The organism is Oricola indica (assembly GCF_019966595.1).
Classification (GTDB): Bacteria; Pseudomonadota; Alphaproteobacteria; order Rhizobiales; family Rhizobiaceae; genus Oricola; species Oricola indica.
The window spans coordinates 396,814-512,156 of the sequence record NZ_JAINFJ010000003.1; the positions used below are offsets into that span (position 1 = coordinate 396,814).

Consider the following 115,343-nt stretch of genomic DNA (forward strand, 5'->3'; position numbering starts at 1 on the left):
CCGCGATGATGATGTCGCCGGAGCGGATACCCGCCTTGGCGGCCGGGGCGTCTTCCTGCGGGTCGGCGACGAGTGCGCCGGACGTCCGATCGATACCCAGCGATTCCGCAATATCTGCGGTCACCGGCTGGATGGCGACACCGAGCCAGCCGCGTTCAACCGAACCATCGTCCATAAGCTCGGCCACAACGCCCTTGGCGACGGAGGCCGGGACGGCGAACGCGATACCGACATTGCCGCCGGACGGCGAGAAGATCGCGGTGTTCACGCCGACGACTTCGCCATTGAGATTGAAGGTCGGGCCGCCGGAGTTGCCGCGGTTGACCGCCGCATCGATCTGGATGAAGTCGTCATAAGGGCCGGCGCCGATATCGCGACCGCGTGCCGAGACGATACCGGCCGTGACCGTACCGCCGAGGCCGAAGGGATTGCCGACGGCAACCACCCAGTCGCCGACGCGGACTTTGGTGTCGTCTGCGAAGTCCACATAGGTGAACTCGCGGTCTTCCTCGACCTTCAGCACGGCAAGGTCGGTGCGCTGGTCGGAACCGATCAGTTCAGCGTCCAATTCGGTTCCGTCATCCATCACGACGGTGAATTCCGTGCCGCCGTCAATGACGTGGTTGTTAGTGACGAGAAAGCCGTCTCCGGAAATGAAGAAGCCGGAGCCCTGGGAAACCGGACGTGCGCGGCGCGGGCGCTGCGAACGACGATCGTCGCGGCTGTCAGGACCGCCGAACTGGGGGCCGAACTCACGGAAGAACTTCTTCAGCGGATGATCGTCCGGAAGGTCGTCGAAGCCGCGGCCGCCGAAGCTGAAATCGCTGGAAGCGGGCTGGATGTCCGACTTGACGCGAACCGACACAACGGCCGGCGAGACTTTTTCGATGATGTCCGCAAAGCCAGGCGCCACGGCTGGCGTCTCGATGCGCACGGCCTCGGCATTGGCCACGCCGCTGGTCGCAGCGGAGAAGCCGGAAATGCCAACGCCGAGCACGGTCGTCGCGATCAGCGCGGCGGCGAGCTTGCGGGTAACGGAGTTGCGAGAAGAATTGTTAGGGGTCGTCATCAATTCACGTCCTCGGTTTGAATTGTGCAGGCCGGCGTTTCCGGCCCTAGAGGACAGATATAGGGATGCGAAAATTACATGCCGCTTTCCACAACATGAAATATTGGTAATGTTCGGGCTGAACGATGCCCGCCGGAAAATGACTTCGGCCTATCGCCGCACGACTTCAACGCGGCGGTTCAGTGCCTTGCCGTCCGCGGTGTTGTTGCTTGCGACTGGTTCACTCTCTCCCCTGCCAGCCGGCTGCATCCGCGTCGCTTCGATGCCGGCATCCGTGAGCCAGGAAACCACCGACGCCGCGCGCCGCTGAGACAGATCGAGGTTGTAGGCGTCATCTCCGTCGGAGTCCGTGTGCCCCTCGATGGTCACATCCAGCGACGTATCGGATGCAAGCGCTTCGCGGAGCTGTTCCAGCGCGGCGCGCGAAGAGGCCTTCGGTACATCGCTGTCGTGATTGAAAAGGATACCGTAGATCTGGACTTCGCCGGCTTCCTGCAGCGCCGCGACAATCGGGTTGACGGGCTGGATGTCGCTGCAAGGCGTCGTGGTCCCCTCTGGCGCGGGCGGACCGCCCCACGCGTTTCGGCTTCGCTGGCGATAGCGGACACCGGCAAGGGCACCCGTTGAATCGATGGTCATGAAGGCATTGCCCTGAATCCCCTGCTCGGAGGTCCAGTTGAGGAGCGCCACACCTTCATTGACCGAACCGGAGAGAGTGCCGGTACTACGCCCGCTGTTCTCGATGTAACAGCCCGTCAGTGCTGCACCATCCTGTTTGAGTTCGATGAAATCGACCCGGCCGCTCTGGAAAACCCCGGTGAAACGATCCGGATCGGACGGAGGCGCCGTCGTTCCATGTGCGACCGCCTCGTTGAAATAGAGCCAACTCGCATCGGCGGACTGTGCGCCGTTTATGGTGTAACGCAACCAGCGAACCGGTGTTGAGATGGCGCTTGGCGCAAGCGTCTCGCCGTTCGGCGCGGCGTCGAGCGTGGCTAGCGTTGCGAAACCGGCGTCCGGCCCTTCAGCGGAACCTTCGATCAAGACATTACCCGCCGATCCGCCGGCGACGCCACCGGGGCGGTCGCCTGCACCGATAATGCCCGCCTCCGTGATCGTCGCCGGTGCGATCAACTCAAAGACGAAGACATGCGGCAACGGAACCTTCTTCGTCGAGGCGTTCCAGTTGCTTTCCGGATCGCCGTCCGTCAGGGCCAGCGCCCTGAGGGGATCGGCAGCGGCCGAAACGAGGACAGCTCCCTTCGCCAGGGTGAGAAGATCATCAGGCGCCGGCGCGTCCTCGGCGGTTGCGCCTGCACATGGCATTAAAATACCGAACACGATGACAACCATCACTGCGATTCGTTGAATCATGCGCATTACTCCTATCGCAGTGGTTGCGTCTCCTCGCAGGCTAACGCGCTATCGTTGCGGGAACAACAGCAATACCGACTACCGCAACGCGAGGCACGCGGAGGTTTGCCGGAAGCTCGGCACGCCAGCGAAACAAAGACAAAGAAAGGTTCATCCGTGACAAAGAAACGAACTGTCGCCTACTCCGTGCTGATCGGACTTGTCGCGCTTCTCGTCGGCGCTGCGCTGGTCATCGGCCAGGTCCGGAAGGTGGATGCGATCTTCGCGGCGAACGACGCGCGAAAGGCGGAAGGCTACTATCTATCCGAGTTCGAGTTCGAATTGCTGAGCGTCTCCTATTACCTCGACAAGGGCCGCTACCTGGACGGTCTGCGGCGTCTGAACGAGATTCACGCCAAGTTCGTCGACAGTCAGGGGCTGGTCAAAGTCCCGGCATTCTCCAGCGTCGAGGAGCAGCTCGATTTCTATCTGGACCGTCAAAACCCGGAAACCGGGGCGTTCTATCCCAACGCGACCGATCCCGTCTTCGCTTATGCCGGCGTCACGGCGAACATGATCAACCTGATCGACGACCTGTCGCGCCGCGCCGGCAGGCCTTTCGAGCTGAAATATCCTCTGCGCTTCCTCGAGCGCATCGACACGCCCTCAGAAATGACGGCCGCGCTCGACGATTCGGGACGGGTGGGGTTCATCGGGACGAAATTGAAGCCGCTCTTCGTCAGTTCGATCGAACTCAACGACCTGCTCGAACAATGCGAGCGCCTGGATATCTACCCCTTCCCGGCCGAAGCGAAGACCGCCTTCCTGCAGTGGTTCTACGACAATCAGGATCCGCAAACCGGTCTTTGGGGACCGCGTGACCGCGCGAGCGGCGCGATCATCGACGGCGGCGATATCGGCGACAGCGGCAAGATCATCAAGCTTTTCGTCGATGACGACGCCAAGGAAATCCATCCGGAGTTCCCGTTGCGCTACAGCGACCGGATATTCGCCTCGACCATTGAGCGGCTGTCCACGCCGCTGCCCGCGCGTCTCGACGAGACGCATCGCTGGATTATCGACCGCGACCGGGGCTTTCGGCTCCTGACCAAGTACATCTGGGCCAAAGGATCGGAGGAAGACCGGGATACGATTCGCGGCATGCTCTCGGATTTCGTGCGGCTACGCTTCGAGCGGTTCTTCGTCCCCGCCGACGGGGCGTTCAGTCTTTACCCGGACAGCGACGCCGCCAATCTCGACGGAACCAGCGAAGCCGGCGGCATGCTCGATTATATCGGCGCGCTTACGCCCGACCGGCAGAAGCGCTTGTGGGGCGATGCGTCAGACCTGGGTACCGCGCAAGTCGGCGAAGTTACCGGCGCGGATCTCGATCCGGTTGCAGGAAAGGCAGAGGTCAACGCCATCCGCTTCTATGCGGACGACCCGCAGGGCGATTATCTGCGCGCCGTCGCGGCTGTCTATTACCCGCGCGCGACACCCGTTCTCGACATGGTCGATTTGGTGCCGCGTATCGAGACGTGGCTCGACACGACCACCCAAACCATGGGCAATTGGGGCTCGAAGGACGGTGTCCGGGAAAGGCTATCCGTCGTGACCGTCGATCCGGCCCCGGTCATCGAAACTGGCGATGTCGCCGGCATTGAAAGGTTGCTGCAGGAAAACGGCAGCCTCGTCGCCATTGGCTTCGACGTGCTGCAGGCTCCGCGCTACCGGATGCGGCTCGCCTCCGGATAGGGCGGCACCGACCGACAGGCGAACGCGGCGGCCGACCTTATCGCTTCACCACTGTCACGACCTTGGCGCTCGCCTCCAATGTCCTGTGGACCGGGCACTTGTTGGCGATCTCTTCGATCTTTGTCGCGAGTTCCGGCGCGATCTCGCCGTCGATGGAGATATGGCGTTCGAAACGGTCGATCTTGCCGCCATGCGCGCGTTCCTCCTCGGTGCATTCAACGCAGTCCTTCGCGTGCACCTTGGCGTGGCTGACGTCGACAGTGACCGCGCCCAGCGACAGTTTCTTGAAATCCGCATACATGCGAAGCGTCATCGACGTGCAGGCGCCCAGGGCCGCGCCGAGGAGGTCATAGGGCGACGGGCCTGTATCGGTTCCGCCGGCTGAGACCGGTTCGTCCGCGAAAAACCGGTGCAGCCCGGCCTGAACGGTATTCTGAAACTTTGATTCACGTGTCTCGGATACGCGTATGTTTTCGATCGGTTTTTCGCCTTGCGGCTCATCGGCAGGCAGGAAGCGGGTCGCCCATCCGGCGATCACATGGGCGGCGAATTCGGCATCTTCCGGTTTGGTCAGAAGATGGTCGGCATGATCAAGCGAGATATAGCTCTTGGGATGGCGCGCGGCCGTGAATATCCGCTCGGCATTGTCGATCCCGACGGTTTCGTCGAGCGGCGAGTGCATGATGAGGAGCGATGCTTTCAGCTTTGGAAGGCGATCGAGCAGATTGGATGACCGCGCGGCGTCCAGGAACACCTTTCCGATACGGAACTGGCGGCCGCCAAGGGAAACCTCGGCCTCGCCGTCACGCTCGATCGTCTCCACATCCTCGTGGAACATGCGCAATATGTGCTCGGTGTCAGCGGGCGCGCCGATGGTCACGACACCCTTGACCTCCGGAATGTCATGCGCCGCCGCGAGCACCGCCGCCCCGCCCAGCGAATGACCGATCAACAGAACCGGCGCTTCGACATGCTCACGCATATGATCGGCCGCGGCAACGAGATCGGCGACATTGGAACGGAACGACGTGTTGGCGAACTCGCCTTCCGACGAGCCGAGACCGGTAAAATCGAAACGCAATACCGCGATGCCAAGCCGGGACAGGTTCGATGCGATCCGCCGCGCCGCGAGGATGTCCTTGGTGCAGGTGAAACAATGGGCAAACAACGCGCAGCCACGAAGGGCGCCGTCGGGCATGTCCAGCCGCGCGGCAAGCATTTCGCCGGTGGCCGAGGGGAATTCCAGTTTCTGAGTCGCCATCGCCGCCTCCGATCAGGGTTGGGCCGAAAGCCGGATGTTACCGGGACCCGTCTTCGGTATCAGATAGTATCCGGGACAGTTTCTCCTGCTCCTCGGCCGTCAGACCGCTGGCCGGCGCTGCGCCGCGACGCATTCGGAAAAGGAAAAAGATCGCGGTCAATCCGAGCGCGAGACCGATCAGAGGGGTTCCCCAGAGGAGCATGTTGCGCGCGGAAAGTCGCGGCTTCAGCAGCACGAACTCGCCATAGCGCGCGACGACGAAATCCATGACCTCTTCGTCCGTGTCGCCCTCCACGAGACGTTCGCGCACGATGACCCTCAGGTCGCGGGCAAGCTCGGCATCGGAGTCGTCGATCGACTGGTTCTGGCAGACAAGGCAGCGCAACTCCGCCGAGATGTCACGCGCGCGCCTTTCGAGAGCCGGATCGTCGAGCACCTCGTCCGGATTGACCGCATGAGCCGCGCCCATGGCGAACATCAGGATAGCAAGGGCGGCAAGAAAACGTTTCACGGCGTGTCCCCTGCCCTATTCCGCAGCGGCGAGCGTCTGGCGGCGTTTGGCCGACGGCACGGGCGCTCCGATCCGCAACCTGCGATCGGATAGCGAGAACAGGCCGCCGATGACCATCAGGACCGGCCCAAACCAGATCAAAGTGACCTGTGGTTTCCACCAGAGCCGAACCACAATCTGGTCGGTGCCCTCTACAGGATCGCCGAGCGCGATATAGATCTGGCTGAAGCCGGTCGTGTGGATTCCGGCCTCCGTAGTCGGCATGCCGCGCGCGGTATAAAGCCGCTTGGCCGGCGTGATCGTCGCGACGGGATCGCTGTCCTGCGAGACTTGGAAGGTCGCCACGTCCTCTGTGTAATTCGGTCCGCGCCGCGATTGCGCCCCCTCATAAGTCACGGCATAGCCGGCAAGTTCGGTCGTATCGCCGGGCGCCATGCGCAGAACCATTTCCTCCTGGAACGCCGTCACCGATACAATGCCGAGCGTAATGACGCCCAGACCGGCATGGGCGAAGGCCGTTCCCCAGACAGAACGCGGCAAGCCCCGCAGGCGATAAATAGCCTTCGTCATTCCCGCCTTGGGCAGACCGGATTTCTGCCAGACTTCGGCGAAGGCCCCGAACAGAAGCCAGAAGCCGATCGCGATGCCGACGGCAGCCAGCACGGGAGCGCCGGTCGCGAAATAGACCGTGGCAAGGCCAGCCAGAAGCGCGATGCCCGCAAAGACATAAAGCCGTTGCGCCGCGCCAAAAAGATCGCCGCGTTTCCAGGCAAGCAAGGGACCGAAAGGTACTGCCAACAGGAGCGGGATCATCAGCGGCACGAATGTCGCGTCGAAATACGGAGCCCCAACCGAGATTTTTTCGCCGGTGACCGCCTCGACGAGCAGCGGATACAGCGTTCCGACGAACACGGTCGCGGTCGCGGTAGTCAATACGAGATTGTTGAGCAGCAGTCCGCCCTCGCGCGAGATCGGGTGGAACATGCCGCCGTTTCCAAGCGACGACGAGCGAAGAGCGAACAGGAACAGCGCGCCGCCGATAAAGAAAACGAGGATCGCCAGAATGACGACGCCGCGTGTCGGGTCGGATGCGAATGCATGCACCGAGGTAAGGACGCCTGAACGCACTAGAAATGTGCCGAGCAGCGACAGCGAGAAAGCCAGGATCGCGAGCAGGATGGTCCAGACCTTCAACGCCTCGCGCTTTTCCATGACGAGTGCCGAGTGCAGCAACGCAGTTCCGGCCAGCCACGGCATAAAGGACGCGTTTTCGACCGGGTCCCAGAACCACCAGCCGCCCCAGCCAAGCTCGTAATAGGCCCAGTAGGATCCCATCGCGATGCCGGCGGTCAGGAAGATCCAGGCGGCCAGGGTCCAAGGCCGAACCCAGCGCGCCCACGCCGCATCGATACGCCCCTCGATCAGCGCCGCGATGGCGAAGGAGAAACTGATCGAGAACCCGACATAGCCGAGATAAAGCAGCGGCGGATGGATCGCGAGGCCGACATCCTGAAGGATCGGGTTGAGATCGTTGCCTTCAAGCGGGGCTGGCGACAAACGGGCAAAGGGGTTCGAGGTGAACAGGATGAAGCCCGTGAAGGCCATTGCGATCAGCCCCTGCACCGAGATCACCATGGCGCGAAGGCTTGGCGGCAGGTTGGAGCCGAACAGCGCAACCATCGCGCCGAACAAGGCGAGGATCAGCACCCAGAGAAGCATCGATCCCTCGTGATTGCCCCACACACCGGTGATCTTGAAAAGCAGAGGCTTTTGCGAATGCGAGTTCTCGACGACGTTGAGCAGCGAGAAGTCTGACGACACATAGGCCCAGGTCAGTACCGTAAAGGCGAAGGCCAGTGCGGCGAACACAGCGAAGGCAATGTTGGGCGCCATGGCGATCTGGCGGGCGTTTCCGGTTTTCACGCCGACAAACGGTATGACGGTCTGGAGGACCGCCAGCATCAGGGCCAGAACGAGTGCGTAATGTCCGAGTTCGACTATCATTGTGTCGCGCTTACCTCATCTCCCTGCCAGTAGCCCTGTTCCTTCAGGCGGTCGGCGACTTCCTTGGGCATGTAGGTTTCGTCATGCTTGGCCAGCACCGTATCCGCAAGGAAGGTCCCGTCCTGCTGCAACTGCCCCTCGGCAACCACGCCCTGCCCCTCACGGAACAGATCCGGCAGGATGCCGGAATAACGCACGAGAATACGATCGTTGGCGTCTTCGACGGCAAACTGGACACCGGAACTCTCGGCATTCGTCACAGAACCCATTTCGACGAGGCCGCCTAGACGGATGCGGCCACTGTTTTCCTCGGGCGCAGCGAGAAGTTCGGTCGGCGTGCGGAAGAACGTCACCTGATCGCTGAGAGCAGTCAACACAAGCGCGACCGCGACACCCAGAAGGGCCAAGGCACCGAAAATCACCGTGAAGCGTTTCTGTTTACGGGTCATTGGGTCGTGTCTCCCGGTAGTGAGATGCCAAGCGCCGCCGCGAATTCCACGATTTGTCCGCGCTTTGCATCTTCCTCCGAAAACGCGCTGGCCGCACGGGCAAGCGCATCCTCGGCATCTGCTTTTCGTCCCAGAACGACATAGGAGCGGATCAGCCGCTGCCAACCGCTGAAGTCGTCGGGTTGTTCGCGCAACCGCGCATCCAGTTGCGCAATCATTCCCGCGATCATCTCATTGCGGTCTTCCGCATCCATGGCCTGGACGTCTCGCACCGTTTCCTCGTCGAGCTGCGGAGCAGCCGATCCCGGAGCAGAGGCGAGCATTTCGCCGCCATAGCGCCGCAAGCCCTCCTGGGCAGCGGCTTGCCATTCAGGCGCTGTGGCGCCCGTTTCGAGCATCGACTGCCAGCTCTTGACCGCTTCAGCCACATTTCCGGCTTCGGCAGAAGCAAGCGCGAGGAAGAACCGTGCACGGCTGTCGCCTGAATCGAGAGCCACGGCACGTTCGAATTCGGCACGCGCATCAATATCGACCGAACCAGCAAGCATGTAATACGCCTGCCCCAATCCCGATCGGCGCGCGGCGGTTTCGCCCTGCAATGCGATGGCCCGCTCGAAAGCGTTGCGCGCATCGGCCGCTCGACCCAGCCGCAGATACATCGGCGCAAGCACGTCCCAGCCGCGCCCGTCCTCGGGGTTCGTTTCAAGATGGGCTTCGGCGCGCGCTACAAGTTCGCCAATATCCATGCCTTGCAGGGATTGCGACGCTGCCTGCTGGCGGATTTCATCGACGCGTGCTGCGAGAGGCTGCGCCTCCATGCCCGGAGAGCCCGTCATCGAATAGACCAGCGCCGCCGCCAAAGGGGCAAAAAGCGCCGAAGCAACGACGAACGCCCTGCCTCCGGATGGTTGCGCCCTCTTTCCGGAAGCCTCCACGTTCACCGCCTCCTGGGCAGCAATCAGGCGACGTCCGATTTCCGCCCGGGCGTATTCAGCCTGTGCAGGCGCGATCGCGCCACGCTCGATATCGGCATCGAGCTCGCGCAGCTGGTCCTTGTAGATTGTCAGATCGAAAGCGTGTTCGTCCGGGTCGGACTCCGTCTTCTCCGCCCGCAGAACGGGCAGGAAAACGATACCGAGCAGCAGAAGCGTCAGCGAAACGGCGAGAATGACGAACAACATGATGGTCAATTAAATATGCAAGTCAGACTTGCCAATGGAATTCGCCGAAACGCGACATTTTCACGCTTGCGGGATGCCCACCTTGATCTTGATCAGGCAAGCGGCGTCCAGCTGCCGTCGCTATTGCGGCAAGCCGTTCCACGCCCGACGAGGGGCGCGCTTCCGCCATAGACGGTGTGGGTATATTGACGGCAATTCTGGGACCCGACCCGGTATGGCTGCGAAGCTACGACATCACCGGTGTACTGATCGCCGGTCTCGCCCCATGCGACGCGTTCGCCGGCAGGCGTGTATTCCAGCGCCTGATACTCGGCCTGGAGGGCCCGGTTACGGATATCGGGTGCCATGTCCGCACGCGCTTCATCGGCGAGGATGCCGCCATTGAGCGCAGTCACGAGTGCGTCACCGGCGAGGCGATTGTCGGAATCGCGAACACCGGAAACGGAGCCAAAAGCGAGGCTTGGCACCGCGGTTCCCGTCGATGAACAACCGGCTACCACGCCGGTCAGCGCCAGAGCGAATGTCATGGAAATGATTCGCATTGCCTTCCTGCCCAAGTCGCACTCAACCCTATTTTGAGGGTCAAAGATGAACAAAACTATGTCGTTATTTTGTTTGCAATTGAAGGATTTCACAGTTTCAACAACCTCATTGCGCCGCGGCAGGAAGAGTAATGATAACGCTCAAGCCGCCGCTCTTGCTTTCGCCCAGTTCGATCTCGCCGCCATAGGCCGCAACCGTTTCCGCGACGATCGCAAGGCCAAGCCCTGTCCCCGGAACCGTTTCGTCGAGCCGCTTGCCGCGTTTTAGCGCCTCTTCGCGTAACTCGGCGGCGATGCCGGGCCCATCGTCTTCGACGCGGAGCCTGATCCCGGAGCGTCCGCCAGTGATGCGAGTTCGTTCGATATCGAGTTCGATGGCTTCACGCGCCCACTTGCTCGCATTTTCCATGAGATTGCCGAGCACTTCCTCCAGATCCTCCTTTTCGCCCATGAAAACAAGTGGTTCGGAGGAAATTCTGAGCGCGATCTTCTTATCCGGATTGAGCTTGCGCATCACCGAAACCAGCTTCTCGGTCACGGGACGTATATCTGTTCGGAAAATGATGCTCTCGCGTTGGGCGGCGATGCGGGCGCGCTTGAGATAATGCTGGATCTGGTAGTCCATCGCCCGCGTTTGCTCCTGAACCACGGCCGCCGACGGCCCGGTCTTCGCGCCGGCCTCGTTGACCAGAACAGACAAGGGCGTCTTGAGCGAGTGGGCCAGATTGCCGACCTGCGTGCGCGCGCGCTCGACAATGCGCTTGTTGTTGTCGATCAGCGCGTTCATCTCGTCGACAAGCGGCTGAATTTCGCTGGGAAACCGTCCCTTGAGGCTCGTCGCCTCGCCGCTGCGAATCGCGGCAAGTGCGCTGCGGGCGTGATCGAGAGGACGCAATCCCGCCAACAGGATCGCCACATTGATCAGCACGACGCCGAGACCGAAGGCCGACAAAAGCAACCCGACCCGCCTCGCGAAGTCGCGAACGGAGTATTCGAACTCGGTCTGGTTTACTGCGACCTGAAATCGCGCGATACGCCCCCCGCCGAGATCGATTTCCGATTCGAGAACGCGAACTTCCTCGCCTCCCGGACCATCTCCGATCCAGTGTCTTCGGAACTGTCGATCATAGGGTCGCTCGGACAGCGGCGGACGTTCGAACTGCTCGGTTCCCAACGACGGGGAAACAACGGGGGCGCCGGCGATGCCTTCGACCGGCTGAACGCGCCAATACCATCCCGAGAGCGGCTCGAGAAAGCGCGTATTGCCGAGATTGGGAGTACCGTGAAGCTCCCCCGCATCATCGACCGAAACCGCCCCGACGAGATTGAACAGCTGCGCTTCCTGCAGATTGGCGAAGCCGCGCGCGGAGTCGTTTCTGTAGAGCCCGATCAGCAGCCAACCGAGCAGTGCGATAGCGGCGACCGACCAAAGACTGGATATAAGGATGACCCGGAGCGCGAGGGAATCCGTGCGCAGCTTCACCGGATCAACCGGCCTTTTCGCTGGTCTCGTCCGGCGCGGTCATGCGATAGCCGAGCCCGCGAACCGTCTCGATCAGGTCGTGCCCCAGCTTCTTGCGCAGCCGGCCGACAAAGACCTCGATCGTGTTGGAATCGCGATCGAAATCCTGGTCGTACAGATGCTCGACGAGTTCGGTGCGAGAAATCACCTCGCCCAGATGATGACCAAGATAGGAAAGAAGCCGGAATTCGTGCGACGTCAGTTTCAGCGTCGTCCCATCGACCATGGCCTTGGATGATTTCGTGTCGATTGTAAGAGGACCGCACCGGATTTCGGAAGATGCGTGTCCGGCCGCCCGGCGAATGAGCGCGCGCACCCTCGCCAGCACCTCCTCCACATGAAACGGCTTCGTGACATAGTCATCCGCACCCGCATCGATGCCGGAGACCTTATCGCTCCAGCGGTCGCGCGCGGTCAGGATCAAAACGGGCATCACACGCCCGTCGTCACGCCAGCGCTGCAGGACGCTGATTCCGTCCATGACCGGCAGGCCAATATCCAGAACCACGCAGTCATACGGTTCGGTATCGCCGAGGAAATGGCCATCCTCGCCGTCGGTGGCAGCATCAACGACATAGCCGGCTTCTTCCAGCGCGGATTTCAATTGTGCATTCAGCGAAGCGTCATCTTCAACGACGAGAATTCGCATGGTTACGTCCCTCCCGAGAATTCGCACCAATGCCACCGCATATCGACCTTACGGCCAATGCGGCGGCATCGGCTTATCCATTGACGATGATTTCCTCGCGCTTCGGACGCTCGCCGTTCGCGCCGGGCACCAGAAGCACGATCTTGCACTTGCCACCGCCGACAGATTCCGCGCTTGCCAGCTCCGCACCGCGCTGAGCGGCAACCTGCTGGCCAACGGCGAAACAATTATCGGCGGCATAGACCGGCGCAGTGCCCAGCACCGGAAGTGCTATCAGCGCGGCCATGATGAAACGTAACATTTTTCTTGTTCTCCAACTTGGCTGCCAACCTACACAAGGGTGCCTGAACGGAACATGAATGGATCGTTCGTTCCATTCATGCCCCGAAAATACTCGACGGTTCAAGCGATGCGGCTTGATGCGGCGACGCGTCCCAGGATTGCGACGATTCCGGCGAGGGCCGAAACCGTCTGGAGGATCGCTTCGGTCAAAGCGGTCTGGCCGGCCGCGTCCACTGGCAGTCCGAACATCGCACCCAGCGTGGCCGCGACGCTTACCAATGCGCCCCAGATCGTCTTGGAAAGATACCATGGCTTGGCTTCGTTCATGACAGTTCCTTTCACTTGTCAGGGAAGATTGACCGTTTTGCGGGCGGGAATTCCCTCGCCCACCGCGAGACTGATCTGCGCGACCTCGACATCGAACACGCAATTCGGCGCATCGAGACCGAGCGACGAAACGGTTGAAGAACCGAGCATCAAGGTTGGATGGGTCGTTTCGGCCGAGAAGACGACCTCGCCGCCGTCAAGCAACCGAACCGCGTAACGTTCCTCCTCTTCGCCGAGAGGCACATCTGAACCCATCCAGGAATCGCCGTCGGTTCGTGTTCTGCGGATCCATTCGATCGAGATTGCATCGCCGTCGGCGCGAGCCGCCCGCAGGTGAACTGGAGAGAGCGGCATAAGCGAGCGCAATCCACCGGTCGCCTCGACTGTTTCGAAATAGCGGTCTGTAAAGGGCCGTCCGGCAACGCCAATTCGCATTTGCAGGGTCAACCCGATCTCTGCGGCAGTTATGCCGGCCGGAACCACCGCCTCGTTGAGAAGGACTGCGCGAGCACCCGCTATCGCGCCTGCGTTCATAGCATCCTCAGTCCCGCCCTGACCGCGCAAAAGATCGGTCAGTCGCCACTGGCCCGCCGACACCTCTTCGGCATTACTGAACTGCAAAACCTCCCAGGACCCGTTCGAGGATTCGACCGCGAGGCGGTTTCGTCCGGCAAGCAAAGCAGCCTCGCCGACGCTCTCGAAAGCCCCCGAAGGTATTGAGAGTTCCACCGGGTTGGCCCGGTCGATGCGACCGGAAAACCCACCGGACAGCGGTGCTGTCAGTTCGCCCACCACGGCGTTGGACAGTGTCCCGGTTCGATACTCGAAGCCTGACACGTCGGGCGAAACATAGATCGCCTGCATCCTTGGCGGTGAAGACCACGCGGCAATCATGAAGCGCTGCTCCGGCGCGCTTCCTTCCGATAGCGGCAGATCGAGCAAGAGGAAATCCGGAACACCCGCCATGTCGCCGGCAACCTGCCCGCGTTGCGCTGGCAAAGCCGGTACGCGGGCATTGGCCGGCAGCCGCAGCACAGGCGCGGCTTCGAGACGCAACACACCGCCGAGGTCGCTGCGCGTGACCAACCATCGTTCCGAGGGGAGCGATGCGAAGGCGAACACGTCGCCCGGTGCCAGATCGGCGTGCCGCCAAGGGAGCGAAAACCGCAACGTCCGGCCGTGCGCCCAGGCAAGAGCCAGGATCCGGTCGGCAACCGCATCGACCACGCTGGCGTCCGCGATGACCGGCAGTTCGATACGTTCCTGCCGGTCAGACCCGGTTTCCAGTCGGCGGGAATAGCTCGTCGCGGACCGGTAATCACTCAATCCGTCGCGATAGGACGCGACGATCTCGGTCGGCAACTCACTCTTTTGCGCCTCGGTAATGTCGCGCAATGCCTCGCCGTCGAGATCGGCGATGTCGCCCTCGTCGATTACGCGCGTCGCCGCCGCACCCTCGGCGCGCAAGGCAAACCCGGCCTCGCCATTCATATCGGAAGCTGTCCAGCCAAACGCCGCCGCCAGCGGCTCCAGTGCATCACGAACCGAGGCGGGGCCGGAAATGACCATTCCCTGAACGGTATCGGCGATATCCACCGTCGCCGACCCGGCCAGCATATCGGATGCGACTTCGCGCAGAGGTGCGGTACCGAGCCGTCCATTCAACCAGTGCCCGCGCAGCCAATTGCCGCCATCGCCCCAGACATCTGTCGCCATCGGAAAGGCGGGAAAAGGTCTCGCGTCCCAGGCCCAAAGAAAGATGCGCGACAGGTCGATCATCGGCTCGCCGGTGATCCCCGAAAGAGGGTTGGCGATGCTCCCGCTTGCCCAATGCTCAAGATGCGCCTGCAGGAATGCCCGCTGCTCCGCATCGTCACGCCCGCCATTGGAAAACCAGGGGGTGGCGCTTTCGGCCGACTTCGCGTCCGTGAAGACATTGGGCTGGGTCGCTCCCTTGTCGATCGCCGGACAACCCAGTTCCATCAGCCAGATCGCTTTCGCCTCCGGAATCCAGGCCGTTGCGGAGCCGCTTTCGGTCCCGCCGGTCCGCTCGTAATGGGTGTTCGACCACCATGCGACAAGGTCCTTGTAGCGATAGACCCAGTCCTTGCCCGCGAGTCCGTCCGCAATCGGCGTGCGGATTCGGTTTTTCCGATTGTCATCGGAGGCGTAGTACCAGTCGAACCCCTCGCCACCTGTGATCGCGGAACGAAACGCCGTACGGCCCGATGCCTGCAATTGACCGTCCGGGTTCGCACCGGGATTGGCCGCGTCTTCGTCGCGCCAGTCCGACAGAGGCATGTAATTATCGACACCGACGGCATCGATATTGGCGTCGGCCCAGAGCGGGTCGAGATGGAAGAGAACATCGCCGCTCCCATCCTGGGGGTGATAGCCGAAATACTCCGACCAGTCCGCGGCGTATGTAATGCCGCAAGCCGCGCCGACCGCCGTCCTCACCTCCGCCGCCAACGCCTTCAGTTCGGCAACGAAGGGGAACGCTCCCGTTTCGTCGCGGACCTGCGTCAGGCCCCGCATCTCCGTGCCAATAACGATTGCATCGACGCCTCCGGCAGTCGCCGCAAGGCTCGCATAGTGATTCACCATGCGGGCGTAACCTTCTGCTTTGTCGACGAAATCGGCGATCTGCGTTGCGGCCGCAGCCGTCTGATCCACGGTCGCCGGTTGTCCAGGCGCCGGATGGCAGGTGATACGCCCGCGCCACGGATATGCGGGTTGCATCCCTTCCGTCCAGGGATCGGGCAGCGTATTGCCCGCCGGTACGTCCATGAGAATGAAGGGGCAAAGCGTAACCTTCAATCCGCGCGATTTCAGGTCGGAGATCGCGGCAATTACACTGGCGTCAGATGGTGTTCCGCCATAAGCGGGTTCTCCGTTCGAGAGACTGACGACATGCACGTCCGGGTCGGCGCGCGCCAGTCCCGCAACGGTCCAGGCCTCGCTCTCCCCGCCGCCTGAGCCCGACACCACGCCCGGCCGCAAACGGCACTCACTTGCCCTCAGGTCGTCGCCAAACCAGGCGACGATCAGCGAGACGTGCTCGAGATTGGGACATATCGCCTGCAACTCGTCGATAGAGGCTTCCCAATCCGATCCGGCATGGAGAACGTGCCGGTTGATCTCTTTTGTCTCGCCCTTTCGCGGCGTCGCCGTCACGAGCCCGGGTGCGTATCCATGCTCCGTCGATCCGGGAATGACGCAGACAGCCCTGACCTGTTGTTCCAGATCGCCAACGGCACGAATGATTTCGATCTGGAACTGCGGCACGCGATTGCCGAACCGGTCCAGCGGCAAACGCTCGAACACGACGTAAGCCGTTCCGCGAAACGCCGGCGCGAGGCCCTCGCCCTGCTTGGCCTCGATCAACGGATCGGGCTGCTGCGCTTCATCACCCGGATAGAAGCGCATCGTAATTCCGGTAAGGTCCAACTCCTTCCCGTCGGCCCAGACGCGCTTGATCGCCGAGACAGATCCCTCGCATAGCCCAATCGCAACGTTTGCGAAGTAGGAATAGGTCGTAACCTTCGGTCCACCCTTCCCGCCCTGCCGCTCGGTTCGCGCGGTTTCCTCGAAACGGGTCGCCCAAATCACCGTACCGGCGATGCGTGCATGTCCGAAGACACGCGCCATTGGCGAACCTTCTTCCGCTGTCAGCGGCCGCGCGCCGGAAAGCCGCGCGCCTTCGATATGCCGTGTCGAGTTGATCAGCGCCGTGTCAATTGCATAGCCGGCCAATGCGCCCGCAGCGGTGCCGACCGCCGCACCGGCCGCGCCGAAAGCACCGCCGAGCCATCCGCCCGCGGCCTGAAGCAACAGGGTTGCCATCAATACACTCCGTCAATGATGGGGAAATGCAAAAACACCGGCCACGCGGCGGCGCCAATGCGGGACGAAGGGCGACGCCATGACCGCATGACCTTCATATGCATGTATGATCCGTTTTTCCGGCGCGAGCAGCGCCAGATGTTTTGCCGAAGCGGCCGCCTGCCATCGAAAAGCCAGGATATCGCCTGGGCGCATGTCGTTGACGTCGACAGTTGCGCAACGCTCCCGCAGAGCATCCAGAAGAGGCTCTCCGGGCGAGGTTTCAGCCCAATCTGCGGAATAGGCGCGTGGGATCTCCAAGCCACTCCCGTAAAGCTCGCGCCAGATGCCGAGTATCAGGCCCAGACAGTCGCAGCCGACGCCTTTTCGGCTCGCCTGATGGCGATAAGGCGTACCGATCCAGCCCTTTGCCATTTCGAGCGCCCGCGCTCGAGTTGCCTCATGGGATGAGCGGGCTGCCATCGAAATCACCTTCGCTGTCGGCATAATTGAGTGCTGCGTCATTCCCGGGAATGTGGGGGAAACCCCGAAAGTTGAGTCCGTTGGAAAACTTCGCCCGACAGGTCCCGAAGCGTTTGTCGCAACCCGCTTCGACTGTGAAGGTATCGCCGGCCTCGATGCCGGACATGCGTGGCTCGAACAGCGTCATCGCATGTTCCCCGGGGGCCGTGCCGGCACGTAGTGTCGCCACCGTTGCCGCCGTACCCGCCAGAAGGCCGGACGTCCAGGACAGCCGCCCGTGCACGAACCAGCCTTCGTCATACCCGGCGAGCCCCACAACACGGAGTTCGCCCAACCCGCTTTCGACGACCGTTCCTGTCGCCGAAAAACCCGGCGTGTTCGTGTCGAAGCCACAACGCGCATCGCCAAGATTCGCGTCGCAGCTGCGTAGAAAGTGCCGGCCGCGCCGCTCGTCGAGCTTCGCGGACAGGCTGCGAAGCTCCACTTTGAACGCGCCGTCGATGCGCCGGATCTCGCCGACCGAATGCCGCTTCAGCAGGCCCGCCTGTTCCGGCTCGTCCCAATTGACCAACCACTGCTCGACCGAAGCCTCGTCATATTTTCCCGCCTCGATATCCGCGTCGGAGATTCTTTCGGACGACAGCGCGCCACCCACCTCCGAGGTATCGCCGGCAAATCCGAGGCCGGACTCGATCGCGCCGGCAACGAAGCCCGTATCCGGTTCGCAGGTGATGCCGTCCACGATCAACGCGCGATCATGATCGGTGAAGCCGAGCACGACACCGTCCTTGCGGCGAACGATCCAGCAGAAACAGACGTTTGTGACGTCGCCATCGAGATGCTCCTTCAAAGACTGCGGCAACGCTGTCATTCGAACACCTCCACCAGCTGGATCTCCGGAATCTCGCCTGCCGCGAACGCAGTCTGCGTCAGGGCAAGGTGCGCGTTGTCGAAACGCACCGGCACATGAAATTCGAAACCGGCGGTCACCACCGCCTCCGCGACCGGCGCGGTTTGCAGGGTGACCACGCCCGTCAGCGGATCGACTGTGTATTCGGCGCCCGGCAATTCCACGCCATCCACTGCCACACGAACCGTGCCCTCTATCGGCTTGGTTACGAGACGACCTCCTCCGAGCGAAAGTCGATACTCGACAGTCTCGCTGTCGCCCGCACCGATCGCCCGGTCGGTTGGCGCGATTGCCTCCCCCGGCGGCACGGAACCGTGATCGACCGGGTCTAGGAACCGGAAAGCGTTCAACGGCCCGCCGCGTTCCTCGAAGAATTCCAGCAGGTTATGCAGGTCGGCGAACGATTTGATTCCGGTGGAGATCGTGTAGCGCCGACGCGAGCGAGACCAGCGCGCATTGCGTTGTTCCAACCCCGAAGCCAGCCGCACGATCTCCACGCGCCTTTCCGGCCCGCCAGTCGCGCCGAATGCGAGGCGCGAAGGGAAAACCACGTCATGAAAGCTCATCGATCTACCTCAGTTTGCGCGCCGGCCACGCGCGACGGCACGCGCCAACGCCGCGGAAACCTGTGCTTCCGATTTGCGAAAGGAATTGGCATCCGGCGTAGAAATCGTGACGTTCACGGTCACTGAAGATGCACTCTCTCCAGCCGAAACCCCGAGCCGGCCGTCCGCCCCGCGGCTAAGCGGCAGGATCGCTTCCGGCCCCGCCTCGCCGGCCAGGCCGGTGCGTCCTCCGGACAGCGGGAAATACGCAGGAGCGGCCAGCACACCGCCGCCAGCGAACATCGTGTTGGCGCCGACAACACCGCCCTGCGCAAAAGGCAGAACGCCCGAAAAACCTGCAAACGCCCGCGAGGCGAAACCGTTCAGCAGGTTCTGCAAAGGTGACAGCCCGGCATTCAAGGCGTCGATCGCCAAACCACGGCCGATGGAGCGAAGGGTGTCCTCCAGCGACCGGCCCGAGACGACGGCACCTTTCAGCGCGCCCGTCAGCGTCGAACCGAAGGACGAAGCCTGGCGCTCAAGTGTCTTCAATGCCGCTTCGAAGCCCGTGGTATCGGCTTCAATGGCAATCGTCAGTTGTTCATCCACGGTTTGGCTCCTTACGGTCCGGATAGGCATTCATCAGGCTCTGGAGAGCCTGTCGTCCCGGCGCCTCCTGTGTTCCATGTCCGAAGGCCTGCATAGCGGCGCCCAATTCGCGCGGTGTCATCGCCCAGAATTCTGTGGGCGACAGCCGCATAACGGCGAAACCGAAGGCCATCGCCGCATCCCAGGGGAACTTCTCAGCCATCGCCACCAAACGTCGCCTGCAATAGGTCCGAGACGATCAGGGCGTAGCCCGCCGCGCCGCCCTCAGCCTGCATCTCGGCCACTTCTTCGCGATTGAAGGTGTGGCCCGCACCCTTCAGCCCGGCGTGAATGATAGTCAGCAGGTCGTCGGCCGACAGCTTTCCCGACGAGAAGCGCTGCGTGAGCGCGGTCAGATCGTCCGCGCCGAAATGCGCTTCGAGTTCGGCGAGAGCACCAAGCGTCAGGCACAAGGCCCGCTCCTTGCCTCCAAGATCGGCGGAAATTTCCCCGCGCTTCCTGTTGATCAGCATCAGGCGGCTCCGAATGTCAGTTCCGAGCCGGATTCCAGCGCGATATCGAAGGTGACCTCTCCGTCGTGATTGCCGGAATAGTCCAGCGACGTGATCTGGAAACCGCCCTCGATAGTGCCAAAATCGGGGATGACCAGCTGACACGTCGTCACCGCCCCGGCGAAGAAGGCCGCGCGCACGAGTTCATCGGAAGACGCATCCTTGAAGATGCCTGCGGCCGATATCGATGCCCGCTGGATACCTGCACCGTCGAGCAATTCGCGCCAGCGCCCCGCCGACTGCGAATCCGTGATGTCGACCGACTGTGCGTTGAAGCTGATGCGCTTCGACCGAAGCCCGGCGACGGTCGCAAACGCAGCGCCGTCCCAAAATTTCAAAAGCAGATCCTTGCCGCGTTGCGATGCCATCGCCGCGTCTCCTGTGTTCGGTTTTGAGTGAGATCAGACGGGTTCAGTCAAGGCGCGAAACCGAAGCACCGCGCGCCAGGCGCGATCCAACGGCTCATAGCCGTGCTCGTTCGAAATGATCCTGAACGAGACAACCCGGGTGTCGCCGAATGAGCCTTCGAGAGACGAAAGAGCCGTCGTCACGCGTTCCGCAAGCGCGAGCACTTCGGAGCGACTTTTTTCCCGCGACCAGCAGCGCATTGTGACGAGATGCTCCTCACCCGCCCGGTCGTCAGTGCTCCAGTCCTGCGCGCTGGTCCGGCCGATTGCGACGAAAGGAAATTCCAGCTCGGGCGGCACCCGATCGAGGATGCGCTCCGCGCCGCCCAGCAGCGCGACGAGTTCAGCGTCGGCCTTCAGGGCCGCGACCATGGCCGCCTGAAGATCATGCGCGGCGCTCATCGCTGTCCTCCGTTTCCGGCTTCGGCTTTTCCGGGCGCCGTTCATCGGTTCTTTCATCGACGGCAATCTGCGCGCGCGTCCGAAGCGCTCGCACCAACCCGTCGAGGGTCATCTGCATGGTCAGTTTCATGCTGTTTCCTCGCGCGTCAGGCAAAGCAGGTAGCGGCCGCTCTCATCGAGATCGCGCACCGCGCGGATCGCGAAGAAACGCTCCCCCATCCTCAGGCGGCGTCCTCGCCAGACGCGCACATCGTAGCGCAGCACCACCCGATGCGTGATCTCGGTCTCCTCGCCGCCGGCGCGGCTCACGATTTCCGCCGCGGGTTCCAGATGCGCCCACATGATCGCGATCGCCTGCCAGCTTTCCGCGTGGCCAGCCAGAGCGTCGGCGATCCGCGTCGCTTCTTCCAGAACCATCTCGTGACGCAGTTTGCCCGGATCGAAAAAGGTCCCACGCATGGTCACACCGAGAGGAAACGGAAGTGCCGGGTCAGGCGCGCATAGAGCGCGGGGACCGAAACCGGCTGATCGGCCGCATCGAAGACACCGCGAAACTCGAACCAGTGTGCCACCAGGACGAGGACCGCGCGCTTCAGCATGTCCGGTACATCCGTGCCCGCCTCGCCGTATCCCGTGTCGAAATCGATCTCGATACCATTGGCCCGCATGGGCGCGGTGACGCCATCGACGAGACGAACCCGCGCAGGTCGGGAGACGAGATTGACGTAGTACTCCGATCCGTCGAGTTCGGTCGGATTACCAGCGCTGTCGTAGATGGTGACGGCAACGATACCGCGCACCGGCGAACGCATGAGTTCCAGCACGCCATCGCGCGGGACGGCATCGAAATAGGCCCGCCATTGCTGGTCGAGCAAAGACTGTCCGGTATCGCGCTCGAGGTATTGTGTCGCCGCTGCAATCAGCGACGTGATCGTGTCGTCTTCGGTATCCGAGGTGACCCGCAGATGGGCCTTGGCCTCGGCAAGCGTCACAGGCATCGCCGCCGGTGCGGCAATTTGCGAATAGGTCATCATTTTGTCCATGAAAGAGGAAACGAGGCGGCCCCGGCGGGAGGAGAGCTCCGGGACCGCCTGTTATCGGTCGGGCTTACGCCGTTCCGAACTTGAGCAGCTTGATTGCGTCGAAGTCCTGCATCCCGCCGCCAACGCGCTTGATCGTGTAGAACAGCACATAGGGCTTGGCGGAATAGGGATCGCGCAGCACCGACACCCCGGTCCGATCGACGACGAGGTAGCCGCGGCGGAAATCACCGAAGGCGATCGCCGTCACGTCGGTTCCGATATCCGGCATGTCCTCGGCTTCGACGAGCGGGAAGCCCATCAGCATGGCGCGCTGACCGGCGGCCGCGGGCGGCTGCCAGATGTAGTTGCCGTCATCGTCCTTGAACTTGCGAATGGCCGCCTGGGTCGTGCGGTTCATCACCCAGTTGGCATTCTGCCGGTAACCGGCTTTCAGCGCGTAGATCGTGTCGATCAGCTTGTCTGACGGATCGGCGGCCGGCCACGCGCCATCCGCTCCGGTCGCCACGTAACCGATCTTCTCCCAGGCCCAGCTCGCCTCGGCGACCTGGTCGTAATCGAGAAAGCCGCGCGGCTTCGCATCCCCGTCACCAACGACAAAGGCGGTGCCTTCCTGCTCGGCAAACGCGGCTTCCACTTCCGACGCGATCCACTGGTCGATATCGACGACCGCATCTTCCAGCAATGCTGCGGTTGCGGCCGGCATCGCATAGAGTTCCATCGTCGGAAACTGAAGTTCCTTCAGCGTCGATGCCGCCGTTTCGGGTCGTGCGTCCGTCTCCCCGACCCAGCCGACGGCAGGTCCGCCGATCGAAAACGGCTTCTTGAGCACGGAGCCGGAGACTTGCCTCACGCTCGCGATCGACCGGATCGGCGAAATATCGCGCAGTCTCGCGCCAATCGCGGCCTCCGTTTCGGGCGGCACCAGGTATCCGCCATCTGGTCCGGATCCGATGCTCATCGATTTGGCATCGAGCGCCTGCAGGCGCCGCTCGTCACCGCGCCGCACATAGTTTTCGAAGGCCGACTTGTGCTCGCTTGGCGTGATCGGCTCGCCGCCGCCAAGCGGTGGCCGCGCCTGCTTGTGCTGCAAGGCGTCCAGCACGCGCTTCTGTTCGTCCAGCGCCAGCGAAATACGTTCGACCTTGTCGTTCGTCACGCCATCGACACCGAAGCGGCTTTCGATCTGCGCCAGACGCTCGTCATTCGCCTGCTTGAACTCGTCGAAAGCATGCATGAAATCGTCGAAAGCTTCGGCCACATCGCCTTCGCCCGCCGATTTCAGTTCGGGAGCGGTCATCATGTCCTGTCTCATTTCGTTCCTCGTGTCTGTTGGATTTGGCGGGCCGCGTGCCGTATCGCCGCCGCGAGGCCCGATTCTCCAGCCGCGCCATCCCGGCTGCTCCGGAGCGAGGCGAAGCCCCCGGCGATCACCGCCTTGGCCTCGCTTCTGGTCAGCCCGGCGTCCCGCACGAGCCAGCGTTCGAATTCGCGTGCTGTCGGCAGTCGCCCGGCCTTGACGGCCGTGACCCGCGCTTCGGGCAACATCGGAAAGGTGACCACTGAAATCTCCCAGAGGTCGGCTTCCTGGATGCGGCGTATGCCGTTTCGCGCATCCTTCCGCGCCTTGACGGTTCGAAATCCGATGGAAAGCCCGTCGAGACCGCCATTCCTCAGAAGCGCCAGGACCTCCCGTCCTTTCGCGACCTCGGTGGAAATACGCCCTTCTACATAGAGACCGCGCGCATCCTCCCGGATGTCGGTCCAGCGCCCGATCGGTTGCGCCGGATCATGCTGAAAAAGCATCCGGATGCCGCCTGTTCCCCGCGTCTTGAGCGATTTCGCGAAAGCGCCGCGCTCGACAGCATCCTTGCCGAGATCAACCACACCGAAAACAGAGGCGTAGCCGGCAATCCGCCCGTCCTGCCCTTCCAGATCGACCCGGTTGAATTTGTGCTCGAGCTTGTTGCGATCAGCGGGCATGGCGATCTCCACCGGATCGGACACCGATCAGCCGTTCGCCGTAACGCACGACGAAACCGACTGCCCACCAGATCGAAAGACTTGCGAGCGCCGAGCCAGCCAACGCCATCTCCTGGGTGGAAAGCAGATCGGCAATGCCGAGCTTTTCCGCGACGGCCAGCCCCGCCGTTCCGCCGAAAACCAGGCCGGCCGTTACCGAGCCGAGAAAGCGCAACCCCGCATCGCGCCGGCTCTTCGGCAGCAGCCAGGCAAGCGAAATCGCCGCCCCGGCAAGCGCTCCGGCGGTTTTCGCCAGCCACAGCGATGCGGCCGGCGACAAGTCCGTCATGGTCATGAATGTCTCCTGATTGATCGTCGTCGGGTTCGCGGCCGAAGCCAGCGCGGTTAAGCCCTCGCGCCGTAACCGACGGCCTCACGCTTTTCGTCTTCCGTGAGAAAGGAGGCCCGCTCCAGCCGCGCCCAGAGCGCATCCCGCTCGGTTGACAACGCTTCGATCGCGTCGGCGTCGGGCGTGAGCCTCAGGCTCCCCTCACCCAGCCAGCGGGCGAAGGCATCGGCCGTGCGCGCCACCATGGGCAGGACCGTCAATCGATAGAAGGCGCGGTTCGCCTCGCGGTAATTCGCATAGGTGTTGTCTCCCGGTATGCCGAGCAGCATGGGCGGCACGCCGAAGGCCAGTGCGATGTCGCGGCTGGCGGCACGCTTCGCTTCGATGAAGTCCATGTCCTTCGGCGTGAGACCCATTGCCTTCCAGTCCAGGCCACCTTCGAGCAGCAAGGGGCGGCCGGCATTGGATGCTCCGGAATACTCCGCCTCCAGGTCGCGCTTCAGCCGTTCGAACTGTTCCGGCGCGAGGTTGCCGCCTTCGGATGGTGCATAGACCAACGCCCCGGAAGGTCTTGCGGCGTTGTCGAGCAGCGCTTTGTTCCAGGCGCCCGCTGCGTTGTGTATGTCGAGCGCCATAAGCGCCGCCTCCAGCGGCGCGAAACCGCGCAGATCGTCCAGCGGATGAAACAGCGTCAGGTGCAGCACGCGGGGCGTGCCGTCTTCGGCATCGAGCGGAATGCGCCTCTTTTCGGCGCCCGACCGATGGTCGATTGCGACCGGCCAGCCGTCGGGACCTGTCACGATGGACACCCGGTCCGGGCGCAGAAGATAAAGTGCCTCGCTATCGCCTTCCCCTGTCCGTTCCACGAAAGCGTCGCCGGAGAGCAGCATGTGGCCGTAGAGCGTCTCAAGGAACGTTGCCCGGCTGTCTCGCATGTTGGGTCGCCCGATCAGCCGAAGGACCGGATCGTCAGGCGTCTCCTCCTCGCCCTTGTGGGCGAGCCACGGCACGGCGGCGCCGGCTTCGGCGATCATTCGGACGCAACGATGCACGACCGGATTGCGCATGAAGCCCTCGCGCGACAAGGCGCCATAGGAGGCCGATGTCCACGCCGCCGCGCCCGCGCCATGCATGACGAGGAATCCATAGGGCATGGCTTTCGCTTCGGCGAGATGCCGCGCAGCGTTTTTCTGACGGCCAAGCCCGAAAGTCCGTGCAAGCCAGTTCGCGGTTTGATTCATGAAAGCGGTCCATGTTGCTGTTTCGGAATCAAAAAAGGGCCGCAAGCGGCCCTCTCTCTGATCTCATTTTTCCAGGCGTAAGGCCGAGCGGCTACGCGGCTTCCGCCTCTTCGTCGAACGCATGACGCGCGGTGCGAATATCGTCGTGACGCGCTTCGGCCCAGCCTATGAGAGCCGTAAGAGGTTCGAGCACGGAGTGCCCGAGTTCCGTCAGGCGGTAGTCTACCGTTGGCGGTGTCGTCGGATACACAGTCCGTTCCACCAGTCCGTCGCGCTGCAAAGAACGGAGCGTTTGGGTCAACATCCGCTTGGAGATATCGCCGACATCCCTGTTGAGGGCGCTGAACCTTTTCGGCTCCCGGGCAAGCGCGGTCAGGATCAGGACTGACCATTTGTCGCCAATGCGATCCAGCACATCGCGAACCGGGCAGTTTTCGGCAAAGCCCGCTTCATGCCAGGCGTCAAAATGTTCGCCCACCGTCTCGGAAGCAGCCGCATGGTTACCTTCGTGTTCCCTGGTCACTGAAAACTGCCTCCTTCCAAGGCCTGTCGAGATGCGGTAACGAAATGAGACCATATCTCATATTGAGACCAAAGAATATCGTCAGGAGTTAAAAATGACAAACCAGACCGCAAAATACCTCGTAACCGGCGCCTCCGGCCAGCTTGGCCGCCTCGCCGTTACCGAACTCGCAAACAAAGTGCCGGCCGGAAACATCGTCGCGCTCGTTCGACGCCCGGAGGCCGCTGCCTCACTCGAAGCGCTGGGCATCGAGGTCCGCATCGGTGACTACGGGGACCCCGTATCGCTCGAGAAGGCATTTCACGGCATCGACCGCCTGCTCCTGATTTCATCATCGGAAGTTGGCCAGCGCGCCGCGCAGCATGCCAACGTCGTGAGCGCGGCCCATAAGACCGGCATTGGTTTCATCGCCTACACCTCGATCCTCCATGCCGACACGTCGCCGCTTGGTCTTGCGTCCGAGCACCGGGAAACAGAAGCCGCAATCAAGGCATCCGGCATTCCTTATGCATTCCTGCGAAACGGCTGGTACACGGAGAACCGGACCGGCTCGATCGCACCCGCGATCGAACACGGCGCTTATCCCGGTGCAGCCGGCGACGGGCGTACATCCAGCGCCACGCGGCAGGATTTCGCCGAAGGCGCCGTTGCGGTTCTCTCCGCCGAAACGACGGAACCGAATGCGGTTTACGAGCTCGCCGGCGACGAGAGTTATTCGATGACCGAGTTCGCCTCCGCGATTTCCGCCGCTGCGGGCAAACCGGTGAGTTATTCCGACATGAGCGAATCTGAATTCGCCTCCCTTCTCGAAGCGGCGGGCCTGCCGGGCCCGATTGCCGCAATGCTCGCCGACAGCGACGCGGGAACGGCGAAAGGCGCGCTCGAGGACAACAGCCGCACTCTCTCGCGCCTGATCGGCCGTCCGACCACATCCTGGCGGGACAGCGTCGGCGAGGCGGTCACCGCGTCGGGAGCAATCTGATTGGTTGGAGCGGGTACGGGGCATTTTCACAATCCCCTTACCCGCGGTTCTCCCCGCGCTTTCAGCATCAGATCGCTCATGGCCCAGACAAGTGCGTCAAGGCGGTCGGGTGATCGGCCGGAGGCGAGCCCGTCGGTGCCAAATGCACACATCTCGTCCTCGAGGGCATCCAGCCCTCGGGCATGGGTCACGCGCCCCTGCTCGTAAAGTGCGGCAACCGGCTCTGCGCGAAGCCACTTGCTCCGCCCCGCATGCACCTTCTTAAGCGCCACGCTCTCATCCACCTGACGGATCACCGCCTCCACCATATCGCCTCCCTGGTTGACCTCGGCCAGAATCAGGTCCGCTTCCAGCGATTGATAAAGCGCCACCGCCCTTGCCGCCCAGGCGGATGGCTTTGCCGCCCGGAGCGAACAATCCGCAATGACATGGGCCGTTCGATCTGCGGCCAGGCCGACCGCGACGATCCCGCAAGCGTCCGATGTCGTCTTCGATCCTGCCGGCGGATCGACCGCGACCACGATGCGGGTCAACGCCGGTGATCTCTCTCGGCGTATTCCATCCAGGGCCGCTCTCGACCAGAGCGCGCCTTCGGCTTCGTCGAGGATTTCGGCATACAGTTCCTGACGACCGAGATTGGTTGCCTCGTATTTCGCGCGAACCGTATCCAGAAACCCGGCCGCGAGATTGGCGGCATTGTCGAATGTCGCCCCTCGCGTGACTGCGGTCGCCGGGTCCTTGAGGATATCCCGCAGCAAACCGAGAGGCTTCGGCGTCGTCGTGATGCAGACTTGCGGGGACGTTCCCAGCCGAAGTCCGAACATGGCCATGTCCCATGTCGCTTGTGGATATTTCCAGGCGCATAACTCGTCCGCCCAAATCTTCTCGTTTTGCGGACCGCGCAGGCGATCGGGTTCCTCTGCCGAAAATACCATTGCCGTCGCACCGTTTCGCCATGACAGCCTGCGTTTCGTCGGCTCGAAGACCGGCCTGCCGAGCAATTCTCCGCCATGCGTCCGATCCCCTTTCCAGCAAACGGAAAGCACGCCGCTCTCGCCACCGATCATGACATCGCGTGCATCGGCCATGGTCGGCGCGATCAGCGCGAGCCGCATTGCTCCGGCCTTGACCTGCTCTCGCAACCATTCCGCGCCGGTACGGGTCTTGCCGAAACCGCGCCCGGCGAGAATCAGCCAGTTGCGCCAATCGCTATCGGGCGGCAGTTGGGCCGGTCTTCCGACAAACGGCCAGAAATGGAGAAGATCCGCGCACTGTATGTCACTTATCTTCCCCGGAAGCGCCTTCAGCATCGCGGGTGGCAATGTGTCGATCGACAAGCTCTTCGAACGCCTTGCGCGCATCCGCCAGTTCCGACGTCGTGAATGTTACGGTCTCTTCCGGGCGGCCGACGATACCGCCGCATGTCGGACATGTGTCGCCGGGCTTCAGCGCGTTCGGCTTGCTTGCAGGAGCCCTGCCCGCACCTCTCGGCTTCGTGTTTTCGTTGGAGCTTTCCAAGAAGCGTCTCCCGGCAAGGCGACAACAAAAAGAGCCGCGATGCGGTTGGCATCCGGCTCTCGACCCATTTCTCTGATTATGCCGTAACCTTACACGAGGACCGTCACGGCGTCAAGGATTATTTTCCTAATTATATACGTGACAAAGCAGAATGAATTCCTATAATGAGTCGGGACAGGCCGGCACCGAAAAAGAGCAGGAAATTCAGGTCACGCCCGAGATGATTGAGGCGGGGAAGGACGAGTTGGCGCGCTGGATACCGGAGGATGATTTTTCGATCTATCCGTCCGATTTGGTTTCCTCGATATATCTCGCGATGGAAGCCGCAAAGGCGGATTCACCGTCCGCCAACGCCGATAGCGCTTCCTCACTTGGCTCCCCCTCATCGATCCCCTCGTCAAGACACCGAATGATTGGGGATAGGTAGGATTCGGCTACCTCTATCAATCCTGTAATCCGGTTTACCGAGCCCGGCCAAATTTTTGTGTAATGTGTAATTTCCAAGCGCGCGGGCTTAGGCTGTTTCCTTAGTTTTGAAGTGTACGTCACACGCTCAAGGAAGCCGCCTCCAAACCCGTAAATCGGGTCGTGGACAATCCTGTTTCGTTCAGGTCTGATTGTGTTGTTGACGTAATCTGACAGCCGCACGATATGCGGCGATGTGACGTCTGCCTGATAGTGGAGTGCTATGTTCTTGGAGATTTCGAGCGCGTCCCGAAGATCCAGTTCGTTCCGAAGAATCTCGAAGGCTGAAACATCAACGTGGCCCATGAGGTAATTCAGCAAGCTGAAGAAGTCGTCTTCCAGGTGCGCCCATGCGATGCAGAGGCGTCCAATAGCGCGCTCAAGGTCTTCAATAGGGAATTTCGATTTGTCTGACACCGATAAAAAATCCGACGACCAAAAGTTCAACGACACGCTCAGGCGGATGCTCGAAACCCCGCCTAATCCGAAGAAGGGCGAGAATAGACGCTACCCCGAGCATCCGCGCGAGGAAAAGCGCGAAGAATAATAGCGGGATTCCGCTCATTGGCGGTCTTGGTCTTTTCATAATAGCGCAACAATGCTTCTGTTGCCCTCGCTGGTGTGGGAGGGCGATTCTTGGCGAAGCTTGATGTTCCGATCCGAATTTCTTCGGAGGCTGACGCATGGTTGACTCTGCGGCGCTTAATTGACGATGAGATCGATGCCGATGATGTCGACCTGAATTCATCATCTTTTGCTTGGGCGAGCATTGATCTTCATGCCAAGGGTGAGAAGTACCATTCTTCGCTGCCAACGGCGTTTATGCGAGGACTCGTCGAGTTTCAGGATAATTTTCTACGATCTAGCGCCTTAATCCTGAAAGATAGTTCCCATATCACGAAACTCCCGAATGATGCTCGTGCTGACCTCGATCTTGTTTTTGTGGTAAGTGAAGGCACGACCGGCATTAAGAGCATCCTTGAAGGGCCTATCGGGGAAATCGTGAAAAGGCTGGGTGATAAGTTGACCGGCAAACAGATTGTAATCCTAGTCCTTGCCCTAGCCGCAATGTACGGGGGGTTTCAGACATACAAGCTACATCTTCAGCACGCGCTCGAAATTGAAAAGCTAGAGGATGATGCCGAAGAGGATCAGCAATATCGCAGCATAATTGAGCAACTGATAGAATCTGATCAGGATGCCGCCATCGAGGATACGTTAAATAAGGCCGCAAAGAACGACAAGCGTGTACACCAGATCAGCGAGCTTGCTTCTGCTGGTAGAGATGCATTGCTTAGTCACGCCGCCGACGTTGACGTTGTGACGGTGCAGGGAATATCTCTTTCGAAAGCGGTCCTCGTTGATTTGAATAGGCGGTCTCGTCGCAGGTCCGAAGAAGTAACCTTCACGGAGCTGGCAAAAATTGAGGCCATTGATGCGGCGGAAGCCCATCATTTTAGGGTCAAGATTCGGCGAAAGTCTGGCCCGCCCATAAACGCGTATATCAGAGATATCGAAGAAAACCGCCGCACCTTGAACGCACTCTGGAAAGCCGAATCTTCTCGCAAGCAGATCATGGTTGAACTGACTGGGCGGCAGATCGGCCGTGACTTGCGGGACGCTAAGGTACGCCGAGCGTGGACGCCACGAAAAAAATCATGACTTTCGCTTGCGCCTAAGCGCTAGTTTTCTCGCCTTCTGCTTAGGCGTAACTGGCTTCGTTAATCCGCCGATAGGTAAGACGCTTGCCGCCGATGCGAGACAGCAAATCGTCATGGCGCTCGCTATCGGTGATCTTGAGCGCAGAGCGGCGATTGTAGCGGAAACCGTATTCGGCAAGGTAGCGATGCAAATGCGCTTCGCCGCAATGCTGATAGACGCCGATCATGCCGCGCTTGAACACAGAGAACACGTTCTCAATCGTATTGGAGTGAACCACAACATCACCTTCGCGGCGGGCGTATTCCTTCGCAGAGTGCTTCACGGTGCGATGCGCGGCGAATTCCTTGCCGGTCTCTTTGTAGAGGCGGCTTTCGTCGGTGTAGAGCGTCGTATCGCGGGAGACGTTGCGCACGAGAATATCGCGAACGGAGTCCTTCGTGGCGTTGTTCAGGTGAAACATGCGGGTGTTGCCGCCGCGCTCAACGAGACCGACGATAACGCGCTTCTGCGCACCGCCCGCCTTGCCTGACTTGGTAGGCTTCCAGTTCTTGCGGGCACGGGGACGGGCATACTCACGGGGCGTCTCGCGCTTGCCGTGATACATCTCGTCAGCCTCGACGGTCTTGCCTTCCCCGCCCATGGGGCCAGCGTCAGGACCATCTTCGGTCATGGCCTCGCGAATACGGTGCGCCATGAACCAAGCGGTCTTGTAGGTAACGCCAAGCATACGGTGAAGCTGGTGCGCGGACATGCCCTTTTTCGAGGACGCCATAAGGAAGGTCGCCAGAAGCCACTTGTTGAGCGGGATCTTCGAACGTTCGAACACGGTTCCGACAGTGACAGAGAACTGTTTGCGGCATTCCATGCAGTTGTAGAGGCCAGGACGGTGCGCCTTGCCTTCCATCTTGCGGATACGGGCCGGATCGCAGTTGCCGCAATGAGGGCAAAGCGGACCATGCGGCCAGCGCTGTGCTTCAAGATGCTCGCGGGCTGCGTCTACGTCTGTGAAGATGGGGCTATCAAGTTTCATGGCCGTAACTCCTTGATTCCAATATGGAGTCAGGACCATACTTTGTCAAGTATATAATTAGGATTATTTTCCTATTTTTTCCGCCGAACGATTAACGCGAATGATCCACACCATACAACCAGATGTTGCTAAACATTATGGATGTAATAACGCGAAATATTATGATGTTTTAAAACGTGACTAGATTATGTGAAACATTTCTGTAAGTCGGCCGCAATTCACGAATTCGACAGAAATCCGCCTTGCTTTCAACAAGAGCCGCGGCTTTTCAGCGTCTAACGAAATCGCGGTTTAGACTTACCGCCTCCAAGTCAAAAGAAAAAGACAACCATGATCCGGCTCCTTTCCGCCGAGCGCAAATTCGCGCGCACGGTCCGCCTGTCCGTTCTTGCGGTCATCCTCGCGGCCACATCCGTCGCCAGCATGCCTTTGTATAAACCCCCGCTTCCCGATCCACGTGTAGCGTTCCTGCTTCGCCACGAACTGTTTCTGTCGCCTCATGCGCTCGAGTCGAAGGATCCGGTGATGCCGCTCGCGGTTCCACCTGTCGCCTATCTCAACCCGCCAATTATCGATACGACGCCGGCGGTACCGAAAAGCGAACTCGCCTGTCTCGCCACGGCGATCTACTTCGAGGCGCGCGGCGAGCCCGAGCGCGGTCAGAAAGCGGTCGCGCAGGTCATCCTCAACCGTGTCGCGAGCAAAGCCTATCCGAAAACCATATGCGGCGTGGTCTATCAGAACGCGAAGCGCCGCAATGCGTGCCAATTCTCCTTCGCTTGCGACGGTCGGCCCGATATCGCCAAGGAGAAGAAAGCGTGGAGCCGCGCCAAATCCATCGCGTCGGACATCGTGAAGGGACGCGGCACACCCGGCGCGACCCTCTCGGCGACCCATTATCACGCGGATTACGTCAGCCCCCGCTGGGCGCGAAAAATGAAGCGCCTCTCCAAGATCGGAAACCACATCTTCTATCGAGGCTGACGACGGCGGAATCTTGGCCGAAAGCGCCGCGCACGGGATGACCGGCGCGGCGCTTTCGCATATAGGCTTCGCTGCGGTGGGAAGACCGGACAGCATTCTTCAAGGAGACCGATACGGATGGATGGCGGCAGCACTTCGCCCGCTCGCGGCTTGGGCTTTGCGTTCCTGGCCTTTGCCCTGTTCGCCACGCACGATGCGATCATCAAGGCGCTGGGACAGGACTACTCGATCTTTCAGATCATCTTCTTCGCCATGCTCTTCGCCTTCGTTCCCTTGGCGGTGATGGTTCTCGCCGACCAATCCACCGGCAATTTCCGCCCGCGCCATCCGTGGCTCGTCCTTGCCCGCGCCGTCCTCTCGCTCACCGCCATGAGCTGCGCGTTCTACGCATTCGTCGAACTGCCGCTCGCCGAGGTCTACGCCCTTCTGTTCGCGACGCCGCTGCTGATCACGGCACTGTCGGTTCCACTGCTCGGCGAGACCGTCAGGGCGCGCCGCTGGGCAGCAGTCGTGGTCGGCCTGATCGGAGTGCTGATCGTGCTGCGACCCGGCATGACGGAATTTTCACCGGGACACCTCGCCGCGCTCTGCTCGGCATGCGCGGCGGCAACCGCGACGATCATCGTCCGCAAGATCGGCGGAGAGGAGCGCTCCGCCGTTCTGATCCTTTACCCGATGCTCGCATCGATGATCGTGATGGGCGCGGCCCTCCCCTGGACATATGTCCCGATCGAATTGCCGTCGCTGGGATTGATGGCCACGGTCGGTCTTCTGTCTGTGATCGCACAGCTCTGCTCCATCACGGCATACCGGTTCGCGCCGGCGGCCGTCGTCGCGCCGATGCAGTATAGCCAGATCCTCTGGGCAACCCTTTACGGTGTCGTCTTCTTCGCGGAGAAGCCGGACACGATGGTCGCCATCGGCGCATCGATCATTATCGGGTCGGGCATTTTCATTGTCTGGCGCGAAAGCCGCCCGGACGTTTCCGAGCGCAATCCCGTCCTGCGCACCCCCAACCTGCGTTACGACACGGGCCCATCGCCAAGGCCGAAAGGATGGTGGCGCAAGGACCGAAGCTGATCTTCCGCCGCCTCGAACCGACTGGAGAAAGACCGCGTTTTCATAGCAACGCGGCCAGACTGGCCACGAAGTATTTTAGCGGGTGGTCGCTTGCTATTACCCATGGGCACGTGAGGTGCGGGCGCCCTACTCGTTCCACGGCGGGCCGCGCGACCATCCGCCACTCCACTTTCGAGCCTGCATCGACTATGTGAGCAGGAAATGGAGTACCCCCAATGAGAGACGACCAGTATCCGCCGCTGCCGCCCCTGTCTGTCGGCCCCGCCGGAAAATGCCCACGCTGCGGTCAGGGCTCGATATTCAAGAGTTTCATCACGCTGAAGGAAAGGTGTGACGTCTGCGATCTCGATCTGACTTTCGCAGATGCGGCCGACGGCCCCGCGTTCTTTGTGATGCTTATTGCATCCGTGCCGGTACTCGGCTTCGTCCTCTGGATGATCCTCGGCGTTGGAGCGTCCTATTGGCTGACCGCGCTCATCACGCTTCCGCTCCTGATCGTCCTGTGTATCCTGCCGCTTCGGCCGATAAAAGGCTGGCTTGTTGCAAGTCAGTACTACCACAAGGCAGAACAGGGCAAACTTGATACCCAGGAATAGCGAGTTCGCTTGAGGTCGCGATGTAAATGCGGCATGTGTATCGTAGGGGTATGCAGCGCATAGCAAGGCCGGGTCGGTTCGCAACTGAACAGGCCAGGCGGATTTGAGCGCAGGGATGCGGGCGACCAGATGGAAGAATCAGAGAAAACCGAATCCTCCGAGGGCGAGAAAGGCCGGATCAGGAAGCGCTCGTTCCTGCTCGAGGTCGATGCGTGGATTGATTCGACACTCTATGAATCCCGCTTCGCGGCAGCCGAATTCTGGGAAGAAATAATCATTTTCTTCAGGCGCTTCCGTGCCCGCGGGTTCAAGCGCTTTCTTGTCGAAATCCTCGGAGAAAGCGCGACGCTCGGTGCGGGCGGTCTGGTCGTCATGTTGATGCTCGCCTTGCCGGCTTCCGAGGAGATAGCGGGAAACTGGCGCGAACAGGACGAGTTCGCGGTCACCTTCCTCGACCGTTACGGCAATGAAATCGGCAAACGCGGCATCCTGCACTCCGACGCCGTTCCGATCGACGAGTTGCCGGATCACCTGATCAAGGCTGTTCTGGCGACGGAAGACCGGCGGTTTTTCGATCACTATGGCATCGATATCTTCGGCCTCGTTCGCGCAATGAGCGAGAACGTGCGCGCGAACACGGTTGTGCAGGGCGGCTCCACCATTACGCAGCAGCTCGCCAAAAACCTGTTCCTGACTCCGGAACAGTCGCTGGAGCGCAAGATCAAGGAAGCTTTCCTGGCTATGTGGCTGGAAGCCAACCTGTCGAAAGAGGAGATTCTGAAGCTCTATCTCGATCGCGCCTATATGGGCGGCGGCACTTTCGGCGTGGCTGCGGCCTCCGAGTTCTACTTCGGCAAAGACGTTCGCAACGTCAACCTTGCCGAAAGCGCCATGCTGGCAGGCCTGTTCAAGGCACCTGCGAACTACGCGCCGCACATCAACCTGCCGGCGGCCCGCGCCCGCGCCAACGAGGTCCTGACCAATATGGTTCAGGCCAGTTTCATGACCGAAGGCCAGGTGACCGGTGCCCGTCGCCACCCCGCTGACGCCGTCCTGCGCGATACGGCCGACAGTCCCGACTATTTCCTCGACTGGGCTTTCGAGGAAACCAAGAATTACATGATATCGAACCGGCTGCCGAACCGCTCTATCGTCGTGCGCACGACGCTCGACCGCGACCTGCAGCGCGCCTCCGAGGAAGCCGTCCAGTTCTTCCTTCGCCAAAACGGCAAACAGTACAACGTCTCGGAATCGGCGGTGGTGCTGATCGAGAACAACGGCGCGGTTCGCGCCATCGTCGGCGGGCGCGATTATGGCGAAAGCCAGTTCAACAGGGCCACGGCCGCGGAAAGACAAGCCGGATCGTCCTTCAAGCCCTATGTCTACGCGGCAGCGCTGGAAAACTCCGATCTTACGCCCGATAGCGTCGTGCGCGACGGGCCTGTCACCTGGCGTGGCTGGTCGCCGAAGAACTACGGCCGTTCTTTCCGCGGTAACGTGACGCTGGCCACCGCTCTCGCCAAGTCGATCAACACCGTGCCGGTACGTCTGGCGCGCGACTATCTGAAAGGCACCGATCAGATCGTCGAACTCACCCACCGGATGGGCATCACCTCGCCGATCATCAAGCACCACACCATGGTGCTCGGCACGTCCGGCATCACGGTGCTTGATCAGGCCACGGGTTACCTCGCATTTGCCTCGGGCGGATACGCTCATCGGCGCCACGCCTTCACCCAGATCATCAGCGTGGCCGGCGACGCGCTTTACAAGAAAGACGATACCGAATTCGTTGGCGACCGGATCTTGTCCGAAGAAACGACGCTTTACATGAACCAGATGCTGGCCAACGTGCCGAAATGGGGAACCGGGCGCCGTGCAGACCTCAAGATGACAACAGCCGCCGGCAAGACCGGCACGACGCAGTCCTATCGTGATGCGTGGTTCGTGGGCTACACGGGCAATTTCACGGCTGCGGTCTGGTACGGAAACGACAACTACATGCCGACAAACCGGCTCACTGGCGGCAGCCTGCCCGCGATGACATGGCAACGGATCATGGAATTTGCCCATACGGGTATCGAACTCAAAGCGATACCGGGCATTCCGCAGCCAGATAACGGGCAGCAGAAGGACACGTCGCAGGACGCGATTGCGGAAGCCGCGGAACAGGGAGCCCGGCCGCGCGTTCTGTCCGCGGCGATGTCAGGCTTCCTTAACCGGCTGGGCGAACGTCTCGAAAGCGCCAAACCGCTCAACGCCGACGACCTGACCGTAGCAAGCACCCGCCCGAAATAGTCCGGGTCATGCCGCGTTTACGATTGATTTCCTGACGCTTTCCGGCACAACACCGATATGATCCGAGAACTGTCCACTCTCCTGTTCAGCGTCGCGCTCGCGCTTGTGCTCGGCATTGGATCGGCCGTGTGGGCATCCGGGCAGATGGCGTTGCTCGGCGAATTGGAGATCAACGACTGGCGGGCCAGCTCAGGGATCGGCGCGAACAGCCCGGACCCGTATGTTCAGGCGTACTATTCACGCTCTGGCGGGTTGCCGCTTGCGAAAGCCGAAGGACTGGCGTTCGTACGCCAGACCGACGAGTCCGGCGATGGGCTGAACGCCCGCTGCACCTACATTATCGAAGGCGACACCCCCGGCGCACGCCTGTGGACGCTCTATGTTCTTCGCAACGATGCGCCAATGGATGCGCCGGAAGAGGCCATCCCGACCGCCCTTCATTCCGGTTCCATCCTGCGTTTCAGCGATGGCGATTTCGACATCCGGATCGCCCCTCTCCCACAACCGCGCAACTGGCTCTATGCCGGCGCCAGTGGACCGTTCGCATTGGTGCTCTCGCTCTACGACACGGCGATCGCGAGCGATACCGGCCTTTCGGAACTGCGCATGCCCGTGGTCAAAAAGCTTGGATGCACCAATGGGTAGGATCATCTATGCGACGCTGGTCGGACTGGTGGGGGCTGCGCTGGTGCACCTCGCCGTCATCCTCATGCTTCCGCAACTGTCGGAAAACGACGTGTGGCGGCAGGTCGAGACCCGTGTCGCGTTGAACGATCCAGTCCGCCTGGACCGTTATGGAGTGGAACTCGCGGCGGCTCGAACGCTCGATCCGATGTTCGCCGTCATTGCGTGCCGTTATGATCTCTCGGCAGGTATTTTCTCGATCACCGCTCCGGCGACGGGAGATTTCTGGTCCGTCGCGGTCTTCGATGATCTCGGCCGCATTCGCTTTTCCGCCAACGATCGGATTGTCGCGACGGAAAATCTCGACCTTGTGGTCGCGCAACCATTGCAGATGCGCATCCTTCGCCAGTCCCCTCGCCCGGAACTGGCCGACGCCGTCATGGCCGAGACGAACCGCAGCAGCGGCTTCGTTGTGCTGCGAATCTTCCGTCCGGACGAGACCTACGAACCTGTCGTGCGTGAGTTCATAGACCGCATCAACTGCAACACCACGCCGATCTAGACGTCGCTATTTTTTCGGCTTGCGTCTCTTTTTCGGGGCCTCGGGTAAATCCTCGCCATCGACGCGCTCATGCCACACGCCGGTGAAAACGATCACTTTGCCGAATACGCTGTCTCCATCCACCCGTCTGACCGTTTTCGGACGGCGGGCGGTACGCGGAGCGAATGATGGGAACGCGACAACCTGTGCCATGTTCTATTCCTCGCTCGCTGAATGCGATACATAAGCCCTGACATTTCATGGTTAACAACTTGCTAACGCTTTGGCCGTTACGCTGCTCTCGAAATGACACGGGAGCATTTGCCGGCCATGACGCAGACGATCGAAACCTCTGACTATTTCGACAATAACAAGATCGCCGTGGCGGCGGTTCGAGAATTCTGCGATGCGCCGAGACCGTCGAAATCCGACATGACGCGGCTGGTCGATCTGGTTCTGCCGCTCTTGCCCACGATCAGTGACGACAGCCGTCGCGAGATCGCCTCAATGCTCGCGATCAGCGAGCTTGCCCCGAAACCGTTGCTCCTCGCCCTTTGTGACTTTCCCGTTGCAATATGCTCGCCAATCCTCACGCGCAGCCACCTGCTCTCCGCTGCGGAATTGCTCGCTATTCTTTCGCAACGCGACATCGAACATGCGCGCGCCATCGCACGCCGAACCCGGCTTGAAACTCCGGTGGTCAATGCTTTACGCCACATGGAGAATGAGGGCATCGACCGGGCACTGGACCTGCGCCAGAGGCTCGACAACGCCATGCCGCGGGAGCAGGCGGAATCATTCGAGAAGTTTCGCAACGACCTGCGGGGCGATATCGCCTCACAGGCGCAACCTGTTATCGACGTTTCGATGGAGCAAATCATCGAGGCGGCGCATGACCCCAATCCGCGCGTTCTGCACACCGCTGTTGCCGACGCACTTGCGATCACGATGGTCAGCGCGGAGGGCCTGTGCAGCAACCCGACGTCGCGCAACCTTATCTACATGCTGCGCTTCGTAGGCGCTTCGCCGGAGGACGGTTTGAAGGTTTTTGCCGCGCTGTCTCCGGACCTGGCGGCGGATCCCGCGGTCGCGGACCGCTTCTCGACGGTCTTTAACGAAATCACGACCGAACAGGCTGTTCACAAGGTCTGGTCATGGCGAAGCGATGATCTCCTGGCCCTCGCCCGCGAAGCGCTGTCTGCCAATGATCCCGGCGAATCGCATCGAGACCATGCCGACATGTCGGGCACCAGCTTCATGAAGGTCGCCTGACGGGTTTCAGGCGATATCGAAGTAATCCGAGGCCTGCTTGCCGAAAAGGTCAAGCTCGACGACCCAGAAATCCGGGTCCATCCGAGCCTCGCGTGCGAACTTTTCCGCCAGTTCGTCGTCCGCAAGGCCCTCTCCGACGCGTTCGAAGAGCCGTCCGCCAACGAAAGGCCGATCATTGTCGGTAAACATGCTTTGCGGCGCCTGGGCATAAAGCGTTGTGCCGGCTCCGGGTCCTGCCGGAACGCAGATGAAGATCGCGCCTGCCTCGTCCGAACCATGACGGAGCACGGTGGCGAAGCCTCCGGCGCTGTTCACACTGCGTATCACCGCCGCCACGAAAATCGCGGAGGTCAAGCGGTTGGACATCAAATCTCCAGGCTATCCCGTGTCGACTACTTTATCAGACCGATCGCGCGCATCTTGTCGAGCAATGTACCGTCGATTTCCCCGGTGACGGGCAAATGAAACAGGGCCTGAAACTCACGAATGGCGACTTCCGTTTGTGTTCCCGATATTCCATCGACGGCAATATCGGTATTGCCGAAGGCACGCAGCGCGGCCTGGACTTTCACCACTTCCATCGACGGTATCTGCGCCGGAAGGGCGGCCTGACCACCGGCGCCACTGGTGTTCGCGATCAATTCGGCGACAATCGCTGATGCGTTAGGCGCGCGCGGCTCCGGCCGCGAATCCGGAATAGCCGCGGTGACGCCCAGATTGTTGCGCAGCGAAGTGATCAACTCGGCTTCGCTGAGTTCGATGCCGCGCAAACCCGCCTTGTCCTTGTAGGTCTCGATTGCGGCGCCGGTCATCGGCCCCATCAGTCCATCAACCGCACCATCATAGTATCCCATTTTGGCCAGCAATTCCTGGATGCCGGCCACCTGTGGGCTCTTGTCTTCCTGAGAAATGGACGGCCCATCGGACGACGGCCTGATCGCCGGCACCGGAGCGACCTCCGGAATGGCTTCACTGACCCTTTTCGGCATCGGCTCCGGCTCGGCGAAGCGTTTCGTGTCGGGTGCCTGCGGCAGGTTGACGGCCGTTTCCGCTTTCGGGGCTTCGGATTGCGGCAATTGCGTCTCGGCAACGGGCGCGGGCCTCGTCGCGAACAACGCAGCGGGATGACGTTGTTCCTGGAAGTAGACTGCATTGGCGGTGAAGAAGGTCATCGCGACGCACATAGCGGTCGCACCGCCCGCAAAGCCCGGATTTGCCGCGATCGTTTCGCCGAGAAAACCTGCCGTTCCACGAATGGCTGATAGAACCGTCATATCCTTACCCTGCAAGTCGTACTGCACTGCTGTTGACCTTGCGCCGCGCCTTGCCTGGCGCATCCAAGAAAACCTGCTCATCGCCGGCGTCGATCGAGGCGCATTCCTTGCCCACCGGGATGAACACCGTCACTTCGGTTCCCTCGCCGGCTTTGCTTTTTACGTCGAGCGACCCGCCGTGCAATTGCACAAGTCCGGTGACGACCGTAAGGCCGAGACCTGTCCCTTCGCAACTGCGCGTGTAGGCATTGTCGACTTGCGAAAATGGCGCGCCGATGACCGCAAGATCCGCGTCAGACATCCCGATACCGTCATCGGAAACGCGGAGCGCAAATCCGCCTTCGTCGCACTCGATCGTCATTCGCACAGTTCCGCCGGCTTCGGTGAACTTGATGGCGTTCGACAGGAGATTGATCGCAATCTGCTTCATGGCGCGTCTGTCCGCGTCTGCCTGAGCAACATCGCCAGAACTATCGAACTCGAGCGTAACGCCCTTCACGGCCGCCTGCGGTTGCAGCATGGCGGCGCATTCCTGCGCAACCATACCGAGATCGAACGTTTCACGGTGAATGGCATATGTCCCGGCGCTGATCTTGGAGACGTCGAGGATCGTGTTTACGACACCCAGAAGGTGCGAACCGGAACTGTGAATCAGGTTCACATATTCGCGCTGTCGGTCGTTGGCCAACGGACCGAACATGTCACGGCGCAGAATATCGGAGAATCCGATAATGGAGTTGAGCGGTGTCCGCAGTTCATGGCTGACCGTCGCGAGGAAACGCTTCTGCGCATCATTATCCGCAACGTCCGCTTCGGCGGCCTCTTCTTTCAGAACAAGCGCCACGAATTCACCCGTTGCAGCGAGATCCAGTCGCATGGACGAGAAGGATTGCGGTTCACCGGGCGACGCGAGGTCGACCCTCACGGTGATCGATCTGGGCATCCGGCTCTTTTCGGACACATCGGCGATCGCTTCCAGAAAGGCGATCCTGTCAGCAACGTGTACCTGATCGATAAACTGGCCGCGAACCGGAAACAGACCGGCTCGTTTCCCCGTCGCCGACCTTATCTTTCCACGACGGGTCAGTTCGATGCGCGTGTTTTGCGGCAACGTCTCTTCGGCTTCGGTGGGCGGCGACGCCATGAGCAAGCGCACGCGGCTCGCCGTGACGTATCGGCCGACAACCAGAAACAGGACAAATCCGTTGGCAAGTGCCAGTATCGGTGAAACCGCGACAAGCGTCCCGGCCAGAGCGCTCCAGCATGCGATTGCGAAGACACCAGCGCTCCAGGGCGTTCGTGAAATGCTCAACCACCCGAGAGCGAGAAACGGGATTGCGACATGTGCCAACGCGATCGCCGCGGCGGCGCCATATGTTCCCGGCAGACCAAAGCCGCTGAGCGCGATGCAAACCGGAGCGATGATGAATGCTGCGCCGGCAGCGAGTCCGACCAGTCGCTCGGCGACGAACGACAGGATTTCCGGTTCGCCATCCTCTGTCTGCCGACCGGCCGAAATCGACCGGCGCGCCATATCATGAAGCGCCTTGCCGTAAATTTCAGGAATGGTTCGCTGTAACGCCAACAATCGTACTCGCAACGCGGATGAGCGGCGATAATCGCCTCGGCCTCAAGATCGCAGCTAGCGTTTAATGAATGGATAAACGGCCGGGCCGCTCATCCCCTTTCCGGCACACAAATCGGTTTTGTCCGGCCTGAACGGCGAGGTTTTGACGGTATGGTTAACGCGCTGTGTAGAAGCCAATCGCTTGAATGAGCGGGATAATTTCAGGCTCTGTAAACTTTTAGCAAAACACGCCTAAAAACGATCATTCCGTGCATGCAATGCGCCAACGGCTGCCGGGCTAGATGTCGGTTAGGGACGAATGTGAAGGAACCAGGTTTGGCGGATTGAAAATGCGTTTTCTATTGAAAATGTTTGTCTTAGGCTTCATCGGACTGGCAATTTTGCCGGCCTTTGCGCCATCGGAATACCGCGACGCCTCGGCCAGCATCCAGAGCGATACTGCACCAACGCCTTCACCATACGACATCGCATCGCTGGTCGGTCAGGCAGCGGCGGATATACGTGGATTGTGCGACCGCCAGCCGGAGGTTTGCAGAATCGGTGGGGATCTCGTTTCCTATGCGAGTTCGAGGGCGCGTGAAGGACTGGATATCGCCTATGCGATGTTCCGCCATGGTCACCCGTCGATGAAGGAACCCGCTTCCGGGAAAGCGCCCGAAGCCGAATAAACCGGCGCCTCCCACCCTTGCCGGGTGTCCCTGTACCGACTAAGTAGCCTGCAGATCCGGGGATTTTCACCATCGCCGGTTGAACAGGAACTCTGCGCGGCCGATGCTACCTTCGCTCGAAACGATCACGGATGATTTCGCTTTCCTCGACGACTGGGAAGACAAGTACCGTTATGTCATCGAGATCGGAAAGAGCCTCCCCGACATGCCCGAGTCCGAGAAAACGGCTGCCAACAAGGTCAATGGATGTGTCAGCCAGGTGTGGCTTGCGACCTCGACCGGTGACGGAAACGATCCCGTGGTGACGTTCCGCGGTGATTCCGACGCTCATATCGTTCGCGGGCTTGTGGCGATCATGATTGCGGCGTTGTCGGGCAGAAAGGCATCGGAGATCGGTTCTTTCGATGCCGCGGAACTTCTGAAATCCCTGGGGCTTGAAGACAACCTCACACCGCAACGCTCCAACGGCTTGCGTGCCATGGTGGCGCGAATGAAGGAAGAAGCGCACGCTGCAACAAACGCGGCTTGACGCTTTCCGGAGCATTTCAGAGCCCGGTTGTCCTGCCCTAGCAGTTCAACGACGGGCGAAATCCATCGGATCCCCAGTGGAGAATTTTGCGCGAGCGCCGTTTCCGCGCCGATCCTGGATCGTAGTGAGCGTCCAAAAGCCCAAGCGCGGTTTTGAGCATCAGCTTCGCGGAGCGACGCGGCCAGTTTCTTTCGCGTTCGACCTGCTCCAGACCCTTCAAAAAACAGCAGACGTCCACGAGGGCGCCGCCAAGGTCAGGCCCGACGGCGGTCAACGCGGCGTTGACCCGATCGCGGGCGGCCATGACATGATCGGCCATCTCCACCGCTCTGGACTGCCCGCCCGTCCTTGCGACATGCGAAATATCCCAGGAAGCGGTGACTCTTGGTTGAAGCAATGCATGCTCGAAGTCACTCCGCAGCCTGTCGCCGGCCGCGAGTTCCGCCCCTTCGAACCATGCCCCGCCATCCGGGCGTTTGAGGCGCGCCAGCATCGCAAGGGGCGACTCCGCATCGTTGAGTGTGACTCGATGCGGATGTCCGTGAAATTGCACATGCGCCTCGCGGATTTGGCGGTGTTGACCAGCGACATCGCCCGACCGTTGCCGGCGCAGTGAAGCCTGCCCCGCATCTGTCAGCCTTACCTCTGCCAAGTCATCCCGGCGCGAGACGACGATACTCCCCGATCGCAGCATCGCTTCGATATCCGAACTCTCACATCGGACCGATCGACTGCCGGTAAATTCCAGCAACTTCATATCGGAACTGCCGGTATCTCTCAGAACCGCAGGAGACTTCTCGAGCATCTGCATGAAACGCAGGATCCGCCTCTCGGATTTTGCGTCAGGCATTCCGCTGCTCCGATCGGCAATTCAGCGAAAACGCAATCGTGACAAGATGTTCCACCCGGGAAACGATCACGTTGAAATCCTCGTCGTCACGCATGTCCTCGATCGTGTGACACGCATGGACAACCGTGCTCTTGTCGCGCCCGAACCCGGCGCCGACGGCCGACATCTTCAGTCCGAGCGTGACATGGGCGACATACATGCCGATCTGGCGGATTCGGGAAACCGGTTTCGACGTTCGTTTCGATGAGCGCAACTGGCGGCCGCTGACATTGAAGAACACTGCCAGCAGATCGATAATCCCGTCGCATATTTCCACCGCCTCGGCGGTTCCGACAGAATGGCCGAAGCCGAAATCGGCATCGTCATTACTTTCCCTGTCGATTTCCCCTGCTCCGCTTCGAGCGGGGCTGCTGCCGTCGTGAATTGAAACGCCTGCGAGAGTGTTCAGCATTCGCAAAATTCTCCGTAATAGGTTTTTATTCCTATATCGGATTGGCAAGCGTTGAATAAGTGGTTTTCCGGACTTTGTTCATACGCCCGGTTTTCCGGCCTCTATCGCCGGGTCCCGAAGGTTTTCACCAGGCACTTATCCAACAGATCACCGATGCGCCTACGGTCAGCACCGGTATCGATTGCAGGAGCGCGGCATTGAATTTAGAGCGAGACCGAAGCGGGAGCGCCCGAACCGCACGCATATATGCACTTGCGAGCAGGCCCACGCATTTGCTTCAACTTGCGCGTGCAAGCCAGTGTCGTCTTGCCGCCGCCTCGCCCGATGAGTTGCGCGACTGGATGGAAAGCATCACGATTGCGCTGCGACGCGAGCGGACCAAAAGCGCTTCCCGGCACTGGTCATACGATCTCAACCGCCACATCGCGCTAAAAGCAGCCCGGGACCGGGTGAGGTCAGAAATCGAAGCCAGGAAAACCTTACCCGGCAAAAAGAAAGCCGCGGACGAAGCCGCGGCCTTGAAAGATCGATTTCGGGTCAGGCTGTATCTAGCGCTTCGATCCGCGCTTGCGGCCAAGGCCCATCTCACGTGCAAGACGCGAACGCTGTGCGGCATATGCAGGAGCGACCATCGGATAGTCTGCCGGCAGGCTCCATTTCTCGCGATACTCTTCCGGCGTCATACCATAGTGGCTCATGAGATGGCGCTTCAGCGATTTGAACTTCTGGCCATCTTCAAGGCAAATGATGTAATCGTCGGTGACCGAACGCTTCGGATTGACGGCGGGACGCGGCTTTTCCTGAACTTCCTCAACAACGCCGCCAAGTGTCTTGCCGAGTGCTGTATGAATCTCCGAAATCAGTCCGGGCAGATCCGAGGCGGGAACAGGGTTATTGCTGACATAGGCAGATACGACGTCTGCGGTCAGTTCGGCCAAAAGGTCGTTTTGTCCCGAATTGTCTGTCATAGTTGTATTATCCTTTATTAACTTTCTACGCGCGCCGAGTTGTTGACCGCGTGCTGTATGGTTTCCATCCCAAACCGTACATGACACCTATCACAATAAATTGGAATGCAATAATTAAATTCGCCATTCTTTCAGCAACTAAAGGTTGTAAATGCTTTACTTTTTCGAATATTCTAACGCTATGGCTGTATAAAAGGGATTTAACTGTCTCTTTTCGATTCGCCCATTTCATCCAGCACCGAAGATTTTGCAAGTTCATAACCTACGACATAGGCTGCTTTAGCAAGCAAATGAGCCGAAATCGGTGCCGTCAGAAGAAAAAACGTAATACCCGCAAGTGCTCGCGTTACAGTTGCGGTATCACCCGCATGCACGGCAAGCGCAAGTAAAACCATACCCGATCCAAGCGTGCCAGCTTTCGACGCAGCGTGCATCTTCGAATATATATCAGGAAAACGCCATAGGCCAACTGCCGCAACGAATGCAAAGAAAGTACCTGCAAGTATTAGTAGTCCAGCTACGATATTGACGACTGTTTCCATGTCAGCCTGCTTTTTCGTTATCGGACGCAGTCGCGTCCGAATGGGGCTTCACGGTCGTGACCAGCCGTGGCCGATTTTCCTCGGTTTCCTCGATTCGCCCCCGCGCCATGATGAACCTGGCGAACGCAACGGTCGCGAGAAACCCGACCAGCCCGAGGGCGATCGCGATGTCGAGATAGAGGGTGTACCCCGTCTTGATGCCGAGCACCGCGATGAAGCCGATTGCCACCGCGACCAGCATATCGAGTGCGAGGACACGATCCGGCAGCGTCGGTCCATAAATGACCTTGACCACCGTCAGGAGAAACGTCACCGACAGAACTGCGAGCGCGACATGAACGGCGATGTCGAGAAAATCGGAGGCGATCATCAGCGGAATGCCTCCAGGATCTTGCGTTCGAATCCATCCGCAATGTCTTCACGGACTTGTTCTGGATCCGAACAGTCAAGCGCGTGGACAAAAAGGAAGCGCCTGTCATCCGAAACATCGACTGACAGCGTTCCCGGCGTCAGCGTAATCAAATTCGCCAGGAGCGTGATCTCGAAGTCGCGATCGACCTTCAGCGGATAGGCGAAGATACCGGGCTTCAGGTTCATGTTTGGCGTAAGGACGAGCTTGGCGACCCTGACGGACGACAGGACAAGCTCGTATATGAACAGCAGGATCAGCGAGAGGACGCGCCGCGCTCGGGAAAAATATCCCATCGAGCCGACCTGCTCGCGGATCAGCGACAGAGCCAGCGCGCCAAGTGCGAAGCCAAAAATCAGGTTGATCACGCTGAACGAACCGGTCACGGCCGCCCAGACGAACGCCATCAGGATATTTGCAAGATAGAGGTTCATTCCTGCGCCTCCCCTTCATCCGCCGACGGTTCTTCCACCATCGGCTCTTCAGCAGGAAACACCGCATCCACGTAACTGCCAGACGTCAGAAGCTCACTGGCGATCCGGTCGGTTACCCGGATGACGGGTTCGGGGTAGATACCGACCGCAACCGACAAGAGCGTAAGGGCAATCAGGGAACCGGCAACCGCGCGTCCGCCGTTAGTGGGCCTCGTCGTATCGGTGTCGTCAGTCTCCCGCGTGCTTTCGCGCCAGAATGCAAAAGCGAAAGTCCGCCCGACCGCGATTGTTGTCAGCAGCCCGGTGAGCAGGATGCTAAAAGCGAGCCACCACGCGCCTACGTCGAGCGAAGCCTTGACCAGAAACGCTTTCGGCCACAGGCCCGAGAACGGCGGCAATCCCGAAACCGAAAGAAACAGGATCAGTGCAATTGCGGCAAGCCAGGGGACTCGACTGTACAGCCCGCCCGCCTCGTTGAGCGCAAATCCGTTCATCCGCTCACCGATCATTCCCGCAAGGAAATACAGCGCCGTCATGACCACCATCGAATGGGCCGCATAGAAAACCGCGCCAGACAGTCCGGTCTGGCTGCCCAACGCAAGGCCCGCCAGCATCATGCCAATACCGGAAATGACGAGATAGCCGAGCAGACGCCGGATATCGTTCTGGGCCAGCGCTCCCATGGCGCCGAGCACCATCGTTGCGACGGCGACAATGGCGATCGTGCCTGCCAGAGCGTCGCGTTCAACGTCAAAGAGGGTCAGGAAGATGCGCAGCAGGGCATAGACGCCCACTTTCGTCAGCAGGCCCGCAAACAGACCAGACACGACGATCCGCGGTGTATGATAGGAAGCAGGCAACCAGAAATTGACCGGGAACGCCGCCGCCTTCATCGCAAAGGCGAACAGAAACAGCGCCGCAATGGTGAAAAGTGGTCCGGTGTCCCGCAGTCCTGCCGCCTTGCGCGAGATGTCGGCCATGTTGAGCGTGCCGAACATGCCGTACATGTAGGCCACGGCGAGCAGGAACAGCGTCGTCGCAATGAGGTTCAACAGCGCGTATTTCGTCGCACCGTCCAGCTGCTCGCGTTCCGATCCCAGCACGAGCAGGCCGAAGGATCCGATCAGCAGCACCTCGAACCAGACGTAGAGATTGAAAATATCGCCAGTCAGGAATGCGGCGGTCACGCCTGACAGCATCAGCAGAAGGAACGGATAGAAGCCGTAGCGCCGGCCGGTGCGGTCCACGTCCTCCAGCGCATAGACACCTCCTGCAAGGCCGACGATTCCAGCGACCAATGCAAACGTGGCACCCAGCATGTCGGCAACGAATGTAATACCGAAGGGCGGCAACCAGCGGCCCATCGTCATGACCACCGTGCCATTCTGCAAGACGTGCCAGAAGAGGCCAATATCGGCCAGCAGCATCAGGACCAGGCCACTGATCGCGATATAGGGCTGGCGATCGATGTTCTTGCGCGTCATCAAGCACAGCGCGCCGAATACGAAGCCGATCGCCAATGGCGCGACGACGAGATAGTCGGCCAGAGGCGGCGGTGTCAGCACCATCGCAGCTTCGAGATTGACATTATGGGCGGTTGAAGTGGCCATGAAGCTTTGGTCCGGAGTGTCAGTAGCCAAGCGGCGGCGCGGGTTCGTCGCGCGGTTCGGCGTCGCGCATCTCGTCCGTGTCGTCGGTGCCCAGTTCCTGGTAGCTGCGGAACACCAGTACCAGCAGGAACGCGAAGAACGAGAAGGAAATGACGATCGCGGTCAGCACCAGTGCCTGGGGCAACGGATTGGCGATCGCCTCAATCGGCATGACCGCGTCGTCGGGAATGATCGGCGGTATTTCGCGGGTGATCCGTCCCGTCGTGAAAATCGTCAGATTGACCGCGTTTCCGAGAATGGTGACGCCGAGCAGGATGCGGATGATATGCCGCGACAGCATCAGGTAGAACGACGTCGCAAAGAAGAGCCCGGTCAGGACCGCCATGGCCGTTTCCATCAGTCGCGCTCCCTTTCTTCCAGGGCAAGCGCGGTCGAGGTGATCGATCCGAAAACGACGAAATAGACCCCGATGTCGAAGATCAGCGGTGTCGACAATGCGAGTTCGACACCGAACAGCCGCGGATAGACCCACAATCCCGTCAGGAAGGGCACGCCGGAGAACAGCGACAGGATACCGGCAATCGCGGCCAACAGCAGGCCGAAGCCCGAGAGTGCCATGGGGTGAAAGCGGATTGCGCGGCGGACCGGCGAAACGCCGAAGGCGATGCCGTAGATCGCAAGCGCCGACGCCGCGATCAGGCCACCGATGAAACCGCCGCCGGGCTCGTTGTGGCCGCGAAGCAGCACGAACACCGAAAACAGGATCATGAGGCTCGAAAGGAACGGCGCGACGGTCCGGAAGATCAAAGTGCGCATGGTCAGCCTGCCTCCACTACCTTGTCGGACGGCGACGCGGGCGACTCCGTCGTCACCGGCGTCGACCGCTTCGGCACCACGCGGATGAGCGCAAGAATGGCAAGTCCCGACACCATCACCACCGCGATCTCGCCGAACGTGTCTATGCCGCGGAAGTCGACCAGGATCACGTTCACGATGTTACGACCATGGGCGATCTGCAGCGAATAGGTGTTGAAGAACTCCGTCAGCGTCGCATCGAAGGGCACCTGCAGGACACGTAGCAGCAGCAATGTCAGAGCGCCGCCCAATGCCAGGGCGATCGCCCCGTCGAGGACTGTCTGGGTTGCGGATCGATGGTCCTGTGGAGACAACCGGAGCCGCGTCATCGCCAGCGCGAGAATGACGACTGACAGGGTTTCAACCATGAACTGGGTGAAGGACAGGTCGGGAGCGCCCATAAGCATGAAGAAAACGGCAACCGCGAAGCCCTGAATGCCGAGCGAGACGATCGCGGTCAGGCGGTCCTTGGCCCATATCACCGCGAAAAGCCCCATCACTGCGATGAGGAACAGAAGCCATTCGTAGAAGAACAGCTGCGGGAACGCAGGCACCAACGGCCAGTCGCCCGCGATAGCCATCGGCACGAAGATCGATGCGGCGAGGAGAACAAAACTCGCTGTGATGTAAAATTCCAGCCGTCCGTTCTGCACCAGACGCGTAACCGCCACCGACAGCTTCACGATACCCCGTATTGCCTGGTCGAAACCGCGATCCGGGCCCCATCCGATCGCCAGCAGGAGGCTCTCCATGCCGGCGCGCAAACGCCCGAGCGACAGGTATAGCACTACGCCAAGCGCGACCGTGAGCAGCGACAGATAGAGCGGCACTCCGATATGGGGGATCACGGTGATGGTGATATCGGCTTCATGGCCGCTGACGGCACTGGCCATCGGGCTCGAAAAGCGTGCGTGGAACCATCCGGAAAAGATGGCGGAGGAGAGGCTGCACAAGGCGAGTATCGCGGGCCCCACCCAGAGCAAGATTGGCCCTTCATGCGCGTGTTTCGGCGTGTCGACTTTCGGACCCAGGAAAGGTTTCAAAGCGACCGCGAAACCGATCACGAACATCAGCGCGTTGCCGGTAATCGCGACGATCGTAAAAAGAATCGACCACGCGTCGCCATGCGCCAGTCCGTAATAAATCTCCTCCTTCGCGAGGAAGCCGACAAATGGCGGCAAGCCACCCATCGACAGGGCCGCGAACAGCGCCGCGGCGAAGGTGATCGGCATCGCGCTGGCAAGACCGCCGAGCCTCGTGATATCGCGTGTGCCGGCCTCGTGATCGACATTGCCGGCGACCATGAAAAGCCCGCCCTTGAACATCGAATGGGCGATCAGATACAGCACTGCGCCCTCGATCGCCTTCTCGTTGCCGAAGCCGGTCAGCATGACGAGAATGCCAAGCGAGGCCATGGTCGTGTAGGCCAGCATCAGCTTGAGATCGGTTTGGCGCGCGGCCAGAAGCGTACCAGCGATCAGCGTAAAACCGCCGAATATCGGCAGCACCGTTTCCCACGCCACCGTCTCGCCCATCACCGGGTTCAGTCGCATCAGCAGATAGACGCCGGCCTTCACCATGGTAGCGGAATGCAGGTAAGCGGAAACGGGCGTCGGCGCTTCCATGGCGTTGGGCAACCAGAAATGGAACGGGAACTGCGCCGATTTCGTGAACGCCCCGCCGAGCACCAGCAGAAAAGCAGCGATAAAGAAGGGGCTTTCTCGCAGCAGATCGCCGGAGGAAAGAAGCAGCGAAAGCTCGCTCAGACCCGTGATGTTCCAGATAACCAGCAAGCCCGCGAGCAAAGAAAGCCCGCCGAGACCGGTTACGACCAGCGCCTGAATCGCCGAACGGCGAGACTTTTCTTCCGCGTGATTGAAGCCAATCAGGAGGAATGACGTAATCGAGGTCAGTTCCCAGAAAACGAACAGCATCAGGAACGAGTCCGACAGGACAAGCCCCTGCATCGACCCCATGAACATGAGGATGAACGAGAAGAACCGTCCCTGGTGCTTATGCCCCTTCAGGTAGCCGCCGGAATACAGAACGACCAACGTTCCGATCCCGGTGATCAACAGCGCGAATGTCAGTGACAGGCCGTCGATCAGCCAGGAGAAATTCACGTTGAAGGACGGGATCCAGGAATAGCCGCCCGTAATACGCTCGCCCTGCGACACGCCTTCGGCGAAGCCGAAAAAATGCCAGAACAGAAGCGCCGGAACCACCGCGAGTATCCATGCCGCATTGTGCTTGAAAACGCGGGTCAACACCGGCGCGAACAACGCGGCGATGAACGGGGCAAGAAGCGCGTAGAACGTCATGTCAGGCTACGCACCCCAGTACTATTTCAGGAAAAGGCAAGTCGATATGTGCATGCTGACCGGACCTAGGTCGGTTCTCACCAAATCTCAAGAGGTTGCGGGGAAAACCCGCAGTTTTCGAACAGTTATGGGCCCTCGCCCACATTTCCAGCACGCAAAACCAATCACTGCCGCTTCGATCAAGGCCGTGATGGCAGGCTTTCCCAACGGGCTAGCGCAATTCGCGCCCGCTCTCGCAAGCCATCCTCGTCGAGATCATCCGGCCCGCGTAGCGACGCATCATCGCAAAATGCGTCAACATCATAGAACAGCTGATCGACCGCATGGCGGATCGAATGGCCGCTGTCTCTCGCGCGTCGGAAATTTTCCAGAAACCGGGCCTCGAAATCCCGACCGTTGATGTGGCCGAGAACAAATGTCTCAATCAACTGCCTGAGATGATCGTCGGGCGCATTGCGGTTTGGCGTCAATCCCCTCTCCCCGCCGACAAGTGCCTATCCATTGCTCTGCATGGCATCGATATAACTGGCATCGATCGCCTTCGCGGCTTGGTATGCCGGTCTCGCCCTCAGCCGGTCGGCATAAGCGATGAATTCCGCGCGCTCTGGAAGGGTCTTGAACATCATACCCCAATCCACCTGCGAACCGACATAGATATCGGCGGCAGTAAAGCGGTCGCCGCATATGAAGTCCCGGTCTTTGAGCATTCCGGCCAGCACATCGACGACGAGATCGAAATTTCCGAAACCGAGCCGGCCCTGCGCCCTCGCATCGAGCCCTTCATCCCACTTGAAAGAGTGCGCGATGATCGCCTGTTCGACCGGGCCCGCCGCAAAGAAACTCCAGCGGAAATAAGCCGCCTTTTCGGCCAGCGTAATCGGCTGAAGACCCGCTTCGGGACACGCTTCGGCGAGATAGAGACAGATCGCGGACGCTTCTGTGACGACATTCCCCTCATGCACGATGGCGGGGACCTTTCCCATCGGATTGATACGACGGTAATCGCCCTTCATCTCCGCGCCGTAACCGAGAATATGTTCCTCGTAATCCGCGCCGGCTTCATGCAGAGCCCACCGCGCTATCTGCCCGCGGCTCATCGGATTGGTATAGAATTGAATTTTCGCGGACATGCGCCCCTCCGTTCGCCTGCTTTATCGGCTGTGTTCGGGGCGAATGAGACCGGAGAAGGCATCGCAGCGCAACGCCATTCTCCTTGGGCAAGCATCACTCCTGTCAATTCGGACGCATATATTTCATATACACCCAACCGGTCTTCCACTGGCCGTTGTTGGCAGGGTCGTGCCAGACCTCGCACCATTTGTAGCGGACTGCCTGACGCTTCTGCCAATCCGGCAAATGAGCGATATCATCGAGCATCAATCCACCCTTGCACCGGCCGGTGAGCGACAGCACCGTACCGTTCGGATAGGCGCTCTGCTTCTGGGAATAGGATGCCGGCCAGCGGCGAACGTTGAGAAGGTCGCCCCAGGAGACATTGGTCACCTCCCAGGCATGGAACACCGACGCCCCGACCGGGGCGGTGACGGCTGTTGCGGTGATGAGCGCTGCGAGCGCGACGGGGATCATTTTCAGTTTCATGGCTTCCTCCGGGCTTGAACAGGGGACTGCAATCGATACATCTGATCTAGCTCCCTCTCGCTGAACCGGTCCTTATCCTGCCGTTCAGCTCCCGTTCATTCCGTGCAGATGCGCACAACTGGAGGCCCGATGTCCCGTTCCTTTGGCACCTTGCCGCAAGCGCCCGCCGCCCAAAAAAGTCCCGTAGAGGACGAACGGCACGGGATCACGAGACAGGACGAATACGCCTGGCTGCGTGCGGACAACTGGCAGGACGTCTTCAAGGAGACATCCGTCCTGGACCCGGAAATCCGTGCTCACCTGGAAGCCGAAAACGCCTACCAGGACGCCCTGATGGCGGATACCAAAGATCTCCAGAAGGTCCTGTTCGAGGAGATGAAGGGGCGCATCAAGGAAGACGACTCGACGGTCCCCGCGCCGGACGGCCCCTGGGCTTACGGCTCCTCATTTCGCAAAGGCGGGCAGCAGCCCCTTTTCGAGCGTATGCCGCGCGGCAAGACGGCGCCAGAGGACAAGACCATCATTCTCGACGGTGACGCCGAGGCGGAAGGCAAGGCGTATTTTCGGATCGCCTCGTGTGACCATTCCTCTGATCACTCGAAGCTCTTGTGGGGTTTCGACGACAAGGGATCGGAATTCTTCCGGCTACGGGTTCGCGATCTCGACACGCTCGAAGACCTTAACGACGATGTCGCCGACTCCAGTGGTGGCGGCGTCTGGGATGCGGCCGGCAACGGATTTCTTTATTCGAAGCTCGACGCCAACCACCGGCCATCCAAGCTCTATTACCATCGCGTCGGCACCAATCAGACAGACGACACTCTCGTCTACGAAGAGCCGGATGCGGGCTTTTTCATGGGCGCGGGCGGAAGTCGGCTCGATGATTTCGTCTTCGTCAGTTCCTACGACCACGAAACAAGCGAAGTCCGCCTGATCCGCGCGGACGACCCGCTCGGCGGGGCTGTCATGGTGGCGCAACGCGAGACCGGGGTCGAATACGAACTGGAGTCGGGCGGCGATGTGTTCTTCATCCTGACCAACGCCGACGGAGCCAAGGATTTCAAGATCATGACGGCGCCGGTCGATGCGCCGCAGAAGGAAAACTGGACCGAGCTTGTGCCGCACAAGCCAGGACGTCTGATCCTCGCCGTGCAGGCTTACAAGGGCTATCTCGTCTGGATCGAGCGTGAGAACGGCCTGCCGCGCATCGTCATTCGCGACCGCACAAGCGGCGAAGAGCATGCCATCGACTTCGAGGAGGAAGCCTACTCGCTGGGGCTGGCAGGCAGCCTTGAATACGACACGACCGTCATCCGCTTCACCTACTCCTCGATGACGACGCCTGCCCAGGTCTACGACTACGACATGGGCACCCGTGAACGGGTTCTCCTGAAAACTCAGGAGGTTCCGTCTGGCCACGACCCCGAGGATTACGTCACGCGCCGCGTCAACGCCCCTTCGCATGACGGTGAACTGGTGCCGGTGACCCTTCTCTACCGGAAGGACACGAAGCTCGACGGCTCCGCGCCCTGCCTGCTTTATGGCTACGGCTCCTATGGCATCGCCATTCCCGCATCCTTCAACACCAATTGCCTTTCCTTGGTCGATCGCGGGTTCGTCTACGCGATCGCGCATATCCGGGGCGGCAAAGACAAGGGCTTCGCCTGGTACGAGAACGGCAAGCGCGCGCTCAAGCAGAATACATTCAAGGATTTCATCGCCGCAGCCCGCTATCTCGCGAAGGAGGGATTCACATCCGCGGACCGGATCGTCGCGCAGGGTGGATCCGCCGGGGGCATGCTGATGGGTGCGGTCACCAACATGGCGCCGGACGCTTTCGGCGGCATCATCGCGGAAGTGGCCTTCGTCGACGTTCTGAACACCATGCTGGACGATACCTTGCCGCTCACCCCGCCCGAATGGCCGGAATGGGGAAACCCGATCGAGTCCGCCGACGATTACCGCACGATCGCGGATTATTCGCCTTACGACAACGTGACCGCTCTACCCTATCCGCCCGTGCTCGCCGTCGCAGGGTTGACCGATCCGCGCGTGACCTACTGGGAACCGGCGAAATGGATTTCCAGGCTGCGGGACCATTCCACCAGCGGCGAGCCGCTGTTGTTGAAAACGAACATGGACTCCGGCCATGGCGGGGCGTCGGGACGTTTCTCGCGCCTGGAAGAAATCGCGTTTTCCTACGCCTTCGCGCTCAAAGTGGTTGGCAAGGCCTGAGGTTTCTCGCGCGGCTCGGGTCAGCCAGAGCAGATTGCAGTCCCGTCAGGCAAGCGGGACTGGGATCGCGGAAAGACCTGCAGGACGCGCTATTGCGCGCCCTCGACAGCGGGGATTGCCTTCAGATAGGCGGCAATGGCGTCCCTGTCCTCGGCGGGAAGCTTGGCCATGTTCTCCTGGACATCGACCATGGAACCGCCGACGGAATCGAACTCCGGCGTGAACCCGCTTTCGAGATAGTAAGCGATATCCGCCTCTGACCAGTCGCCGATGGTTCCGCCGGGGGTGATGTTGGGGATACGTCCCTCACCGTCCGGATTGGGCGCTCCGCCGAGCCACGCGCTCTTGTTCAGCCCACCAGCGAAGTCGCGTGGCGTATGGCATTCGCCACAATGGCCGAGCGCTTCGACCAGATACTGGCCACGCACGAGTTTTTCGTCGCTTTCGTCCAGCGGAACAATCGGTGCGTTGCCGGCATAGAGCAGCTTCCACATGCCGACGCCACGGCGGATATTGAACGGGAAACCCATACGGTGCGGACCGGGATCATTTTCAACGGCGGGTAGCGTCTGCATGAACGCCCACAGGTCCGCGACGTCACCGGATTTCATTCGCGAATACGATGTCCACGGAAAGGAAGGGTAATAATGTCCACCGTCCGGCGACACCCCTCTCAGCATCGCGTTTGCGAAGTCCTCACGCGACCATGAACCGATGCCGGTCGCAGGGTCCGTCGATATATTGGGAACGACAAAGTCCCCGAAATCGCTGGCGAGGACATGCCCTCCGCCGAGTTTCAGCTTGTCATCGCCTTCGGCGTCGTCGGCAGCGTGGCAGGATGCACAGCCCCCGGCCCAGAAGACCAGTTCGCCGCGCTCGGCGTCGCCTTCCGGCATCTGCGCCAGGACATCGGCTGGCAATGTCTGCGGTATCGTCAGGACATAGAATGCAAGCCCGCCCGCGACCGCGGCGAGTGCGACAATCAGGGCGAGCTTGCGAATCATCGAAATCAACGAGTCTGGTAACCTTCGTGGCAGCTCCGGCACGTGCCGAGGATCGGACCGACGGCGGCCTGGAATGCCTCAAGATCGGCGGGGCCCTCTCTGCCGGACGCTTCCATCGCGGCCGCTGCGGCAGTCTTGAACTTGTCCAGTTCGGCCTTGAACCCGTCCGGATCTTCCCAGATCTTCGCCGACGCCCTGGTATCCGCTCCCATGTCGCTTCCCTCGGGGAAATAGTCGCCAAATGCTTCGGCGGAGGCATGGAACGCGGCGATAGCGGCTTTACCGACTGCCGGACTGTAGTCGATTTCCTTCTTCATCATGCCGGCAGATGCTCCTGCGGCGGCCCCGTTGGACTGCATCAGGGATTTGCGCACCGCAATGGGATCGTCCGCGGCAAATGCCGTGGCTGTCGTGGCCGCGATAAGGGAAAAGGCAAAAATCGTCTTCTTCACGTAAATCCTCCTGGGATGGTTGGCTCGCAGATTAGAAACGAAGACTGCGACATTTGTTTTATCGGATGGAGTCACGGTTTCGTGAATTCGGGCAATTTGGCTGCGACACAGTGTCAATCATCACGAAACACGGCTCCGGACCACGTCCGGAGCCGTTGAAGATTGAGGGGATTGGTCGATCGCGTCAGGCGGTCGCCGCCTCATACATCTCGAGCACATAATCCCAGTTGATCAGGCTATCGACGAAGGCTTCGAGGTACTTCGGCCGCGCATTGCGATAGTCGATATAGTAGGAATGCTCCCACACATCGACGCCGAGGATCGGCGCTGCGCCGTGAACCAGCGGGTTCTCGCCGTTCGGCGTCTTCATGATCTCCAGCTTGCCGTCCTTGACGGCGATCCATGCCCAACCGGAACCGAACTGACCGACACCGGCTGCGATGAAGTCAGCCTTGAACTTGTCATAGCCGCCAAGGTCGCTGTCGACAGCGCTCTGCAGCTTGCCGGGAAGCGACGTTCCGCCGCCGTCCTTCTTCATCCATTTCCAGAAATGGACGTGGTTGTAGTGCTGGGCAGCATTGTTGAAGAGGCCCGGGTTCTTACCATGAGACTGCTTGACGATCTCCTCGAGCGACAATCCGTCCATGCCGGCTTCGGCGGCGAGATCGTTGCCTTTGTCGACATAGGCCTTGTGGTGCTTGTCGTGGTGATATTCGAGCGTCTCCTTGGACATGAAGGGCTGCAGCGCTTCGTAGTCGTAGGGAAGGTCGGGAAGCGTGAAGGCCATTGGGGATCTCCTTGTTTCAAACGAATTCGTATCCAAATCGGCAGGGGCGGATCACTCCGTCGACTGTCACTCAGACACATAGAATTCCGGCACGGCGACCGCAATAATGGAAGCGGGTTTTTTCCCGCACCTAAGAGTGCGCCCACTCCCAGTACAATTCGCGTGCCTTGGTTGCCACGGGACCGGGCTGCAATTCCCGGTCCTCTATTCTGATAATCGGTACGACCTTGGAATGGTTCCCTGTCGAGAAGATTTCATCGGCATCCATGAAGTCGGCGACCGTCAGTGTTTTCTCGACGGTGGAGAAGCCATACTGCGCCAACAGGTCGATGGTCCGCGAACGGGTAATGCCCGACAGGAAGGTTCCGTTCGGCGCGGGTGTGAAGACCTGCGCGTCCTTCACCATGAAGATGTTAGATGCGCCGGTTTCCGCGACATTGCCGAGCATGTCGAGAACCAGGCAGTTGTCGAAGCCGCGGCTCTTGGCCTCCAATATCGCACGCCCGTTGTTCGGGTAGAGGCAGCCCGCCTTGGCATTTGTTGGCATCGTCTCGATGGTCGGCCGGCGAAACGGCGACAAAGTTACGGAAAAACCGGCGGGCGGAAGCATCGGTGCTTCGTGAAGGCACAGGCAAAACCGGGTCGACTCGGGATCGGCCGGTACCGACATGTAGCCACCATGTTCCGCCCAGTACATCGGCCGGATATAGACAGCGGTCTTGCCGTCGAACTTCTTCAGCCCTTCATGGGTCAGCCCGACAATCTCCTCGGCGGTCATGGTCGGCTTGAGGCCCAGTGCCCAGGCGGAGGCGTTGACCCGCTCGGCGTGCCGGTCGAGATCCGGCGAAACGCCCTCGAACCACCGTGCCCCGTCGAAAACGGAGGAACCGAGCCACATGGCATGGGTGCGCGGCCCGATGATCGGCACATTGCCTTCATGCCAGTCGCCATCGACATAGGTCCATGTCGCGGATTGCGCCTTCGTATCGACCGCCATTTTCGCCTCCGGATTCTCCAAACGCGAGCAGGCAAACCGGATTTCCACGATGAGGTCAATCACTTGCGCGTTCATTAGGGCATTACGCCGCTATTGACCCCCCTTCCCGATTTGCCCAAAGTCGTCGCAACCCGGATTGGTACTATGCAGTTCAAGACTTACGTTTTCGACGCCTACGGCACCCTTTTCGACGTCCATTCGGCAGTCCGGAAATACGCCGACACCCTTGGCCCCGATGGGCAGCGGCTTTCGGAGATCTGGCGCACCAAGCAACTCGAATATTCCTGGATCCGCACGCTGATGGGGTCCTACACGGATTTCTGGCGCCTCACCGAGGAAGCCCTCGACTACGCTTTCGGTGTAGTGCCCGGTGTCGATAAATCCTGCCGCGACAAACTGCTGGAAGCCTATTGGACGCTCGACTGCTATCCCGAAGTGCCGGAAATCCTCGCAAAACTTCGCGAGAGCGGAGCACATGTCGCGATCCTCTCGAACGGCTCATCCGACATGCTCGCGGCCGCCGTGGAGTCGGCTCATCTGGGCGGACTTTTCGATGCCGTCCTGTCGGTCGATGCGATCAAGACCTTCAAGACCGCGCCGGATGTCTACCGCATGGTCACTGACACCTTCGCTATTGCGCCCGCCGAGGTTTCTTTCCAGTCATCGAACCGATGGGATATCGCGGGCGCGCACAAGTTCGGCTTCCACACCGTCTGGATCAACCGCGCGGGATTACCCAACGAGTATCAGAACTACGGGCCAGCGCGGGAAATCGGAAATTTGACCGAGCTCTGAGCCTCTTTAATGTGTTGCGGTGCTGCAACGGTGCGGATGGTATCGCATCCAGCTGCGCATAAACTCACGTTTCTCCGTCATTTTCCGCTCTGATGTTTTGACGAATACGGGTATCTGGATGACATCGCCCTGCCCGCTTCGCATTGCGCCATGTGCAGCCCCATAGTCACGGATCAATGATGAAAGACCTTTCGCGCCGCAATTTCCTTGCCACGTCCGGCGTGCTGACCGCCGGCTTTGCCATCAGCGCCTGCACGACAGTTGAAGAGACGGACGAAAACGGTCCGCGTTTCACCGGCCGCGCTCCCGACTTTCCCGATTACGCCTCGATGTACGGCCCTGTCAGCGATGGCGGTTTCCAAATCCCGGCGGTTCCCTACACCAAAATCCCGGAGCGCTTTCTGCGTCAGGTCGTTTCGGACCCGACCGGCGAAGACCGTGGCACGATCGTCGTCGATACGCGGGGGCACTTCCTCTATCTCGTTTTGGGAGGAGGCAAGGCTGTTCGCTATGGTGTGGGTCTCGGCCGCGCCGGTTTCGAATGGTCCGGCCGCGCCGAAATCGGCGCCCGTCGCGAATGGCCGAAATGGTTTCCGCCTGACGAGATGATCGACCGCGAGCCGAAGCTGGAAAAGTACCGCGTCGAATACGACAGGGAAAACGACGTTTATCTGGGCGGCATGGAGCCCGGCGTCACAAATCCGCTCGGCGCGCGCGCGCTCTATCTCTATCAGGGCGAGAAGGACACGCTTTATCGACTGCACGGCTCGCCGGAATGGAACTCCATCGGCAAGTCGGTTTCGTCGGGTTGCGTCCGCCTGATGAACCAGGACATCATCGACCTTTACAGCCGCGTGCCGAAGGGGACTCCGGTTCTCGTTCGCTAGTCAGGACGACGATCAGTCAAGAACAACGCCGGCCTCGCGCCGGCGTTTTTGTCAGTCCAGAGCCTTTTTCAATCCGCCGAGAATTCCCCGAACCAGCGCGCGTCCGAGCTGGGTCGAGACCGAACGCGCCAACGACTTCATTGCGGCCTCGCTGACGGTCTGGCGGTTCGATCTTCTCTTGGTGGATTTCTTGCGGCTGCTGGATTTCCGGCTCTTGCGATCGTCATCGCCAAAATCGGGCAATGTCCAACGTGAACCGGTTTCCTCGCGCTCTTCTTCCTCTTCGCGCAGCCTCTCGCGTTCGGCGACCTCGGCGGTCTTCTTGGCCTTTTCTGCGAGCATTTCAGAGGCGGACTCCCTGTCCACCGTCTCGTCATATCGTCCCGCCACCGGGCTCAATTTCATGATCTCCGCACGCTCGTCGTCTTTGAGCGGGCCAAGCCTTGAAGACGGTGGGCGGATCAAGGTGCGCTGCACGATTCCGGGTACGCCCTTCTTCTCCAATGTCGATACCAATGCCTCGCCGACACCGAGTTGGGTAATCGCCTCGTAGCAATCGAACTCCGGGTTGGGACGGAATGTTTCGGCGGCGACCTTCACGGCCTTCTGTTCGCGCGGCGTGTAGGCGCGCAATGCATGCTGAACGCGGTTGCCGAGCTGGGAAAGGACCGTATCGGGCACGTCGAGCGGATTCTGCGTCACGAAGAAAACGCCGACGCCCTTGGATCGGATCAGGCGAACGACCTGCTCGACCCGCTCGATCAGGATTTTCGGCGCTTCATCGAACAGAAGATGCGCTTCGTCGAAGAAGAAAACCAGCTTCGGTTTTTCCGGGTCGCCGACTTCCGGCAACTCCTCGAACAGTTCCGATAGCAGCCAGAGGAGGAACGTCGCGTAGAGGCGAGGATTCATCATCAGCTTGTCGGCCGCAAGCACATTGATCGCGCCGAGCCCGTCGCGCGTCGTGCGCATCAGGTCGCTGATCTGAAGTGCCGGTTCTCCGAAGAAGAAATCGGCCCCCTCGCGTTCCAGCACCAGTAGGGAGCGCTGGATCGCGCCGAGCGACGACGAATGGATATTGCCGTAGCGAACAGAGATTTCCTTCGCATTCTCGCCCAGATGCACGAGAAGGGAGCGCAAATCCTTGAGATCGAGAAGCAGCAATCCCTCGTCGTCGGCGATTTCGAAGGCAATATTAAGAATACCTTCCTGCGCATCGGACAGGTTCATCAGGCGGGAAAGCAGAAGCGGTCCCATTTCCGATATGGTCGTGCGGATCGGATGGCCCTTTTTTCCGAAGAGGTCCCAGAAGATCACGGGGAACTCCTGAAACTCATAAGGGTCGAGCTTGATCGTCTCGGCGCGCGCGAGCAGGAAGTCCTTCGCCTCCCCTTTCGCGGCGATGCCGGAAAGATCGCCCTTTACGTCGGCGCAGAATACCGGGACGCCCGCATTGGAGAAGGATTCGGCAAGTATCTGGAGCGACACGGTCTTGCCCGTGCCGGTTGCGCCGGTGATCAGGCCATGACGGTTGGCGTATCGAAGCGCCATGAATTCATGCTCCTGGAAACTGTCATCCGGCTTGCGGCTCGCGCCGAGGAAAATCCGGTCTGTCACGTCCCACATGGTCGCCTCTTTCCGCTATATCGGTGTAATGGCGTATAGTCGCCGCGGCTGCGAACGGCAATGCCGCCAGAAACGACCGCATTTTCCAACATTCGCCTTTACGGCGAGAGGCTTTCTACATATTACGTAAACGTCAATATCCGGAGGACAGAATGGACGAACTCATCTCCCGCATAACAGAGTCCGTCGGCATCGATGCCGACGTCGCACAAAAAGCCGTCGGAATGATCCTCGGCTTCCTCAAGAACGAAGGCCCGGCCGAGCAGGTCAACGAAATGCTGGCGGCGATGCCCGGCGTGCAGGATCTCATCGACAATGCGCCCGAAGCGGGTGGCGGGATGTTCGGTGGCGGCGTGATGGGGCTTGGTTCCGCGCTGATGGGCCTCGGCCTCGGCATGGGAGAGATCTCCGGCGTCTCCCGCCAGACGGTCGATTACGCCAAGGAAAAGGCCGGCGACGGCCCCGTCGATGCCGTCATCGCGGCGATTCCGGGTCTGAGCCAGTTCGTCTGACGCCAATTTCCGCAATCTGAATTGGGCCCGGCCGCATCGCGGCCGGGCTTTTCTTTTGCGCACGCATCCGTTTGCACCCATTCTTCACGCGGAGCGAATCGATGAAACGACGCCAGTTCCTGACGCACGCCGGCGCAACGGCATTCCTGGCCGCCAAGCCGCTGGCGGCGATGGCGCAGTCTTCTCCATTTTCGAATGTCGAACTGCGCGGCAGCCGAAGCGCGACCGATTTCGGAGTCCTTCCCGACGCGCCGGTGGACCAATCTGCGAGCTTCCAGGCGATGCTCGACAGCGGCGCCGGCAACGGCATGGCGGTTTTCATTCCAGCCGGCCTCTACGTCCTGTCCAATATCCGCATTCCGTCCGGTACCGTGATCACGGGAATTCCCGGCAAGAGCCGCCTGATTCTCGGCGGGACCGGTCCGCTCCTCGGGGCTCTCGGCGGCGAAAGCATCACGCTTGACGGCCTCGTACTCGACGGTGCCGGCGTGCAGCAAAACGGCGCGGACGGCCTGATCGAGATGCAATCGGTCCGCTCATTCCGTTTCGAGAAATGCCGGATCTTGCGCGCGACCGCGGATGCTATCCACCTCCGGAGCTGTTCGGGAACCATCACCGGATGCGAGATCGAAAGCGCGCAGCGTTTCGGGATTTTTGCGATCGACAGCGAAGGTCTGTCCATCAGAGATAACAGGATCGAAAAGTGCCTGAACGGCGGGGTCGTCATCCACAGGAACAACCAGGGCTTCGACGGCTCGATCGTCACCGGCAATCGGATCGCCGATACGGGCGCGACGAACGGAGGAACCGGTCAGTGGGGAAATGCGATCAACTTCTTTCGAGCCGACAATGTCGCCGCCACCCATAACATCATTTCGGGAAGCGCATTTTCCGCGGTCCGCGGGAATACCGTGCGCGGCATGCAGGTCACGGGCAACACCTGCACGGCAAATGGCGAAACCGCGATCTACGCCGAGTTTTCTTTCGAGAACGCGGTGATTTCCGACAACATCGTGGACAGTGCCGCAAACGGAATCTCCGTTACGAATTTCGACAAGGGCGGACGCGCCGCGACGGTCAGCGGGAACATCATTCGCAACCTTCATGCGACCGGTCCCTATGAAGCCGACGTCCCGGGCTTTGGAACCGGGATTGGCGTCGAGGCGGATGCGGTCGTATCGGGAAACCTCGTCGAAGGTGCTCCGCTCTTCGGCATCAATGCCGGATGGGGCACATTTCTACGAGACGTGGCGATTTCCGGCAATGTCGTCAGGGACGTCCGCTATGGCATCGGCGTATCCGCGGCAGAAGGCGCCGGTCGGGCCCTGATCCGCGGGAACGTGATCTCTGCGCGTGAAATAGGCATCATGGCGCATGCATGGGGAAAACCCGTCACCAGGGATCTCCTCACCAATTCCGGCGACGCGCCGCCCAATGTCTCGCTATCGGGAAATGTCGCCGGCTGAAACGGACGCCTATTCCAGCAAGGCCGCTCGAAGTTCACCCACCTCGATCCCCTTCCGGTTCGTCAACGGCCTGCGCGAAAGCGGCTCGATGCGCGACCGCATCGTGTCGTCATGACCGAGTAGCCTCAGCAAAATTCCGGCAAGCATGACTTCAGCGGCCGGGTCCGAGCCGTCATCGCATTTCAGGGCGATCCCGAGCCCCGCCTCGGGCAGGGACGCGACGAAGACGCCGTCAGCGCCATTCTTGGCGTAGATTGCCCCCTCACCGGCTTCGATGATGCGGGTGCAGAAATGTCCTGTTCCCGCTGTGAACCAGGGATTGGAGATACACGCCTGCATCAGCCGCGATGTAGCCTTTGCACGTTCGACTCCAAGCGAATGCCCGGTGGCGACTTTCGCGAAGCCATGCGCAAGCGCACGCAGAGGAAAGGCGAATGCGGGGATGGAGCACCCATCGATGGCGAATTCCGCACCGGTAAGCCGGTGTTCCGTCATCGCTTCCTGGGCAGCCATCGCCTGCTTCTGAATCTCATGCTCGACCCCGGTGTAACCGCCGGTTTCGATATCCTGATGACACGCGGCGCACAGAAAGCCCGCATGTTTGCCAGAACAGTTGTTATGCAGTTGGTTTGGTGTCTGCCCGCTACGAACAAACTCGACCAGTTTCGTTTGGTCGCCCAGTGGCCAATGCGAACCGCAGGCGAGATCGCTTTCCTTCAGTCCGACTTTGGCCAGCATCGCCTCGGCGGCGGCGACATGCGCCTCCTCCGCCAAATGCGATGCACAAGCCATCGCCAGCTGCGTGTCATCGAACCCGAACCGGTCGGCGGCACCGCTTTCGACAAGCGGCAGGGCCTGGAACAGCTTGACCGCCGAACGCGGATAAACCGGCCGCTCCACGTCTCCGGATGACCAGACCAGACGCCCTTCGGGGTCCGAGACAGCGATCGCGCCGCGATGGCGCAGATCGACAATTCCGCCACGAACCGTCTCCGCGAGAATGGGATTGATCATGTCCACCTCCGAGCGAATTCGCACATAGCGTTCACCGCATTGTGCATGTGTATCGTTTGCGTTTGCCTCGATTTGGACGCCACTATCAGGCAATTCGATCGCAGAGCCAGAGGATTTTGGGAAAAGTACCGATGCGTTTTGCAAAAACGGCGATCCTGTTCATAGCGTTGGTGTTTATCGCGCCGATGGCTTTTGCCGGTGCTTGGTGGTCGACCGTCGATCGGCCATCCTCCTGGCGGTCCGCCGACTGGTCGGCGACCGGGCTTCTCCCCTCCCCATCCGCATCCACCGACGCGGCGATTTATGTCCTTTCGGCGCGGACGGGCGGGTTTAAAGGCGCATTCTCAGTCCACAGCTGGATCGTCGTGAAGGAACGCAACGCTGTCAGCTATACGCGTTTCGACAAGGTAGGTTGGGGCAGCCCCATTCGGCGCGATGCCTATGCCGCGGACGCGGCGTGGTATTCGAACCGGCCCTGGATCGTTGCGCATCTTTCCGGCGCCGAAGCGGAAGCGGCCCTGCCGCGCGTAGAGGCGGCAATTGCCGCCTATCCGTTCTCCAACCGCGGAGATTATCGGATCTGGCCGGGCCCGAATTCGAACAGCTTCGTCGCACATGTCTTGCGCGAAGTTCCGCAACTCGATGCCGTTCTTCCACCGAATGCGGTCGGGCGCGACTATCTCTCGGGCGGCGAATGGTTCGCGCTCGACCCCGACGGCCTCGACGTGCATGTCTCATTGGCCGGGCTGATCGGATTGTCCGCGGGGCTGCGGAGCGGGATCGAGATCAATCTTCTTGGCCAGACGGCGGGGATCGATTTCAACGGCCCCGCCCTGAAGATTCCCGCGATCGGCCGAGTCGGCTTCTAAAGTCAGATCGACTGGTTATAGGCGCCAACTTCCTCGTTCTCGCGAAGGATCGCATCGACGGCTCGGAACATCTCCAGCTTGCGTTCCTCGGACACGGGACTTTCCACGACTACGACGAGTTCGGGCTTGTTCGACGAAGCGCGCACCAGTCCCCATGTCCCGTCATCGGTCACGACTCGAATGCCATTGACCGTGACGAGATCGACGATCGGATGCCCGGCGATGGCCTCGCCAGCGGATTTCATCTCTGTGAACCGGTCCACGACACGCGAGATCACATCGTATTTGATCTCGTCGGCGCAATGCGGCGACATGGTTGGCGAACCGTAGGTCAGCGGCAGGGCGCGGTAGAGATCGGCCATCGATTGTCCGGGATTGCGGTCGAGCATCCGGCAAACCGCGATCGCCGTCACCAACCCGTCATCGTAGCCGCGCCCGATCGGCGGATTGAAAAAGAAATGGCCGGACTTCTCGAAACCGGCGATCGCTCCGAGTTCGGCAACCCGGCGCTTGATGTAGGAATGGCCGGTTTTCCAGTAATCGGTTACCGCGCCATTGGCCTGCAAAACGGGATCGGTCATGAAAAGGCCGGTCGATTTCACATCGACCACGAACTTCGCGTTTTCATGCTGAGCGGAGATGTCCCGCGCGAGCATGACACCAACCTTGTCGGCGAAAATCTCGTTGCCTTCATTATCGACGACACCGCAGCGGTCGCCATCGCCGTCGAAGCCGAGACCGACATCGGCACCGGTCTCCAGCACCTTGTCCCGGATCGCATGGAGCATCTCCATGTCCTCGGGATTGGGGTTGTAGCGCGGAAAGGAGTAGTCGAGCTCGGCATCGAGCGGAATCACCTCGCACCCGATGCGCTCCAGCATTTCAGGCGCAAACGCGCCTGCGGTTCCATTGCCGCAGGCCGCGACCACCTTGAGAGGGCGATTCAATTTCACGCCTTCCACGAGATCGTCGAGATAGACAGCGCGGAAATCGCGGACCGTTTCGTATGTTCCGCCGCCGTTAAGGTCGAAATCCCCGGAAAGCACGATATCGCGCAATTGCGCCATTTCCTCCTGACCGAATGTCAGTGGGCGCTGGCACCCCATCTTCACTCCGGTCCAGCCATTCTCGTTATGCGACGCGGTCACCATCGCCACCGAGGGCGCATCGAGGGCGAACTGCGCAAAATAGGCCATGGGCGAAAGCGCGAGACCGATATCCTTCACGTCGCAGCCGGCTGCCATCAATCCCTGCGCAAGGGCAAGCTTGATCGACAGCGAGTAGAAGCGAAAGTCATGGCCGACGACGATTTTCGGCCCCGCGCCCAGGCGGCGGATCAGCGTTCCCAATCCCATTCCGAGCGCCTGGACACCCAGCAGGTTGAGTTCCGGGGCCTTGTCGGACGCTGGATGCCCAAACCACCAGCGCGCGTCATACTCGCGAAACCCGGTTGGCTTGACGAGGGCCTGGGTCTCGAATTCGAAACTGTTCGGCAACAGGTCTGAACGTGGTTTCATGGCAGCTATCCCGGCGGTCTCGATGAATCTCGTTTGAATGGAATGATGCCATAAGTCCCCCGACCGTCTGTGTACAGCGGTGGATTACGGCCCAAGCTTCAAGCCGGCTCAACCGCGCGGACAGCAATCGAAACGATTGCAGAAAAAACCGAAGCGGAATCGTCCGACCGCACTTGCGGGAATGAAAGGCCGGCGTTATAGACCCGTGCCGTTTGGTCACGGAGTGTAGCGCAGCCTGGTAGCGCACCTCGTTCGGGACGAGGGGGTCGCAGGTTCAAATCCTGCCACTCCGACCATTTTCCACAAAATTCCCGATTTCGTTTGCGGAGCGCCCCTGCGGTTCGCCGCGGCATACGCATGTCCGGGAAGGGCTCGGCTGATCGCCGCAGGAGTTTTCCAAAGCGCGCGGCCCGGGCACCACGGGGGATGTCGTTCATCGCGGCAGCGGCGTCAGTCCGGAAAACCGGGCTGAATAGCCGGTATGTTTCGCGTTGGCAGTTTTTTCCAATCTTACGCCAATGAAACTCGATTTTACTGGGCGCTTGCGAAGACGTTAACAAACTTCTCTTGTTCAACCACCAGATCACGCCTGCCTGAATACACGGATATCCTCGACTGAAGAAATTTGTTTTCATGCCTCCGGCAAGGCAGCAAAAGGAATATGCATGAAGCCGGTGAGGTCTCCGTTCGAGCGGCGTTCATCAGAGCGTAGCAGGTGTTCGCATCTTGCCGAAATCCGTATCGGATCGAGCTTCGTGCTCAGGGCTATCGTCAAGGATCTTTCCGAGAAGGGTGCGAAACTTCAGCTGCCTCGAGACTCCTGGCTTCCGAAATCCTTCGATATCTGCATTCCCGATACGGGCCTTCAGCGCAAGGCGGTTTGCCGGTGGCGTCGCGGGGAGTATGCGGGCCTTGAATTCGCCATAATCCCGGAATAGCCGCCCTCTCATACCGGTTGTACAGGGTTTTAATAAACCCGGCTACGTTTAGCTCGGCTGCCCTTCTGCGAAGCGCCGCTCGCACATCATTCGTGCCCCAGGACAACAACCTTTAAACCGACGACATCAGCATCACCGCCATCAAGCGGCGGTGCTGTTTTAACAGTGGAACCCCCTCCAATGAAGACGCGACACGTCGTCCCCTTAAGCCAGGAACCCGGCGTTACTCTCCTCGACAGGGTTGCGGACTGCAACACAAGCTACGATATCCTTCGTCTGACCCGGGATATCACCAAATCCTACGGATTCGACTATTTTTCCATTATCCGGCTTCCACGCAGCGATGAGCGATACCTGTCTTCGCTTTCGACAATCAGCAACTGGCCTCCGGAACTGGTCGGCACATATGACCAACTCGGCCTGCTGGAAAAAAGCCCGATCATGGACGCGCTTCGGCGCAGCACGAAGCCCGTCGTTTGGCGGCTTGAAGACATGGACAGAAACCAGGCGGATGGCCGCGAGGAAAAAGCGGCCACGCTCTTTGCCGCACACGGCTTCCATCGCAGCGTCTATATCGCCACCCAGGATCCCTCGGGTGAACGCGGTGCTGTTTCCTTCAGCGGCACACGAGACACGCCGACCGATCCCGAGTTGATGGAACTGAGCTATATCGCCAACCGCATCTACGAGAAAGTGTCTGAGATCAGGGAGCCGGCCGCCCTCGCCGACCAGATCCTGAGCGCGCGCGAACGCGAGTGTCTTCACTGGACCGCCAGCGGCAAGACCAGTTCCGAAATCGCCATCATTCTCGGACTGTCCGAGCATACGGTGAACCACTATCTCAGCGCCGTCTGTCAGAAGCTCGGCGCCGCGAATCGCGCTCATGCGGTCGCGCGGGCAATCCGTTCAGGCATATTGGACTGAAAGATGAGCGACGCAGAAACTCCTCAACTTAGTATCGAGTTCAGGGACGCGCCCTGCCCGTCCCAACCGCTCGCCGCCATCGGACTGGAAGACGCCAATCTTCTGGATGCCCTGTCACAGTTCGATCCCTACGGGGCATGGCGTGTCGATCTCGAAACGGGAATGGTCTACTGGACGCGCGACGTCTTCGAGATTCACGGCATGCCCTACAAGGAAGGGCCAATCGATCTCGCCCTTGCGATATCGCGCTATCATCCCGACGACCGGGAGTTGGTGATGAACTGCATCGAGGAAGCCACGGAGCGAAAAACCGGATTTCGCTTCGTGTTGCGACTGGCAACGCCGGACGGTCATAACAAGCTCGTGAGGGCCAGCGGGCTCTATCGCGTCAACAGCCAGGGAAAAGGCGAAGTTTTCGGCGCGTTCTCGCAGTTTCAGCCAAGAGTGCGTACCGTGGCCGTCAACTCCTGACACACTCGGCAGGCATTTTTGCAAAACGTGATTTTTTGACAATCTGAATCGAGTCTTAACTGTTTTGCGCTACGATTGACTCGCTCTAAAACCGGGACACATAGGCGGTATGATATTTTGTTCGCCAAAAGCCCGGCTTGACGATTTTCGTCATGAAACTGGAGTTGGGTGAGCGTGTGCAGCGTCAAGGCGGGATTTTGATTTTTTCTGAAGACATTGTCCGGATAGGCGGAGCGGCAAGAGCGGGACTTCGTCTCGTTTCGCGTGCCATTGCGGTTTTGGCTTTGTCGTCCAGCCTCTCGACTTTCAATGCGCCGGCCGCACACGCGTTCGAACTTCTCGGTCGATGCCTGATTGGCACCTGCGAGGATGAAGACGGTCCGATCGATCCCAAGAATTATCAGGTCGAACTGACGGTGCTCGCCGATGGCCAACCCAATCGGGACCTCGAGAAAGCCGTCGGCAATGCGTCGCAACTCTGGCAGGGCCGCGACGAACCGGCTGCGGGCTCGGCCGGTCTCCTGACCCGGGCCAAAGCCGACTACAAGCGCATACTCGCCGCTCTCTACAATGATGCGCGATACGCTGCCGATATCTCCATCACTTGGAATGGCCGTGAAATCGCCGATGTCGAGGCGGGAACCGAGTTTCCCGACGACGCAGTGCTCGCGATTTCCGTGCGTGCCGAGCCGCAATTTCTCTTCGGGACAGCGGAGATCGACAACCGCGCGCCCGTCGCCGCCGATCGCTTCGACCGGGTCGATCCACCGGAAGCGGAAGGTTTCATGACCGGTGCACCGGCCTATGCGACCGCAGTCAGAAAGGCCGGGCAGCTTGCCGTCGAGGCCTGGCGCCAGCAAGGCTATTCGAAAGCGAAAATCACCGACAGGAAGGTGACCGCCAATCACGCGACGCGCGAACTGAACGTACGACTGACCGTCGAGCCGGGTCCGCGCGCAGTTTACGGACAGGTCGCGGTTGAAGGCACCAGCCGGATGAAAGACTCTTTCGTCGCGCGACAGGCAGGCCTGGAGCCCGGCGCGGAATACGATCCCGACGACTTGAAGCGAGCCGAGAAAAGGCTGCAGCGTCTCGGGGTATTCCAGTCGATTTCGCTGAAAGAGGCGGAATCAGTGAACCGCGACGGCTCCCTCCCCTTCATGCTCACCGTTCAGGAGCGAAAGCTGCGACGCATTGGTGTCGGCGCGACGGTCTCGACCATCGACGGCGTCGGTGTGGAAGGCTATTGGCTGCACCGAAACCTTTTCGGCAGGGCCGAGCGGTTGCGCTTCGATGGTCGCATTTCCGGGATCGGCACCACTTCGGATTTCAGGGATTTCGACTATTTCCTGGGCACGGAACTTACCTTGCCCGGACGGTTCACGCCTGACACTGACATTATCATCGGTGGCTTCTTTGAGCGCGAGGTGCTCGACCTCTACTCGAAGAATCGGGGTTCGGCGTCCGTCTATGCCAATCACTTCTACAGCGACCAACTGACACTGCGCGGCGGGGCATACGCTTCCTATGGCGAATTCGAAGACGTGTTCGGAACCCGTCGTTTCGGGATTGTCGGCTTCGAGGCCGGGGCCGAATACGACACGCGCGACAACGAACTCGACCCGAAGAGCGGTTTCTATGCGAAAATCGCGGCCAAGCCGTTCTATGAATGGGAATACGGAAACGCGATCGGCAAGATCGTGGCGGAAGCACGGTTGTTCCATGCGCTCGGTGCCGAAGAACGCACGGTTCTCGCCGGGCGTGTGAAGGTCGGATCCATCGTGGGAGCACCGCTTTCGGAGATTCCGCAGGACGAGTTGTTCCTCGCCGGCGGCGGCTCGTCGGTTCGCGGCTATCCCTATCGGGGGATCGGCGTCGCGGTGCCCAGCGGAATGTCCGGCGGACGGTCTCTTTTCGAGGCATCCGCCGAAATCCGTCAAACGGTGACCGATTCCATCGGCATCGTCGGGTTCGCCGATATCGGTCATGTCGGTTCGGATTCATTCCCCGACTTTTCGGAGAGCGTTCGGGTCGGTGCGGGCCTTGGCCTGCGCTACAACACAGGTCTCGGTCCGCTGCGCCTCGATGTGGCGTTTCCTCTCAACCGTCAGGCAGGCGATCCGCGTTATGCGATCTATGCCGGGATCGGACAGGCGTTCTGATGATAACCAAACGCCACGCCTTCGCTCTCGCCGCTTCCGGCGCCGTTCTCGCAGGAACGGCCGGCTACGTACTTGCCCAGGATCAGGACGAGCAGGAAAAATCGCGCTTCATCCGCTTTGTCGAAGAACAGTTGTCGACGCCGAACCGCCAGATCAGGCTGAATGGCATTCAGGGGACCCTCTCCTCCAATGTCAGATTCGAGAGCATCACGATCGCCGACGAGAACGGCGTCTGGTTGACGATCGAAAACCCGAGCCTGCAATGGCAGCGCAGTGCGCTCATTCTCGGCAAGCTCGACATCAGCAATCTGTCTGCCGACCGGATCGACTGGCCGCGAAATCCGATACCCGACGAAAACCTCCCGGCACCCGAATCCTCCGGCTTCTCGCTGCCCGAACTCCCGGTATCGGTCGATATCGGGGAACTCGCCATTGGCGAAGCCCAGTTCGGCGAACCGGTATTCGGCCTTGCCTCGACATTATCGCTCGAAGGCCAGATTTCCCTGGGTGACGGCACGCTGAATACCGATCTGGATATCACGCGCCTCGACGGACCGGGAGGCCAGCTTGCGTTGCAGGCCGCCTATTCCAATGCGACGACCCAACTCGATCTCGACCTTTCGCTGCAGGAGCCGGCGGACGGTGTTGTCGCCAACCTCATCGACATTCCCGAACGTCCCCCGGTCTCGCTCACGCTTGCCGGTGGCGGGCAACTGGACGATCTCGACCTGGGGCTTGCCTTCGACGTCGACTCCCGCCGGATCGCGACCGGAAGCTTCCGCCTGAGTGACACACTGCTGACCGACGATCGGCGCGCCGAATTGCGCCTTTCCGGACCGCTCTCGAGCATTCTCCCGCAACAGCATCGCGCCTTCTTCGGCGCAGAGACGTCCATCGAGTCGGAGATGATCCTGCGGAACGGCGGCGGTCTCGACCTCCAGCGTTTCGAATTTGGCGGTGGAGCGCTCTCCATCTCCGCCTCCGGATCGACCCTTGCGGACTGGTTCCCCCGCGAATTGATCGCGGACATCTCCATGCGCTCAAACGATGGATCGCCGGTTCGCCTTCCCGTATCCGGAGAAGCCGTGACCGTCGGCGCCGGCTCGGTCTCGCTGCGTTTCGGACAGCGGGACGCGCAGGAGTGGAGCCTGGACGGGCAACTCCTCGATTTCAGCGCGCCGGATTACGCGATCGGCGAGATACGGCTCGACGGATCGGGCGCGATCCAAAACATCGCGGATGCCGCCAACCGTTTCCTGTCATTCGATATCAATGCGCAAGCGCGATCCGTGGAGCCCGCCGATCCGGACATCGCCGCCGCAACCGGCGACAGCCTGAGCCTTGCAATAACCGGCGACTGGCGGAGCGAAAATCCGATCCGCCTGGAAAGTGTCAACTTGTCTGGCGACACACTCGCCATCGCCGCAAACGGTCAGTTGGAGAGCCTGAAATTCAACGGCAATGCGCGGATCGAAGCCGCTGATCTCGCAGCATTTTCTCCGCTGGCGGATCGCGAACTGAGAGGCGCTGCCTCACTGTCCGCGCGAGGCGAAGCCGCGCTTGTCGGCGGCGCATTCGATCTTTCTCTGGACGGTACGCTGGTCGATGCGGTCGTCGGCGATGCGCTCGCCGACCGCTTGATTCGCGGTACGACCCGCCTCACCGGCGGCGTGGCGCGCGCGCCGGATGGTCTTCGCTTCAACTCGTTGCTGCTGGAAAACCCGCAATCGCGAACGCAGGTAAACGGTGCATTCGCCACGACCCGCGCCGACCTGCGCGCGCATGCCGAAATTTTCGACGTCGCAACGCTCGACGATCGTGCCTCGGGGCGGCTGGCCCTGGATGCGAAGATCGACAAGGCCCCTGAATCGCAGCGCGACGACCCTTATGACGTGAGCGCCAGCCTTTCGCTTTCCGGGGCACAACTTCTCGACCGTCGTGTCCCCTCGGCCGAGTTCGCCTTTGACGGCGCCATCAAAGGTGCCGAACTGGCCGGAAATCTCAGCGGGACGGGACTGATCGGCGGCGAGCCGATCGATGTCAGCGGCGCAATCTCCAGATCCGGAGACCGGATCGACATTTCCGACCTGTCCGCGAGGATCGGAGCCAGCACGTTCGACGGCGACATCGTCGTCGAAAACGGCCTGTCGACCGGGTCAGTCGCGGCGCGATCCAACGACATTTCCTCGGTCGCGGCACTCGCATTGGTGGATGCGTCGGGAGCCGTGAACGGCGATATCAGGCTTTCGGCAGCCGACGGCCGGCAAGACGCCACTGTCGATCTGACCGCGCGCGACTTCCGGTTCGAGACCAACACGGTCGGCAACGCGGATATCGATGTCGCGGCGCGCGACCTGTTCGGCGTCCCACAGGTCGATGCGACGGTCAAAGCCTCCGACATTGAAGCAGGTGGCGTCGCCGTTGCGACAGCCCGGATCAATGCCAGAAATGAAGGCGACACGACGCGGTTTACGGCCGATGCGCGGCTCGACGACGGCGCGCGCGCCGTGACGGCCGGGACGTTGCGCGCGACATCCGATGGTTTCGATGCGCGCCTGGAAACACTCTCGGCCGACACGAATTATGGCGACATGCGACTGCGCTCGCCGGCCACGATCAGCCGCGCCGGTGGCGTTACGCGCATCGACAATTTCGACGCGGATGTCGCGGGGGGCCGCATCACGGCGTCCGGCACGGTCGCAGACCGGATATCGATACGATCGACCGTTTCCAGCCTTCCCCTATCGATCGCCAATGGCTTTCGACCGGATCTCGGTTTGGGCGGCGTCGTGAATGGCTCGATCGATGTCTCCGGAACGCCTGGCGATCCGAGTGTTTCCTTTTCGATGCAGGGCGACGGGCTGAACGCTGCGGCGCTGCGCTCCGCATCCGTCTCGCCGATCAACGCATCCGTCTCGGGCACTTATTCGAACAGCACTGTGCGTATCGACTCGTTCTCCGCGCGCAATGCGCAGGATCTCGATTTCTCCGGTTCCGGTACGGTTCCGCTCTCAGGGCCCGGTCTTTCGGTGAGACTGACCGGCGGCGCCCCGCTCGCGCTGGCAGAGCGCTATCTTGCAGAGCGCGGCACACGGGTGTCGGGAACGCTGCGCATCGACGCGACCGTTGGCGGATCGCTGTCTTCTCCCGCAGCCGACGGCCTGTTCTCAATCTCGAACGGCTCCGTGGCCGACCCGCTCTCCAATTTGCGGTTGAACCAGATCGGCGGCGTCGCCGGGCTACGGGGCGATACGCTGTCGATCAACCGGCTCACCGGCCAGCTTGCGGGCGGCGGAAGCGTCTCGCTGAGCGGGACGGTCGGGCTGACCGGCACGCTTCCGGCCGATCTCGCCATCCGCCTCTCCAATGCGGTCTATTCGGACGGAGAAACGATCCGCACGACGCTTTCCGGAGACCTCGCCGTCTCCGGAGGCCTGACAGCAGGCCCCCTGCTCTCGGGGCGCATCAATCTCCTGGGCACGGAAATCACGATACCCGAGACGCTTAGCAGTGACGCCAACCTCCTGGACGTCGATCACGTGAACGTCGAAGCGGGCACACTTCGCACGCTCCGCCGCTTGCAAGCGGTCCTGCCACGCGACGACAACAACGCTCCACAAGCGCCTGTCCGGCTCGATATCACGGTGAATTCACCAAACCGCATTTTCGTGCGCGGCCGGGGGATCGATGCGGAACTGGGCGGACAAGTTCGCGTCACCGGGCCGCTCAACGACGTTCGGCCGGTCGGCGCCTTCAACCTGATCCGGGGCCGCCTGTCGATCCTCAACAAGCGGCTTGAGCTGACCGAGGGACGCATCACGCTCAGCGGCTCGCTCGACCCGATGATCAACCTGACCGCGCAGGTCAATGGCGATGACATCGTCGCCTATGTCCGGTTGACCGGCCGCGCTTCCGACCTTTCGCTTGACCTGTCGGCCTCGCCCGAACTCCCCGAAGACGAGATTCTGGCGCGCGTATTGTTCGGCAAGGGGATTTCCAGCCTGTCGCCGATTCAGATCGCCAATCTGGCAACCGCGGCAGCGTCCCTCGCCAGCGGCGGTGGCGGAGGCGGGCTTTCGGAGCAGATCCGGCAAGGCCTTGGTGTCGACGATCTCGACATCACGCAGGACAAGGAAGGGAATGTCGCCGTGAAGGCCGGCAAATATATTCAGGACAATGTCTATCTCGACGTCCAGGCCGGCCAGTCCGGTGGCGAAGTGTCGATCAATCTGGATGTCACGGATAGCCTGACGGCCAAGGGATCCGTCGACACGGACGGCGACTCCAAGCTCGGCATCTTTTTCGAGAAGGACTACTGACGGTTCCCCGCTGATGCGCACCGGAACCGGAAAGACGGCCTTTGGCCGTCAGGCTCGAAGATCGAGCCGTTTCGCCTTGTCCAGGCCCAAAGCCGTCAATGCCGTGCGGACGATGCCCGCCTTGTCCAGCCCCGCCTGCGCGTACATACGCGGCAGACCCGCCTGATCCATATAGACATCGGGCATGACGAGCGACCGCACCTTAAGACCGCCGTCGAGATATCCGCCCGTGCTCAGATACTGCAGAACATGTGCGCCGAACCCGCCGGCCGCGCCTTCCTCAAGCATGATGAGCACTTCGTGCTCGCGCGCCAGAGTGGCAATCATCTCGTGATCGAGCGGTTTGGCGAAACGAGCGTCAGCGACGGTCGTGGGCAAGCCGTAGCTTTCCAGTTCTTCCGCTGCAAGCAAGGCTTCAGCGAGCCGCGTTCCCAGCGAGAGAAGCGCGATCTTGCCGCCTTCCCGCAGAACGCGCCCCTTGCCGATCTCCAGCGCGGTGCCGCGTTCCGGCAGTTCGACACCAACGCCCTCGCCGCGCGGATAACGGAACGCGATCGGCCCGTCATCATATTCGACAGCCGTGCGCACCATGTGTCGCAATTCCGCCTCATCCGACGCGGCCATGACCACGAAACCCGGCAGGCAGGAAAGATAGGCGACGTCATAGGCGCCGGCATGCGTGGCGCCGTCTGCCCCGACATAGCCCGCGCGATCGATCGGAAACCGGACCGGCAGCTTCTGGATGGCGACGTCGTGAACGACCTGGTCGTAAGCGCGCTGAAGAAAGGTCGAGTAGATCGCCGTGAATGGTTTCATTCCATCCGCGGCGAGGCCTGCCGCGAAGGTAACTGCGTGTTGTTCCGCAATGCCGACGTCATAGGCGCGCGCCGGAAATTCCTTCTGGAACAAGTCGACGCCGGTTCCCGACGGCATGGCCGCTGTAATGGCGACGATCCGATCGTCCTCCCGACCTTCCTGCACCAGCGTTTCGCCGAAGACCTTCGTATAGCTCGGCGCATTCGGTTTCGGCTTGGCTTGCGCCCCGGTAATCACGTCGAACTTGACGACGCCGTGGTACTTGTCCGCGGCCTGTTCGGCGGGCGCATATCCCTTGCCCTTCTGGGTGACACAATGGATCAGCACCGGGCCCGAAATGTTATCGCGCACATTGCGCAACACGGCGAGCAACGTCGGCAGATCGTGACCGTCGATAGGGCCGATATGATAGAAGCCGAGTTCCTCGAACAGCGTACCGCCCGTGACGTAGCCGCGCGCATGCTCCACCGCCCGCGTGATCGCGCGATCGACTCGGCGGCCGAGATAGGCCGTCAGTTTCTTGCCGAAATCCCGGATACCCAGATAAGCCGCTCCTGATGCCATCCGAGCGAGATACGCGCTCATCGCACCCGTCGGCTGGTCGATGGACATGTCATTATCGTTGAGGATCACGATCTGGCGAGCATCGATAGCGCCGGCATTGTTGAGCGCTTCATAGGCCATGCCCGCCGACATCGCACCATCGCCGATGACCGAGATCACTTGCCGGTCGATGCCCTGCAGGCGAGCGGCTTCCACCATCCCGAGACCTGCCGACACGGACGTCGAGGAATGCCCGGCCCCGAACGCGTCAAAGTCGCTTTCCGCGCGTTTGGTGAACCCGGAAAGTCCATCCTCCTGCCGCAGCGTACGAATGCGATCGCGACGACCGGTCAGGATCTTGTGCGGATAACACTGGTGGCCGACATCCCAGATCAGCCGGTCATGCGGCGTGTTGAAGACGTGGTGAATGGCGATGGTCAGTTCGACGACGCCGAGGCCCGCGCCCAGATGGCCACCCGTACGCGATACCGCGTCGATCATTTCCGCGCGCAATTCTCCGGCAAGCTGCGGCAGCAGCTTGTCGTCCATCTCACGCAAACGAGTGATGTCGGTTATGCCGTCAAGAAGCGGCGTTTCGGGCGCGTTGGTCGTCAATTTTCTTATCCGTTCGTCCGAACAGCCATAGCCGAAATCACCGGTCGGTCACAAGTTGCACGGCGGTCTTGCAACGAAACATGGCGGGTCGATGGCATATTTCAACGCGACGGACCGTCTCAGGCAAGCAATTGGTCCTGCCGGGCACGCAGTTGCGCAATGAGCGATCCTTCCATCGGTACCGCGTTATCCCAGGTGATCAATTCGCCCCGCGCGATCGGCTTCAGAGCCGTCCCGTTTTCGAGCAGGCCGCAAGGAATGGCGTTTGAGCGCTTCGCGTCATCCGCCGTGAGTGTCCATGAACGGTAGCAATACTGTCCGACGGCATCGAGTTTCTCCCCCGCTGCGATGTCGCGCTTCGCCACCGCACAAACTTCCGCGACACGCCTCGGCAACGGCACCATGTCCCGCTTGCCGTGCAAGACGACCCGCGCCGCTGTCAGCGGCACTTCGAGGGACGTCAGATGATAGGGACGGTGAAATGTGAAGTACGGCCCCTCGCCCATCTTCAGATCGGACATTCGCTCGTGGATGCGCGGATGCTCCGCCTTGATTACGACGAAGATGCCCGGCGACACCCCTTTGCCGATTGAATAGTCGACACATCCGGGCTTCGACAGGACGCCGCCGTCCTCTTTCGGAATCAGGACCGACGCCAGTTGATCGACAGTCGCGCGCGGCCCGTGCATTCCGGGCACGTCCGGCACGAGCCCCGTCGCGTTCGCGATCGCCGCCATCTCGACCATGGTCTTCGAGCCGTCCACGAACTCGACCAGCATGCGAACATTCATGTTCCGCCGGTCGGCCTCCTCCTGGTAGTCGTCGGGCACCGCATCGAAGTTCAGTGGATTGTTCTTGCCCTTGCCCGCGCAGACAACAGAGTGTCCCATCGCCGTGACGAACTCGATGATCTCCATGCATGACGACGGCTCGTCACCGGCGCCAAGCGTGTAGATCACGCCAGCCTTGTCGGCCTCGTGTTTGAGATAGGGGCCGATACAGACATCGCATTCGACATTCATCATGATGAGATGCTTGCCGTGGCGTATGGTCCGCATGCCAATATCGGCGCCCGCTTCCGGCACTCCGGTCGCATCGATCACCACGTCGATCAGACCGTGCGAGAGCGCGAGATCCATATCTCCCGTGACAGCGATCTTCCCGGCTTCCATCGCCACCGACATCTGATCGTGAGTGGAAACGTCCTGCGTGTGGCCTTTCTCGCCATAGGCCATTTCCGCGCCGATGGCCGCACGGCCCGGTGTTCGCTCGACGACGGCGCCGACCCGGATGCCCTGCATCTGCGCAATCTGGGTGAAGATGTCCGTTCCCATCTCACCGGTACCGACGAGCCCGATACGAATCGGGCGGCCGGACTGCGCGCGTTCGCGCAATTCTGCGGCAAGGCCGGTCAGGGCGACGTTCGGAGGAGGTATCGGCATGCAGGCTCTGGCGTCATAAGCGGGCACACAGGGCTCCGCGGCTGGCAATCTTGTCAACTATCGTGTTCGCGAAAGCAACAGCGCCGGTCAATTTGCCGCCCCCTTGCGGGCTGAGGGACCGGTCCCAAGACCGGCCCGTCCGATGGCAAATAATCGAGTCGTATCGGCCGTTTACGGCAGCGACTTCAGCAGATCCCGAACTTCGTCACGCACATCGTCGTTCTTCAGGGCGAGCATGATGTTCGCTTCCAGGAAGCCGAATTTCGATCCGCAGTCGAAGGTTCGCCCGTCGAAGGAAACACCATAAAACGGTTCGCTCTCCATCAGGTTCAGCATGGCGTCCGTCAGCTGTATCTCGCCACCCGCACCGGCGGCCTGAGTCGACAGGATTTCCATGACCTTGGGCTGAAGGATATAGCGGCCATTGATGTAGAGATTGGATGGGGCTGTTCCGGGCTCCGGCTTTTCGACCATGCCGGTGATTTCAAATGCGGGGCCCTTCTCCGCCCCGGTTGCGACGATCCCGTATTTATGCGCGAGGTCGGGGGTCGTCTCCTGAACGGAGATGATGTTTCCGCCGACCTCGTTGTAGGCATCCATCATCTGCTTCAGGCAGCCCGGTTCGCCATCCATAACCATGTCGGGAAGGAGCACCGCAAAGGGCTCATTGCCCACGATGTCGCGGGCACACCACACGGCATGGCCGAGACCCAGCGGCTTCTGCTGCCGCGTGAAACTCACCTGCCCGGCCCCCGGCGTCTCAGCATCGAGTTGCTCGGCAGCGGCCGTCTTGCCGCGCTCGCGCAATGTCGCATCCAGTTCGAACTGATAGTCGAAATGATCTTCGATCAGTCCTTTGCCGCGCCCGGTGACGAAAATCACGTGCTCGATACCGGCCTCGAAAGCCTCGTCGACGCAGTATTGAACCACGGGTCGATCGACTACGGTCAACATCTCCTTCGGCAGCGCCTTGGTGGCGGGAAGGAAACGGGTTCCAAGACCTGCGACGGGAACGACGGCTTTTCGAACGGGTAAGGCCATATCGGTATTCGGACTCCTTTGTTTTTCACTTTGAACTGCTTCGCAGCGCAACATAACGATTTTTCGATGTCCCGTAACCTCTCCCAATGGATTGGAAGAGCCGGCAAAATTTCACTATGAGCTCCCTTCGTACAGGCAGCCTATTCCTTGCGCAGCGTAAGCGAATGGTTCAATAACCGCCGAACTTCGCGCTGGTTCCCATTTGGACAGACATGACCGTTTTTGCGATAGACGACCTTATAGACCTGACCCGAGAAGCCGGTGCGTTGGCAATGGAAACCTACGGGCGCCCGCACAATGTCGCCACCAAGCAAGACAACAGCCCCGTCACCGAAGCTGATCTTGCGGTCGATAACCTGATATTTCCGGCGCTGAAGAAGCGCTTCCCCGATATCCCGATCGTCACCGAGGAGCGCGCGGCGACCCATGCGGTCATGCCGGAAAGCGCCAGCTTCTTCCTGATCGATCCGATCGACGGAACCAAGGAATTCATCAAGAAGACAGGCGAATTCACGATCAATATCGCGCTGATCGAAGCCGGGCGACCGGTGGCCGGGATAGTCTATGCACCGGCGATCGGGCGTATGTTCGTCGGCGCCATCAATTCGGGCGCCCGTGAAATCGGCGCGGACGGCTCGTCTCGCAAGATTTCGGTCCGGGAGTGTCCGGAACAGCAAACCGCCGTCGCGAGCCGCTCACATCTGACAAAAGAGACCGAAACCTTCATCGCGGAAAATAAAATTTACGATTGCGTGAATGCCGGATCGTCGCTGAAATTTTGTCTTGTCGCCGCGGGCGAAGCGGACATTTATCCACGTTTCGGACCAACGATGGAATGGGATACCGCTGCCGGGCATGCGGTTCTCGCCGCGGCCGGCGGACAGGTTTTGACATGTGACGGCACGCCGCTTAGCTACGGCAAATCGCAATTCAGGAACCCCTATTTCATCGCCGGATCGCCAACGGCGCACTACTCGATCCCCGCATCGGTTCGGACGATGTAAGCCTGTTGCACCTCGTGGACGGTGCAGCGAACGGCCGACGGAGCATAATCCCGCATGCAAACCCTCACTCATCTGCAACGACTGGAGGCCGAGAGCATCCAGATCATGCGTGAAGTCGTCGCCGAGGCCGAAAACCCGGTGATGCTCTATTCCATCGGCAAGGATTCGGCGGTCATGCTGCATCTTGCCCTCAAGGCCTTTTATCCGGCCAGGCCGCCCTTCCCGCTTCTCCACGTCGATACGACCTGGAAATTCCGCGATATGATCGCATTCCGGGACGACGTGGCCGCCAAGAACGGCCTCGATCTCATCGTCCATATCAACGAGGACGGCGTGAAACGCGGCATTGGTCCGTTCACTCACGGCTCGGCCCTTCACACCGATGTCATGAAGACAGAAGCGCTCAAACAGGCGCTCAACAAGCACAAGTTCGATGTCGCATTCGGTGGCGCGCGGCGCGACGAGGAGAAATCGCGTGCCAAGGAGCGCGTTTTCTCATTTCGTACGTCGGACCATCGGTGGGATCCCAAAAACCAGCGACCGGAACTCTGGCGCCTCTTCAATGCGCGCAAGAACAAGGGAGAATCGATCCGGGTCTTCCCGTTGTCGAACTGGACCGAACTCGACATCTGGCAATACATCCACCTGGAAAATATCGATATCGTCCCGCTCTATTTCGCCGCCAAGCGCCCGGTCGTGGAGCGCGATGGCGTACTGGTCATGGTCGATGACGAGCGAATGCCGATCGGCCCGGATGAAGTCGTCGAGGAGCGTATGGTCCGCTTCCGTACGCTCGGTTGCTATCCGCTGACAGGCGGCGTCGAAAGCGAGGCCGCCACGCTGCCCGAAATCATCCAGGAAATGCTGCTGACAACCACCTCCGAACGCCAGGGCCGCGTGATCGACCACGATCAGGCCGCCTCGATGGAGAAGAAGAAGCAGGAGGGCTATTTCTGATGGCACACAAGTCAGAGCTCATCGCGGACGATATCGAGGCCTATCTGAAATCCCAGGAAGAAAAGTCCCTCCTGCGGTTCATCACCTGCGGCAGTGTGGATGACGGCAAGTCGACTCTCATCGGCCGGCTGCTCTATGAATCCAAGCTGATCTTCGAGGACCAGCTATCAGCGCTGGAGGCCGACTCGAAGAAGATGGGTACACAGGGCGACAAGCTCGATTTCGCCCTGCTTGTCGATGGACTGGCCTCCGAACGCGAACAGGGCATCACAATCGATGTTGCCTATCGCTTCTTCTCGACGGAGAAGCGCAAATTCATCGTCGCGGATACGCCCGGCCACGAGCAATATACGCGCAACATGGCGACCGGTGCCTCCACGGCGGATCTGGCGATCATCCTGATCGATGCGCGCAAGGGCATCCTCACGCAAACCAGGCGGCACTCCTTCATCGTGTCGCGGCTCGGTATCGAGAACATCGTGCTGGCGATCAACAAGATGGACCTCGTCGATTACTCGCAGCAGGTCTTCTCCGACATCGACATCGCCTATCGCGAGTTCGCCCGGGACCTGGGCGGCATCGAGCACATTACAGCCATCCCCATGTCGGCGCTCGAAGGCGACAACATCGTCGATCACAGCGCGAATATGGACTGGTACACGGGGCCGGCCCTGCTTGAGCATCTGGAGACTGTCGGCGTCCGCGACGCGGCGCAAACCAAACCGTTTCGCATGCCTGTGCAGTGGGTTAACCGCCCCAATCTCGATTTCCGCGGCTTCGCCGGCTATATCGCGTCGGGCACGATCGAGCCCGGCGACCGCGTCAAGGTTCTGCCGTCGGCGAAGGAGAGCACAGTCAAGTCCATTGTGACAATGGACGGCGACCTGAACGAGGCCGTCGCCGGACAATCGGTGACGCTGACGCTCGAGGACGAAATCGATATCTCGCGCGGCGACATCATCTGCGCCTCCGGCGACCCGGCGGAAGTCGCCAATCAATTCGAGACGACGATCCTCTGGATGGCGGACGAACCCCTCTATCCGGGCCGGCCCTATCTCCTCAAGATCGGCACGGCGACAGTCAACGCAACGATCACCCGTCCGAAATATCGCATCGACGTCAACACCCTCGCCCACGAAGCAGCGCTTGAACTCGACCTCAATGAGGTCGGTGTCTGCAATATCTCGCTCGACCGCGCGATTGCATTCGATGCCTATGACGACAATCGCGAAACCGGCGGGTTCATCCTGATCGACAAGATCACCAATGCGACCGTCGGAATGGGCATGATCCATTTCGCATTGCGCCGCTCGTCCAACGTGCACTGGCAGGCGCTCGACGTCGATCGGACGACACGGGCATCGATCAAGGGACAGAAGCCGGTTGTTCTGTGGTTCACCGGTTTGTCCGGCTCCGGCAAATCGACCATCGCGAACATCGTCGACCGCAAGCTGATCGCCATGGGCGCGCACACGATGATGCTCGACGGAGACAATGTCCGTCACGGGCTTAACAAGGATCTCGGCTTCACCGACGCGGACCGCGTGGAAAACATACGGCGTGTCGCAGAGGTGGCGAAATTGATGACCGACGCCGGACTGATTACCCTCGTCTCCTTCATTTCGCCCTTCCGCGCTGAGCGCCGCCTGGCGCGGGAACTGATGGGAGAGGACGAATTCAAAGTCGTCTACGTGGACACGCCGATCGAGGTCGCGGAAGCACGAGACGCCAAGGGCCTATACAAGAAAGCGCGGGCCGGTCAGATCAAGAATTTCACCGGTATCGACTCGCCATATGAAACGCCGGAGAACGCCGCGATCACCATCGATACGACAACAACCTCACCGGAAGACGCTGCCGAGCAGATCATCGAAATGATGGTGCAATGGGGTGTCATCTCGCGATAGATGCGCTGCCGCCGCATCCAACCTGTAGCAGCGAACATCCCAACATCTCGCCGATGCTTCTTCGAGGGCGATTCGATCACTCTCGTCCTGGGCGTCTATGATGCAGCGACCGACATATCGAATAAATTTGTGTCGATCGTAAGGATGGTCTCCCAACGCAGAGACGTCTCGACTGATAGACCGCTTACGTGTAGGGACGCCCCATCTGAACCCCTCTGGGTAGGCGTGTTTGTGAGCTCAGTTCGCGGGCAGTTAAAGAGTGAAGAATTAGATCACACCCGATTGAGGTTAGTAGCGCTGTCCGACTCAAACTCGAGCGCCCCCATCAAACCCAAGATCCAACGATCAATATTTCTGTTTTTTCCTGGGCATCTTGTATTTGGGGCTTCATAAGCGCGTACAAAATCATGCTGTCCATACAACTCAATACACTTCATAATATTTTTCTTATAAGTCTCAATATATTTTACCTCTCCATCATTTGAATTTCTTATTTTAATATTTATTCCGCTACTTCTTAATATCAGTGGCCAATTTTTTATGGGTTTTATATTATTTAAATCATCGAAAACTTCAGCAATATCAGCATCTATATAGGCTCTTAGCCATTTCAGTACCCTTCTCTTCTCAATTGTTCTTTCTGATTCATCTTTTTCACGACTAGATATTATTAGTTTTTTTATCTCACACTTCTTTAAAAGACGAGATCCAGTGACATGGGCGGAACGAGGGCTGTATCCGGCGTCGATAGCAGCCCGCATCGCATTTGGATTCTTACTATAGGACTTCACAAATTCTCGGTGTCGGATGCGCAAACCGGATTTCTTATGACTCTCCTTGAGGTAGCACCTCTTTTTCATATTATCGCGCACCGCGGTCCTTCCGATATATTTTTCGACTGATTTCCTCCGGAAACGAATCGTTCTCGGCCCAAGCATCATCCGTTGAGGGAATTTGGGGTTACTGTCCGCCCATCGCCAAACGGTACGCTCTGTCACGCCAAACATCCGGGCGATTTCTTTCACATCGATCAGATCTGGCCCTTGCGCCATACTCGCATCCTTTTGTGCAGGATTTTATCTTTTGATATCAATCATTTATTGCAGAAATAATGACATACCGTGACATTGTTTTTGTTTAAATATGTTTAATTTTTTGCGAATACTCCAGAAAAATCATGTCCACTGCTAACGCAGATAGAGCCTCCCCAAAGAAATGGTTCCACCGTTATGTTTAGGAAAACGGAGGATCGAAGATGCCCAAGAAGCGGCACAAACCGGAAGAGATTGTCACGAAGTTACGGCAGGTTGATGTGCTTGTCGGCCAGGGGATGGCGCGTGTGGACGCCGTCTGCGAGGTCGCATAACCGAGCAGCCCTATTACCGCTGGAGGAAGCAATATGGCGGTATGGGAACGGACCGACGTGATCGATGTGCTGACCGATCTGTTCATCCTGCGCAGACCGCCGGCCTACATCCGCTCCGAAAATGGCCCTGAGTTCGTTGCTCAGGCGGTTCGAGACTGGATCACGGCTGTCGGCGCCAGACCCGCCTACATCGAACCGTGATCACCCGGGGAGAATGGATACTGCGAAAGCTTCAATGGGTGTTTCCGCGACGAGTTCCTGAACGGGGAGAGCTTCCACAGCCTTCGAGAAGCGCAAATCCTGATTGAGTAATGGAGGAAGCACTACAACACCAAGAGGACACACAGCGCCTTGGGCTACCGCCCGCCAGCCCCGGAAAGCATCATCCCAATAGACCGAAGGCCCGCCATGCAGCAACAATCACATTGGACCCGTCAAATGGGGCTGCTCGCTTAAGGCGATGCGGCTGATCTGCACCGAACGCTCGGCCAAAGCCGCTCAACCAGTCGTTCAGCGTGACGTCCTTGCGCTGATCGATCAACCCGACGACGATGACTTCATGGGCGTCAACGGGCAAGACACGGCGCCACCTCTGTGGCCGGGGCGTCGTCTCACCTTTCTTTGCCAGTGCGATCCAGTGGATCGCGCTCGATACACCCACCCCGAACTGTGCCGCTGTCCGCCGCGCCGACATGCCTCGGCCCAGCCATTCAAGACCCGCGCCCGAAGATCATCGCTGCGGTACGAATTTTATGAGTGTCACAGCTCTTGCGGATACCGCAATCGAATACCCGGGCCAACGTCGCTTTCTTGGTCAAGAAATAGAATGCCACCGCCCTCCAGTGCGGATCGGAGTTTCATGACGGTCGTGACGGTACCTAAGACTGCCCCGGTCGACTGCTCAGCCCTCTGAACAGTTGTAAATCCAACAGCCGCCTTTTCCGCCAATTGCTTCTGTGTCCATCCAAGCATAACGCGAGCGGAACGAATCTGAGCGCCGGAGATCATTGAGTGATTAGACGCTAATTATGGTTGCTATGATACTCATTTTGATGTTTAATACCCCAATTCTGATTAAGGAGACGTGCTTTTGAATACCGTAGCAAATGAACTTACCCGATTCTCCGCCCTCCGTCGTCGTATTCTCGAAGCCGAACCCGATATCGACGATGAAACGCTGGCCGACACTCTGGAAGGGGCGACCAACCTGCTTGAAGCGCTCACCGCGCTGGTGCGCTCGGCAATTGACGATGCCGATCTGGTCGCGGCGCTGAAAACCCGCATAGCGGAAAACAGAGAAAGGCTCGATCGGCTGTCCGGGCGGCTGGAAAAGAAGCGCACGCTGGCACTGTTAGCGATGGAAGAAGCCGGACTCGACAGAATCATGGAGCCGGATTTTACCTTGTCGCTTCGCACCGCCCCACCAAGTGTGGTTGTGACCGATGAAAGCCTCATTCCCGAATGGTTCTTCGTGCCGCAGCCGCCAAAGCTCGACAAGCGGGCGCTTCTGGACACACTGAAGGCCGGCACCTTCGTCAATGGCGCGGCGCTATCGAACAGCCGCCGCTCGCTTTCGGTGCGCACGAAGTAACGGCGGGGAGGATACGATGAGCTTTGATGCAAAACAGATCCGCCAATTGCGCGCCAAGCTGAAACCGCGCCATGTCCGCGCCCGAACCGAAGACGGCATCACGCTGTATTATCTCGAAGGCTGGCATGTGATCGGCGAAGCCAATCGGATCTTCGGTTTTGACGGCTGGAACCGTGAGACTGTGGAGAGCACCTGCGTCTATACAAAACATCTGGGCGTTCGCTTCGAGGCTGTCTACGTGGCGAGAGTACGCGTAACGGTCGCAACCGAAGGCGGGACGACGATCACACGGGAAGGTTCGGGGACAGGCGAAGCGAGCACGTCCACGCCGGGCAAGGCGCATGAACTTGCCCTGAAGGCGGCGGAAACCGATGCGACCAAGCGGGCACTGATGACCTTCGGCAATGCGTTCGGGCTCTCGCTTTATGATCCCAATGGCTCACATCGGACAGCCGTCCCGCAAGCGATTAACGGACGCTACCAAGATGGCGGCATTATCGGAGCTTCTCCGGTCTCGAAGGACGCAGCTATCCCCACAGAAACCTCCTGCGACAAAAGTGATCCGGGGAAAGGCCGAGGTTCGAACCGGGGAACAAACGGCGCAACGATCGCTTGCGAAGCCGTTGCGCAACATGCCACCCCACAGATGGACCCGATCAATGGTTCCGGCCCTACGGCATCAAAAAGGAAGGATTCGGGTTCTTCACCCCAATCCGATCATCTGCCCGCGATCGACGCCGGTCGAGATCAGGCGGGCAAGGGCGGCACTTATCAAACCGATGAGGGAGTATCGAACCACAGGCCGCAATGCCGGATCGATAAATCGACACTTACCCTTTCCGAGCCGAAGCGCGTTCGCGATCCCGAGCATCTACGCTTTGTCGTTACCAATGGCTGTGCGATCTGCGGGCGCAACCGCACCCACGCCCATCACCTGACTTTTGCCCAGCCGCATGCTCTTGGTCGCAAGGTCTCTGATGAATTTACCGTTCCCTTGTGTGCGCAGCATCACGGCGAATTGCATCACGCGGGAAACGAAGAAGCATGGTGGCGCGACCACAAGCTTGATCCGCTTGCCATCGCTGACGACCTTTGGATGCGAAGTCGCAAAAAGAGAATGCGGCTTTGAAAAAGGCCCCGGTCGCGAGATGGACGAGACGCCAAACATTCGTATCCAGATCGCGGTCGAGGCGATATTTGTAGACCGCCATAACCAAAGGTCAAATGATGGCGATCGCCTGATCGAGCAGTCGAGCAATTCCCGCGCGGAGCTTCTGATTGCGGTTCTGATATGATGGAACATTTGTGCGATGATAGCCTGGGTATTATGAAATCTACCCGACGAGGTTTGGCGTTGGATTGATGCTCTGTTTCACGCCCCGTTTGCGCAGTGGCTCGATCGTGCCGGGCTCGTCGATATCTTCGAGGAAATGGGCCTTTCATGTTTATTGATACCCGCATCGCTCAAGAATTCCTGAGAACCATAATATGCTTTGAGGTTCGCGTGGGCCTTCATTTGAAAAGGTCGAAGGTCGCGTCATCGGACGGCATCAGATTACTGGCGAACAGTGTTAGTGTCTAACAGCCTCCCTCCGATCTTCATGTTATGTCCGCGGCTGAGCCGCGGATCAGCGTGTTCGGCAAGAAGCACGTCTTTTGACGGGCAAGGAGAGGCGCTTAGAGACGAAGTTCACCGGTCCGCAAAACAATTTGGCTGCACGGGCCGTCCGGGATGTTGTGCGCACGGACAGTGGGTTTACTTGTCCCAGCACCTTCGCTTGCGAAGGATCACGGTGGATAGTCGTAAAGCCAAAGACACGCGCATTGAGGAGCCGTCGGCTGTATTCGGCACACGTTAATGTTGAACAATGCATACATGTCCCGTATTGTTATCGGGGGCTGGGTATTCCGAATGGAAAACACTCATGCACGTCACGATTCCCTTGTTCCGCGGCTGTCTGAAGATCAAATCATATCGCTATCTGCGTACGCGTGAACGCGATGGAGAGGTGCCGGTATGGAAAGTGGGCGGCCTATACCTCATCTATCGTCGCGCCCAGGGGTCCTGAAGTTCCTGATCGCGCTCGAATGTGGACAAAGCTATCCAGTGGCAGCTGAGTACACCGCCAGCGCGCTTGCAGGCTCGACCTCAACACTCCAGCAGCCGCGGGCGTCCTAACCGGCTCGCTCATTCTGGCAAACGGAGTGCCTGTTAAATTCCATCTCGGATGACTGGCTGGGGCGGCTGGATTCGAACCAGCGCATGGCGGTACCAAAAACCGCTGCCTTACCGCTTGGCTACGCCCCAATGAGATCGCCGTCGCTGCGGCGAAACTGGGTCGTCGATATATTGGCAATTAAACGCCTGTCAACCGCCTATGTAGCAAGCTTGTCCGACGGCAGTGATCCGCATTGATGCCGATCGGGTTGGAGAAAATATTTATTGGCCAGTTCGAACAGTGCCTATTATTTTTCCGCATTAACTTATGTTTGGCAGCTGTAGCCATCTGATTGCCGTATTTAACTGGAATTGGCTACAGATCGGTAGATTTCACGGTTTACATGATTGCCTCATGAGGTATGCCTCGGGGACAACAACCGACGGATTCGGTTCGAGGTGGGATGATCAGCACTGGATCGCAAAGACTGGCGCTTGCAGGCCTTATGGCGTTTTTGCTGTGGGGCTGCACCAGTGCGTCCGGAACGCTGGAAGACGCGTCCAACTCATTTGCCGAAAACGAAGCCGGCGGTGATCTGCAGCTCGTCTCCGCCCTTCCCGCGCCCGCCAATACCAATAACGGCCTCGAACAAAGGCTCGCCGAGAACGATCTGATAAAGGTGGACGTTTTCCAGGTCGATGAGCTCGACCGCGAGGTTCGCATCGATCCGCAGGGACGGATCAATCTGGCGCTAATCGGCACGGTGCAAGCCGGCGGCAAGACGATCCCGGAACTCGAAACGGAAATCGAACGCGCCTATGGCGCGAAATATCTGCAGAACCCCGAAGTCTCCGTCTTCGTCGAGGAATCGGCCGGACAGAAAATCACGGTTGACGGCGCGGTCCGGAAACCGGGCGTCTATACGGTTACAAGCACCTCGACTCTGCTGGAAGTTGTTGCGCAGGCCGGCGGCTTTGCGGAGATCGCCGACGATCAAAAAACCTACATCTTCCGCGATGTCGGAGGACGCAAGCTGGTCGCCAACTACAATGTCAAGAATATCCGGAGCGGAAAGTCGCGCGATCCGCGCATCTTCGGTGGTGACGTGATTGTGTCATTTTCGTCCGGCTCGAAAATTGCTATGAGAAACCTGCGTGAAGCGCTGGGCGTCGCAAGTAGTGCGTCTTCCCTGGCCGTACTTCCGTTGTAAAATTGATTTGGGACCAAGGTGACTGGTCCAACAAAGAGAACCCGGGGCCACCGTGAACAAATTCGAACCCGACAGGCGCTCTTATGAACTGCCGGCCATGGTCGAGCGCAATGTTGTTCATTATCAAGAACCTGCCTTCGGTTACGGTCGCCCACCGGAAGAGGAAGAAGACAGCCTCGATCCGCTAAAGCTGATCTGGTATGTCATTCACTATCGCTGGCTATTTGCCGCGTCTCTCCTGGCCGGGTTGGTAATCGGTGTTTTCGTAACCTTCCTTCAGACACCGCTTTATCGTGCAACGACCGATGTCGAGGTGATCACACCGAGCGCCAAGGTCATTCAGGATCTGGAACTCGTTTCGCAATCGGCCGATCTGCGCGCTTTCGAGACCGCACGCGAGAAGATGCAGAGCCGCGACCTCGCGCGCCGTGTCGTCTTTTCCCTTGGGTTAGCCGAGGATGCAAAGTTCTTGGCACCGGCACCGAGCTTTTCGGTGATGAATCTCTTCAACCGTATTTTCAACTACTCGCCGACGGCCGTTCTGGACGACCTCGACGCCGAAACGCGTGAAGCCATGGCAGTCGGCAAGGTCCTGAGCGGCCTTTCCGTCGATTTGGTCCGCAACACTTCGATCCTTTCGGTCGGCTACAGCCACGCCGATCCGGGATATGCAGCCGAGGTGTCGCGTCAGATTGTGCGCAGCTATATCGACCAAAATGTCGATAAAAGCGGTGAAACGTCCGATCTCGCCCGCCAGTTTATCGAGGAGCAGGTTCGCGAAACGAAGGCGAAGCTGCAGACGTCGGAAGAGGCGCTTGTCGAATATGCCAAGCAGGCGGGGATCACACTGACGGGCAACGATGCCTCGCTGATCTCCGAGAACATTTCGAAACTCAATAACTCGCTTGGAGAAGCCCTACAGAACCGGCTTGAGGCGCAAGCGTATGTCCAGCAGGTCGAGGATGGCAACGCAGCGGCTTTGCCGGAAGTGTTCAAGAGCGACTCGATCCAGAACACCAAGCAAAAAATCGCTGCACTGAAAGCCACCTATCAGGAAAAGTTGACGACGTTGAAACCGGGCTTTCCGGAGATGCGTCGACTGCAGTCCCAGATCACGGAGTTACAAAAGCAGATTGATGCCGAGGTCGCCGCGATCGCCACTGCAGCCAGAATCCGGTTTGCGCAGGCAGAGGAGAAGGTCTCAGGCCTGCGCGCCGAGATCTCCAAGCTCGAAGCGCAACAGGCTGAATTCCAGGACAAGAATATCCAGTACACGATCTTGCGCCGGGAGGTGGAATCCAATCGCTCGCAATATGATTCACTGATTTCGAAGCTGAATGAAGTTGGCGTCGGAGCAGAGCTGAGAACCACCAATGCCTCGATCATCGATCTGGCTGTGCGGCCAACAGCGCCCTATTCGCCGAGCCTGAAACTCAACCTTGCGCTGTCGCTGCTAATTTTCCTCACGCTCGCAGCAGCACTCGTCTATCTGCTCGAACTGATGCGCAACACCTTCACTGTACCGGATCAGGTGGAGAGCGAGCTGAAGATACCCGTGCTCGGCATTCTGCCGCGGACGCCCGAGGACGCGCTCGAAACCGAAATGGCGGATAACAAGTCGAGTCTTTCGGAAGCCTATCGGTCTCTGCGCACGTCGATCCAGTTCACGGGTGTCGGCGACACGATGCACTCGCTTCTGATCACCTCGCCGGAGCAAAGCGAAGGCAAGTCGACAACCGCCTACAAGCTGGCGCACGATTTTGCCGCTCTTGGAAAGAAGGTCCTCGTGGTCGATGCCGACATGCGCAAGCCGCGCATGCATCGGATGTTCAATACCGACAATTCAGCCGGCCTTAGCAATGTGTTGTCAAACGTATTGCGAAAAGGGGACGTACGTTCGATCCTCCACCCCACTCACAATCCAAATATCACGCTGCTTGCCGCAGGCACGATTCCGCCAAATCCGGTCGAACTGCTGATGTCTCAGAAGATGGCAATGGCGGTCGCCCAGATGGCGAAATCCTATGACATCGTGATCATCGACGCGCCGCCGGTTCTGGGCCTCGCGGACGCGCCAGTTCTCAGTCGCCTGGCCGACGCGACGCTGCTTGTCGTCTCCTCGAAACAGGTAACCCGGAAATCGGCCAAGCACGCGCTGGAACGCCTCAGGAGCGCATCGGGCAATGTTGTCGGCGCCGCACTATCGAAATTCGCGGTCGATAAGTTCGATTACAATTACGCCTACCGCTACACGCAGTATAACTATTACGGCTATGACAATGCGTCAGTTGAAATAGAAGATCATGGCACACGCGCATCCAAGGGCGACATCGCCGGCAAGCTGGCTCGCGGCGGGTCTGATCTCATTGATCGTTTCAAGCGCCGTTTTGATTAACGGTGCGAGCTCGCTGATCTCGCAATTCAACCCGGCAATCGCCCTTCAGATCAATCCGCTCCGTTCCGATGACAGGGTCTCTGTCTCGCTCGCGAAGATTGACGACGCGAGAACCGGCAAGATTGTCGAGAAAGGTATGTTCCTCTCGCCGATCGATGCGCGATTCTATAGCCTGATGGGCGTTCTCGCTGAACGCAGGGACGACCGGGAAGCCGCATCGCAATTCTATCGTCATGCACTGGACCTGCTGCCAACCGAATTGCAGGCGCTGACGCGCCAGCTGGTCTTCGACATCCAGTCCCAGCGTTATCTCGAGGCCGCGGAAACTCTGGAAACCCTGGGACGGCGATGGCCGGATCGATGGAGCAGTCTCGAACCCGCTCTGCCGATTCTTCTATCTGACCCCGACGCCTATAGCCGGATCATGCAGCGTTTCGCCGAATATCCACCCCTGCGCGTTCGCCTGATAAACAGCCTCGCAAGAACCAAGGAGACGTTGCCCTTTGCCTATCGCATGGCTGTCGACTGGCATGATAGCGGCGTCGAGGATGTCGACGGCGTCATCAATCTGGTGACCAATGCTTTCCTGCGCGAAAAACAATACACCGAGGCCTATCTACTGTTTCAACTGACGCGCTCGGAGAGCACAAAGTCGGCATTCGTCTACAATGGCAGCTTTGAAATGCCTTTTTCAGGCAACGCCTTCGACTGGCGCATCCGCAACCAGGCCGGTGTCAGCTTCGACCGGGTCACGCAAGACGGGGAAGCGGACCTTTCGATGCGGTTTCTCGACAATCCGATCCGGTTTCACAATGTCAGCCAATTGGTACGCCTGGTTCCCGGTCGCCACGAGGTAGCCATTTCCTATGAAAGTCGGGACCTCGTGACCCCAAAACCAATCCGGTTTGCAATTCGATGCATACCGTCAGGGCAGATGGTCCTGAGTACGCCTTTTATGGACGCAACAGGCAAACACAACGAACGCCATGGCTTCACAGTGCCGGCCACCGGCTGCGAATTGCTGGAGCTTCATCTCTTCAACGAGAAAATGCCGATGAGCTGGCGCAACCGCTATCGCGGAACGCTTTTGCTCCGGTCGGTTTCCATTGTGCAAAGGCGTGGCGTATGACACCCGGATCCGCAGCGTCTCCGCGCTACGCCGGTGCCGTGATCGTCCTTGCCCTGATCCTAGGCGGAGGCGCTGGCCAAGGAATCTGGACCGATCATCTGCTCGAACTCATCCTGGTCCCGGCCCTGTTTTTCGGTATCGCAGGACTCTGGTCCAACCAACTTGGCACCGCAGCGCGAATCCTGACGATCCTCGTTCTGGCGGCTATCGCGATCCAGTTTGTTCCGATAATGCGAACCATTCCCCTGACCGGCGGTAACGGGCTGGGCTTCTGGTCACCGGCGCCGCAAAAGAGCCTCGACGCGGGGCTTTTTGCGATCGCGGCGCTCGGTTTTTTTCTCTATGTTTCGCTGATGAGTGAGCGCCAGCGGGCGCGGCTGTTACCATATTTCTATGTCGGGCTCTTTCTCCAGGCGGTCGTCGCCGTCGTGCAACTTTCCTTCAGCCGTTCGGTCACCCTGTCGGGGATCCTCCCATTTGACGTGAACACAGGGCTCTTTGCGAATGAGAACCACTTTTCAAGCCTGTTCTTTGCAATGATCCCGCTTCTTGCCTACACGATGATCGTGCGCGCGGAGAGCATGCTGGGCTTCGTCGCGCTCAGTCTCGTCATGGTCGGCATCCTATTTGCCGTCGGCTCTCGCGCCGGAATGGGTATCTCGTCGGCAACCGCGGTGTTGTCGCTGATCTGGTTTGCGCCTGTCGGGAACAAGTTTGTCGCGAGGATCGGCGCGCTTTTCGTCGGAGTGTTTGGATTGCTTGCAGCCTTGTGGGCTTTCGGTTCCGGAAGCTCGCTTGAGGGTGATCAGCGATGGGTCATTTTCGGGACAACCTGGGAGGCCATCGGCGATCACTGGCTCTTGGGATCCGGACTGGGGACTTTCACGCTTGTCTACCCAGCCTATGAGGAGGTCGAGCAGGTGATCGCCGCATACGCCAATCATGCCCACAACGACTTCCTCGAAATCATGCTCGAACTCGGCCTGATGGGAACCGCATTGTTGCTGGGCTATTTTGCTCTCTTGCTGCGCAGTGCATTTCGGTCCGGCCTGTCCGAGGCCGCATTCCTATCCGTCGTGGCGCTTTGTATCCACTCCATTCTGGACTATCCGCTCAGGACGATGGCACTTGCGATAACTCTCGGCTATCTGAGCTCTGTTGTTCTGTCACACAAGGACGACATGGAGCGAGACAGAAACCGGCCGGCGACATACTAATCGGGAACGAGAAGGGGAGCAGGTCACCATCTCTGATCTGACGCGGATCAAGCTTATCCTCACCGAGGCTGCAAAGGGAAACTTCTGAGCCCCTCTCGTCGCCATGCCTGTATCAATCACGTGCGCAGGCAGATGAATGTGGAGCTTCGCGCCTGTCGCTTTCTGGCCAGCATCGTTCTACGCAGCCGCGCCCGCCGCGCGGAACAGCCGACGAGGAGCGCCTCGTCGCGGACATGATCGACGGCCAGAAGGTGAACACTTTCTCCCAAAACCTCGACGTCGGTTTCATCTGGAGCATCACCAATATCGCACTCAATACCGCAGATTTTATTTCATCCAGTGTTGTCGGTCTGCGCCCTGCCCGTCTGCCCCGTTCATTTTCCAGGAAGAATCTCGCTAGAAAATGAATATGTCATCGACATTGCCGAGCGTTTGATAATCAAAGTTATGCAGCACCAATTCGTCACCGGTGCCGTTGTTGAATGCGATGGTCGTGTCGCCGCTGCCGGCGTCATATGTGAATCCGAAACCGCTGGAGTCGACGGCAATAGCGGATACGTCGAGCTGATCACCGTCACTGAGGAAATCGAAATCATCGATTTCGTCGCTGCCATCACCGAAGAGGAAGACGAAGGTATCGGCACCAGCTCCGCCTTCCAGACGGTCATTACCACCTTCACCGACAATGGTATCGTCTCCACCCTCACCGCGCAGTCGGTTTTCGCCGGAATTGCCGTAGAGGATGTCGGCATAGTCCGAACCACGCAGCTCATTCGCGCCAACAAACGTGTCGGTTCCGATCAGATCTTGAACACCTGCAACATTTTCGGTTGCAATACCGGTATCGAGGTCCGCGTTGACTCCTTCCCCGGCATCGGCATAGCTGACGCGAGCCGAACCAGTCATGTTCGTGAAATCCATAAAATCATCGCCATCACCAGGACGGACCTCGATCCGATTGGCTCCCTGGCCATTTCGGTAGTCACCATCGACGTAGATGTAGTCGTCGAACGCGCTGCCGACGATCACATTGAGGCCGGAGACCGTGTCAGTCGTTCCCCAGCCATCATCAATTTGCATCGAGCCCGGCATTGTCGGCGGCGTTCCGGAACTCGGCGCACCTGAAGTCAGATTGGCGACAATAGTTCCCGGTGAATTGTCGTAGACGCCGAACACGTAATCCCAATTCGGATCGCCAAATTCGTTGGTAGCCTTGAGGACATCGTCGCCGGCTTCGCCCCTCAGATAGACCGATCCACCCTCTGCGACGAGAATGTCATTCCCACTGCCGCCGGAGAGATCGTCGAAACCGGTGGCAAGATCTGTTCCGCCACTCAACAACATGTCATTGCCGTCACCGCCATTGATTTCATCACTGCCATCAAAGCCGTCGATAACCTCATTGGCCGCCGTGCCGTTCAGCGCGCTTGCGCCGTTGTCATCACCTGACGTGCCATTGATCAAATCGATGATGAAGACGTCCGCGGGATCTTCGATGGTTAAGTCCACACCCTTCACAACAATCGTATCGACGCCATTCAGATCGATTGTGGTTTCGTCATTGGTCCCGTCATAAGAAAATCCGTCGAAGCCACTGGGATCAACGGTAGCCGTCGTTAAGCCATAGGCCGACAGGTCTATGAAGTCACGGCCAACGACGAAATCCCTGATCTCGTCATTGCCGCTTCCCGGCTCGAAGGAGAACAGGTTGGCGTCACCATTTGCGACTAGAAGGTCGTTACCAGCACCGCCTTCGAAATAGTTGGAACCACGGCCGCCGACCAGCACCTCGCCACCGACATCTCCGAAGAGAACCGAAACGCCGAAGCGGCCGCCGCGGACCTCTTCGATATTGGTCAAGGTGTCCGTGAAGGTCTGACTATTCCAGACGCCGGTCACAATTGCGCTGCCGATGCCCGTGAAGCTGACAGTCAGATCCGTGACGCCGGGTCGGTCGTATCGAACGACGTCATAGCCATTGCCACCATCGACCTGGTCATCACCTTGACCGGTGACAAAGCGTTCATCTTCGTCGGAACCGAGGAAGGTGTCGTCCTGGCTCGAGCCGCGCCATTCATCGACGATGCCAATGACCTCGACGGAAGACGTACCGCCATTGCGCTCAGTCGCAATGCCGGTCGTCGCGTCGATGTCGACACCGCTATAGTCATTGAAATTCAGACCGAACTTGCCGCCGCCGAGACTCGAATAGACGTTGACGAAATCATTACCGGTGCCGGGATTGAGAAGCACGAAACCGGTTCCGCCGGCCAATCCGCTCTTGTCGACGCTGAAGGCATCGTTGCCGCTGCCAGCGATCAGATGCAGCCCTTCTCCCGTTGTAAGCTGGTCGATATTGATCACCCAGTCGAAGCCGATGCCGTCCTTGATGATTGTCGCAACGTCCTGTGTAATATCGACATTCAGCGCGGCGCCGCCGAGATTGTTGTAGATCAGGTCGATAAAGTCGGACCCTGTCACATCGACTGCGTCGTTTCCGTTGCCCGCTTCAATGGAGTCGTAGCCGCCACCCGTCGTAATGAAATCGTCACTGTTCGTGCCTGTGAGATATTCATCACCCGCACCGCCGGGAACCTGGTTGAAGTTGTCGAAAAATATGAACGGCGTTGTTCCCTGAGTACTCAGGTCGAACCCTTCGACGACAATCGTGTCGGTCCCCGCCATAGCGTTCGTGATGGATATTGTCGTGTCAGTACCGTCCCAATTTACGGTGATCCCGCTCAGGTTGGTGACGCCGGCCTGGACATAGGCGCGCAAATCGATCCTGTCGCCCTCGGCGAGATTGAAATCCTTGATGGTGCTCGAATTGTACTGGACAAAGACAAACCGGTCGGCATCGGCTTCGCCCCAAAGCTCATTGGTACCCTCACCTGCGCCAAGGATGTCGTCTCCGTCACCGCCTTTGAAGACTTCATCGCCGTCATTACCGATCAGGATATCGCCGCCATTGTTGGAACCGACAATCATTTCGATGTTTGTCAGCCGATCGATAAAGGCCTCGCCACCCCATGCTCCGGTGACATGGGCGCCGTTGGTATCGACATAGAGCGCGCTGATCGCCGAAGCGTTGCCGTGGTTGTAGCGCGCCGTGTCAAAGCCATCGCCACCATCGACCACATCATTACCCTTGTTGGTCATGAACCGGTCGTCGCCGGTGGTGCCCACAATAATGTCGTCTTTGTTGGAACCTCGCCATTCTCCGACGAAACCATCGACATTCAGCGTTGCTGTACCGCCATTCAATTCGGTCGCGACACCGGATGTCGCGTCAATCGAGACACCGTCATAGTCCAGGAAATTCAATGCCAGTATGCCGCTGGCACCGAAGACGTTGACATAGTCATTGCCTGTGCCCGGGTTGATGAGGATGTATCCGTTGCCACCCGCGACGCCACTTGTGTCAACGACAAAGCTGTCATTGCCCGTATCCGTCATGAGATGGAAGCCGACACTCATCTGGTCGATATTGGCGATCCAATCGAAACCGATACCGTTCTTGGCCAAAGTGGCGTTGGACGGACCAATTATTGCATTGACCGCTGCACCGCTCAGGTTGTTGTAGATGAGGTCCACGAAGTCCGAGCCGGTGACGTCAACCACGTCATTCCCGTCGCCGGCGGTTATCTGGTCGAATCCACCAAGCGGCTGGATCAGATCGTCGGCCGCTGTACTGGACAGGATATCATCGCCGGCTGTGCCGCCGGGAACAACATTCATGCTGCTGGCAAGCAGGAACGGCGCGTCGCCATCACCGGTGAGATCAACACCCTCAACAGTTAGGATATCGCCATTTCCAAGATCGATGACCGTGTCCACACCCCCGCTGAGGGTTACCAGTCCGGCCGTCGTCCCAATTCCGAAAGCCCGCAGATCAATGCGGTCGCCGGAACCGCTCCAGTCGAAATCTCCATTTATGATCGTATCGGTACCGTCGCCCGGCTTGAATACAAACCGGTCCGCCCCGGCACCGCCTTCGAGGAGGTCAACGCCAGCTCCGCCGCCAAGTACGTCATCACCACCCCGGCCTCTCAGGGTTTCGTCGCCCTCGGCACCAAAAAGGATGTCCGAGTCAGTGTCGGAGCCACGAACCTCCTCGATATTGGTCACCATATCGAGGAAATTCTGACCGTTCCAAACGCCATTGATGTTGGCGGAACCAACGCCATTGAAAATAGCGGAAACTCCAGTCACGCCGCCGCGGTCATAGCGCAAAATGTCATGGCCCCCGCCGCCATCGACCTGGTCATTGCCTTCGCCAGTTATGAAACGCTCGTCTTCAGCGGTTCCAAGAATGGAATCATCCTTGTTGGTCAGTTGCCAGTCGCGGACAAACCCTGTGCCCGTGATGGAAAGTGTCGAACCACCATTGCGCTCCGCCGCACTTCCTGTCGTGGCATCGACATCGACACCGTCATAGTTGAGCAGCGCGACGCGGACAGGTCCACTGCCCGCGCTGATATCGATGGTATCGGTGCCCGTTCCCGGATTGGCTATGAAGTACAGACCTGACGGGCCGGCTATGGTGAAACTGTCATTCTGGGCGCCTGCCCCGAAGTAGATGCCGTCGCCAATCTGGTCGATATTGGAAAGTGTGTCGTTGCCAATCCCGTCTTTGCCAACAGTACCCGAAGTCGCCCCGATATTGACGTTAAGGGCAACGCCGAGATTACTATACAGCAGATCATAAAAGGCATTGCCTGACGAACCGGTGAAGTCGATCTCGTCATCACCTTCAGACGCTTCAATCGAATCCAGCCCTGTGTTCGTGTCCGGCAGGATCAAATCATCTCCCGGCGTTCCTGCCAGATTATCGTTGCCTGTCGTGCCGTTGATTTGGTTGGTGCCCGAAAAATAGACTTCGAAGTCATCCTCGTGCAGTTGCGCCAATGTCACGCCCATGAGGACGAAACCGTCATCGAAGCTGTCGCCGTCGAGGTCGCCGAAATTGAATGTCGTGTTTCCGCCCGCTTCGGAGGCAAAGGAAGCCAGCGATCCAGGCGTCACGCCCGACACATGGTCGATGACGATGACATCGTCGGATCCTTGCCCTGGCGTAAAATCGGTAATCGTGTCGAAACCGTCGCCCTGATAATAAAAGACCGTGTCATTTCCGGCGCCGGTGGTGATCGTGTCGTCACCCTTTCCGCCTTCGAGAAAGTCGTCCTGCGCGCTACCGGTGATGCTGTCGCCCAAAGCCGAACCGGCAATATCGTTGATACCGCTCACGGAGTCGACAATGGATCCGCCGCCACGCGTGACCGTACCCGAACCGAGGTCGGCGGTAATTGCCGTATCGGAGAACAAATAATTGAGGAAGACGGAGTTCGAAGCCGAACTCAGATCGGTATAGCTGTTGGCGCCGCCAAAGCCGATGACGCTCGAATTGCCCTCGGTGAAGGCGGCGCTGCGCTGATAGGTGACCTGGCCTTCAAACAGGATGAACTCGGCACCGCCGAAGCCAACCCCATCCAGCAGTCCGATCGAAGCAACACTGCCATCGGCATTATGAAGTGTGGTTTCTTCTAGGTTACCCGACAGGAACAGACCGAGTAGGACGCTCAGATTGGTCGTCAAGCCGTTCGCGGAGTCAAGTACTGTCGTTCCATCTGGACCCGTGATGGTCACATCACTGACCGTGCCAAATCCGGCCACATCAGCCGACTGCAGCGACAGGCTGGCTCCGTCTACACTTACCTTCTGCCCGTTTGCATAGGTGACCTCAATGTTCGTCGCCGACAGCGCGGTGATCTGATAGGAGCCGGCATCCGACGCAAGGTTTGCAACAACCAGATCCCGCAGATCGCTGGCCTGCGAAACAGCACCAACGAGGTCGGTCACAAGAACGGAGCTGGAAACCGTCTTTGATTCGAGCAGCGTCGTACCGTCCGCGGCAAAGCGTCGAATACCGTCAGCGTCACCACCGTCAGGGCTGCCCCCGGGACCGTTGAACGTAAAGCTGGACCCGAAAAGTTCGGTGATCGTTCCGTCGCTGTTGACCCAGCGGATCGTTGCGCCGTCGGTGAAAACCGGCGCATCGCTCAGATCGGCGACATTGGCCCAATTGTTGATGAAACCCGTGAAGGAAAATGCCGCATTTCCCAATCCGGTCAGATCGACACCCTCGACAATAATGACGTCGGTACCGTTGACGCTGATTGTTGTGCTGCCCGGATTGGATGTGTTGTAGTCAAACACGGCGAACTGGCTGACATCAGAGATGCCGGCATAGCTCGAAATGTCGATAGTATCGCCTTCACCGGAATTGAAGTCGGAGATCGTATCGGTCCCGTCGCCCGGCGCAAACACGAAGGTGTCTGCATCCGCGCCGCCAACCAGCGTGTCATCTCCTGCGCCGCCCTCGATAAGGTCGTTTCCGCCGCGACCCTCGAGATAGTTGTTGCCGCCCGACCCGATCAGAGTATCGGCCTCGTCCGTTCCCAGCGCGCCTTCGATGTCTTCAAGCGTGTCCGTGTCGCCATAAGTATCCGTGGCAGTTCCCGTTCCCAGATTGACAGTGACCCCTGCCCCGCCGCTTTCCAGGTTATAATTTACGGTATCCCACCCGCCATTGCCGTCGATGGAGTCGTTGCCAGCCTCGCCGACCCAGCTTTCCGAAGAATTGTCTGGACCGGACCCGAAGTCGGAACCGATCAGCGTGTCGGCATCCTGCGTGCCTTCGAAATGGTCCGCAAAGGTGAATGTAGAATTGACACCCGTACCGACGACCGTGCCACTTCCGGCGCTGTCGGTGACTGTCAGTGTAATGCCGCCAATGCCGGACAGGTTTTCGTAGATAATGTCGAGGCCGCCGCCATAACGGTCGGCAAAGGCGGCCGCGTGACCCGTAATCGTATCGTTTCCGAGACCAGCCAGAATGATGTCGCCATCGCCCTGCGAAGCGGAATCACCACCTGATGAGTTGATGGTGTCGTCGCCGTCGCCGGCATTAATGTTGTCACGCCCACCACGTCCTTCGAGGTAGTTGTTGCCGCTGGACCCGATCAGCGTATCCGCCAGATCCGTACCCTGCGCTGCCTCGATATCTAAAAGCGTATCCGTGTCGCCAAACGTATCGGTGGCGGTCCCTGCCCCAAGGTTCACGAATACTGCGCCGCCGCCGTTTTCCAGGTTGTAGGAAACCGTGTCCCAGCCGCCATTGCCGTCGATGTAATCGTTGCCTGCCTCGCCGACCCAGCTTTCCGAAGAATTGTCAGGACCGGATCCGAAGTCGGAACCGATCAGCGTGTCGGCATCCTGCGTGCCTTCGAAATGGTCCGCAAATGTAAACGTGGCATTGACGCCCGTACCAACGACCGTGCCGCTGCCCGCATTGTCCGTCACCGTCAGTGTGATACCGCCAATACCGGACAAGTCCTCGTAGATGATGTCGAGACCACCGCCGTAACGGTCGCCAAAGGCAGCCGCATGGCCTGTAATCGTGTCGCTACCGAGGCCAGGCAGAATGATATCACCATCGCCCTGCGATGCGGAATCGCCACCTGAAGAGTCGATGATGTCGTCGCCGTCGCCGGCATTGATGATGTCGCGACCGCCGCCGCCCTGAAGACTGTCGACGCCATCCAGTCCGTCTAACTGGTTATCATCCGCATCGCCTATGATCGTGTCGTTTTCGTTGGTGCCCGTCACTCTCTCGATACCCGAGAAAGTGTCGGTATCGCCGAACGTATCGGTACCAGTGCCAGTCCCAAGATTTACGTTAATGCCAGAAGGCCCGCCTTCATTGGAATAATCGACGCGGTCGAAGCCTGCTCCGCCGTTGAAGTCGTCATCACCGGAACCGCCGGTCAAATCGCTGCCGCCGTCGCCAACGGTTATCGTGTCGTTGTTGACACCAGCTTCGAACTGGATCCCGTCGCCGTTGACCGAAGTGGAGTCAAAATTGAAGTCGTAATGTGAATAGAGGACATCGAAGGCGGTATCGTCCCCACCATTATAGGCAAAGATCGCAGTCGCCACGTCCGTGGCGGGTTCGAAGACGTTCTGTATCTCTGCTTGTACGACTCCGCCTGTGTTGTCGAGGAACTGGTATGATGTCACCGTACCACCGGTAACGACAGGCCCGGCACCGAATGTGAAATTGGTCCCGTGAAATTGGGTGATCAGTCCGTTGCCTGTGTTTGTAATTTCGATCAGCGTGGATGTGTTCTGCGTAATCGAAATGGCCCCAAGAAGATGAGCGTCCAGGATGTCGCCGACAGATCCTCCTATGAATTGATCGATATCGGCAGTGCTGATCGGATTGACTGCATCCTGTATCGTCACGTCAATCGTATCGATGCCAACGTCATTGTCGGCGTCGGTCGCCGTGAAGCCGATCCGGCGCGCGCCTGCCGGCGGGGTCGATGAGGAATTGGTCAGCTGGATCGCCTGTGCAAGCGCGCTGATCTGCGCCGAGCCTACCGGCGCTCCCTGGTCGAAGGCTATCGTCAGGGCAGACCCGGCTGTCCCGCCCGACACCGTGCCGATCGCCGTGCCGTTGTAGGAAACCGTATTGCCGCTGACCGTGATCGACAGACGATCAGCGACCGACAGCGTATCGTCCGATGTCCCGTCCCCGTCGGGGAAGTCGATGACCAGTGACTTGCCGGTAAAGCCGGTCCCATCTGGGTTGCTGATCACTATACTGGTGTCGAGGAACACGCCGCCATTGGCGTCAAACTCGCCTACTGTCAGGGACCCGTCCAGATTTGCGATCGTCGGCGCCTGCGTCGCCTCGATCGTCACGTCAATCGTATCGATGCCAACGTCATTGTCGGCGTCGGTCGCCGTGAAGCCGATCCGGCGCGCGCCTGCCGGCGGGGTCGATGAGGAATTGGTCAGCTGGATCGCCTGTGCAAGCGCGCTGATCTGCGCCGAGCCTACCGGCGCTCCCTGGTCGAAGGCTATCGTCAGGGCAGACCCGGCTGTCCCGCCCGACACCGTGCCGATCGCCGTGCCGTTGTAGGAAACCGTATTGCCGCTGACCGTGATCGACAGACGATCAGCGACCGACAGCGTATCGTCCGATGTCCCGTCCCCGTCGGGGAAGTCGATGACCAGTGACTTGCCGGTAAAGCCCGTTCCGTCAGGATTGCTGATCACTATACTGGTGTCGAGGAACACGCCGCCATTGGCGTCAAACTCGCCTACAGCCTTGCTCAACTCAAGGAAGTCAAATTCTGGAACTGCCATTCCTATCTCCACCCCAAGATTACATGATCAAATTTACCATACATGATCTTGTACGTAGGCCTGTCAAGTTTCAGGTAGCAATGCTTCTCTGATCATTCACACGCCACCCCGCAACTGTTTGATTATCGCTCTGATGCCACCGATCGACTGCTCTGTTGGGCTACTTGGCCGCCTTTCAACCGGTGATGCGCAACCTCGGGAAAATCATAGACTAGGGCCGGCATTCCCGCATGAACCAAATGGGTCATGCCAATTTGGAAATTCCGTCAGACTCTGAATGCGAAATCGTATGTCGCCATAACAAGCTAAATATCTGTATGGGCGTTGACGACGAAAATTGATGTACCAAGCTTGTACAAGTCTGAAACCGTGATACGCTGACTGTCTGCTTCAAGCTGAGACCGCAGAACAGGATGCGCGAATTAGCGAAGCCGACACCGCTGATGGAAGCGGCTCTACCACAAGCGTTTCTGTGGACGGGCCTTTTATCGGTTCGCTTGAAACCGCTGGAGACTGGGACTGGATTCAGGTTGACCTGATCGCCTGAATTGCCCTCGCTTTAAGGTTAGCTTGATCCCCGACGAAGGAGACATGCCAAGTAACGATCCAGGTTTTCCGATGAGCAGATCATCCATTGCCCGGCGGACAACGGATGCACAAAGGCTTGGTAGGTTCATTCAACGGGCAGCTCGGCGAAGGATGTCTTAACGATCATCTGTTCCGCGGCTACTGACATGGCCGTGAGATCACCGAGGATTGGAGGATCGACTATAGTCTGAACCAACCAAACACGAGCCTCAATGCGCTCCCCCCGAACGAGTTTGCACCCCGGTCCGGAAGGGACCACAACGTGAACAGGGCTAACTTATAGACGCGGACAAAACTGGGAGCAGGTCACTGTCCGTGACTGCGCCATGCCTTGTCTTCGCCCATCTCAGCGATGTAAGTATCGCCTGCCGGGCACCCTGCAAAAGATCGGCAAACTCACGCTACAGATCGTCAAGCGGTTGGACAAGGCCGAGGCCTTCAAGGTTCCGCCGAGACGCTGCGTCGTGGACCGCGCATTCACATGGCCCAGTAGATGCCGAAGGCTCGCAGGAGCCAGATATATATAATTCGATGTGATTCAGACACTTACGGGTTTGAGAGTTCTGCCGATATCCATCACTTCGCAACGACCAGCAATTGGGAACCGCCGAGGAACCGCGCAGTCAAATGAGGCGCGATACGACTCGCGGCAAGTCTTGCATGCGCATTAAGACTGGACAATGTGAACGCAAGTTTCGTTCGCTCGAATGGATGGTTGTATCGCTCGATGATGATCTCGTATCCGCAATATTCCAACGTCGCTAAGGCAGATTCGCGCGAAAAATAGTGTAGATGCCCTACCATTCTGCGTGCGATTTCAATAGGGGTGACACGTGCAATCGCGGTAACGCTCATATCCAGTGGTATGTTAAATACCTTGAATTCTCCCCTGCTCCGAATCTTCTTCAGGAATCCGATATAGTCTTCCACATGTTCGACGACATCTAGGCATAGAATGCAATCATAGTGCACATCCATTTTTGTAATGTCGCCTAGCGTAAATGACAGGTTTGACCTTTGACGTTGCAAACAAAGTTCATATGCTTGCGATGATACCTCATATCCGTGGAAAGTAATATCCGGGTAGTCGCAACTCAATAACCTAAGTATTTCTCCGGCGCCGCATCCTACTTCTGCAACATGCTTGAAACGAGCGAAATCGCCACCGACAAGCTCTGTGACTTTGTCTGCTTTGTAGCGTGAATCGCTCACATGCCAATCGGTGACATTACTAGCATATGTTCCATTATCATAAATGCTTGGCATGGATTAACCTCTGCTGTGGGAAAATAAAAAAAGGTGATTACCCACCCCTTGCCAACCGCGTCGATCACTGAATCCCTGGCGGCATGGACCGTGTTGATTTGTAGCGGCTTTCGATCAACGAACTGAGTGATCTGGTTCTGCGCCTGCAACGACCGGAGAAGAAGTGTCGAACGTCTTCGAAGCTCTGCCTTCGACGGACCGCAAGGAGAGTTGCGATAAGACCAAACCGGGCCGAACAAAGCCCGGGCATGAGGGTAAGGTCCACGCCATGAGACCGTTCGACCGCTTGGTCGAACACCGCCCCGGTCATGCCCCCCTGCAGTCGCGTCGATCTGCCGGACGACTATCGGGCAATGTGGGCCGCAAAGGGGCGAGGCCGACATCAACACCGTCGTCGACACAGCGCGCCTACGCACAGGCGCTGCTTCGTTCAAACCGTTCTTGGAACCCCTCTCTACCTAAAAACTTGACGAGCGTGGGCGTGGGTAATTACAATTAAGTATTAGCTATCCATTCCCAGAACAACGGGCGTCAAACTCATCATTTATTATCTTCTTTGACGCTCCTTCCCCAACAATTCGAACTATATCGAATAGAATATTTAATTATTATTTACCTCGTTGGAAAATCATCAAAACACCACTTTTAGTCATTTTTCCCAACAAATACGAGAATGTTTTACGGCGTCACCGCTCATCCGCGCCTTGGCTGTCTTATCTATTCCAATCTTAACACAGAACGCCCAACCGCAATCGGGTATACCTGCCGCAGGGGCGGGCTTGCGATCTACCGATCTCAGGAAGACTATCGTGCTACCGTCCTGCGATGACACGCGGGGCTGCCCGGTGCCACGCCACAGTGGCCTTGACGCCATCCTCGAAGGTGAACGGAAGAGCGCCACATACGGCTTCAGTCGGGCCCACGTCGAAGATGTACTCAGTACGAATGTTGTTTAGCCGGAACGAGTTGTATGGAGACGGTAGTTTGGCCGCGCCTAAGCCATCTCCGATGAGGGCGAGCAGTCTAGCCAAAGGCAGGGGCAAAGTGACGGGCTGACGCACGCCGAGTTCGCGCGCCAATGCGTTCACATAGTCGCGCAGCGACAACGGCACGTAATCGGCCAAGTAGAACACTCTGCCGTCTACGGCCTCGCAGTCAGCCTCAAGCAAGCGCATGTATTGGTAGGCAATATTACCCACGTACGAATAGGATTTGCATAGGGCGCCACTGCCGGAGTGAAAGTAAGTGCCCTTCTCGATGTGGTACAGAAGTGAGCGGTAATGATCGCTCATATGCGGGCCCCATACGGTAGTTGGTCGTACCAGGCACCAGCTAACCCCCCCGCCATTTTTAACGCGCACGAGTTTCTCAGTCTCTACCTTACTCTCGCCATACACCGTGCTTGGCAGATACTCATCGTTTCGGCTAGGCACGTAGCCAACTTTACAGACGAGTTGGGAAGACGTGTAGACTGCGCGAGTTATTGACGGTGTTGCCTCTACCGCCCTTAGCAGATTGGATACGCCTGTAATATTAACAGAATAGTCAGCAAGGCTGCGCCCATCGAGGTCAGTCTTCGCAGCGAGATGTATAACATTGACCGGCTCGTAGCTCATCATCAACGCAGCCAGTTTTGCGCTATCTAGCAGATCACACTCCTCGAACGCCCAGTCCCGCGCACCATCGGGTTTTGGCCGGATGTCAGTTCCCAGCACGTCGTGCCCCCGCTGACGTAACAAATCACACGTCCAACGCCCGATTAGCCCACTCGCGCCAGTGACAAATACTTTCATCTTATGATGTTTTCTGCAATCTATTTAGTAGCATGACCCACCTTTCGCCGTAGACCCGGGGACTAAATACTGTCTTTGCACGCTTGTGGCCAGCCAATGCGGCGGCCATCCGCCTGTTGTGATCGGTGGCCAAAGTCCTAACAGCTTGGGCAAGCGACGTCACCGAAATGTCGGACAGGCAAAAACCAGTTTCATCACCGACTGTGGTCGGAATCTCGCCCTGATCCGACACGACCAAGCCACAACCCGCGGACATCGCCTCAAGCAGCACAAGCGGCTGTGCCTCGACTGGATAACGGCTCGGAAAAACAAAAACATGCGCCGATTCGAATAACTTCTCCTTCTCCTCCCCCCCGGCCCCCTCAATCCACCGCGCCGAGACGCCGGACAACGCGTTGAGTTCTGCGATTTTCTTCTCTATCCAAACTCGCTTGGTCTCCGGATTGATGAACCTTGTGCAAAATCCGGTGAAGGCCATCGGACCGACGAGGAGGATCTCGATCGGTCGAGGGAGCCGATCGTCAGCACTGGCCAATGCGAGGCACGCTTCGAGGAAGTCGGCGTAACCTTTGCTTTCGATCAGCAAACTTAGATGCAAGAGGACAAGCGGGGCTTGTGAGTTTTCGAAGAGTGCAATGTGCTTGGTACGTACACTTTCTTCAGTAGCAATGTCGAGGTCAGCGGTATTGGGCAACATTGTGATCCGCTCGCCAAGAACACCCAGCTTTATCAGTTGTTCGCGCTGTGACGCGCCCAAGACTGTAATCTCATCCGAAGCGTTGAGCAACCGCAGGAAAAGGCGCATCTTCAGGCTATTTCGCGCCCACGTCATGAATACAGAGCCATGCAGCGACGTGACAATTTTTCGGCGCGGCAAGAGCAGCCGAATGGCAAGATGCGGCACCCCCATTCGTAGAAAGCTGCTAAGGCTCTGGCCGTGATTGAAGACAATTACCGGTCGACCATTTAGCGCGTTTGCCACCAGTTTGACCCATGCCATCACCACTCCGGAGCCATACCGAAGCAGACGCCCAAGCCGCGGCTGGCTGCGGTCCATTGCGGTGAACTCGACCGATCGGCAATTCCATCCCACCGCTTTCAGCTCACGCATCGCGAGCAATGTCGCAGCGGTCTGACCGGAATAGGTAATTGCCTGAGGATATGCGAAGACAGCAGTTTGGTTCATTCGGGATAGCGTATCACCTCGCGTTCCGCGCCAATGCGGTGGAATGTTGAGTCCACGCAACGACACAACCCGCGAACGGCAACGTGCGCCGACTTGGGCCAAGTACCCATACCACCCGATCACGGAGTTACTAAACCGCACGACCGCATTACAAACGCCCCGACAAACACTGCCAGAACGTCTGCTCAACTATCCTAACCCGATTTTCTTGAACGCATGATAATGGACCATGGTAAAAAAACCCAAGAGCGCATCCGCGGCGCTGTACTCTCGTCGGCGAATATTCGTCGTTTCCTTCCGGCAGAGTTCCTGCATGTTGGAAGTTTTGGTAGCTTCGTGCATGCGTTGGTATCCGAGAACCCCCCTCACGGTCTTTACCCTCGGCTTGATCGTCTTGAAGAACCTCACCACGAAATCGTAATCAAGAGCAAAGCCAAACGCCGGATTGAACTTCACCTGCTTTGCAAGATCAGTGCGATAGAGCGTGGCTTGGTTCGTGTAGTAAATGTTATAGCGTAACTGCCTCCAAGAAATCGGTCTGGTGTGTTTAAATGAATATGTTACCTTCCAGTCTCCTTCAATCAATTCTTTCACGCTCATGTCGAAGGCAACTACATCGAAGTCACTATATTGTTCCGAGTTGTCGAGGAATTGATCGAGGGTGTGTATGTCGAACATATCGTCACTATTTTGGAAAACAAACCAGCGTCCCATCGCGCGCTCGAGTCCCTTCTGAATTGCATCTGACTGGCCTCCATCAGGCTCCGATACGATTACGTCATCATCGTCGAGATAGAGCTCGGCTATATTGACAGAATTATCTTGGGATCCACCGTCCATGAAAATGATCTCAAATTTAGAGCGATTCCGCGCGGTGGAGAGCGTCGATAGAAGCTCTTCGAGATAGGAGCCACCGTTGAAGTTCGGGATGACTATCGATAAAATCTTTTCGCCCGCCAAACGCTTTCCTTTTAGCTACCGCCCGTTACTCAGCTAATTGAATAGATAAAACAGCTCTCGGTGGACGAACTTACGCATGCCTACTGCTTATCAATCCCATAAACCGCTTAAAAACGATACAGATGTCACTGTCTTTCATATATCTACTTTACTTCAACTACCGGAGCGCAACTGGTCCCAATATTTTGGACCACACACGCCCCTGGAAGTGAAGGCTTTTCGACAGAGTTTCGTAGCGCCAACTCATTGGGGGGCGAGCGCCGCGCCCCCCATTGAGTTGGAGGATAACGAGGGGCAAGAGAAACGTTAACGCCCAAGTGACTTGCTGCGCGAAATAGCCGCGTGTCGGCAAAGACACTGCGAACAGAACTACTACCGCGATTGTGTAGTTTATATTTGGACTGCGCTTTAAGGTCGCATTCAATAGATACCCGAGAATAAATCCGAGAAGCAAAGCGCTGAATGGCAAGCCCACAATTCCGAACATCAACGTCGCCTGGCCCACGTCATGCATCGCGGTTCCGGTATTTCGCAAGCCAGTGGTCACCTTGTTGTATGCGCCGAGGTAGGTCGCCCTAGGCTTGCTTGGGAAAATCGACGACGGGATGAACTGAGTGGCGACTAGAATGATCGGTTCGAACCCCACTTTTTCCAGAATGTCATGATGTTCAACTACAGCAATTGTGGAGATCGTAACGGTCTGCTCACCGCTCGCTAAGAAAGCGGTTCGTAGATCTAATTCGGCGTCTAGAAGATCGATGTTGGAGAATGAGCCGTAGGAGCGAATCTGTCCAAAAGCTCCAAGAATAATCGCAAGTAAGAAAGTCCCGACGATCAGTGCAAGCCGGCTGAATATTTTGGACCGCCCTACGGCGAAGGGCATGACTTCGGCGAAGAACAGGATCATAATTCGGTAGCGGAAACCGGCATATACAAACAGAATTAGCAGACCGACAAACCACATAGCGTTAAGCCAGCTTGGTCGCCGGCTGCGGCCAAAAAGGTATAAAGCTAGTGCTAGATCGAACCCGATAATAGTGAGCAGAAATGGTCCAGAGGTGAAGATGTTGCGCGAAAGCAGCGAATACGCAATCATCCCGGCCGCGATAACAATAAGCCCCACATAGGCGACTCGGCTGCCCGGGCGTTCCACCTCAAGCCGGCGAAATCGGGACTTGAAAAAGGTATCGCGCCTGAATGCAAGTGGCGCTGAGGCGCGCATCCCCATCAGATAAAAAACGGTATATAGGAGTACTGCGATTGGGAACCTCCACGTAACGCTCGAGTGAGCGCCGCTGATCTCATCGACACCCTCGAGCGCCCAAGGCATCAGCACGAGATAAAGGGTAATCTGCGATATGAAAAAGGTCGGGTAGGAAAACAGGCCATACCGATAGATTGAGAACGAAAATAGCATAATAAAGGATATCAGGTACCAGTCACTCACTCAGCTTCGCCCCCGGCCGTCCCTAGCTATCTAGCAAGACTGTTGAAGAAATGTCGCGTTTGACTTTGAAGACGACCTCGTAATGGTTGTGGCAGGCAAAGTTGATCGCGAAGAAACGGTCGTCAAGCAATTCAACATTGACTTTGCGATGACTTCGTCCATCTTGAAAAAGCCAGCCTACATGAAGTAGACCATCGACGCGCTGCAACCAATGCCGACTGTCGACTGTCGACTGCATCGCCCGAAAGGCGATTTCGCCTTGATTTTCGGCTCCGATGGTGATCGTAGCTGCTCCGCAGAAATCGCGATAGTCGCAATCCCAGATATCGGCCTCAATGATCGGCCAGCGGCCATTGTCTCCCGCTTTCGGCCTGACGCCCATCAGCGATGCCCACGCTTCGGTCAGCGTGCCGCCGACTGAGAAGTGATCCGTAGACAGAAGTTTTTTCACCGCGGGCTGGTCCAGCACCGCCGCCAGGAACTTGGTTGCGATGTCTCCTTCCAGCAGCCTGTCGCGATTCATGGAGAACACCGAATGGTCCCAAGCCGCATCATTGACCCCGATATCACGAACCAGCGGAACAACAAATCGTACTCCAGCCGCTCCATCAAAATCGCTCCGAGCGGTTCGGACATAAAGGCCTGTAGCAGCATCGCCCTGAGCAGTCACTCCGGCGGAATCGACGGTCGCCCAATCGGCGTGTAAAGCATCGAAAGATCACCGCCATCGCCCCGAGCGCCTCATTCACGATCATCCAGGTACTGCGCAATGTACAGTTCTGCCGAACCAGCGCTTCCAAATCGATATTGTTTGAAAGCTCGCCTATTCGTTCGTCTCCGCCTCGCATCCACAGCATCCCAACAAAAACTCCGGGCCAATGGATCAAAATCAAGCCCCCAGAGTGACCCCTTATTCAACAACCGGATAGGCGCTCCTCTCGGCAATACCATGCAGTCGTGTAACTAAATCGCTTGTCGCGTAAAGGTCCCTCTGGGTCTCAGAAGATCTTGGAAATGTCTTCACGGAACGCCGCCCATGATCGCGATCGCGCAACATTCTCGGCGTTGGCTCGGATCATCGGCCATGCATCCAAGCTGTCAATTGCGCGATCGCAGGTCTTTTCGATGTCTTGCGCGAAGTAACCGTCGATAAGGAAACCTGACCGTCCGTCTTCGATAAGGTCAAAGCCCACGGTGTTTTTTGAACAGATTGCGGCAAGCCCATTTGCCATCGCCTCGGTTATCACCAAGCCGAACCCCTCGACAAGGCTTGGCAGGACAAGAAAATCCTTCTGACGCGCATCCGCCCAGAGGGTTCTATCGTCAAGTAGCGTCTTCACAGTAATGTTTGCGGGCAGCCCGCCCAGCCAATGCTCGATCGCTCCCCGAGCAAAGGCAGCCTCGCGAGTGTAGACAGTCAGTTCAATGTCGGGCCGGGAGGCCGTCATGGCGACTAGCTCGAATACGCCCTTCCGCACGACAAACTGCCCGACGAACGCAAGCCTTAGAGCGAAATCCGAGTCCCTGTCAGCTGCTCTTTCCTGGACCGCGTCAGAAACTTCAGGAAATCCGTACGGCACAAGATGAATTCGCGCACTGTTCACGCCTGCGGAGACTAAAGACTGTTTGACAAATGTACTGCTGCAGATCACTTCATCAGACCTAATCACCTCTTCACGCAGACCCTTTAAATACTCCGTGTTTTCGGTCATCTCTTCTTCCTGAGAGCATAGCTCCTCCGTTAGCGCCGGACGAATTTCGAGGTATGATTCGTAGATGCCGCGAATGCTCTGCGGGTGGGGATGCATCTGGAAAAGCGTGATCGCACAATCCCGTTTAATTGACGCAGGGAGATGCGCCAGCCCGCAATTATAGTAGAATAACGCCTTCCTGGCGCCAGTTCTCTTAATGACCTTACTTGCAAGTCGGCCAAGGAGGTAGCCACGCATCCGGTTCACGATCTTATTGCGCGGATAAAAGCGCTCCAAGTAGTCCGCGATCAACAATCCGAGAGAGGAATGTACCACAACACTCAGTCCTGGCTCGTGGCGCTTCCAGACAGAATTTCCGAATACTAATTTACTCAGAAAACCGAATGAGTGATCCGGCTGATAATAGAAATCGGTCACCAAGTGTGTATCACGCCCGGCTTCGCTGAGAGCTTTTGCGACCTGATAGTTGTCCCGGCGGCCATTGTGCACGACGACGACACGGTCTTCTGTTGATCGCATTGTTTAAATGCTACACTGTTTTGTTCAAAAGGGATAATATCTCACCGGCGCGGCTAAGAAACCGGCCGTGAGTTACGACTTGGTGCCGCCAACGATGTGCTAGGTTTGCCAAGACTCTCAATATGACCATAGTTTCTCTTTTCTCGTTCACAACTCGCGGCGCAAACATATCGCGGAAGATCCAGTCTGTCTCGTCGCGCCCAAGTTCAGCCACAAGACGGTCCTTGACGTTTTCAAGAACCAAACGCTTCCATCGTACATGCTTTTCGACTGCAGAGAACGAGAGCGAGTTCGGGCGATGGATGTAGAGTGTTCCTGTCGCGCCACTGTGACGCCAGCCTCGAGCCACCGTGGCGAGACGCATCTTGAAATCCCAATCCTCGTAGAGCTCAATACCATGGGTCATCCCACCAGCTTTGATGTAAAGCTGCTTCGACATAAGCATGTCCCTTGGAATCGGTCCGCTTCGCGATGCAAAATTTCTTAGCGTAATCTTAGAGCTACTCTTAGCGGTCAATCCAGGGTCAAGAATGCTGGAGCGCCAAATGTTCTCGGCATCGATCATTGCAATAAAGGAATACGCGACCGCGTCTGGATCGCCGTTCAAAGCTCGCCACTCTTCCTCAATTTTGGACGGAGCAAATAGATCGTCACCATCCAGATGTGTGACGAAGGGTTGTGTTGCTCGGCGTATTGCCAGGTCGCGATTTGCCGCCACGCCCACATTCTGTTGTCGCAGGATCGAGGTGACGTTCGCATAACGGTCGCAGAGACGCGCGACGAGATCGCGTGATCCATCAGTAGATCCATCGTCGGCGATTATGATTTCTGCTATCGGACGGGTCTGGCCCAGAACAGAACGGACTGCCTTTTCCAAAGTCGGACGACTATTGTAGCTAGTGATAATACAACTGACGGGAAGTGTATTCGGCACGGGATCAGACATGTCAGGTAACTGGCTCGTACAGCACCCGATCGAGGTAGGTTTCGATATTCTTGCCAAGCCGGTCGGCGACCTCAGTCTTTTCAGGCATTTGCTTCCGCTGACGCTGTATTTCGGCCCAGACATGCCGGGGCGAGAGCGACTTGTGACTCCGGTGGCCATGGCAGACGGACGTCAACCCAAACTCCTTCATGATCAGCCAAGTCTTACTGCGGCCCGCATTGAGCGCCGTACCATGGTAAAGATCGAGCGACACCACGGGCTGCCCAACCGATAGTGTGACAACCACCGGATGAAAGCGTACGCCCAAATAGCCAGACGACCGCGACAATAGCTCGAGCCATTGTATAGGAGAGATGGGAAGGCTCGCGCTGGCGAGCGCCCCTTCGTCAATGACGCCTTCAGGCGTAGGTATTGAGATGGTTTGATATCCGTCGGCCTGCGCAA

The 115,343-nt window shown here is 59.1% G+C and carries 103 protein-coding genes, 2 tRNA genes and 7 pseudogenes (2 of these 112 only partly in view); 38 read left to right on the top strand and 74 right to left on the bottom strand.

The features are described from left to right. Positions 1–1,069: the 5' portion of a Do family serine endopeptidase gene (locus LC343_RS10635; protein ID WP_223477088.1), read on the bottom strand. The gene continues 461 nt to the left of window position 1, outside the view; only the first 1,069 of its 1,530 coding nucleotides appear in the window; the start codon lies at positions 1,067–1,069; the stop codon falls past the left edge of the window. Positions 1,070–1,219: 150 nt separating this feature from the next. Next, on the bottom strand, positions 1,220–2,443 hold the full coding sequence (locus tag LC343_RS10640; RefSeq protein ID WP_223477089.1) for an OmpA family protein: 1,224 nt from the start codon (positions 2,441–2,443) through the stop codon (positions 1,220–1,222). A 156-nt stretch (positions 2,444–2,599) separates the two neighbouring features. On the opposite strand from LC343_RS10640, the gene LC343_RS10645 reads away from it, so the two are divergent. After that, a complete protein-coding gene (locus LC343_RS10645) occupies positions 2,600–4,177 on the top strand; it encodes a hypothetical protein (RefSeq protein ID WP_223477090.1) in 1,578 nt (525 codons plus the stop codon). Between the two features lie 37 nt (positions 4,178–4,214). Here the strand turns inward: LC343_RS10645 and LC343_RS10650 are convergent, their stop codons facing one another. From LC343_RS10650 to LC343_RS10780, 27 genes are all read right to left on the bottom strand, one after another. Next, positions 4,215–5,438 carry a bifunctional alpha/beta hydrolase/OsmC family protein gene (locus LC343_RS10650; RefSeq protein ID WP_223477091.1) on the bottom strand — a complete coding sequence of 408 codons (1,224 nt, stop codon included), beginning with the start codon at positions 5,436–5,438 and terminating at the stop codon, positions 4,215–4,217. Between the two features lie 37 nt (positions 5,439–5,475). Next, on the bottom strand, positions 5,476–5,916 hold the full coding sequence (locus LC343_RS10655) for a cytochrome c-type biogenesis protein (RefSeq protein ID WP_238484263.1): 441 nt from the start codon (positions 5,914–5,916) through the stop codon (positions 5,476–5,478). Between the two features lie 48 nt (positions 5,917–5,964). Beyond that, the gene (locus LC343_RS10660) at positions 5,965–7,953 is read right to left on the bottom strand and encodes a heme lyase CcmF/NrfE family subunit (protein WP_223477093.1); all 1,989 of its coding nucleotides are present in this window, start codon (positions 7,951–7,953) and stop codon (positions 5,965–5,967) included. Further along, positions 7,950–8,402 carry a cytochrome c maturation protein CcmE gene (ccmE, locus tag LC343_RS10665; RefSeq protein ID WP_223477094.1) on the bottom strand — a complete coding sequence of 151 codons (453 nt, stop codon included), beginning with the start codon at positions 8,400–8,402 and terminating at the stop codon, positions 7,950–7,952. The genes LC343_RS10660 and ccmE overlap by 4 nt, the downstream gene beginning before the upstream one ends. Next, on the bottom strand, positions 8,399–9,583 hold the full coding sequence (gene ccmI, locus LC343_RS10670; RefSeq protein ID WP_223477288.1) for a c-type cytochrome biogenesis protein CcmI: 1,185 nt from the start codon (positions 9,581–9,583) through the stop codon (positions 8,399–8,401). The genes ccmE and ccmI overlap by 4 nt, the downstream gene beginning before the upstream one ends. Before the next feature lie 92 nt (positions 9,584–9,675). Further along, positions 9,676–10,110 carry an RT0821/Lpp0805 family surface protein gene (locus LC343_RS10675; protein WP_223477095.1) on the bottom strand — a complete coding sequence of 145 codons (435 nt, stop codon included), beginning with the start codon at positions 10,108–10,110 and terminating at the stop codon, positions 9,676–9,678. Positions 10,111–10,231: 121 nt separating this feature from the next. After that, positions 10,232–11,608, bottom strand: coding sequence for an ATP-binding protein (locus LC343_RS10680; protein ID WP_223477096.1), 1,377 nt, complete (start codon positions 11,606–11,608; stop codon positions 10,232–10,234). A gap of 4 nt (positions 11,609–11,612) precedes the next feature. Continuing rightward, a complete protein-coding gene (locus LC343_RS10685) occupies positions 11,613–12,296 on the bottom strand; it encodes a response regulator transcription factor (protein WP_223477097.1) in 684 nt (227 codons plus the stop codon). 73 nt (positions 12,297–12,369) lie between these two features. Beyond that, positions 12,370–12,597 carry a hypothetical protein gene (locus LC343_RS10690; RefSeq protein ID WP_223477098.1) on the bottom strand — a complete coding sequence of 76 codons (228 nt, stop codon included), beginning with the start codon at positions 12,595–12,597 and terminating at the stop codon, positions 12,370–12,372. A gap of 101 nt (positions 12,598–12,698) precedes the next feature. After that, positions 12,699–12,905 (bottom strand): hypothetical protein, encoded by a 207-nt coding sequence (locus tag LC343_RS10695; protein ID WP_223477099.1) that lies wholly within the window; start codon positions 12,903–12,905, stop codon positions 12,699–12,701. 18 nt (positions 12,906–12,923) lie between these two features. After that, positions 12,924–16,751 (bottom strand): baseplate multidomain protein megatron, encoded by a 3,828-nt coding sequence (locus LC343_RS10700; RefSeq protein WP_223477100.1) that lies wholly within the window; start codon positions 16,749–16,751, stop codon positions 12,924–12,926. Between the two features lie 12 nt (positions 16,752–16,763). After that, positions 16,764–17,165 carry an NlpC/P60 family protein gene (locus LC343_RS10705; RefSeq protein ID WP_223477101.1) on the bottom strand — a complete coding sequence of 134 codons (402 nt, stop codon included), beginning with the start codon at positions 17,163–17,165 and terminating at the stop codon, positions 16,764–16,766. A 25-nt stretch (positions 17,166–17,190) separates the two neighbouring features. Further along, positions 17,191–18,084: a DUF2163 domain-containing protein gene (locus tag LC343_RS10710; RefSeq protein WP_223477102.1), complete on the bottom strand. Its 894-nt coding sequence runs from the start codon at positions 18,082–18,084 to the stop codon at positions 17,191–17,193. Further along, positions 18,081–18,689 (bottom strand): DUF2460 domain-containing protein, encoded by a 609-nt coding sequence (locus LC343_RS10715; RefSeq protein ID WP_223477103.1) that lies wholly within the window; start codon positions 18,687–18,689, stop codon positions 18,081–18,083. The genes LC343_RS10710 and LC343_RS10715 overlap by 4 nt, the downstream gene beginning before the upstream one ends. Before the next feature lie 9 nt (positions 18,690–18,698). Next, positions 18,699–19,307: a phage tail tape measure protein gene (locus tag LC343_RS10720; RefSeq protein WP_223477104.1), complete on the bottom strand. Its 609-nt coding sequence runs from the start codon at positions 19,305–19,307 to the stop codon at positions 18,699–18,701. Then, complete coding sequence (locus tag LC343_RS10725; protein ID WP_223477105.1) at positions 19,270–19,479, bottom strand: rcc01693 family protein; 210 nt, start codon at positions 19,477–19,479, stop codon at positions 19,270–19,272. The genes LC343_RS10720 and LC343_RS10725 overlap by 38 nt, the downstream gene beginning before the upstream one ends. Then, complete coding sequence (locus LC343_RS10730) at positions 19,472–19,792, bottom strand: gene transfer agent family protein (RefSeq protein WP_223477289.1); 321 nt, start codon at positions 19,790–19,792, stop codon at positions 19,472–19,474. Before LC343_RS10730 ends, LC343_RS10725 begins: the two co-directional genes overlap by 8 nt. Beyond that, positions 19,789–20,196, bottom strand: a complete 408-nt coding sequence (locus LC343_RS10735; RefSeq protein WP_223477106.1) for a phage major tail protein, TP901-1 family — start codon at positions 20,194–20,196, stop codon at positions 19,789–19,791. Before LC343_RS10735 ends, LC343_RS10730 begins: the two co-directional genes overlap by 4 nt. Positions 20,197–20,229: 33 nt before the next feature. Further along, positions 20,230–20,637: a DUF3168 domain-containing protein gene (locus LC343_RS10740; protein ID WP_223477107.1), complete on the bottom strand. Its 408-nt coding sequence runs from the start codon at positions 20,635–20,637 to the stop codon at positions 20,230–20,232. After that, positions 20,621–20,767 carry a hypothetical protein gene (locus LC343_RS10745; protein WP_223477108.1) on the bottom strand — a complete coding sequence of 49 codons (147 nt, stop codon included), beginning with the start codon at positions 20,765–20,767 and terminating at the stop codon, positions 20,621–20,623. The genes LC343_RS10740 and LC343_RS10745 overlap by 17 nt, the downstream gene beginning before the upstream one ends. Further along, positions 20,764–21,096 carry a phage head closure protein gene (locus tag LC343_RS10750; RefSeq protein ID WP_223477109.1) on the bottom strand — a complete coding sequence of 111 codons (333 nt, stop codon included), beginning with the start codon at positions 21,094–21,096 and terminating at the stop codon, positions 20,764–20,766. Before LC343_RS10750 ends, LC343_RS10745 begins: the two co-directional genes overlap by 4 nt. Positions 21,097–21,098: 2 nt before the next feature. After that, the gene (locus tag LC343_RS10755; RefSeq protein ID WP_223477110.1) at positions 21,099–21,668 is read right to left on the bottom strand and encodes a head-tail connector protein; all 570 of its coding nucleotides are present in this window, start codon (positions 21,666–21,668) and stop codon (positions 21,099–21,101) included. Positions 21,669–21,744: 76 nt separating this feature from the next. Next, the gene (locus LC343_RS10760; protein WP_223477111.1) at positions 21,745–22,980 is read right to left on the bottom strand and encodes a phage major capsid protein; all 1,236 of its coding nucleotides are present in this window, start codon (positions 22,978–22,980) and stop codon (positions 21,745–21,747) included. Positions 22,981–22,988: 8 nt separating this feature from the next. Next, on the bottom strand, positions 22,989–23,660 hold the full coding sequence (locus LC343_RS10765) for an HK97 family phage prohead protease (protein ID WP_223477112.1): 672 nt from the start codon (positions 23,658–23,660) through the stop codon (positions 22,989–22,991). After that, the gene (locus LC343_RS10770; protein WP_223477113.1) at positions 23,650–23,994 is read right to left on the bottom strand and encodes a DUF6107 family protein; all 345 of its coding nucleotides are present in this window, start codon (positions 23,992–23,994) and stop codon (positions 23,650–23,652) included. The genes LC343_RS10765 and LC343_RS10770 overlap by 11 nt, the downstream gene beginning before the upstream one ends. Before the next feature lie 50 nt (positions 23,995–24,044). Beyond that, positions 24,045–25,229 (bottom strand): phage portal protein, encoded by a 1,185-nt coding sequence (locus LC343_RS10775; protein WP_223477114.1) that lies wholly within the window; start codon positions 25,227–25,229, stop codon positions 24,045–24,047. A gap of 91 nt (positions 25,230–25,320) precedes the next feature. Further along, entirely contained in the window at positions 25,321–25,752 is a 432-nt protein-coding gene (locus LC343_RS10780; protein WP_425419000.1) for a winged helix-turn-helix transcriptional regulator, read from the bottom strand. Between the two features lie 94 nt (positions 25,753–25,846). Here LC343_RS10780 and LC343_RS10785 point away from each other — a divergent pair, with 94 nt between their 5' ends. Next, complete coding sequence (locus LC343_RS10785; protein WP_223477115.1) at positions 25,847–26,734, top strand: SDR family oxidoreductase; 888 nt, start codon at positions 25,847–25,849, stop codon at positions 26,732–26,734. A 26-nt stretch (positions 26,735–26,760) separates the two neighbouring features. On the opposite strand, the gene LC343_RS10790 is transcribed toward LC343_RS10785, so the two are convergent. Beyond that, positions 26,761–28,044 (bottom strand): DNA-packaging protein, encoded by a 1,284-nt coding sequence (locus LC343_RS10790; RefSeq protein WP_428982547.1) that lies wholly within the window; start codon positions 28,042–28,044, stop codon positions 26,761–26,763. Between the two features lie 487 nt (positions 28,045–28,531). Continuing rightward, positions 28,532–29,134, bottom strand: a complete 603-nt coding sequence (locus tag LC343_RS10795) for a hypothetical protein (RefSeq protein ID WP_223477117.1) — start codon at positions 29,132–29,134, stop codon at positions 28,532–28,534. Positions 29,135–29,353: 219 nt separating this feature from the next. Here LC343_RS10795 and LC343_RS10800 point away from each other — a divergent pair, with 219 nt between their 5' ends. Continuing rightward, positions 29,354–30,379: a hypothetical protein gene (locus tag LC343_RS10800; protein ID WP_223477118.1), complete on the top strand. Its 1,026-nt coding sequence runs from the start codon at positions 29,354–29,356 to the stop codon at positions 30,377–30,379. Between the two features lie 40 nt (positions 30,380–30,419). On the opposite strand, the gene LC343_RS10805 is transcribed toward LC343_RS10800, so the two are convergent. Next, complete coding sequence (locus LC343_RS10805) at positions 30,420–31,409, bottom strand: IS1595 family transposase (protein WP_223477119.1); 990 nt, start codon at positions 31,407–31,409, stop codon at positions 30,420–30,422. 597 nt (positions 31,410–32,006) lie between these two features. Between LC343_RS10805 and LC343_RS25345 the strand changes: the two are divergent. From LC343_RS25345 to LC343_RS10835, 6 genes and pseudogenes are all read left to right on the top strand, one after another. Next, a pseudogene (locus LC343_RS25345) lies at positions 32,007–32,393 on the top strand (cell wall hydrolase); the annotation flags it as partial. 117 nt (positions 32,394–32,510) lie between these two features. Continuing rightward, positions 32,511–33,473 carry a DMT family transporter gene (locus LC343_RS10815; RefSeq protein ID WP_223477121.1) on the top strand — a complete coding sequence of 321 codons (963 nt, stop codon included), beginning with the start codon at positions 32,511–32,513 and terminating at the stop codon, positions 33,471–33,473. Positions 33,474–33,688: 215 nt separating this feature from the next. After that, entirely contained in the window at positions 33,689–34,069 is a 381-nt protein-coding gene (locus tag LC343_RS10820; RefSeq protein ID WP_223477122.1) for a DUF983 domain-containing protein, read from the top strand. Positions 34,070–34,198: 129 nt separating this feature from the next. After that, entirely contained in the window at positions 34,199–36,367 is a 2,169-nt protein-coding gene (locus tag LC343_RS10825) for a transglycosylase domain-containing protein (RefSeq protein ID WP_223477123.1), read from the top strand. 57 nt (positions 36,368–36,424) lie between these two features. Beyond that, on the top strand, positions 36,425–37,012 hold the full coding sequence (locus LC343_RS10830; RefSeq protein WP_223477124.1) for a DUF1214 domain-containing protein: 588 nt from the start codon (positions 36,425–36,427) through the stop codon (positions 37,010–37,012). Beyond that, entirely contained in the window at positions 37,005–37,553 is a 549-nt protein-coding gene (locus LC343_RS10835) for a DUF1254 domain-containing protein (RefSeq protein WP_223477125.1), read from the top strand. The genes LC343_RS10830 and LC343_RS10835 overlap by 8 nt, the downstream gene beginning before the upstream one ends. Before the next feature lie 6 nt (positions 37,554–37,559). Here the strand turns inward: LC343_RS10835 and LC343_RS10840 are convergent, their stop codons facing one another. After that, on the bottom strand, positions 37,560–37,745 hold the full coding sequence (locus tag LC343_RS10840; protein WP_223477126.1) for a hypothetical protein: 186 nt from the start codon (positions 37,743–37,745) through the stop codon (positions 37,560–37,562). Between the two features lie 117 nt (positions 37,746–37,862). Here LC343_RS10840 and LC343_RS10845 point away from each other — a divergent pair, with 117 nt between their 5' ends. Next, the gene (locus LC343_RS10845; RefSeq protein ID WP_223477127.1) at positions 37,863–38,804 is read left to right on the top strand and encodes a hypothetical protein; all 942 of its coding nucleotides are present in this window, start codon (positions 37,863–37,865) and stop codon (positions 38,802–38,804) included. A gap of 6 nt (positions 38,805–38,810) precedes the next feature. On the opposite strand, the gene LC343_RS10850 is transcribed toward LC343_RS10845, so the two are convergent. The 3 genes from LC343_RS10850 to LC343_RS10860 are packed head-to-tail and all read right to left on the bottom strand — an operon-like array spanning position 38,811 to position 41,612. After that, positions 38,811–39,170, bottom strand: a complete 360-nt coding sequence (locus LC343_RS10850; RefSeq protein WP_223477128.1) for a DUF1491 family protein — start codon at positions 39,168–39,170, stop codon at positions 38,811–38,813. 26 nt (positions 39,171–39,196) lie between these two features. Beyond that, a complete protein-coding gene (locus LC343_RS10855; RefSeq protein WP_223477129.1) occupies positions 39,197–40,078 on the bottom strand; it encodes a peptidoglycan-binding domain-containing protein in 882 nt (293 codons plus the stop codon). Positions 40,079–40,082: 4 nt separating this feature from the next. Next, positions 40,083–41,612 (bottom strand): sensor histidine kinase, encoded by a 1,530-nt coding sequence (locus LC343_RS10860; RefSeq protein WP_223477130.1) that lies wholly within the window; start codon positions 41,610–41,612, stop codon positions 40,083–40,085. A 383-nt stretch (positions 41,613–41,995) separates the two neighbouring features. Between LC343_RS10860 and LC343_RS10865 the strand changes: the two genes are divergently transcribed. Together LC343_RS10865 and LC343_RS10870 are read left to right on the top strand one after the other, a co-directional pair. Next, positions 41,996–42,334, top strand: coding sequence for a DUF5330 domain-containing protein (locus LC343_RS10865; protein WP_223477131.1), 339 nt, complete (start codon positions 41,996–41,998; stop codon positions 42,332–42,334). A 103-nt stretch (positions 42,335–42,437) separates the two neighbouring features. Continuing rightward, complete coding sequence (locus LC343_RS10870) at positions 42,438–42,863, top strand: SufE family protein (protein ID WP_223477132.1); 426 nt, start codon at positions 42,438–42,440, stop codon at positions 42,861–42,863. Positions 42,864–42,900: 37 nt separating this feature from the next. Here LC343_RS10870 and LC343_RS10875 read toward each other — a convergent pair whose 3' ends face one another. The 13 genes from LC343_RS10875 to LC343_RS10935 all read right to left on the bottom strand — a co-directional run bounded on the left by LC343_RS10875 (position 42,901) and on the right by LC343_RS10935 (position 52,902). Next, positions 42,901–43,713: a DUF6456 domain-containing protein gene (locus LC343_RS10875; RefSeq protein WP_223477133.1), complete on the bottom strand. Its 813-nt coding sequence runs from the start codon at positions 43,711–43,713 to the stop codon at positions 42,901–42,903. Continuing rightward, positions 43,706–44,164, bottom strand: a complete 459-nt coding sequence (locus LC343_RS10880) for a helix-turn-helix domain-containing protein (protein WP_223477134.1) — start codon at positions 44,162–44,164, stop codon at positions 43,706–43,708. The genes LC343_RS10875 and LC343_RS10880 overlap by 8 nt, the downstream gene beginning before the upstream one ends. A 548-nt stretch (positions 44,165–44,712) precedes the next feature. Continuing rightward, complete coding sequence (locus LC343_RS10885; protein ID WP_223477135.1) at positions 44,713–45,132, bottom strand: Ros/MucR family transcriptional regulator; 420 nt, start codon at positions 45,130–45,132, stop codon at positions 44,713–44,715. Between the two features lie 200 nt (positions 45,133–45,332). Next, a complete protein-coding gene (mnhG, locus tag LC343_RS10890) occupies positions 45,333–45,674 on the bottom strand; it encodes a monovalent cation/H(+) antiporter subunit G (protein ID WP_223477136.1) in 342 nt (113 codons plus the stop codon). Between the two features lies 1 nt (position 45,675). Continuing rightward, a complete protein-coding gene (locus tag LC343_RS10895) occupies positions 45,676–46,044 on the bottom strand; it encodes a cation:proton antiporter (RefSeq protein ID WP_223477137.1) in 369 nt (122 codons plus the stop codon). Continuing rightward, a complete protein-coding gene (locus LC343_RS10900) occupies positions 46,044–46,517 on the bottom strand; it encodes a Na+/H+ antiporter subunit E (protein ID WP_223477138.1) in 474 nt (157 codons plus the stop codon). Before LC343_RS10900 ends, LC343_RS10895 begins: the two co-directional genes overlap by 1 nt. Further along, complete coding sequence (locus LC343_RS10905) at positions 46,514–48,127, bottom strand: Na+/H+ antiporter subunit D (RefSeq protein ID WP_223477139.1); 1,614 nt, start codon at positions 48,125–48,127, stop codon at positions 46,514–46,516. Before LC343_RS10905 ends, LC343_RS10900 begins: the two co-directional genes overlap by 4 nt. A 19-nt stretch (positions 48,128–48,146) precedes the next feature. Then, positions 48,147–48,524: a Na+/H+ antiporter subunit C gene (locus LC343_RS10910; RefSeq protein ID WP_223477140.1), complete on the bottom strand. Its 378-nt coding sequence runs from the start codon at positions 48,522–48,524 to the stop codon at positions 48,147–48,149. Then, on the bottom strand, positions 48,524–48,943 hold the full coding sequence (locus tag LC343_RS10915) for a Na+/H+ antiporter subunit B (RefSeq protein ID WP_223477141.1): 420 nt from the start codon (positions 48,941–48,943) through the stop codon (positions 48,524–48,526). Before LC343_RS10915 ends, LC343_RS10910 begins: the two co-directional genes overlap by 1 nt. Positions 48,944–48,945: 2 nt before the next feature. Continuing rightward, positions 48,946–51,303: a putative monovalent cation/H+ antiporter subunit A gene (locus LC343_RS10920; RefSeq protein WP_223477142.1), complete on the bottom strand. Its 2,358-nt coding sequence runs from the start codon at positions 51,301–51,303 to the stop codon at positions 48,946–48,948. A gap of 179 nt (positions 51,304–51,482) precedes the next feature. Continuing rightward, positions 51,483–51,773, bottom strand: a complete 291-nt coding sequence (locus LC343_RS10925; protein ID WP_223477143.1) for a colicin immunity domain-containing protein — start codon at positions 51,771–51,773, stop codon at positions 51,483–51,485. A 24-nt stretch (positions 51,774–51,797) separates the two neighbouring features. Then, a complete protein-coding gene (locus LC343_RS10930; RefSeq protein WP_223477144.1) occupies positions 51,798–52,433 on the bottom strand; it encodes a glutathione S-transferase family protein in 636 nt (211 codons plus the stop codon). 103 nt (positions 52,434–52,536) lie between these two features. Beyond that, positions 52,537–52,902, bottom strand: coding sequence for an SH3 domain-containing protein (locus LC343_RS10935; RefSeq protein ID WP_223477145.1), 366 nt, complete (start codon positions 52,900–52,902; stop codon positions 52,537–52,539). A 129-nt stretch (positions 52,903–53,031) separates the two neighbouring features. Here LC343_RS10935 and LC343_RS10940 point away from each other — a divergent pair, with 129 nt between their 5' ends. Continuing rightward, positions 53,032–55,137 (top strand): S9 family peptidase, encoded by a 2,106-nt coding sequence (locus LC343_RS10940; RefSeq protein WP_223477146.1) that lies wholly within the window; start codon positions 53,032–53,034, stop codon positions 55,135–55,137. A gap of 89 nt (positions 55,138–55,226) precedes the next feature. On the opposite strand, the gene LC343_RS10945 is transcribed toward LC343_RS10940, so the two are convergent. The 4 genes from LC343_RS10945 to LC343_RS10960 all read right to left on the bottom strand — a co-directional run bounded on the left by LC343_RS10945 (position 55,227) and on the right by LC343_RS10960 (position 58,377). Continuing rightward, positions 55,227–56,141, bottom strand: a complete 915-nt coding sequence (locus LC343_RS10945) for a cytochrome c (protein ID WP_223477291.1) — start codon at positions 56,139–56,141, stop codon at positions 55,227–55,229. Between the two features lie 5 nt (positions 56,142–56,146). Next, entirely contained in the window at positions 56,147–56,593 is a 447-nt protein-coding gene (locus LC343_RS10950) for a c-type cytochrome (protein ID WP_223477147.1), read from the bottom strand. 184 nt (positions 56,594–56,777) lie between these two features. Then, positions 56,778–57,380 (bottom strand): superoxide dismutase, encoded by a 603-nt coding sequence (locus LC343_RS10955; protein ID WP_223477148.1) that lies wholly within the window; start codon positions 57,378–57,380, stop codon positions 56,778–56,780. A 130-nt stretch (positions 57,381–57,510) separates the two neighbouring features. Then, positions 57,511–58,377, bottom strand: coding sequence for a branched-chain amino acid aminotransferase (locus tag LC343_RS10960; RefSeq protein WP_223477149.1), 867 nt, complete (start codon positions 58,375–58,377; stop codon positions 57,511–57,513). 144 nt (positions 58,378–58,521) lie between these two features. Between LC343_RS10960 and LC343_RS10965 the strand changes: the two genes are divergently transcribed. Both LC343_RS10965 and LC343_RS10970 read left to right on the top strand, forming a co-directional pair. Then, complete coding sequence (locus LC343_RS10965; RefSeq protein ID WP_223477150.1) at positions 58,522–59,172, top strand: haloacid dehalogenase type II; 651 nt, start codon at positions 58,522–58,524, stop codon at positions 59,170–59,172. 179 nt (positions 59,173–59,351) lie between these two features. Continuing rightward, entirely contained in the window at positions 59,352–60,059 is a 708-nt protein-coding gene (locus LC343_RS10970) for a L,D-transpeptidase family protein (protein ID WP_223477151.1), read from the top strand. A 51-nt stretch (positions 60,060–60,110) separates the two neighbouring features. On the opposite strand, the gene LC343_RS10975 is transcribed toward LC343_RS10970, so the two are convergent. Beyond that, entirely contained in the window at positions 60,111–61,685 is a 1,575-nt protein-coding gene (locus tag LC343_RS10975) for a helicase HerA-like C-terminal domain-containing protein (protein ID WP_223477152.1), read from the bottom strand. Between the two features lie 152 nt (positions 61,686–61,837). Between LC343_RS10975 and LC343_RS10980 the strand changes: the two genes are divergently transcribed. Continuing rightward, the gene (locus LC343_RS10980; protein ID WP_223477153.1) at positions 61,838–62,197 is read left to right on the top strand and encodes a DUF2267 domain-containing protein; all 360 of its coding nucleotides are present in this window, start codon (positions 61,838–61,840) and stop codon (positions 62,195–62,197) included. Between the two features lie 101 nt (positions 62,198–62,298). Then, positions 62,299–63,663, top strand: a complete 1,365-nt coding sequence (locus tag LC343_RS10985) for a TIGR03808 family TAT-translocated repetitive protein (RefSeq protein WP_223477154.1) — start codon at positions 62,299–62,301, stop codon at positions 63,661–63,663. Positions 63,664–63,672: 9 nt separating this feature from the next. Here LC343_RS10985 and LC343_RS10990 read toward each other — a convergent pair whose 3' ends face one another. After that, the gene (locus tag LC343_RS10990) at positions 63,673–64,677 is read right to left on the bottom strand and encodes an asparaginase (RefSeq protein ID WP_223477155.1); all 1,005 of its coding nucleotides are present in this window, start codon (positions 64,675–64,677) and stop codon (positions 63,673–63,675) included. A gap of 131 nt (positions 64,678–64,808) precedes the next feature. Here LC343_RS10990 and LC343_RS10995 point away from each other — a divergent pair, with 131 nt between their 5' ends. Then, positions 64,809–65,546 (top strand): DUF3750 domain-containing protein, encoded by a 738-nt coding sequence (locus LC343_RS10995; RefSeq protein ID WP_223477156.1) that lies wholly within the window; start codon positions 64,809–64,811, stop codon positions 65,544–65,546. A gap of 2 nt (positions 65,547–65,548) precedes the next feature. On the opposite strand, the gene LC343_RS11000 is transcribed toward LC343_RS10995, so the two are convergent. Continuing rightward, on the bottom strand, positions 65,549–67,063 hold the full coding sequence (locus tag LC343_RS11000) for a phosphomannomutase/phosphoglucomutase (RefSeq protein ID WP_223477157.1): 1,515 nt from the start codon (positions 67,061–67,063) through the stop codon (positions 65,549–65,551). A 219-nt stretch (positions 67,064–67,282) separates the two neighbouring features. On the opposite strand from LC343_RS11000, the gene LC343_RS11005 reads away from it, so the two are divergent. The 6 genes from LC343_RS11005 (at position 67,283) to LC343_RS11030 (ending at position 75,877) form a co-directional block, all read left to right on the top strand. Continuing rightward, positions 67,283–67,359, top strand: a tRNA-Pro gene (locus LC343_RS11005). Between the two features lie 369 nt (positions 67,360–67,728). Further along, positions 67,729–68,001 (top strand): PilZ domain-containing protein, encoded by a 273-nt coding sequence (locus tag LC343_RS11010; RefSeq protein ID WP_223477158.1) that lies wholly within the window; start codon positions 67,729–67,731, stop codon positions 67,999–68,001. 180 nt (positions 68,002–68,181) lie between these two features. Beyond that, positions 68,182–68,925 carry a helix-turn-helix transcriptional regulator gene (locus LC343_RS11015; protein ID WP_223477159.1) on the top strand — a complete coding sequence of 248 codons (744 nt, stop codon included), beginning with the start codon at positions 68,182–68,184 and terminating at the stop codon, positions 68,923–68,925. 3 nt (positions 68,926–68,928) lie between these two features. After that, positions 68,929–69,396: a PAS domain-containing protein gene (locus tag LC343_RS11020; protein ID WP_223477160.1), complete on the top strand. Its 468-nt coding sequence runs from the start codon at positions 68,929–68,931 to the stop codon at positions 69,394–69,396. A gap of 284 nt (positions 69,397–69,680) precedes the next feature. After that, a complete protein-coding gene (locus LC343_RS11025; RefSeq protein ID WP_223477161.1) occupies positions 69,681–71,558 on the top strand; it encodes an autotransporter assembly complex protein TamA in 1,878 nt (625 codons plus the stop codon). Further along, positions 71,558–75,877 carry a translocation/assembly module TamB domain-containing protein gene (locus LC343_RS11030; protein WP_223477162.1) on the top strand — a complete coding sequence of 1,440 codons (4,320 nt, stop codon included), beginning with the start codon at positions 71,558–71,560 and terminating at the stop codon, positions 75,875–75,877. Before LC343_RS11025 ends, LC343_RS11030 begins: the two co-directional genes overlap by 1 nt. Before the next feature lie 48 nt (positions 75,878–75,925). Here the strand turns inward: LC343_RS11030 and dxs are convergent, their stop codons facing one another. From dxs to galU, 3 genes are all read right to left on the bottom strand, one after another. After that, a complete protein-coding gene (gene dxs / locus LC343_RS11035) occupies positions 75,926–77,860 on the bottom strand; it encodes a 1-deoxy-D-xylulose-5-phosphate synthase (protein WP_223477292.1) in 1,935 nt (644 codons plus the stop codon). A 110-nt stretch (positions 77,861–77,970) separates the two neighbouring features. Then, a complete protein-coding gene (locus LC343_RS11040) occupies positions 77,971–79,293 on the bottom strand; it encodes an NAD(P)H-dependent oxidoreductase (protein ID WP_223477163.1) in 1,323 nt (440 codons plus the stop codon). A 171-nt stretch (positions 79,294–79,464) separates the two neighbouring features. Then, complete coding sequence (gene galU, locus LC343_RS11045; protein WP_223477164.1) at positions 79,465–80,334, bottom strand: UTP--glucose-1-phosphate uridylyltransferase GalU; 870 nt, start codon at positions 80,332–80,334, stop codon at positions 79,465–79,467. 212 nt (positions 80,335–80,546) lie between these two features. Between galU and cysQ the strand changes: the two genes are divergently transcribed. Genes cysQ through cysN form a run of 3 tightly spaced genes read left to right on the top strand, consistent with a single transcriptional unit; the run spans position 80,547 to position 84,202 of the window. Next, complete coding sequence (gene cysQ, locus LC343_RS11050; RefSeq protein ID WP_223477165.1) at positions 80,547–81,338, top strand: 3'(2'),5'-bisphosphate nucleotidase CysQ; 792 nt, start codon at positions 80,547–80,549, stop codon at positions 81,336–81,338. Positions 81,339–81,392: 54 nt separating this feature from the next. After that, positions 81,393–82,295: a sulfate adenylyltransferase subunit CysD gene (gene cysD / locus LC343_RS11055; protein WP_223477166.1), complete on the top strand. Its 903-nt coding sequence runs from the start codon at positions 81,393–81,395 to the stop codon at positions 82,293–82,295. Continuing rightward, the gene (gene cysN, locus LC343_RS11060; protein WP_223477167.1) at positions 82,295–84,202 is read left to right on the top strand and encodes a sulfate adenylyltransferase subunit CysN; all 1,908 of its coding nucleotides are present in this window, start codon (positions 82,295–82,297) and stop codon (positions 84,200–84,202) included. Before cysD ends, cysN begins: the two co-directional genes overlap by 1 nt. A gap of 272 nt (positions 84,203–84,474) precedes the next feature. Here cysN and LC343_RS11065 read toward each other — a convergent pair whose 3' ends face one another. Further along, positions 84,475–85,254 (bottom strand): terminase small subunit, encoded by a 780-nt coding sequence (locus LC343_RS11065; protein ID WP_223477168.1) that lies wholly within the window; start codon positions 85,252–85,254, stop codon positions 84,475–84,477. A gap of 368 nt (positions 85,255–85,622) precedes the next feature. Here LC343_RS11065 and LC343_RS11070 point away from each other — a divergent pair. Next, positions 85,623–86,024 (top strand): annotated as a pseudogene (locus LC343_RS11070) (integrase core domain-containing protein); the annotation flags it as partial. Here LC343_RS11070 and LC343_RS11075 read toward each other — a convergent pair. Then, a pseudogene (locus LC343_RS11075) lies at positions 86,022–86,282 on the bottom strand (IS630 family transposase); the annotation flags it as partial. The pseudogenes LC343_RS11070 and LC343_RS11075 sit on opposite strands and share 3 nt — an antisense overlap. 45 nt (positions 86,283–86,327) lie before the next feature. Then, on the bottom strand, positions 86,328–86,576 hold the full coding sequence (locus tag LC343_RS25350) for a helix-turn-helix domain-containing protein (protein ID WP_428982540.1): 249 nt from the start codon (positions 86,574–86,576) through the stop codon (positions 86,328–86,330). Between the two features lie 76 nt (positions 86,577–86,652). Here LC343_RS25350 and LC343_RS11080 point away from each other — a divergent pair, with 76 nt between their 5' ends. Further along, on the top strand, positions 86,653–87,159 hold the full coding sequence (locus LC343_RS11080; protein WP_223477169.1) for a siphovirus Gp157 family protein: 507 nt from the start codon (positions 86,653–86,655) through the stop codon (positions 87,157–87,159). 16 nt (positions 87,160–87,175) lie between these two features. After that, positions 87,176–88,288, top strand: a complete 1,113-nt coding sequence (locus LC343_RS11085) for a Rad52/Rad22 family DNA repair protein (protein WP_223477170.1) — start codon at positions 87,176–87,178, stop codon at positions 88,286–88,288. 1,104 nt (positions 88,289–89,392) lie between these two features. On the opposite strand, the gene LC343_RS11090 is transcribed toward LC343_RS11085, so the two are convergent. Continuing rightward, a tRNA-Gln gene (locus tag LC343_RS11090) sits at positions 89,393–89,467 on the bottom strand. 314 nt (positions 89,468–89,781) lie between these two features. Between LC343_RS11090 and LC343_RS11095 the strand changes: the two genes are divergently transcribed. Further along, positions 89,782–90,528 carry a polysaccharide biosynthesis/export family protein gene (locus LC343_RS11095; protein ID WP_223477171.1) on the top strand — a complete coding sequence of 249 codons (747 nt, stop codon included), beginning with the start codon at positions 89,782–89,784 and terminating at the stop codon, positions 90,526–90,528. Between the two features lie 52 nt (positions 90,529–90,580). After that, positions 90,581–92,923, top strand: coding sequence for a GumC family protein (locus tag LC343_RS11100; RefSeq protein ID WP_223477172.1), 2,343 nt, complete (start codon positions 90,581–90,583; stop codon positions 92,921–92,923). Here LC343_RS11100 and LC343_RS11105 read toward each other — a convergent pair. Then, positions 92,904–93,158 carry a hypothetical protein gene (locus tag LC343_RS11105; protein ID WP_223477173.1) on the bottom strand — a complete coding sequence of 85 codons (255 nt, stop codon included), beginning with the start codon at positions 93,156–93,158 and terminating at the stop codon, positions 92,904–92,906. The two genes, LC343_RS11100 and LC343_RS11105, sit on opposite strands and share 20 nt — an antisense overlap. A 24-nt stretch (positions 93,159–93,182) precedes the next feature. Here LC343_RS11105 and LC343_RS11110 point away from each other — a divergent pair, with 24 nt between their 5' ends. From LC343_RS11110 to LC343_RS11125, 4 genes and pseudogenes are all read left to right on the top strand, one after another. Beyond that, positions 93,183–94,052, top strand: a complete 870-nt coding sequence (locus tag LC343_RS11110) for a hypothetical protein (protein WP_223477174.1) — start codon at positions 93,183–93,185, stop codon at positions 94,050–94,052. Further along, positions 94,049–95,269: an O-antigen ligase family protein gene (locus LC343_RS11115; protein WP_223477175.1), complete on the top strand. Its 1,221-nt coding sequence runs from the start codon at positions 94,049–94,051 to the stop codon at positions 95,267–95,269. Before LC343_RS11110 ends, LC343_RS11115 begins: the two co-directional genes overlap by 4 nt. A gap of 28 nt (positions 95,270–95,297) precedes the next feature. Further along, positions 95,298–95,511: pseudogene (locus LC343_RS11120) on the top strand (IS3 family transposase); the annotation flags it as partial. Beyond that, positions 95,503–95,676 carry a hypothetical protein gene (locus LC343_RS11125; protein WP_223477295.1) on the top strand — a complete coding sequence of 58 codons (174 nt, stop codon included), beginning with the start codon at positions 95,503–95,505 and terminating at the stop codon, positions 95,674–95,676. The pseudogene LC343_RS11120 and the gene LC343_RS11125, both read left to right, overlap by 9 nt. On the opposite strand, the gene LC343_RS11130 is transcribed toward LC343_RS11125, so the two are convergent. After that, on the bottom strand, positions 95,666–104,482 hold the full coding sequence (locus LC343_RS11130; RefSeq protein ID WP_223477176.1) for a hypothetical protein: 8,817 nt from the start codon (positions 104,480–104,482) through the stop codon (positions 95,666–95,668). The two genes, LC343_RS11125 and LC343_RS11130, sit on opposite strands and share 11 nt — an antisense overlap. Before the next feature lie 950 nt (positions 104,483–105,432). Here LC343_RS11130 and LC343_RS11135 point away from each other — a divergent pair. Next, positions 105,433–105,579: pseudogene (locus tag LC343_RS11135) on the top strand (IS5/IS1182 family transposase); the annotation flags it as partial. A 67-nt stretch (positions 105,580–105,646) separates the two neighbouring features. Here the strand turns inward: LC343_RS11135 and LC343_RS11140 are convergent. Further along, positions 105,647–106,336, bottom strand: coding sequence for a class I SAM-dependent methyltransferase (locus tag LC343_RS11140; protein WP_223477177.1), 690 nt, complete (start codon positions 106,334–106,336; stop codon positions 105,647–105,649). Positions 106,337–106,449: 113 nt separating this feature from the next. Between LC343_RS11140 and LC343_RS11145 the strand changes: the two are divergent. Beyond that, positions 106,450–106,652: pseudogene (locus tag LC343_RS11145) on the top strand (IS66 family transposase); the annotation flags it as partial. A gap of 496 nt (positions 106,653–107,148) precedes the next feature. On the opposite strand, the gene LC343_RS11150 reads toward LC343_RS11145, so the two are convergent. From LC343_RS11150 to LC343_RS11185, 8 genes and pseudogenes are all read right to left on the bottom strand, one after another. After that, positions 107,149–108,129: an NAD-dependent epimerase/dehydratase family protein gene (locus LC343_RS11150; protein ID WP_223477178.1), complete on the bottom strand. Its 981-nt coding sequence runs from the start codon at positions 108,127–108,129 to the stop codon at positions 107,149–107,151. Between the two features lies 1 nt (position 108,130). Next, complete coding sequence (locus LC343_RS11155) at positions 108,131–109,315, bottom strand: glycosyltransferase family 4 protein (RefSeq protein WP_223477179.1); 1,185 nt, start codon at positions 109,313–109,315, stop codon at positions 108,131–108,133. A gap of 189 nt (positions 109,316–109,504) precedes the next feature. Continuing rightward, the gene (locus LC343_RS11160) at positions 109,505–110,275 is read right to left on the bottom strand and encodes a glycosyltransferase (RefSeq protein ID WP_223477180.1); all 771 of its coding nucleotides are present in this window, start codon (positions 110,273–110,275) and stop codon (positions 109,505–109,507) included. A 157-nt stretch (positions 110,276–110,432) separates the two neighbouring features. Continuing rightward, on the bottom strand, positions 110,433–111,722 hold the full coding sequence (locus LC343_RS11165; protein ID WP_223477181.1) for a hypothetical protein: 1,290 nt from the start codon (positions 111,720–111,722) through the stop codon (positions 110,433–110,435). A gap of 358 nt (positions 111,723–112,080) precedes the next feature. Beyond that, a pseudogene (locus LC343_RS11170) lies at positions 112,081–112,570 on the bottom strand (transposase); the annotation flags it as partial. 150 nt (positions 112,571–112,720) lie between these two features. Then, on the bottom strand, positions 112,721–113,953 hold the full coding sequence (locus LC343_RS11175) for a glycosyltransferase family 4 protein (RefSeq protein ID WP_223477182.1): 1,233 nt from the start codon (positions 113,951–113,953) through the stop codon (positions 112,721–112,723). Between the two features lie 10 nt (positions 113,954–113,963). Next, complete coding sequence (locus tag LC343_RS11180) at positions 113,964–114,899, bottom strand: glycosyltransferase family 2 protein (RefSeq protein WP_223477183.1); 936 nt, start codon at positions 114,897–114,899, stop codon at positions 113,964–113,966. 1 nt (position 114,900) lies between these two features. After that, on the bottom strand, positions 114,901–115,343 hold the end of the coding sequence (locus LC343_RS11185) for a polysaccharide pyruvyl transferase family protein (RefSeq protein ID WP_223477184.1). The gene runs 712 nt beyond the window's last position; only the last 443 of its 1,155 coding nucleotides appear in the window; the start codon falls outside the window, past its right edge; its stop codon occupies positions 114,901–114,903.

What these genes read in the sequence shown, in the direction of transcription:
- LC343_RS10900 (WP_223477138.1), bottom strand. Translation starts at nt 46,517, where the DNA reads ATGAACCTCTATCTTGCAAATATCCTGATGGCGTTCGTCTGGGCGGCC.
- LC343_RS10650 (WP_223477091.1), bottom strand. Translation starts at nt 5,438, where the DNA reads ATGGCGACTCAGAAACTGGAATTCCCCTCGGCCACCGGCGAAATGCTT.
- LC343_RS11010 (WP_223477158.1), top strand. Translation starts at nt 67,729, where the DNA reads ATGAAGCCGGTGAGGTCTCCGTTCGAGCGGCGTTCATCAGAGCGTAGC.
- LC343_RS10840 (WP_223477126.1), bottom strand. Translation starts at nt 37,745, where the DNA reads ATGGCACAGGTTGTCGCGTTCCCATCATTCGCTCCGCGTACCGCCCGC.
- LC343_RS10640 (WP_223477089.1), bottom strand. Translation starts at nt 2,443, where the DNA reads ATGATTCAACGAATCGCAGTGATGGTTGTCATCGTGTTCGGTATTTTA.
- LC343_RS10980 (WP_223477153.1), top strand. Translation starts at nt 61,838, where the DNA reads ATGGACGAACTCATCTCCCGCATAACAGAGTCCGTCGGCATCGATGCC.
- LC343_RS11105 (WP_223477173.1), bottom strand. Translation starts at nt 93,158, where the DNA reads ATGACGATAGAATTGCGATGCGGCTTCCCGGTCGTCCCTGCGTTCAGC.
- LC343_RS10970 (WP_223477151.1), top strand. Translation starts at nt 59,352, where the DNA reads ATGAAAGACCTTTCGCGCCGCAATTTCCTTGCCACGTCCGGCGTGCTG.
- LC343_RS10995 (WP_223477156.1), top strand. Translation starts at nt 64,809, where the DNA reads ATGCGTTTTGCAAAAACGGCGATCCTGTTCATAGCGTTGGTGTTTATC.
- LC343_RS10910 (WP_223477140.1), bottom strand. Translation starts at nt 48,524, where the DNA reads ATGGAAACGGCCATGGCGGTCCTGACCGGGCTCTTCTTTGCGACGTCG.
- LC343_RS10895 (WP_223477137.1), bottom strand. Translation starts at nt 46,044, where the DNA reads ATGATCGCCTCCGATTTTCTCGACATCGCCGTTCATGTCGCGCTCGCA.
- LC343_RS11085 (WP_223477170.1), top strand. Translation starts at nt 87,176, where the DNA reads ATGAGCTTTGATGCAAAACAGATCCGCCAATTGCGCGCCAAGCTGAAA.
- LC343_RS10990 (WP_223477155.1), bottom strand. Translation starts at nt 64,677, where the DNA reads ATGATCAATCCCATTCTCGCGGAGACGGTTCGTGGCGGAATTGTCGAT.
- LC343_RS10985 (WP_223477154.1), top strand. Translation starts at nt 62,299, where the DNA reads ATGAAACGACGCCAGTTCCTGACGCACGCCGGCGCAACGGCATTCCTG.
- LC343_RS10755 (WP_223477110.1), bottom strand. Translation starts at nt 21,668, where the DNA reads ATGACCTATTCGCAAATTGCCGCACCGGCGGCGATGCCTGTGACGCTT.
- LC343_RS11015 (WP_223477159.1), top strand. Translation starts at nt 68,182, where the DNA reads ATGAAGACGCGACACGTCGTCCCCTTAAGCCAGGAACCCGGCGTTACT.
- LC343_RS10695 (WP_223477099.1), bottom strand. Translation starts at nt 12,905, where the DNA reads ATGAACGAAGCCAAGCCATGGTATCTTTCCAAGACGATCTGGGGCGCA.
- cysN (WP_223477167.1), top strand. Translation starts at nt 82,295, where the DNA reads ATGGCACACAAGTCAGAGCTCATCGCGGACGATATCGAGGCCTATCTG.
- LC343_RS10675 (WP_223477095.1), bottom strand. Translation starts at nt 10,110, where the DNA reads ATGACATTCGCTCTGGCGCTGACCGGCGTGGTAGCCGGTTGTTCATCG.
- LC343_RS10740 (WP_223477107.1), bottom strand. Translation starts at nt 20,637, where the DNA reads ATGAGCGCCGCGCATGATCTTCAGGCGGCCATGGTCGCGGCCCTGAAG.
- LC343_RS10855 (WP_223477129.1), bottom strand. Translation starts at nt 40,078, where the DNA reads ATGACGGTTCTATCAGCCATTCGTGGAACGGCAGGTTTTCTCGGCGAA.
- LC343_RS10870 (WP_223477132.1), top strand. Translation starts at nt 42,438, where the DNA reads ATGCTACCTTCGCTCGAAACGATCACGGATGATTTCGCTTTCCTCGAC.
- LC343_RS10835 (WP_223477125.1), top strand. Translation starts at nt 37,005, where the DNA reads ATGGGTAGGATCATCTATGCGACGCTGGTCGGACTGGTGGGGGCTGCG.
- LC343_RS10875 (WP_223477133.1), bottom strand. Translation starts at nt 43,713, where the DNA reads ATGCCTGACGCAAAATCCGAGAGGCGGATCCTGCGTTTCATGCAGATG.
- LC343_RS10685 (WP_223477097.1), bottom strand. Translation starts at nt 12,296, where the DNA reads ATGCGAATTCTCGTCGTTGAAGATGACGCTTCGCTGAATGCACAATTG.
- LC343_RS10735 (WP_223477106.1), bottom strand. Translation starts at nt 20,196, where the DNA reads ATGGCATCGCAACGCGGCAAGGATCTGCTTTTGAAATTTTGGGACGGC.
- LC343_RS10955 (WP_223477148.1), bottom strand. Translation starts at nt 57,380, where the DNA reads ATGGCCTTCACGCTTCCCGACCTTCCCTACGACTACGAAGCGCTGCAG.
- LC343_RS10865 (WP_223477131.1), top strand. Translation starts at nt 41,996, where the DNA reads ATGCGTTTTCTATTGAAAATGTTTGTCTTAGGCTTCATCGGACTGGCA.
- cysD (WP_223477166.1), top strand. Translation starts at nt 81,393, where the DNA reads ATGCAAACCCTCACTCATCTGCAACGACTGGAGGCCGAGAGCATCCAG.
- LC343_RS10765 (WP_223477112.1), bottom strand. Translation starts at nt 23,660, where the DNA reads ATGCCCGCTGATCGCAACAAGCTCGAGCACAAATTCAACCGGGTCGAT.
- LC343_RS10975 (WP_223477152.1), bottom strand. Translation starts at nt 61,685, where the DNA reads ATGTGGGACGTGACAGACCGGATTTTCCTCGGCGCGAGCCGCAAGCCG.
- LC343_RS10845 (WP_223477127.1), top strand. Translation starts at nt 37,863, where the DNA reads ATGACGCAGACGATCGAAACCTCTGACTATTTCGACAATAACAAGATC.
- LC343_RS10860 (WP_223477130.1), bottom strand. Translation starts at nt 41,612, where the DNA reads ATGGCGCGCCGGTCGATTTCGGCCGGTCGGCAGACAGAGGATGGCGAA.
- ccmE (WP_223477094.1), bottom strand. Translation starts at nt 8,402, where the DNA reads ATGACCCGTAAACAGAAACGCTTCACGGTGATTTTCGGTGCCTTGGCC.
- LC343_RS11030 (WP_223477162.1), top strand. Translation starts at nt 71,558, where the DNA reads ATGATAACCAAACGCCACGCCTTCGCTCTCGCCGCTTCCGGCGCCGTT.
- LC343_RS10940 (WP_223477146.1), top strand. Translation starts at nt 53,032, where the DNA reads ATGTCCCGTTCCTTTGGCACCTTGCCGCAAGCGCCCGCCGCCCAAAAA.
- LC343_RS10715 (WP_223477103.1), bottom strand. Translation starts at nt 18,689, where the DNA reads ATGAGCTTTCATGACGTGGTTTTCCCTTCGCGCCTCGCATTCGGCGCG.
- LC343_RS10790 (WP_428982547.1), bottom strand. Translation starts at nt 28,044, where the DNA reads ATGCTGAAGGCGCTTCCGGGGAAGATAAGTGACATACAGTGCGCGGAT.
- LC343_RS11155 (WP_223477179.1), bottom strand. Translation starts at nt 109,315, where the DNA reads ATGAACCAAACTGCTGTCTTCGCATATCCTCAGGCAATTACCTATTCC.
- mnhG (WP_223477136.1), bottom strand. Translation starts at nt 45,674, where the DNA reads ATGGAAACAGTCGTCAATATCGTAGCTGGACTACTAATACTTGCAGGT.
- LC343_RS10710 (WP_223477102.1), bottom strand. Translation starts at nt 18,084, where the DNA reads ATGACAGCGTTGCCGCAGTCTTTGAAGGAGCATCTCGATGGCGACGTC.
- LC343_RS11000 (WP_223477157.1), bottom strand. Translation starts at nt 67,063, where the DNA reads ATGAAACCACGTTCAGACCTGTTGCCGAACAGTTTCGAATTCGAGACC.
- LC343_RS11020 (WP_223477160.1), top strand. Translation starts at nt 68,929, where the DNA reads ATGAGCGACGCAGAAACTCCTCAACTTAGTATCGAGTTCAGGGACGCG.
- LC343_RS25350 (WP_428982540.1), bottom strand. Translation starts at nt 86,576, where the DNA reads ATGATCTCCGGCGCTCAGATTCGTTCCGCTCGCGTTATGCTTGGATGG.
- LC343_RS10690 (WP_223477098.1), bottom strand. Translation starts at nt 12,597, where the DNA reads ATGTTACGTTTCATCATGGCCGCGCTGATAGCACTTCCGGTGCTGGGC.
- LC343_RS11095 (WP_223477171.1), top strand. Translation starts at nt 89,782, where the DNA reads ATGATCAGCACTGGATCGCAAAGACTGGCGCTTGCAGGCCTTATGGCG.
- LC343_RS10720 (WP_223477104.1), bottom strand. Translation starts at nt 19,307, where the DNA reads ATGCCTATCCGGACCGTAAGGAGCCAAACCGTGGATGAACAACTGACG.
- LC343_RS10700 (WP_223477100.1), bottom strand. Translation starts at nt 16,751, where the DNA reads ATGGCAACCCTGTTGCTTCAGGCCGCGGGCGGATGGCTCGGCGGTGCT.
- LC343_RS11040 (WP_223477163.1), bottom strand. Translation starts at nt 79,293, where the DNA reads ATGCCGATACCTCCTCCGAACGTCGCCCTGACCGGCCTTGCCGCAGAA.
- LC343_RS10935 (WP_223477145.1), bottom strand. Translation starts at nt 52,902, where the DNA reads ATGAAACTGAAAATGATCCCCGTCGCGCTCGCAGCGCTCATCACCGCA.
- LC343_RS10960 (WP_223477149.1), bottom strand. Translation starts at nt 58,377, where the DNA reads ATGGCGGTCGATACGAAGGCGCAATCCGCGACATGGACCTATGTCGAT.
- LC343_RS10750 (WP_223477109.1), bottom strand. Translation starts at nt 21,096, where the DNA reads ATGCGTGGGACCTTTTTCGATCCGGGCAAACTGCGTCACGAGATGGTT.
- LC343_RS10830 (WP_223477124.1), top strand. Translation starts at nt 36,425, where the DNA reads ATGATCCGAGAACTGTCCACTCTCCTGTTCAGCGTCGCGCTCGCGCTT.
- LC343_RS11130 (WP_223477176.1), bottom strand. Translation starts at nt 104,482, where the DNA reads ATGGCAGTTCCAGAATTTGACTTCCTTGAGTTGAGCAAGGCTGTAGGC.
- LC343_RS10885 (WP_223477135.1), bottom strand. Translation starts at nt 45,132, where the DNA reads ATGACAGACAATTCGGGACAAAACGACCTTTTGGCCGAACTGACCGCA.
- LC343_RS11115 (WP_223477175.1), top strand. Translation starts at nt 94,049, where the DNA reads ATGACACCCGGATCCGCAGCGTCTCCGCGCTACGCCGGTGCCGTGATC.
- LC343_RS10920 (WP_223477142.1), bottom strand. Translation starts at nt 51,303, where the DNA reads ATGACGTTCTACGCGCTTCTTGCCCCGTTCATCGCCGCGTTGTTCGCG.
- LC343_RS11065 (WP_223477168.1), bottom strand. Translation starts at nt 85,254, where the DNA reads ATGGCGCAAGGGCCAGATCTGATCGATGTGAAAGAAATCGCCCGGATG.
- LC343_RS10930 (WP_223477144.1), bottom strand. Translation starts at nt 52,433, where the DNA reads ATGTCCGCGAAAATTCAATTCTATACCAATCCGATGAGCCGCGGGCAG.
- ccmI (WP_223477288.1), bottom strand. Translation starts at nt 9,583, where the DNA reads ATGTTGTTCGTCATTCTCGCCGTTTCGCTGACGCTTCTGCTGCTCGGT.
- LC343_RS10850 (WP_223477128.1), bottom strand. Translation starts at nt 39,170, where the DNA reads ATGTCCAACCGCTTGACCTCCGCGATTTTCGTGGCGGCGGTGATACGC.
- LC343_RS10880 (WP_223477134.1), bottom strand. Translation starts at nt 44,164, where the DNA reads ATGCTGAACACTCTCGCAGGCGTTTCAATTCACGACGGCAGCAGCCCC.
- LC343_RS10820 (WP_223477122.1), top strand. Translation starts at nt 33,689, where the DNA reads ATGAGAGACGACCAGTATCCGCCGCTGCCGCCCCTGTCTGTCGGCCCC.
- LC343_RS10760 (WP_223477111.1), bottom strand. Translation starts at nt 22,980, where the DNA reads ATGATGACCGCTCCCGAACTGAAATCGGCGGGCGAAGGCGATGTGGCC.
- LC343_RS10965 (WP_223477150.1), top strand. Translation starts at nt 58,522, where the DNA reads ATGCAGTTCAAGACTTACGTTTTCGACGCCTACGGCACCCTTTTCGAC.
- LC343_RS11125 (WP_223477295.1), top strand. Translation starts at nt 95,503, where the DNA reads ATGATCGACGGCCAGAAGGTGAACACTTTCTCCCAAAACCTCGACGTC.
- LC343_RS10905 (WP_223477139.1), bottom strand. Translation starts at nt 48,127, where the DNA reads ATGGCCACTTCAACCGCCCATAATGTCAATCTCGAAGCTGCGATGGTG.
- LC343_RS11140 (WP_223477177.1), bottom strand. Translation starts at nt 106,336, where the DNA reads ATGCCAAGCATTTATGATAATGGAACATATGCTAGTAATGTCACCGAT.
- LC343_RS10705 (WP_223477101.1), bottom strand. Translation starts at nt 17,165, where the DNA reads ATGGCAAAGGGCTGGATCGGTACGCCTTATCGCCATCAGGCGAGCCGA.
- LC343_RS10725 (WP_223477105.1), bottom strand. Translation starts at nt 19,479, where the DNA reads ATGGCTGAGAAGTTCCCCTGGGATGCGGCGATGGCCTTCGGTTTCGCC.
- LC343_RS10785 (WP_223477115.1), top strand. Translation starts at nt 25,847, where the DNA reads ATGACAAACCAGACCGCAAAATACCTCGTAACCGGCGCCTCCGGCCAG.
- LC343_RS10745 (WP_223477108.1), bottom strand. Translation starts at nt 20,767, where the DNA reads ATGAAACTGACCATGCAGATGACCCTCGACGGGTTGGTGCGAGCGCTT.
- LC343_RS10660 (WP_223477093.1), bottom strand. Translation starts at nt 7,953, where the DNA reads ATGATAGTCGAACTCGGACATTACGCACTCGTTCTGGCCCTGATGCTG.
- LC343_RS10815 (WP_223477121.1), top strand. Translation starts at nt 32,511, where the DNA reads ATGGATGGCGGCAGCACTTCGCCCGCTCGCGGCTTGGGCTTTGCGTTC.
- LC343_RS11150 (WP_223477178.1), bottom strand. Translation starts at nt 108,129, where the DNA reads ATGAAAGTATTTGTCACTGGCGCGAGTGGGCTAATCGGGCGTTGGACG.
- LC343_RS11175 (WP_223477182.1), bottom strand. Translation starts at nt 113,953, where the DNA reads ATGCGATCAACAGAAGACCGTGTCGTCGTCGTGCACAATGGCCGCCGG.
- LC343_RS10825 (WP_223477123.1), top strand. Translation starts at nt 34,199, where the DNA reads ATGGAAGAATCAGAGAAAACCGAATCCTCCGAGGGCGAGAAAGGCCGG.
- LC343_RS10655 (WP_238484263.1), bottom strand. Translation starts at nt 5,916, where the DNA reads ATGTTCGCCATGGGCGCGGCTCATGCGGTCAATCCGGACGAGGTGCTC.
- LC343_RS10805 (WP_223477119.1), bottom strand. Translation starts at nt 31,409, where the DNA reads ATGAAACTTGATAGCCCCATCTTCACAGACGTAGACGCAGCCCGCGAG.
- LC343_RS10770 (WP_223477113.1), bottom strand. Translation starts at nt 23,994, where the DNA reads ATGACCATGACGGACTTGTCGCCGGCCGCATCGCTGTGGCTGGCGAAA.
- LC343_RS10915 (WP_223477141.1), bottom strand. Translation starts at nt 48,943, where the DNA reads ATGCGCACTTTGATCTTCCGGACCGTCGCGCCGTTCCTTTCGAGCCTC.
- LC343_RS10775 (WP_223477114.1), bottom strand. Translation starts at nt 25,229, where the DNA reads ATGAATCAAACCGCGAACTGGCTTGCACGGACTTTCGGGCTTGGCCGT.
- galU (WP_223477164.1), bottom strand. Translation starts at nt 80,334, where the DNA reads ATGGCCTTACCCGTTCGAAAAGCCGTCGTTCCCGTCGCAGGTCTTGGA.
- cysQ (WP_223477165.1), top strand. Translation starts at nt 80,547, where the DNA reads ATGACCGTTTTTGCGATAGACGACCTTATAGACCTGACCCGAGAAGCC.
- LC343_RS10945 (WP_223477291.1), bottom strand. Translation starts at nt 56,141, where the DNA reads ATGATTCGCAAGCTCGCCCTGATTGTCGCACTCGCCGCGGTCGCGGGC.
- LC343_RS11180 (WP_223477183.1), bottom strand. Translation starts at nt 114,899, where the DNA reads ATGTCTGATCCCGTGCCGAATACACTTCCCGTCAGTTGTATTATCACT.